This is a genomic window from Streptomyces sp. NPDC001732 (assembly GCF_053596315.1).
Map to the genome: position 1 here is coordinate 1 of NZ_JBSFFY010000023.1, position 114,157 is coordinate 114,157.

The following is a 114,157-nucleotide window of genomic DNA, read 5'->3' on the forward strand; positions in this document are numbered from 1 at the left end:
TCGGGGTGCACCTCTCGGAGGAGTTCCAGCTCCACCCCGAGCAGTCCACCGACGCGATCGTCATCCACCACCCCGAGGCGAAATACTTCAACGCGCGGTAAGACGACGTTCGACGCGCGGTAGCAGGACAAGTCGTACACTTGTCGGCCCAGTGCAGGCCGGTCGCCCTTCCCACGGGAAAAGGCGGCCGGCCTCTCGTTCCTCACGGAGGTGTGCCGATGACCAGTACGGTCCCCGCGTCCCTGACCCGCACGGCCGAAGACGCCGCGCTCCAGGCCGTTCTGCTCGACATGGACGGCACACTCGTCGACACCGAGGGCTTCTGGTGGGATGTCGAGGTGGAGGTCTTCGCCGAACTCGGCCACCGGCTCGACGAGGCGTGGCGGGACGTGGTGGTCGGCGGTCCGATGACCCGCAGTGCCGGCTATCTCATCGATGTCACCGGCGCGGACGTCACCCTCGACGAACTCACCGTGCTGCTCAACGACCGCTTCGAGAAGCGCATCGGCCGGGGCGTGCCGCTGATGCCCGGCGCGGCACGGCTCCTGGACGAACTGGCCAGGCACGAGGTCCCCACCGCCCTGGTCTCCGCCTCGCACCGGCGGATCATCGACCGGGTGCTGGACTCGGTGGGCCACCACCACTTCGCCCTCACCGTCGCGGGCGACGAGGTCTCCCGCACGAAGCCGCACCCGGAGCCCTACCTCACCGCCGCCTCCGGCTTCGGGGCGGACCCCGAGCGCTGCGCCGTCATCGAGGACACCGCGACCGGTGTCGCCGCCGCGGAGGCCGCCGGCTGCCGGGTGGTCGCCGTGCCGTCCGTCGCCCCCATCGCCCCCGCGTCCGGTCGGGTGGTCGTGAGCTCGCTGGAGGAGGTCGACCTCGCCTTCCTCCGGGGACTGGTCACGGGAACGCGATGATCCGCCCACCGGGAGTGTTTCTGTGAATAAAAAGAAAAACTCTCGGTGGTGAATGTGTGCTTTCTGTCGCGCGCCCGTGTGCGAGGGTGTGCGCATAGCGAAGGTTGCAAATACAGGAAAGCGTGAGCTTTGTCACTCGATAAACCCTGAGAACTGCTCAGGATTCACCGGCGTGCCCGTTTTGTGGCGGTAAAAAGTCCCGATTGGTGGCGATCGGATCGAAGTCTTCCCGGTGCAGGAAAATGACTCGCGGTTATTCCCTGCAGCTGTCCGATCTCGTGACGGAACTCCCCGTGCGGCATTGCCGACGGCGCCCACTAATGTCGCTCTCTCGATACCGGGATGAGGGAGAGCGTCCAAGATGAACCGCAAGACTCTGGTGCTGCCGGCCGTCGTCGGCCTGCTCGCACCCGTACTCGCCGCCTGCGGCGCGTCGGGCGGCGGGGACGGTGGCGGGGACGCCCTCGTCGTCGGCACCACGGACCAGTTCGTCACCTCCGAGGACAACCCCGCCCCGCTCGACCCCGCCGTCGCCTACGAGGCGGGCGCGTGGAACGTGCTCCGGCAGACCGTGCAGACCTTGATGCACGTGCCGCGCGGCGGCGGCCTGCCGGTGCCCGAGGCGGCCGAGAACTGCTCCTTCACGGACACCCGGAACGAGAGCTACCGCTGCAAGCTGCGCAGCGACCTGAAGTTCACCAGCGGCAGGAGGATCACGGCCGACGACGTGAAGTACTCCATCGACCGGGTCATCCGCATCGACACCCCCAACGGCCCCGGCGCCCTGCTCGCCAACATCGACACGGTCGAGACGCCGAACGAGCAGGAGGTCGTCTTCCACCTCCGTACGCCGGACGCCACGTTCCCGTACAAGCTCTCCACCCCCGTCGCGGGCATCGTGCCGCGGACCGATTACGAGGCGAAGTCCGCGCGGACCGGATTCCAGGTGACCGGCTCCGGCCCGTACACCATGGAGCCGAAGATCGAGCACGACAAGGTCGTCAAGATCGTCTTCACCAGGAACCCCCTCTACCGGGGCGATCTGAGGGTGCGGAACGAGGAGGTCGAGCTGGAGCTCCTCCCCGACGCGAAGGCCATGGAGAAGGCTTTCCGCCTCAAGAAGATCGACATGATGACCCGCACCATGACGCCGGAGCAGGCCCAGCGGATGCTGGAGACGCCGGAGGACAACGTCAAGCTCACCGAGATGCCCGGTCTCGCCATTCGCTACCTCGGCTTCGACACCGACGACAAGACCGTGAAGAGCAAGGCGGTCCGCCAGGCCATGGCGCAGGTCGTCGACCGCGGCGAGATCGCGAGCGAGGTGTACGGCTCCACGGCCGAGCCGCTGTACTCGCTGATCCCGTCCAGCATCACCGGGCACGCCAACTCGTTCTACAACAAGTACGGCGAACCCAGCACCGCCAAGGCGGAGGCGATCCTGCAGGCCGGGCACATCGACACCCCGGTGAAGCTCACCCTGCACTACACGACCGACCACCTCGGCACCGGAACGGCCGAGGAGTTCCGGACGCTGAAGGAGCAGCTCAACGACACCGGACTGTTCGACGTCACCGTCAAGGGCACCCCCTGGGCGAAGTTCCGCCCCGCCCAGGTGCGCGGCGAGTACGCCGTCTACGGCATGGGATGGTTCCCCGACTTCCCGGACCCCGACAACTACACGGCGCCGTTCCTCGACAAGAACAACTTCCTCAACTCGCCCTACAAGTCGGCCCTGGCGCAGAAGAAGCTCATCCCGGAGTCCCGGCGCGCGGCCGACCGCAGCGCCGCGGCCGGGACCTTCGAGAAGCTCCAGGACCTCGTCGCCGACGACGTTCCCGTCCTGCCGATCTGGCAGGGCAAGCAGTACGCCGCCTCCCGCGAGAGCCTCGCCGGGGTCGAATGGGCGGTCAACCCCTCCGGCGAACTCCAGCTCTGGGAACTGGTGGGGGGCACCGGCTGACCGTCCCGCCGCCCGAGCCGGGCCGCCCGGACACCCCGCGGGGTGTCCGGGCGGCTGCGCGAGTCCGGCCTCAGTACCAGCCCGTGCAGTTGGAGGTGGTTCGCGTCACGGCGCAGGCCCTCATCTGGACGCCTCCGTCGTAGTACGAGGGCGTGTGCGCGTCGGACCCGGTTTTCACCTCGGTCGCCGAGGCGCCGGGCAGATAGGCGTCGGAGTGCCCGTCGGGGTACCTGCGCTCCACGTACACGAAATCACCCACCCTGGCGTTGAGGACGCGGCCCCAGGCGCACCGGGTCGTCGTGCTGTACCGCAGCTGCACGGTGGCGGAGCCCACCGAGGCGCTCTTCGCGGTGATCGGGCTGTCGAAGGTGCAGGTTCCGGCGGCCACCGGGGCGCTCGTGGTGGTGACGGCCGGGGCGTTCGAGCCGCGGGCACCGTCGCTCCGGGCGCTGGACGGTGTGGCCAGGGTGCCGAGCACGGCGAGCGCGGCGACGGCGGTGGTCGTCCCGAACCGCACGGCGATCTTCGAGATCACGTGGTTCCTCCAGGTCGTCTTCCTGTTCCTGCGACGCGAGTCGTCCGCAGGTGGGTGGAGGCGCATCCGCCCCCGGTGCCGGCCGGCGAGAGCCATCCTGCTCATCGGTCCTTCGGTGAACCTTGTGCACTTCTGCAAGGGGCCGGGCCGCCCGCCGCGGACGGCTCCGCGGCGGGCCGCACTCGGGCCGGGGCGTCAGGCGGGTGCGGCCCGGTCCAGCCGCCGCCGCAGGTCGTCGGCCTCCGGGTGGCCGAGCTCCCGGAGGATGGCCAGCGCCTCCCGGTGGCAGGCGGTGGCCTCGTCGTGGTCACCGCGCGCGGCGTGACCGTCGCCGAGACCGGTGAGAGCGGTGGCCTGGTTGTAGCGGTCGCCCAGCGCCCGGAACAGGCTCAGGGCCTGCCGGAAGCAGTCGATCGCCTCGGCCTCTCGGCCCAGTCCCCGGTACGCGTGGGCGAGGCTGTCCCAGCAGTACGCCTGCCCGGTGCGGTTGCCGGCCTGCTCGAAGAGGTCCAGAGCCCGTCGGCAGGCGGACAGTGCCTCCCGGTGACGGCCCAGCAGGGTCTCGCACCAGCCGATGACATTGAGCGCACTGGCCTGCCCGGGAACGAACCCCGCGGCGGTGTAGTGCCGCAGCGTCCCTTCGGCGTGTTCCAGGGCCTGTGCGGGCCTGCCCTGCCGCTGGGCGAGCCAGGCCAGGGTGCGATGCGTGTGGGCCTGGCCGCGTTCGTCGGCCAGATCGGCGTACTCGCGGAGCCCGGTGGTGAGGTGCGTGTGCGCCTCCTCGCGCCGGCCGGCCCAGGCACAGGCGAGGCCCAGCCCGTGCCGGGCGTGGGCGATGCCCGCTCGATCGCCGCAGTCCAGGGCCGCCGTGAGCGCGATGCGCTGCGCCTCCACCCACTCCTGCCAGGCGCCCCTGCGGTGCAGATGGGTGCCGATCGCCCAGGCGAGCTGCCACGCATGCCCCGGCAGCCCGGTGCTCGCGGCCTGTCGGACGGCCGCGAGCAGGACGGCGTGCTCGGCGCGGAACCACCGCTCGGCCTGCTCGTGCGTTGCCATCGGCTGCGGCCGGGCACCCGCGGCGGGAGCCCGCACGGCTACGGGGTCCCGGTGCTCGTCCAGGAGCCGGTCCGCGGCGAGGGCGGTGTGCAGGTAGTGATCGAAGACCCGGTGGGCCGCGGCGTGCGCGTCCTCGGCCCTCTCGTCGGCGGCGAGCCGGGTGCCGGCATAGGCGCGCAGCAGGTCGTGCAGGAGGAAACGACCGGTGGTGCCGGGCCGGACCAGATGGGCGTCGACCAGTTCGGCAAGCAGGACCCTGGTGTCCGCGGGGGCGAGCCCACTCGCCGCAGCGGCGACCGGCAGGGCGAAATCCGGCTCGGGATGTACGGCCAGCAGCCGGAACAGGCGCGCGGCACCGGGGGACAGCGCACCGTAGGACCAGGTGAACACCGAGAGGAGGTCGGTGTCCTCGCCGTCGCCCGTGGAGAGGGCCGTCAGACGGTGGCGCTCGTCCCGCAACTCCTCCACCAGCGCCGCGACCGGCAGGGAGGGAAGGGTGCAGGCGCGTGCGGCGGCGATGCTCAGTGCCAGCGGCAACCGGTCGCAGCGCTCGGCGAGTTCGGTCACCGCCTCCGGTTCCGCACCGGCCCGCTCGGCGCCCAGCCGTGCGGCCACCAGTTCGCGGGCCGCCGCGGGCGTCAGAACGGCCAGCGAGAGGTGCTGCGCCTGGTGCCGGGCGACCAGGCCGGTGAGCCGCCGCCGACTGGTGACGAGCACCAGGCAGCCGGGGCTGCCGGGCAGCAGCGGTTCGACCTGGTCGGTGCCGCGCGCGTTGTCCAGCACCAGCAGCAGCCGTTTGCCGTCGGTGACGCTGCGGAACAACGCCACGCGGCCCGGCGTGTCCGCGGGTATCCGCTCCGGCCGCACCCCGAGCGCCTCCAGCAGCCGGCGTGCGCCTTCGAAGGGAGCCATCGGTGCCCCGGCGGGCCCGAACCCCCGCAGGTCGAGGCAGAGCTGACCGTCCGGGAAGCGGTCCGCCACCCGGCGTGCCCAGTGCACGGCGAGCGTCGTCTTGCCCACCCCGGCCACCCCGGACACGGAAACGATCGGGGAGGTACCCGGACCGTCGTCCAGAACCTTCAACTGCGCGTCGAGAAAACCCAGTTCGTGCCCCCGGCCCACCAGGTGCAGGACGCTCGGCGGGAGCTGGCGAGGCACGGACGGACCGACGACCGGAGCGGGGGGTTCGGACGGACCGCTCAGCGCCGGGTCACCGGTGAGGACGTCCTGGTGCAGACGCTGCAACCGCTCACCGGGGTCGACACCGAGTTCTTCGGCCAGGCGGTGACGCAGGCGCCGGTAGTGGTCGAGCGCCTCGGCGGGCCGCCCGACCCGGCAGAGCGCGAGCATCAGCTGGCCGACGAGCCGTTCGTCCAGCGGGTGTTCCTCGATCCGCACAGGCAGTTCCGCCAGCAGACGGGTGTGACGGCCGCAGCGCAGCGCGCGGTCGCCCCGGTCCGACTCGGCCGCGAGACGCTCCTGGTGCAGGCCCTGCCGAAGCCGGTGGATCCATGGGCTGTCGGCAGAACCGAAGGGCTCGCCCCGCCACAGGCCGAGAGCCGCGCCGTACAGGTCGTCGGCCTGCGCGTCGTCGTCGACGGTCCGGGCCCGCTCCAGCAGCCGACGGAACCGGTGCAGGTCCACCGCGTCCTCCTGGGCCCGCAGCAGGTACCCCCCGTCGCACCGCTCGATGCCGGTGCCGGCCGGAGCCAGCACGCGGCGCAGCCGGGACAGGTAGCTGTAGAGGGCGTCCCGGGCCCGCTGCGGCGGGCGCTCTCCCCACACGCGGTCGATCAGCTGATCGACGCTCACCCGTCGGCCGATGTCGACCAGCAGCGCAGCCAGCACGCACTGCTGCCGGGCGTACCCCACGTGCCCCGCCCGGCCGCCGATCACCACCTCGACCCTGCCCAGAACGCGGAACTCCACGATGACCCCTTCCCCCTCTGCGTCCCTGCCGTACGTTCGGCAACGACCTCAGCATCCGTGCACGGCACGGACAACCGGTGCCTGCCGGGCAGGGGGTGACGGCGCGGCGGACCGCGGAGGGGGCATCACGGCCGGACGGGCACGGGCACGGCCACGGGCGCGGCCCCGGGACCGCCTCCGAGAGGGAACGGTCCGGGGAATGGGAACACACCCGCCCCGCCGCGCCTCACTGGGCGCCGGGGCGCACCAGGCCGCTCTCGTACGCGTACACGGCCGCCTGCACCCGGTCGCGCAGCCCGAGCTTGGTCAGCACATGACCGACATGCGTCTTCACCGTGGTCTCGCTGACGAACAGGTCCGCGGCGATCTCCGCGTTCGACAGGCCGCGGGCCACCAGCTTCAGCACCTCGACCTCGCGGTCGGTCAGCGTGTGCAGCGTGTCGGGGACGGGCTCCTCGCCGGACGGCAGATGGTCCGCGTACTTGTCGAGCAGCCTGCGGGTGACGCTCGGGGCGAGCATCGCCTCGCCCGCCGCGACCACGCGAATGGCCTGCACCAGCTCGTTGGCCGGGGCATCCTTCAGCAGGAAGCCGCTGGCACCCGCGCGCAACGCCTCCACCACGTACTCGTCGAGGTCGAACGTGGTCAGCACCAGCACCTTCGCCGGTCCGTCCCGGCCGGGACCGGTGATCTGGCGCGTCGCCTCCACACCGTCCATCCGCGGCATGCGGATGTCCATCAGCACCACATCGGGCTGCAGCGCCCGCACCTGGTCGAGAGCCTGGAGGCCGTCACCGGCCTCGCCCACCACCGCGAGATCCCCCTCCGCCTCCAGAATCATCCGGAAACCGGTGCGCAGCAGCGGTTGATCGTCGACCAGTAGGACGCGGATAGCCACAGGGTCTCCTTCAGGGTCCTTCGGGGGCCACGGGCCGGCCGGCCTCGGTGCGGACCGGGTCCATTCTGCCCTGCTCCTCCCGCTCCGACTCGGGCGGGCGGACCGGGAGCGGATACACCGGGGGAGTACCGCCGAATTCGGGACAGACCGCCTGGTGGTCGCACCAGCCGCAGAGCTTCGTCGGCCGGGGTCGCCACTCGCCCGTCTCCGTGGCCAGCCGGATCGCGTCCCAGAGGGCCAGCAGCTTGCGCTCCACCCGCTCCAGGTCCGCCACCACAGGGTCGTACGTCAGGATGTCCCCGCTGCCGAGGTAGACGAGCTGGAGCCGGCGCGGCACCACGCCCTTCAGCCGCCAGATCACCAGGGCGTAGAACTTCATCTGGAACAGCGCGCCCTCCGCGTACTCCGGACGCGGAGCCTTGCCCGTCTTGTAGTCGACGATCCGGACCTCGCCCGTCGGCGCGACGTCGATCCGGTCGATCACCCCGCGCAGCCGCAGCCCGGACTCCAGCTCCGTCTCGACGAACAGCTCCCGCTCGGCGGGCTCCAGCCGCGTCGGGTCCTCCAGCGAGAACCACCGCTCCACCAGGCCCTCCGCCTCCGAGAGCCAGCGCGCGAGCCGCTCGCCCCCGGTGTCCCCGGCGAACAACTCGGCCAGCTCCGGCTTCGACTCCAGCAGCCGGTCCCACTGGGCCGGGACCAGCGCCGTGGCCCGGCCGGCCGTGCGCTCCGCCGCGGGATTGTCGAAGAGCCGCTCCAGCACGGCATGCACCAGCGTGCCCCGGGTAGCCGCCTCGCTGGGCTTCTCCGGCAACTTGTCGATGACCCGGAAGCGGTACAGCAGCGGACACTGCATGAAATCGCTCGCCCGCGACGGCGACAGGGACGAAGGCGGCTGAGGGGACCGCGACAGGGAGGCCATGTCGAAGACCCTACGGCCCGCCACCGACAGTCGGCGGCATACCATCGACCACACACCCTCGAACACTGCATGACCGTGCCGCAGGGCACCGACCGAAGGGACCTCGTGGACGAGAGCGGCGACAGCGGGCGGCCGCAGCCCGGTGGCGGGGGACCGGCCCCCGGCCCCGGCCCCGACGGGGGCCGACCGCAGAGCCCCGAAGAGCCAGGAGGCGGCCTCCTCATGGGCCGCCCCTTCGGCGTGCCCGTGTACGTGGCGCCCAGCTGGTTCCTCGTGGCCGCGCTGATCACCTGGGTCTTCGGCGGACAGCTCGACCGGGTGCTGCCGGAACTCGGCGCGGCGCGCTACCTGGTCTCCCTCTTCTTCGCCATCGCCTTCTACGCCTCCGTGCTCGTCCACGAACTCGCGCACACGGTCGTGGCGTTGCGCTACAAGCTGCCGGTGCGCCGCATCCAGCTCCAGTTCTTCGGCGGCGTCTCCGAGATCGAGAAGGAGTCCGAGACCCCGGGCCGGGAGTTCCTGCTCGCCTTCGTCGGCCCGCTGCTCTCCCTGGTGCTCGCCGGCCTGTTCTACGTCGGGATGAGGTTCGTCGAGCCCGGCACCGTGCCCGGCGTCCTGCTCGCCGGCCTGATGATCTCCAACCTCCTGGTGGCCGCCTTCAATCTCCTTCCCGGCCTCCCGCTCGACGGCGGACGCATGCTCCGGGCCGTCGTGTGGAAGATCACCGGACGCCCGATGAGCGGCACCGTCGCCGCCGCCTGGGTCGGCCGCGCCCTCGCCGTCGTCACCCTGATCGGCCTGCCGCTGCTCACCCGCACCGGGTCCTTCGGCAACGACCCCGCCGAGCTCAGCGGCATGGACACCGTCACCGACGCGCTGCTCGCCGCCATCCTCGCCGCGATCATCTGGACCGGAGCGGGCAACAGCCTGCGCATGGCCCGGCTGCGCGAACACCTCCCCGAACTGCGCGCCCGCACCCTCACCCGCCGCGCCGTCCCGGTGGAGGCCGACACCCCGCTCTCCGAGGCCCTGCGCAGGGCCAACGAGGCGGGCGCCCGCGCCCTCGTCGTCGTCGACGGCCACGGCGAACCGAAGAGTCTCGTCCGCGAGACCGCCATCGTCTCCGTACCGGAACACCGCCGCCCCTGGGTAGCCGTCGGCGGCCTCGCCCAGGACCTCACGGAGGGCATGAAGGTCTCCGCCGAACTGTCCGGCGAAGCACTCCTGGAGCGACTCAAGGCCACCCCGGCGACCGAGTACCTCGTCGTCGAGGAGACCGGCGAGATCTACGGGGTGCTCTCCACGGCCGATGTGGAGCGGGCCTTCGTCGCCGCCCTGGCCAGGCCAACCGCCTGAACGAACACCCGCCGCCCGCCCCGGCCTCGCGGTCGGAGCCCGGGGAAACACCGGTACGCTGGTCACATGTCTGAACCGACCGGTGCCGCCCGCCGACGCGGGCCCTTCAAGGTCGGGGACCAGGTCCAGCTCACCGATCCCAAGGGACGCCACTACACCTTCACGCTCGAAGCAGGGAAGAACTTCCACACCCACAAGGGTTCTTTCCCGCACGACGAGCTGATCGGTGCCCCCGAGGGCAGTGTGGTCCGAACCACGGGAAACGTCGCCTACCTCGCGCTGCGCCCCCTGCTCCCCGACTACGTCCTGTCCATGCCCCGCGGCGCCGCCGTGGTCTACCCCAAGGACGCGGGGCAGATCCTGGCCTTCGCCGACATCTTCCCCGGCGCCCGCGTCGTGGAGGCCGGCGTCGGCTCCGGCTCGCTCTCCACCTTCCTGCTGCGCGCCATCGGCGACCAGGGCATGCTGCACTCCTACGAGCGCCGCGAGGACTTCGCCGAGATCGCCCGGCAGAACGTGGAACGCTACTTCGGCGAGCCGCACCCCGCCTGGCAGCTCACCGTCGGCGACCTCCAGGACAACCTCTCGGACACCGACGTCGACCGGGTCGTCCTCGACATGCTCGCCCCCTGGGAGTGCCTGGAGGCCGTCTCCAAGGCGCTGGTGCCCGGTGGCATCCTCTGCGCCTACGTCGCCACCACCACCCAGCTCGCGCGGACCGTCGAGTCCATCCGTGAGATCGGCTGCTTCGCCGAACCGCAGCCCTGGGAATCGATGATCCGCAACTGGCACGTCGAGGGCCTGGCCGTCCGCCCGGACCACCGCATGATCGGCCACACCGGCTTCCTCGTCACCGCCCGCCGCCTGGCCGACGGTGTGGAGCCCCCGCTGCGCCGCCGCCGCCCCGCCAAGGGCGCCTACGGCGAGGACTACGACGGTCCCGGCAGCCAGAGCGGCTCCTCGCGCGGCTGATCCGCACAACGCACCGGCGCCGCCGCCGAGTTCCCGGAGCGACCCGGGAACCGGACGGCGGCGCCTCTTCGTTGTCCGCGGGGGAACCGCCCGCGGGGAGAACCGCTCCGCGGGCCCGGATCCGTACCGACCCCACCGTTCCTCCACCCTGTGAGGTGTGGCACGATGCTGGCCCACCCACGCCACCGCAGAAGACCCACCGCCGCACCGCCCGTCCAGGCATCCTCGAACCACAGGAACCACAGGAGACATCCCGCGTGCAGACCTCCGAGCTCCCGGACCTCGCGCACACCGACACCAAGCCGCTGCACTGGCTCGCCACCGCGACGGCCATGGCCGCCGTCATCGCGGCCGCCGGGGTGCTCCAGCCGGACCCCGGGGCCTCGGCATCGGCATCGACCCCCCACCGCACGGCGACCCGGCACGGCACACCGGCCGTCACCGCCCCCGACCCGGCACGGGCGGCCTTCCCCCTGGACTGCGCCGGGCTGGACAACACGGTGGCCAAGCAGGCCACCGGCGACCTCGACGGCGACGGGCGCCCCGAGACCGTCGCCGTGGTCCACTGCGCGGCCGGCTCCGGCACCCCGCCCAGCGGCGTCTACGTCCTCACCAACGGAAACGGGGCCGCACCCCGGGTTGTGGCGACCCTCGTGGACCCCGCCCAGAAGATGAGCATCGGTGATTTCACGGTGCGTGACGGAATCATTTCCGCCACTCTGCTCGGCTACTCCTCGACGTCGGTGCCGCGCTGCTGCCCCGACCAGCAGGAAGAGGTCACGTGGCAGTGGCGGGGCGGCGCGTTCGTCCGCGCCACCCACCCGGCCCCGGCCGGTGTCTGAGCGGCCACCGCACGCGCCCCCGGGGCCCTGAGCCGCGGGGACCCGAGCCTCCGCGCCCTCGGCTCAGGCGGCCTCGGGGCCGTACACCTCGACCCTGTCCGAAACGCGACGCACATGGATGCAGTCGCCCGGACACTCCTTGGCCGAGTCGACGACGTCCTGGAGGAGCGGCAGCGGCACGGGCGTCGTCGCGCCCCTGTCCTGCAGCAGTTCGTCCTCGGCGCTCTTCACGTACGCCAGGCCGTCGATGTCCAGCTCGAACACCTCGGGGGCGTACTGGACGCAGATGCCGTCTCCCGTGCAGAGGTCCTGGTCGATCCAGACCTCCAGGTCCTGCGCGTCGCCACCGTTGGGAGCGTCCTGCTGCACGGTCATTTCTCCTGCCGTTTCCTGCGTATCCGAACCAAAAGAAGCCAGCCCCGACGGGTGTTGGACGGTCCGACGATACAACTGGCCGCTTTCCGATGTTGAAGGGTGGGTATTCCCCTGACACGAGGGGGAACGCAAGGGTGAAGATCGGACACGCCCCGCAGTCTTTGTGATCTAGGGGTTTCAATCATCACCCACCCAGGTAGGGTCAGGAAGCGTCCAGCTCCCCTTGGAGGAGGTGAGGACCGTGGCAGCCCACGACGACGACATCAACCGCGGCATCCGGCCCGGACGGGGGTCCGAAGACCCAGCCGGCCAGGTCGCCTATCTCGAGCAGGAAATCGCCGTCCTGCGACGTAAGCTCGCCGACTCTCCGCGCCATACGAGGATTCTCGAAGAGCGGATCGTCGAGTTGCAGACCAACCTGGCGGGTGTGTCCGCGCAGAATGAGCGGCTCGCCAACACACTCCGTGAGGCCCGCGACCAGATCGTGGCCCTCAAGGAAGAAGTCGACCGGCTCGCGCAGCCGCCGGCCGGATTCGGTGTGTTTCTGCAGGGCAATGAGGACGGCACCTGCGACATTTTCACCGGAGGCCGGAAGCTCCGGGTGAACGTCAGCCCCAGCGTCGAGCTCGACGACCTCCGGCGCGGCCAGGAAGTCATGCTCAACGAAGCGCTCAACGTGGTCGACGCCATGGAATTCGAGCGGGCCGGGGACATCGTCACCCTCAAGGAAGTCCTTGAGGACGGCGAGCGGGCCCTGGTCATCGGGCACACCGACGAGGAACGGGTGGTGCGGCTCGCCGAGCCGCTGCTGCACACCACAATCCGCCCCGGTGACGCCCTGCTGCTCGAACCCAGGTCCGGCTACGCCTACGAAGTGGTCCCCAAGAGCGAGGTCGAGGAACTCGTCCTCGAAGAAGTGCCGGACATCGACTACGACAAGATCGGCGGCCTGGGCGACCAGATCGAACTGATCCGGGACGCGGTCGAACTCCCCTATCTCCACCCCGACCTCTTCAAGGAACACGAACTGCGGCCGCCGAAGGGCATTCTGCTCTACGGTCCGCCCGGTTGCGGCAAGACGCTCATCGCCAAGGCCGTCGCCAATTCCCTCGCCAAGAAGGTCGCCGAGGTCACCGGTCAGCCGGCGGGCAAGAGCTACTTCCTCAACATCAAGGGTCCGGAACTCCTCAACAAGTACGTCGGCGAGACCGAGCGGCACATCCGGCTGGTCTTCCAGCGTGCTCGCGAGAAGGCGAGCGAGGGCACTCCCGTCATCGTCTTCTTCGACGAGATGGAATCCCTCTTCCGCACCCGCGGATCCGGCGTCAGCTCGGACGTGGAGAACACCATCGTTCCCCAGCTGCTCGCCGAGATCGACGGTGTCGAGGGCCTGGAGAACGTCATCGTCATCGGCGCCTCCAACCGCGAGGACATGATCGACCCCGCGATCCTGCGCCCCGGCCGTCTCGATGTGAAGATCAAGATCGAGCGCCCCGACGCGGAGGCCGCGAAGGACATCTTCGCGAAGTACCTCACGCCTTCGCTGCCCCTGCACTCGGACGACCTCGCGGAGCACACCGGCTCCAAGGAGGCGGCGGCGCAGGCCATGATCCAGTCCGTCGTCGAGCGGATGTACACCGAGTCCGAGGAGAACCGCTTCCTCGAAGTCACGTACGCCAACGGCGACAAGGAAGTCCTGTACTTCAAGGACTTCAATTCCGGCGCGATGATCCAGAACATCGTCGACCGGGCCAAGAAGATGGCCATCAAGGCCTTCCTCGAACAGGGCCAGAAGGGCCTTCGGGTCTCCCATCTCCTCCAGGCGTGCGTGGACGAGTTCAAGGAGAACGAGGACCTGCCGAACACCACCAACCCGGACGACTGGGCCCGCATCTCCGGCAAGAAGGGCGAGCGGATCGTCTTCATCCGTACGCTCGTCACTGGAAAGCAGGGCGCGGACACCGGCCGTTCCATCGACACGGTGGCGAATACCGGCCAGTACCTGTAGAACGCAGTCCGGCTGCGGATGCCCGCCGGGCATCCGCAGCCGGTTGCTTTCCGGACAGCTCACGCGACACCGCAGCAATGACGTAATTGATCTCCCCACCAGCACAGAGGCGCTCTAGGCTCTTGCGTACCGCCCGGTCGCGCAGTGCGTGGACGGGCCGTGCACGCGCACCGACAAGCAGCGGTACTTGAGCGCCGCCCCCCCAAGGGAGCGCCGCCGGGCAAGGAGGGCCGCATGACCGTACGGCGAGTAATGGGCATCGAGACGGAGTACGGGATCTCCGTCCCCGGCCACCCCAACGCCAATGCCATGCTCACCTCGTCCCAGATCGTCAACGCCTACGCGGCGGCGATGCACCGGGCGCGCCGCGCCCGCTGGGACTTCGAGGAGGAGAACCCGCTGCGGGACGCGCGAGGTTTCGACCTTGCACGCGAGTCCGCGGACTCCAGCCAGCTCACCGACGAGGACATCGGCCTGGCCAATGTCATCCTCACCAACGGTGCCCGCCTCTACGTCGACCACGCGCACCCGGAGTACAGCTCCCCGGAAGTCACCAATCCGCGGGACGCCGTCCTCTGGGACAAGGCCGGCGAACGGATCATGGCCGAGGCGGCCGAACGGGCGGCCCAGCTGCCCGGGGCCCAGCCCATCCACCTCTACAAGAACAACACCGACAACAAGGGCGCCTCGTACGGCACGCACGAGAACTACCTGATGAAGCGGGAGACGCCGTTCTCCGACATCGTGCGCCACCTGACCCCGTTCTTCGTCTCCCGCCAGGTGGTCACCGGGGCGGGCCGCGTGGGAATCAGCCAGGACGGCCACGAGCACGGCTTCCAGATCAGTCAGCGCGCCGACTACTTCGAGGTCGAGGTCGGCCTGGAGACCACCCTCAAGCGCCCCATCATCAACACCCGGGACGAGCCCCACGCCGACGCGGAGAAGTACCGCCGGCTCCATGTGATCATCGGCGACGCGAACCTCTCGGAGATCTCCACCTACCTCAAGCTCGGCACCACCGCCCTGGTCCTGTCCATGATCGAGGACGGCTTCATCAACGTGGACCTCGCGGTCGACCAGCCGGTGCGCACCCTGCACCACGTCTCCCACGACCCGGAACTGCAGTACCTCGTCACGCTGCGCAGTGGGCGCACCCTCACGGCGGTCCAGTTGCAGATGGAGTACTTCGAGCTGGGCCGCAAGTACGTCGAGGAGCGGTACGGGGCGGACGCCGACGAGCAGACCAAGGACGTCCTCACCCGCTGGGAGGACACCCTCAACCGGCTGGAGAACGACCCGATGAGCCTGTCCGGCGAGCTCGACTGGGTCGCCAAGCGGGAGCTCATGGAGGGCTACCGGCGCCGCGACGGCCTGGACTGGGACGCGGCGCGCCTGCACCTGGTGGACCTCCAGTACGCCGACGTGAGGGCCGAGAAGGGGCTCTACAACCGTCTGGCGGCCCGCGGGAAGATGAAGCGCCTGCTGGACGAGGGCGAGGTGGAGAAGGCCCGTACGAGGCCTCCGGAGGACACCAGGGCCTATTTCCGCGGCCGCTGCCTGGAGCAGTACGCCGACGACGTGGCCGCGGCCTCCTGGGACTCGGTCATCTTCGACCTGCAGGGGCACGACTCGTTGCAGCGGGTGCCCACCCTGGAGCCGCTCCGGGGGACCCGTGAGCACGTCAAGGAGCTCCTGGACCGCTGCCGCACGGCGGAGGAGCTCGTCCAGGTGCTGTCCGGCGGCTGAAAGGGCCGGGATCGGGGAATCATCGGGATGACCCCCGGACGTTGAGAGAAAGTACCGGGCCGATGTCGGAGCCCGTGGGTAGGGTCTGATCAAGTGCTTCGAACCGAGCGGGGTGAGCTATATGGCGACCAAGGACACCGGCGGCGGACAGCAGAAGGCGACGCGTTCCACCGAGGAGGTCGAGGAGCAGGCGCAGGACGCGCAGGCGTCCGAGGACCTCAAGGAGCGCCAGGAGAAGCTGAGCGACGACGTCGACTCGGTCCTGGACGAGATCGATGACGTGCTCGAGGAGAACGCCGAGGACTTCGTGCGTTCGTTCGTTCAAAAGGGCGGACAGTAGTTCACGGATGTGAACGCGGGGGAGTGGAGGGCGGTACGCGCGGTACGGGCCGGGTCGGCCCGTACCGCGCGGCCACAAGCGGCACCGCGAGCCGCACAGCTGCCCCCGCGGTTCATGTGGATCACCGCCACGGGACGGGTAGGGTCCGTGGCGTAACCGCATCAACTGCAATTCGGCCGTCGGCAAGTTGGGAGACGATCCCGACATCCGGTTCGGGGCCGTCGCTTACCTGGAGGGAAACGCGTGGAAGCCAACACTCGTAGCACCGGGCGTCTACCAGCTGCCTTCCTGACGCCGGGATCCTCTTCGTTCATGGACTTCCTGTCCGAGCACTCGCCGGAGATGCTCCCGGGCAACCGGAGCCTGCCGCCCCTCCAGGGGGCCGTCGAGGCGCCGCACGGGACGACCATCGTCGCGGTGACGTTCCCCGGCGGCGTGGTCCTGGCCGGTGACCGGCGGGCGACCATGGGCAACGTGATCGCACAGCGCGACATCGAGAAGGTCTTCCCGGCCGACGAGTACTCGTCGGTGGGCATCGCCGGCACGGCCGGACTGGCCGTGGAGATGGTCAAGCTGTTCCAGCTGGAGCTGGAGCACTTCGAGAAGGTCGAGGGTGCCCAGCTCTCGCTGGAGGGCAAGGCGAACCGGCTCTCCACGATGATCCGCAGCAATCTGGCGATGGCCATGCAGGGCCTCGCCGTCGTCCCGCTCTTCGCCGGCTTCGACATCGACCGGGAGAAGGGCCGGATCTTCTCGTACGACGTGACCGGCGGCCGTTCGGAGGAGCACGGGTACGCGGCCACCGGCTCCGGATCGGTCTTCGCCCGCAGCTCGATGAAGAAGCTCTACCGCGATGACCTGACGGAGCAGGAAGCGCTCACCCTGGTCGTGCAGGCGCTGTACGACGCGGCCGACGACGACTCGGCGACCGGCGGTCCGGACGTGGGGCGGCGGATCTACCCGATCGTCACCGTCATCACCGACGAGGGCTTCCGGAGGCTGGACGACGCGGAATCCTCCGAGATCGCCCGCTCGGTCCTCGAACGCCGGATGGAGCAGCCGGACGGCCCGCGCGCCGCGCTGCTCTGATCGTCGTTCCGCTGCCTCTTCGATGCTCTCGTCACTGACAGAAAGGGACGGATAACCGGTGTCGACGCCGTTCTATGTCTCACCCCAGCAGGCCATGGCCGACCGGGCGGAATACGCCCGGAAGGGCATCGCCCGTGGTCGCAGCCTGGTTGTGCTGCAGTATGCCGACGGCATTGTGTTCGTCGGCGAGAACCCGTCCCGCGCGCTGCACAAGTTCAGCGAGATCTACGACCGGATCGGCTTCGCCGCCGCCGGCAAGTACAACGAGTACGAGAACCTCCGCATCGGCGGTGTGCGCTACGCCGATCTGCGCGGATACACCTACGACCGCGACGACGTGACGGCCCGTGGGCTGGCCAACGTCTACGCGCAGACGCTGGGCACCATCTTCTCCAGCGCGGCCGAGAAGCCGTACGAGGTGGAGCTGGTGGTCGCCGAGGTGGGCACCGAGCCCGAGGGCGACCAGATCTACCGGCTGCCGCACGACGGCTCGATCGTCGACGAGCACGGCTCGGTCGCGGTCGGTGGCAACGCCGAGCAGATCAGCACCTTCCTGGACCAGCGGCACCGGGACGGGATGACGCTCGCCGAGGCGCTCAAGCTGGCGGTGCAGGCGCTGTCGCGCGATCCCAACGGCAGCGAGCGGGAGATCCCCGCCGAGCGGCTGGAGGTCGCGGTCCTGGACCGTACGAGGCCGCAGCAGCGGAAGTTCAAGCGGATCGTCGGGCGGCAGCTGGCGCGGCTGCTGGAGGCGGACGGCGGCTCCGCGCCGACGGACGCCCCCTCCGACGCCGAGGACGGGGCCGCCGCCGCCCCGACGGACACCACCGGATCCGCCGACTCCGGCGGGGACGTGGAGTCCTCCGAGAAGTAACCCGTCGCGGTGACGTCCGCCCCGGTCCGCCTCCCGGCGGGCCGGGGCGCCGTCATGGACGGACGGGCGCCGAGGAACCGCGGGCGACCAGACGCACCGGCAGACTGCCGGGCTCGACCGGCCGGTCGTCCAGGACCGCCAGCAGGGCGGCCATGCCGCGTTCGCCGACCTGCTCGGCGGGCAGCCGCACGGTGGTGAGTTCCGGCTCGACGGCCGTGGCCAGGGCCAGATCGTCGAAACCGGTGACCGAGAGGTCGCCGGGCACCCGCAGGCCGAGCCTGCGCGCGGCCTTGCAGGCACCCGCGGCGAGGATGTCGTCGTCGCAGACGACGGCGGTGGGCCGGGGGCCCGGGGCGGCGAGGGCCTGCTCGGCCGCCGTGCGGCCCGCGTGCACGTCGAGCGCCGCGGTGACCGTCCGCACGGAGGTGCCGGGAGCCGTCCGCAAGGTCTCGTGCAGCGCCCGGCCGCGCACCACGAAGGTCCAGGAGTCGACCGCCGAGGCGAGGTGGACGAAGCGGCGGTGGCCGAGGGCGAGCAGGTGCTCCGCCACCTGCCGCATGCCGTCGGCGACGTCGGGATTGACATGGGCCGCGGCCCCGCCGTCCGCCGGGTCGCTGTCGAGCATCACCAGCGGCAGGGCCGCTCCGCGCAGCGCGTCGAGGGTGCCGGCGGCCATGGAGGACGCGATCACGCCGTCCAGGGAGGCGCTCGCCGAGGCGAAGGGATCCCGGGCCGGGCCGGTGCCCTCGGGGGACGGGTAGAGAACGACCCCGAAATCGTGTTCGGCGGCTACCGCGGCGGCCCCCGTGTAGACGCGCGCGAAGAATTCGTTGGTGAGCGCGGGGACGACCAGCAGCGCGGTCCTGGTGCGGCCGAGGCGGAGATTGCGGGCGGCGAGATTGGGGCGGTAGCCGAGCCCGTGGGCGGTGTGCCGCACGCGCTCCGCGGTGGTCGCGGAGACCCGGCCCCGCCACTTGCCGCCGAGCACGAGGGAGACGGTGGCCTGCGAGACGCCTGCGGCCCGAGCGACGTCACGGCTGGTGGGCCGGGCCGGTGCGGGCTGTGGTGCGCTGGTCACTCGGGCCTCCGGGCCGCTCGGGGCAGGTGCTGTGCGGTGGACCTGCGGACTGGGCACATGGTACGTATGAACCTCGACGTTATACGTAAAACCTCTGGGTGGCCGAAGTGCACCCGAGGGAGAGGGGCGACGGAACATGGCCGCGGGATATCTGGACCTCCTCCGGGCGAGACATGCCGCGCGGCTGCTGGCGGGGACCCTGGTGGGACGACTGCCGAACGCCACCGCCCCCGTCGCGATCGTGCTCTTCACCCGCGCCGAGGGCGGCAGCTACGCCCTCGCCGGAGCGCTCGCGGCCGTGTACGGGCTGGCCACCGCCGTCGGCCAGCCGCTGCTGGGCCGCGCCGTGGATCTGTACGGCCAGCCGCGCGTCCAGCTCCCGGCCGCCGCGGTGTCGGCGCTCGGCATGGCCCTGCTGGCCCTGGCGGGCCTGGAACCGCTGCCCCTGGCCTACGCGGCGGTGGCGGTGGCCGGGGTCTTCACCCCGCCGCTGGAGGGCGGCCTGCGGGCCCTGTGGCCGAGCGTTCTGGGCGGCGAGGACCGGGTGCACCGGGCGTACGCGATGGACGCCGCCGCCCAGGAGGTCATGTTCACCGTGGGCCCGCTCCTGGTGACATTGCTCGTCTCCCTCTGGTCGCCCGCCGTCGCCCTGCTCGTCATCAATGCGCTGGGAGTGCTGGGGGCGCTCTCCGTCGTCCTGTCCGAACCGTCCCGGACCTGGCGCTCCGCGCCCCGCGAGGCGCACTGGCTGGGCGCGCTGCGCTCGCCGGGGCTGCTGGTGCTGCTCGGCTCGTTCTTCTTCGTCGGACTCGCGCTGGGCTCGATCACGGTGGCCGGGGTGGCCTACGCCGACGACCACGGGAGCGATTCGGTGTACGGCTGGCTGATGGCCGCGCTCGGGCTGGGCGCCCTGATCGGCGGCGCGGTGTACGGGGCGCGGCAGTGGGCCGGGGCCCCGGAGCGCCGGCTGCGGGTCATCGTGGCCCTGCTGGCGCTGGGCTATCTGCCGCTGGTGCTGACACCGGGCGTGGTCGCCATGACCGCACTGGCGGCACTGGCCGGGGTCTTCCTGGCCCCCGCGATCGCCTGCTCGTTCATCGTGGTCGACCGGCACGCCCCGCAGGGCACCGTGACCGAGGCGTTCTCCTGGCTGGTGACGACCTTCGGGGTCGGTGCCGCGGCGGGAACGGCCCTGGCGGGTCCGGCCGTCGAGCTGGGCGGCACGGCGTGGAGTTTCGCCGTCGCTGCGGCCGGTGGAGTGGCGGCACTCCTCGTTCTGCTGACCACCGGACGGGTACTGGCAGTTCCCGGCCGCACCGCCGTTGCAGTACGGGGATCGGAAAATGATCGAAACGGTGCTGTCGAACCCGGTTTCAGCTCAGGCCATCAGGCGTAATGTTCAGTCATGGACCGCCGCATTTTCGGGCTGGAGAACGAGTACGGCGTCACGTGCACGTTCAGGGGACAGCGCCGACTGTCCCCTGATGAAGTGGCGCGCTACCTCTTCCGCCGTGTTGTGTCATGGGGCCGCAGCAGCAATGTCTTTCTGCGGAACGGCGCCCGCCTCTACCTCGACGTGGGATCGCATCCGGAATATGCAACCCCCGAATGCGACAACCTGACCGAACTGGTCACTCACGACAAGGCCGGTGAGCGCATTCTCGAAGGCCTGCTCGTCGACGCCGAACGCCGCCTGCACGAGGAGGGAATCGCGGGCGACGTCTATCTCTTCAAGAACAACACCGACTCTGCGGGGAATTCCTACGGCTGCCACGAGAACTATCTGGTGGCGCGACACGGCGAATTCTCCCGGCTCGCGGACATCCTCATTCCCTTCCTCGTCACCAGGCAGCTGATCTGCGGCGCGGGCAAGGTGCTGCAGACCCCCCGGGGCGCCGTCTACTGCGTCAGCCAGCGTGCCGAGCACATCTGGGAGGGCGTCAGTTCCGCGACCACGCGTTCCCGTCCGATCATCAACACGCGGGACGAACCGCACGCGGACGCGGAGCGGTACCGCCGCCTCCACGTCATCGTCGGTGACTCCAACATGTCCGAGACGACCATGCTGCTCAAGGTCGGCGCGACCGACCTGGTGCTCCGCATGATCGAAGCGGGCACGGTGATGCGGGACCTGACGCTGGAGAACCCCATCCGGGCGATCCGCGAGGTCAGCCACGACACCACCGGACAGCGCAAGGTGCGCCTTGCCAGCGGCCGGGAGGCGTCCGCCATCGAGGTGCAGCGCGAGTACTACGAGAAGGCCGTCGACTTCGTCGACCGCCGTGGCATCCGCACCGGGACGGTCGCCCAGGTCCTGGAGCTCTGGGGCCGTACGCTCGACGCCATCGAGACCGAGGAGCTCGACCGGATCGAGACCGAGATCGACTGGGTGATGAAGTACAAGCTCATCGAGCGGTACCGGGCCAAGCACAACATGACCATGTCGCATCCGCGGGTCGCCCAGATAGACCTCGCGTACCACGACATCCACCGTCGTCGCGGTCTGTACTACCTGCTGGAGCGCAAGGGGCAGGCCGCCCGCGTCTGCAACGACCTGAAGATCTTCGAGGGCAAGTCCGTGCCCCCGCAGACGACCAGGGCGCGGCTGCGCGGCGACTTCATCCGCAGGGCGCAGGAACAGCGGCGGGACTTCACCGTCGACTGGGTGCACCTCAAGCTCAACGACCAGGCGCAGCGCACGGTGTTGTGCAAGGACCCGTTCCGCTCGGTGGACGACCGTGTCGAGAAGCTGATCGCGGGTATGTGACCCGGCGCAGGACGATCCCGGCCGACGACGCGGCGCAGGGCCCCGTACGTTCCTCGTACGGGGCCCTGCGTACGCCCTAGAGTGTCGGGGACCCAATCAAACGTGCCGTCTGAGATCTGAGGAACCAGTGCGCCGACTTGCCGGCCTTCTCGTCGTCCCCCTGTTGCTGCTGACAGCGGCCTGCGGTGGCGAGAAGGGCCCCGCTTCCGATTCAGTTTCCGCTTCCGCCCCCTCGAAGGACGGGTTCCCCGCGATCACCGCGGGCGCGAAGTTCGGGGAGAAGCCCACCCTGGCCAAGGGCACGGGCAACCCGCCCAAGGAGCTGAAGACCAGAGTCGTCAGCAAGGGCGACGGCGCCACCCTCAAGAACGGCGACGCGATCCAGGTCAATTACCTCGGCCAGTCCTGGGACTCGGACAAGCCGTTCGACAACAGCTTCGACCGCAAGCAGCCGTTCGACCTGACCCTCGGCGCCGGCATGGTCATCCAGGGCTGGGACAAGGGCCTCGTCGGCCAGAAGGTCGGCAGCCGGGTCCAGCTGGTCATCCCGCCGGACCTCGGTTACGGCGCCCAGGGCCAGGGCGACATCAAGCCCAACGCCACCCTCGTCTTCGTCGTCGACGTGCTGAAGGCGACGCAGATCCCGGCCTCCGCCAAGGGCACCGAGGTCGCCCAGGAGAACATCGACCTCCCGAAGGTCGGCACCAACACGGACGGCAAGGCCCCCAAGGTCACCATCCCGACCAAGAGCGAACCGCCGACGAAGCTGGTCTCCAACTACATCCTGGAGTCCAAGGGCGATGTGGTGAAGGACACCGACAGTGTCGTCGTGAACTACGTGGGCCTGCTGTGGAAGGACGGCAAGACCTTCGACAGCACCTACGAGGCGGGCAAGACGCAGACCTTCCCGCTGGCCCAGGTCACCCTGAAGGGCCTGAAGAACGGCCTGGTCGGCAAGAAGATCGGCAGCCGGGTGCTCCTCGTCATCCCGCCGGACCAGGGCTTCGGCGACAAGGCGCAGCAGACCATCCCCGCCAAGTCCACCCTGGTCTTCGCGGTGGACCTGCTGGCGAAGATGTAAGACTGTCCCGGTTGCCCAGTTCATCATCAAGAGGAGCAAGTCAGTGAGCATCGAGAAGCCCGAGATCGACTTCCCGGGTGGCGAGCCGCCGGCCGAGCTGGAGATCAAGGACATCTGGGAGGGCGACGGCGCGGTTGCCAAGGCGGGCGCCACCGTCTCCGTCCACTACGTGGGCGTGGCCTTCTCCACCGGCGAGGAGTTCGACGCCTCCTGGAACCGCGGCACTCCGCTGCAGTTCCAGCTCGGTGCCGGTCAGGTCATCGCCGGCTGGGACCAGGGCGTGCAGGGCATGAAGGTCGGCGGCCGTCGTCAGCTGACCATCCCCGCGCACCTCGCGTACGGCGACCGCGGCGCCGGTGGCGGCCGCATCGCGCCCGGCGAGACGCTGATCTTCGTCTGCGACCTGGTCGCCGTCTGATCCGCATCCGTGCGTTGCGAGGGCCCGTGCCGCGAGGCACGGGCCCTCGCTTTTGTCCGGACACCGCGGAGCGGTACGGTCGACCGTCGTAGAGCGAAACAGAAAGGGCGCCGATGGCGATTGCCAAGGCCGAGCGGCTGATGAACCTGGCGCTGTGCCTGCTGGGGACCCGCCGCCCGCTCAGCAAGCGCGAGCTGCGCGGGTCCATCGAGGCCTACCTGGAAGCGGCCTCCGACGACGCCTTCAACCGGATGTTCGAACGCGACAAGGACGATCTGCGCGAGCTCGGTCTGGTCATCGAGACCGTGGAGAACCTGGACGGCGACACCGGTTACCTCGCCCGCCGCGACAGCAACCGGCTGCCCCCGATCACGCTGGACGCCGAGGAGGCCGCCGCGCTCGGACTGGCCGCCAAGGTCTGGCAGCAGGCCCGGCTGGCCGGTGCCGCCAGCGGCGCGCTGCAGAAGCTGCGGGCCGCCGGCATGCCGGAGACCGAGGACACGTACGAGGTGCACAGCGCCCTCGAACCGCGCATCCCCGTTCACGAGGCGGCGTTCGAACCGCTGATGCTGGCCTGCCGGGACCGTCGCCCGGTGATCTTCGACTACCGCAAGGGCAACGCGGCCAGGTCCGAACAGCGCCATGTCGAACCGTGGACGCTGGAGTGCTGGCGCGGCCACTGGTACCTGGCCGGCTGGGACCGCGACCGCGGGGCCGAGCGGGTGTTCCGGCTCTCCCGGATCACCGGCCGGGTCCGCTCCCGGGCCGGGACGTTCACCCGGGAGGTGCCCGACGTGGTCACCGTCCGCGAGACCGTCGAGAGCTGGGCGGGGGAGACGGCGACCAGGACCGCACTGATCAGGCTGCGCACCGGCGCCGGCTACCCGCTGCGCTCCCGCGCCGTGTCGGTCCGGGAACTCGGGAACGGGTGGGACGAGTTGGAGATTCCGTACGGACACGGCCTGGACGCCTGGCTCGTCGAGTTCGGCCCGGACGTCGTCGTGGAGGAGCCCGCCGATCTGCGGGCCGACGTGATGGAGCGGCTGCGCGCCGTGGCCGAGGACTGAGGGAGGACCGTATTCATGGCGACGAACGCGATCGACCAGACCCGCCGGATGCTCTCCCTGGTGACGTACCTGCGCGAGCGTCCCGGCGCCCACGTCCAGGACGTGGCCCGCGCCTTCGGGATCACCGAGGACGAGCTGATCTCGGACCTCGACGTACTGCCCATGTGCGGGACGAGCTTCCGCGGCGGGGACCTGCTGGACATCGACACCGACGGCGAACGCATCTGGTGGCACAACCCGGACGACGTCGCCGCACCGCTGCGGCTCGCCGCCGACGAGGCGACGGCGCTCCTGGTGGCCGCCCGCGCCGTGGCCACGCTGCCGGGGCTGCGCGAGAGCGACCGGCAGGCGCTGCTGCGGGCCACCGCGAAGCTGGAGACCGCGGCCGGCGAGACGGGCGCGGCGAGCTCCCGGCTCTCGGTCACCTTCGAGTCGGAGGGCGGCGTCTTCGCCGACGTCGACCGGGCGATCTCCGAGCGGCGCCGGCTCTGGCTGCGGTACTACTCGCCCGCCCGCGACGAGCTCACCGAGCGCGAGGTGGACCCGATCCGGCTGTTCGCCGTGGGGCACACGTACATGGAGGCCTGGTGCCGGTCCTCCGAGGACCGGCGCACCTTCCGGCTCGACCGGGTGGCCGAGATCCGGCTCCTCGACGAACCGGCCGCCCCGCCCGAGCTCGAACTGCGGGACCTGTCCGAAGGGCTCGTCCACCCGGCGGCCGAGGACCCCGAGGTCGTGGTCGAGGTGGGCCCCGGCGGACGGTGGGTCGCCGAGTACTACCCGCACGACAGCGCACAGGAACTCCCCGACGGCGGGCTGCGCATCACCCTGCGCACCCCCGATCCGGCCTCGCTGCGCAGGCTCGCACTGCGGCTGGGCGGGGAGGGCCGCATCGTCTCCCCGCCGGAACTGGCGCAGAGCGCGCGGGAGGCGGCCCGTGCTGCGCTCGCCGCGTACGACGGTCCGGCCTGAGCGGATACCGAGGGAGATATGAGTCGTATGTCTGTGATGTCGGATGTGTCGACCGTGGTGGTGCCCGAATCCGTACGGTTCAAGGCCGCCTGCCCGGACTGCCGCGAACGGTTCGAGCTGGCGGCGGGCGCCCTGCGCCTCGCCGTCGGCGCCAGCCGCCGCACGACGTTCTACTCCTTCACCTGCCCCCGGTGCGGCACGGCCGTGCGCAAGCCCGCGGGGGAGCGGATAGTCGAGCTCCTCAGCCGGGGCGGAGTGCGGACGCTGCGCCTCCACGCCGGCGCCCCGACCCCTTCCACGCCGTCGGACACCTAGACACAACGAGGCTCTGCGCATGTTCTGGCCCATGCTCGCCATCGCCCTGGGATTTCTCGGCCTCGCCGTCCTCGGCGTGCTGGCCGTCAAGGTCTTCGTCGAGGCCCAGCGCCTCGGGCGCCAGGTGACGCTGACCACCCAGCGCATCAACCGCGCCGCGGAGGACCTCGAAAGGGCGGCGACGAACCTCGCGGCCACCGGTGAGGCACTGCGTTAGCGGATGCCCCTCCTTTGGGGCCATTCGCCCGGTGAGCAGGGCGGATCGATCGGAGCGGGCGTGGCCTCCAGTTTCTCGGGCCGGAGGGGTACGCTGCTGAAGCGGCCCCGAGAGCGAGGCATGGGCCGTAATCGCGAGGATGCGTGGGTATTGCCCTGCGTTTACTCCTGCGGGATACGATCGCTGACAGTACGAAGGTCGGACGTCCGTCCGAGGTTCGATCCGCCCCACCCCTGCTGCCTCGGTGAGAAGGTACACGCGTATGTTCGGAAAGCTCGGCGCTCCCGAGATCATCCTGATTCTCGTCGTCGTTATTCTGCTGTTCGGCGCGAAGAAGCTTCCTGACATGGCTCGCTCGCTCGGCAAGTCGGCCCGCATCCTCAAGAGCGAGGCCAAGGCGATGAAGTCCGAGAGCGGACCGTCGGCGACCCCGGCCGAGCCGGCCGCCAACGACGCGTCCCAGGACCAGACCGCCCAGCGCACGATCAAGGCCGCCCCCGGCGACGTGACCAGCTCGCGTCCGGTCGCGGAGCCGACCGACTCGACCAAGCGCTGACAAGAAACGGGCCGACGCAGGCGCCCTGATGGGTGAGGGCCTGCTGCACGAGATGAGGACGTGGGTTGCTCAAGTCTGCCCGCAAGCAGGAGACGGACCCAGAGGGCCGCATGCCCCTGGTGGAGCACCTGCGTGAGCTGCGTAACCGGCTGGCCAAGGGGTTGCTCGGGATCGTCGTCGTCACGATCGTGGCCGCGTTCTTCTACAAGGAGATCATCGAAGTCTTCACCAACCCCGTACTGAAGTCGGTCGGTTGTGAATCCAGCTTCGCCGAACTCGCGAAGAAGGAAGACGGCACCTGTGCGCGTATCGTCCTGAACGGTCTGCTCACCCCCTTCACCCTCGCCCTCAAGGTCTCCTTGATGGCGGGCATCACCCTGTCCTCACCGCTCTGGCTCTACCAGCTGTGGGCGTTCGTCGCCCCGGGGCTGCACAAGCACGAGAAGAAGTACTCCCTCGCCTTCGTCGGCGCGGGCTTCCCGCTCTTCCTCGCGGGCGGTTTCTTCGCGTACAAGACCCTGCCCACGATGTCCCGGGTGCTGCTGGAGTTCTCGCCGGACGACCTCGACAACCAGCTCCCGCTGGACGAACTGCTGGACCTGATCACGCGCATGGTCGTGGTCTTCGGTCTCTCCTTCGAACTGCCCCTGCTGCTCGTCATGCTGAACTTCGGCGGGGTCATCACCGGCAAGCGGATGCTGGGTTGGTGGCGGGGCATGATCATGGGCATCACGGTCTTCGCCGCGGTGGCCACCCCCAGCACGGACCCGGTGAGCATGCTGGGGCTCGCCGTACCGATCTGGGTGCTCTACTTCGTGGCCACGGCGATCGCGCTCCTCAACGACCGCCGCAAGGCGCGGATCGAGGCGGCGGGACCGGCCGACGACGAGGCGTCGGACCTGGACCTCACGCCCGAGGACATCGGTGAGATCGAACCGGTCTCCTCCCCCCGGTCGTTGCCCTCGCAGGCGAACTCGGACCGTGACCGGCTGAACGGTTACGACGACATCACCTGACCTTGTAGGGTCCCCGGGTGACCAGCGAGATCACCCTTTTCGTCAATCCCACCGCGGGAAGCGGCCGGGGCGCGCGTGCCGCGCAGCCGGCCGCTTCCGCGTTGCGGGACGCCGGATTCTCCGTCCGCACCGTTCTCGGCGAGGACGCCGACGACGCCCTGCGACGGGCCCGCCGGGCCGTCGAGGACGGGACCGGCGCACTGGTCGCGGTGGGCGGGGACGGCATGATGTCCCTCGCCCTGCAGGCCGTCGCCGGGACCCGGACCCCGCTCGGGATCGTCGCCGTCGGCACCGGGAACGACTTCGCCCGTGCGCTCGGGATGCCGATACGGGACCCGGCCGCCGCCGGACGGCTGGCCGCCGAACTGCTCAAGGGCGGCGCCTTCCGGGAGATCGACCTCGGCCGGGTCGGCGAGCGGTGGTTCGGCTCCGTGCTCGCCTCCGGTTTCGACTCCCGGGTCAACGACCGCGGCAACCGGATGCGCTGGGTCGGCGGACGGTTCAAGTACGACCTCGCGATCCTCGCCGAACTCGCCGCGTTCAAGCCCATCCCGTACCGGATCAGGCTGGACGGCGGCCCCGTGCGGGAGATCGAGGCCACCCTCGTCGCGGTGGGCAACGGCTCGACGTACGGCGGGGGGATGCGGATCTGTGCGGACGCCGTCATGGACGACGGGCTGTTCGACGTGACCGTCGTCGGGGACTGCAGCCGCACCACCCTGCTCAAGGTCTTTCCCCGTGTCTACCGGGGGACGCACCTCGACCACCCCAAGGTCACCGTGCACCGGGTCTCCTCCATCGAGCTGGCCGCGGCCGGTGTCACCGCCTACGCGGACGGGGAACAGCTCGGGGCGCTGCCGCTCACCGCACACTGCGTGCCGGGCGCGGCGCTGGTGCTCGCACCGGGTTCCTCCGGCGGGATTTAAAGATCGCGCCTGCTGTCGGAGGTGGCGGGTAGGCTCGAAAGCACGATGACAGAGGACCTCTCACCAGCTGAGCGATACCAGGCTTCTCGGATCCGTGCCGCCGAGCAGGCCACCGCACTCGCGCCCTTCCGCGAGCTGTACGAATTCGATCTGGATCCCTACCAGATCGAGGCCTGTGAGGCCCTGGAGGCAGGCAAGGGCGTACTCGTCGCCGCCCCGACGGGGTCGGGCAAGACGATCGTCGGTGAATTCGCCGTGCACCTCGCCCTCGCGCAGGGCCGCAAGTGCTTCTACACCACGCCCATCAAGGCCCTGTCCAACCAGAAGTTCACCGATCTGGTCAAGCGGTACGGACCGGAGAAGGTCGGCCTGCTGACGGGCGACAACAGCGTCAACGCCGATGCCCCCGTGGTCGTCATGACCACCGAGGTGCTGCGGAACATGCTGTACGCGGGCTCGCAGGCGCTGCGCGGTCTCGGCCACGTGGTGATGGACGAGGTGCACTACCTCTCCGACCGTTTCCGGGGCGCCGTCTGGGAGGAAGTGATCATCCATCTCCCGGACTCCGTGACCCTGGTGTCGCTGTCGGCGACGGTGTCCAACGCCGAGGAGTTCGGTGACTGGCTGGACACCGTCCGTGGTGACACCCAGGTGATCGTCTCCGAGCACCGGCCCGTGCCGCTCTGGCAGCACGTGCTGGCGGGCCGCCGGATGTACGACCTCTTCGAGGAGGAGACCGACCACGGCGGCCGGGGCACCGGACGCCGCGAGGTCAACCCCGATCTCGTCCGGCTGGCCCGGATGGAGAACCAGCGGGGGTACAACCCGCGCGAGCGCCGTCGCGGCAAGATGGTGCGCGAGGCGGACCGGGAGCGCGAGCGGCGCCAGCGCAGCCGGATCTGGACCCCGGCCAGGCCCGAGGTCATCGACCGGCTGGACGCCGAAGGGCTGCTCCCCGCCATCACGTTCATCTTCAGCCGGGCCGGCTGCGAGGCCGCCGTGCAGCAGTGCCTGCACGCCGGACTGCGGCTCAACGACGAGGAGAAGCGGCGCCTGGTCCGCGAGATCGTCGAGGAGCGGACGGCCTCCATTCCCGGCGAGGACCTCCACGTCCTGGGCTACTACGAGTGGCTCGAAGGGCTGGAGCGGGGCATCGCTGCCCACCACGCGGGCATGCTGCCGACGTTCAAGGAAGTCGTGGAGGAACTCTTCGTGCGCGGCCTCGTCAAGGCCGTCTTCGCCACGGAGACCCTCGCCCTCGGCATCAACATGCCCGCGCGCTCGGTGGTGCTGGAGAAGCTCGTCAAGTGGAACGGCGAGCAGCACGCCGACATCACCCCCGGCGAGTACACCCAGCTGACCGGGCGGGCCGGGCGGCGCGGCATCGACGTCGAGGGCCACGCCGTGGTGCTGTGGCAGCGCGGCATGGACCCGGGGGCGCTGGCCGGACTGGCGGGCACCCGCACGTACCCGCTGCGCTCCAGCTTCCGGCCCTCGTACAACATGGCCGTCAACCTGGTGCAGCAGTTCGGGCGGCACCGCTCGCGCGAACTGCTGGAGACCTCCTTCGCGCAGTTCCAGGCGGACCGGTCGGTGGTCGGCATCTCCCGCCAGGTCCAGAAGAACGAGGAGGGGCTGGCGGGCTACCGGGAGGGCATGACCTGTCACCTCGGCGACTTCGAGGAGTACGCGCGGCTGCGCCGCGACCTCAAGGACCGGGAGACGGAACTGGCCAAGCAGGGCGCGGTGCAGCGGCGGGCCGCCGCTGCGGCGTCGCTGGAGAAGCTCAAGCCCGGCGACATCATCCATGTGCCCACCGGCAAGTTCGCCGGGCTGGCGCTGGTCCTCGACCCGGGGCTGCCCGCCGGGCGCACCAACGGGCACGGCCACCGCGGGCTCGAATACCACGACGGGCCCAGGCCGTTGGTGCTGACGGCCGAGCGGCAGGTCAAGCGACTCGCCTCGATCGACTTCCCGGTGCCGGTGGAGGCGCTGGAGCGGATGCGGGTGCCGAAGTCGTTCAACCCGCGCTCGCCGCAGTCGCGCCGCGACCTGGCCTCCACGCTGCGGACCAAGGCCGGGCACATCGTGCCGGATCGGCACCGCAAGGGGCGCTCCGTCGCGGCCGACGACCGGGAGATCGCCCGCTACCGGGCGGAGTTGCGGGCGCACCCCTGCCACGGGTGCGACGAGCGCGAGGACCATGCGCGGTGGGCCGAGCGCTACCACCGGCTGCAGCGCGACACGAGGCAGCTGGAGCGGCGGATCGAGGGACGGACGAACACCATCGCCCGCACCTTCGACCGGATCGTCGCGCTGCTCACCGAGCTCGACTACCTGCGGGGCAACGAGGTCACCGAGCACGGGCGCCGCCTCGCGCGGCTCTACGGCGAACTGGACCTGCTGGCGAGCGAATGTCTGCGGGCCGGGGTGTGGGAGGGCCTGAACCCCGCCGAACTCGCGGCGTGCGTCTCGGCGTTGGTGTTCGAGGCGCGGCAGGTCGACGACGCGGTGGCGCCCAAGCTGCCCTCGGGCCCGGCGAAGACCGCGCTGGGCGAGATGGTCCGGATCTGGGGGCGACTGGACGCCCTGGAGGAGGAATTCAAGATCAACCAGGCGGAGGGGGTCGGGCAGCGCGAGCCCGACCTGGGGTTCGCCTGGGCGGTCTACATGTGGGCGTCGGGCCGGACGCTGGACGAAGTGCTGGGCGAGGCGGACATGCCCGCGGGGGACTTCGTGCGGTGGTGCAAGCAGGTGATCGACGTGCTGGGGCAGATCGCGGCCGCCGCGCCGAGGGAGGGGAGCTCCGTGGCGCGCAGCGCGCACAAGGCGGTGGACGCGGTGCTGCGGGGGGTCGTGGCGTACAGCTCCGTCGGCTGAGGTTTCCCCGCGGGGCGGGGGCCGGGGACGAGTGCGCCTGCGGCGGGCCTGGTCCCCTGCCCGCCCCTTTCCGCGACCGGTGCTCCACCCCCGGCCCCTCCTCAAGTGCCGGAGGGGCTGGGAGTGTTGCCGGTCCTCAAGTGGTGGACGGGTCGTTCGGGGAAGTGGACAGGCCCGCACGGCAGGCCAGTTGGAGGGCGAGGCGGACGTCCGGCTCGTTCAGGTCGGCGCCCGTCAGCTGGACGATCTTGCGGATGCGGGCGCCCACCGCGTTCCGGTGCAGATGAAGGGCCTCCGCGGCGCGGGCCGGTGAGTTGTTGTGGTCCAGGTACCCCTGGAGCGTGCGCAGCAGTGGCTCGGCGCGTTCCGGGCCCAACGCCAGTACCGGGGCGAGGAGTTCGCCGACCGCCTCGCGCGCGGTGTCGGAGGCGTACCACTCCAGCAGCATCCGGTCGAGCCCCACCGCGTCGTGCGCCGCCACCGCGGGCCCCGTCCCGCGCGGCACCGAGGCACGGGCCTCCCGGGCGGAGGTGCGGATGCCCAGCGGGCCCCGGTGCGGCGAGCCCACACCGCACCGCAACCCGGCCTCCGGGCGCAGCCCGGCCAGCCGGTCCACCACCCGGCGGGCACGGGCCAGGGTGGCGCGCCGCCCCTCCGTCCCCGGGTCGGACGGCCAGGTGCTGAGCAGGACGAGGGCGTCGTCGACCAGGGCGGCGTTCCACTGGACGGCGTCGGCACCCTGCGCGGCGGATGCGGATGCGGATGCGGAGGCGGACGGGGCGGCGGAGGCGGACGGGGCGGTCGTGCCGGCAAGCGCCCCCGCCCCGTCCCAGGTGCGCAGCAGGGTCAGCGCCTGGGACATGACCGCGTCCAGGGCCTTCGGCCGGTTCGAGGCGTCGAGACCACCCGCCTCCACCCGCAGCGCGATGTGCCAGCCGTCCACGGGCAGTGCGAGCGCCCGGCCCCGGGCGGCCAGCCGGGCGGCCCGGTCCTGCGGGGCCACGAGCAGCTCGGCGAGCAGCCGGCCCCGGGAGCGCACGGGAACGTCGCCGTGCCCCCCGCCCGCCGCGGCGAGGGCCGCCAGCGCGAGGACGGAACGCACCGCCTCCCCCGCGTGACCGGGGCGGGCCGGGGCCGCGAGCCGGATCTCGCCGTCCGGGCCCGCCGCGGCCGCACCCTCCTCGCCCGGCCCCGCCGCCCGCAGTTCCACGGCCACGCCCAGGGCGCGACCGGCCGCCGCGGCCACCCGGACCGGGTCGCCCGCGGCGGCCGTCACCTCCCGCGCGGCTGCCGCCACCCGGGCCAGCGCGTCCGCCGCGGACCCGGCCACCGCCCGCTCCACGGCCACCACGAGAGCCGCGAGGTCGCCGTCGGTGTACAGCACCGCGACCCGTCCCCGTTCGGCGAGCGCCCGCGCCGTGGCCGTCACCTCGGCGGGCAGTCCGTGCGGCGCCTCGGTCACCCCCGTCAGGACCAGCGCGGCGGCCCCCGCCGCGGCGGCGTCCCGCACCGCCACGTCCAGCAGATGCCCCGGGACCGGGGCCAGCAGCACGGCGACCGTCCCGGGCGGGATGGCGGCGAGCCGGTCCGGGCGCGGCTCCAGCCGCACCCCCGTGACCTCCACCGCGTCGAGCGGGCCCACCAGCGGGCGGACCGCGTCGAGACCGGGGGAGGAGAGGAGTTCCAGGACGTGCACCATCCGGCCAGTGTGCCGGACGCACACCGGGGTGCCGAACCATGGGCTGTCGGCCCGTCGATGGCGGGTTCCGTCTCCGTACGCTGAGAACCATGCACGTGGACGCCGGAGCACTCGCCGACTTCGCGCGGGGCTGTGCCGTCCTGGGATCAGGGGGCGGCGGACCCGCCGATGTGACCCTTCCCGTCGCCGGACAGGCGATCGAGGAATGCGGCCCGGTGCCCGTCGTGGCCCCGGCCGAGCTGCCCGCCGACGCCCTCGTCATGCCCGTGGGACTCGTGGGCTCGCCCGCCGTCGCCGCCGAGCGGCTCGGCGGCCGGGACGAACCCGCACGGCTGCGGGACCGCTTCGAAACGCTGCACGGCGCGCCGGTCGCCGCAGTGATGAGCAGCGAGATCGGCGGCCTCAACGGCTGCGTCGCCGTCGCCTGGGCGGCCCGGCTGGGAGTGCCGCTGCTCGACGCCGACTCGATGGGCCGGGCCTTTCCCCGGATGGACCAGAACGTCCTGGAACTGGCCGGACTGCGCCCCGGGCCGGCCGTCCTCGCGGACGAGCACGGCCACACCGTGGTGATCGACGACGTCGACGGCGCCCGCCTGGAGCAGTTCGCCCGCGCCGCCGTCGTCGCCTTCGGCGGGCGCGCCGCGTCCACCGACTACCCCCTCACCGCCGGGCAGGCGGCCCGGTACGCCGTCGCCGGATCGGTCGCACGCGCCCTGGCACTCGGCCGCGGCGAGGGCCCGGCACCGCTGCTGACCGGCAAGGTCTCCTCCGTCCGGAGGTACGCCACCGGGGGCGCGGACGGCGACGACGCCACGGGCGTCCTGCTGGAGGGCGGCGGCCCCGACGCGGGCCGGCTGGTGCTCGTCGAGGCCCGCAGCGAATTCGTCGCGGCCCTGGAGGACGGCACCCCGCTCGCCGTCGTCCCCGACGTCGTCGCCCTGGTCGACGTGCGGACCGGCTGGGCCGTCCCGGCCGAGGAGATCCGCTACGGCCTGCGCGTCCACCTCGTCACGCTCCCCTCCGACCCCGCCTGGTACACCCCCGAGGGCCTGCGGCTGGCGGGACCGGCAGCCTTCGGCCTCGCCGGGCTCGCGCACGACGGCCTCCCGGACGCCGTGCACGGGCGCCGGGCCGCGGGAGGCACCCCATGATCCTCGGAGTGGACGTCGGGCCCACCAACACGGACGCCGTGCTCCTCGACGGCGACCGGGCGGTGCGGGCCGTCAAGGTGCCCTCGGTGGCCGGTGACGCCGTCGGGTCCCTCGCCGCCGCCGTCCGCGCGCTCCCCGCCGGACTGCGCGGCCGGGCCACCCAGCTCGCCGTGGGGCTGCGGGTCGCCGCCCGCGCGGTCCGGGAACGGGACGGACTCGCCCGGGTCGGGGTGCTGCGGGTCGGGGGCGCCGCGGCCGACGCGGTACGACCGCTCTTCGGCTGGCCCGAGGCCCTGCGCGACGCCGTGTGCGCGGGCACCGCGAACGTGCGGGGCGGCGGCGGCCCGGCCCCGCGCGACACCGCGCCGCTCGACCGGGACGCCGTCGCCCGGTTCGGCGCCTCGCTCGCCGGCCGCGCCGAGGCGTTCGCGGTCACCGCCGTGTTCTCGCCCGTCGACGGCGGCCAGGAACGGGAGGCCGCCGAGATCCTGCGCGCCGAGACGGGCCCCGGCACGACCGTGCTGCTCTCCAGCGACGTGGGCACGCTCGGCCTGCTGGCCCGCGAGAACGCCACGGTCCTCGACGCCGCCCTGTCCGTGCTCGTGGCCAAGGTCGCCGACGAGCTGACCGCCACCCTGCCCCGCCTCGGCCTCGCCCCCGGCGCAGCCGTCCTCGTCACCCGCCACGACGGCACGCTGATGAGCCTGGAGTACCTGCGCCGCCAGCCCGGACTCAGCCTGGGCAGCGGTCCCGCCTGCACCATCCGCGGGGCGGGGCTCCTGGCCGGGCTCCGGGACGCCGTGGTCGCCGACATCGGCGGACGCCGCGCCCGGGTCGGAGCGCTGACCGGCGGCTACCCCCAGGAGGCGGGCCCCGGGGAACGCATCGGCGGCGTCCCGGTCAGCCTGCGCTTCCCCGACCTGATCACCGTGCGCGCCGACGCCCACCGCGAACTCGCCGAGGCCGCCGACAGGATGCGCCCCGCGGCCGGACTCCTCCCGCTGGTCCTGGTCGGCGGCGGGGCGGACGGCGTACCCGACGGGGCGCTGGCCGGGTTCGACGTCGTACGGCCCGAACACGGCGGCGTCGCCGGGGCGTTCGGCGCGGCGGCCAGCCCGGTCGGCGGCCACTGCGACCGCATCGTCCACCGGGGACCCGGCCCACGGCTCGACGCCGTGCGCGACGAGGTGTGCGACCTGGCACGGGCCGGCGCCGTACGGGCGGGGGCCGACCCCCGGCGTGTACGCACCCATGCGGAACCAGACCTTCCGGTGCCGTACCTGCCCGGCGCGGTGCTCCTGCGGGCCCGTGCCGTAGGGCCGCCCCTCCCACTCTGACCCCCCCGTTTCCCGTCCCCAGCACGGCAGACCGCTGCCGTGCTGCCGCACCCCCCTGCCCTCCTGCCCGCCCGCTCACCCGAGGACCCGCCCCATGACCCAGCAGTCCGACGTGCATCAAGCGCCGTCCACCCAGCCACAGTCACAGACGCAGCAGGACGAGGACTACCCGCTGGAGCGGGTGCCGCGCGCGGCCCGCTACTCCTGGTTCAACGTCGCCGTGCAGCGCTTCGGTCAGCTCTCCGACCTGACGCAGTTCCTGCTGGGCGCCGCGCTCGGCGCCGGGCTCTCCTTCTGGGGCGCCTTCTGGGCGTTCACGCTCGGCTCGGTGATCCTGGAGATCGTCTGCATATTCGTCGGCATCGCCGGTATGCGGGAGGGGCTGTCCACCTCGATGCTGGTCCGCTGGACCGGCTTCGGCCGCTACGGCTCCACCCTCATCGGACTCGTCATCGCGGTCAGCCTGTTCGGCTGGTTCGGTGTGCAGACGGCGGTGTTCGCGGCCGGGCTGCACTCCATCGTGCCCGCGCTGCCGCTCTGGGCCTGGTGCCTGATCTGCGGGCTCGGCGTCACCGCGCTCGTGCTGCGCGGCTTCCGGGCCATGGGCTGGACCGCGTTCGTCACCGTCCCCGCCTTCCTCGGCCTCGCGGGCTGGGCGATGGCGGTCGAGTTCTCCCGGCACGACATCGGCGACCTGGTGACCTCGGCACCGTTCGGCGCCCACATGTCCATCGCCACCGGCGCGACCATCGTCGCGGGCTCGTACATCGTCGGGGCGGTCACCACCCCCGACATGACCCGCTTCAACCGCAACACCGGCGACGTCGTCAAGCAGACGGTCGTGGGCATCAGCCTCGGCGAGTACGTCCTGGGCCTCGGCGGCGTGCTGCTCGCCTACGCGGTGAAGTCCTCCGACCTGATCGCCATCATCACCTCCTCCTCCGGCGTCATCGGCGTGATCGTCCTGGTCTCCGCCACAGTGAAGATCAACAACTGGAACCTGTACTCGTCGTCGCTCGGCCTGATCGGCGCGGTCGAGGCGCTCTTCAAGGTCCGGCTGAACCGGCTCGGCACGACCGTCGTGATCGGGGCGCTCGGCAGCCTCGCCGCGGCGGCCGGAATCCTGGACCGGTTCACCGACTTCCTCACGGTCCTCGGGGTCCTGACCCCGCCGGTCGCCGGGATCATGGTCGCCGAGTACTTCGTGGTGAAGAAGTGGCGCCCGCAGCTGGACGCCTCGCGCGCCCTCGGACGGCTGCCCGAGACCGAACCCGGCTGGGTGCCCGCCACGATCGTCCTGTGGGCCGTCGCCTCCGTGGCCGGCTGGCTCGGCGACCACTACCAGTGGTGGGGCATCCCGGCCCTCAACTCCCTGCTGCTGGCCGGGATCGGCTACGTCGTCCTCGGCAGGCTCGGCCTGGTGCGCGGCGTCGGCGAGCTGCCCTTCGAACAGCCCGCGCGCCCCGCGGCGGCGGCCGAGGCGGAAGCGGGCACGGCCTGGTCGCCGAAGGTCACCGCCTGACCCGTACGCCCGAGAACCCCACCCCCTACGAAAGACGGACACCCACCATGCGCATCGGAATCGACGTCGGAGGCACCAACACCGACGCAGCCCTCCTGGGGGACGACGACCGGGTCCTCGCGACCGCGAAGACCCCCACCACCTCCGACATCACCTCCGGCGTGACCGAGGCGATCCGGGCACTCGCCCCGCCGATGGAGTCGGTCACCGCCGTGATGATCGGCACCACCCACTTCCTCAACGCGCTGATCGAGGGCGCCCGGCTCGCACCCGTCGCCGCCGTACGCCTCGGCCTGCCCGCCACCGCGGCGCTGCCGCCGATGACCGACTGGCCGGAGCGCCAGCGGGCGGCCGTCGGCGGGCACGGCTATCTCTGCCACGGCGGACGGGAGTTCGACGGACGGCCGCTGTCGCCGCTCGACCCCGAGGAACTGAAGCGCACCGCCGCCGACATCGCCGCGCGCGGCCTGACCTCGGTGGCCGTCTCCTCCGTGTTCTCCCCGGTCGCCGAGGAGGACGAACGTCGCGCCGCCGAGATACTCGGCGCCGAACTGGGGCCCGGCGTGCACTTCTCGCTCTCGCACGAGCTCGGCCGGGTCGGGCTCCTGGCCCGGGAGAACGCCACGATCATCAACGCGGCCCTGCGCGACCTGGCGACCGCGATCGTGGAGTCGTTCGCCAAGTCGCTCGCCGAGGTGTCGCTGACCACCCCGTTCTTCCTGTCGCAGAACGACGGCACGCTGATGGACGTGGACTTCGCCCGCGCCTACCCGGTGGCCACCTTCGCCTCGGGCCCCACCAACTCGATGCGCGGAGCCGCCTTCCTCTCCGGCCTCGGCGACTGCGCGGTCGTCGACGTCGGCGGCACCACCGCGGACGTCGGCATCCTGGCCGGCGGGTTCCCGCGGGAGGCCGCGGGCGAGAGCGAGGCCGCGGGCATCCGCACCAACTTCCGCATCCCCGACGTCCTCTCGCTCGGCATCGGAGGCGGCTCCCTGGTGTCGCCCGACGGCGAGACCGGCCCCCGCTCGGTCGGATTCCGGCTCACCGAGGAGGCGCTGGTCTTCGGCGGCGACACCCTGACGGCGACCGACCTCGCGGTCGCCGCGGGCCGCGCCGACATCGGCGACCGCTCCCGGGTCGCCCACCTGGACCGGGAGTTCACCGCCCGCGCGCTCGACCGGATCGCCGAACGGCTGGCGGAGACCGTGGACCGGATGCGCACCTCGGCGGGGCCGCTGCCGGTCGTCGCGGTCGGTGGCGGCAGCGTGCTGGTGCCCGGGACGCTGCCCGGCTTCGACGACGTGCGCCGCCCCGGCCACTTCGGTGTCGCCAACGCGGTCGGTGCCGCCATCGCCCAGGTCGGCGGGGAGGTGGACCGGGTCTTCCGGGTTCCGGAGGGGCGCCGGGAAGCCGTGCTCGCCGAGGCCCGGGAGGAGGCCGTGGGCCGGGCCGAGAGCGCGGGCGCGAAGCCCGGCACGGTCCGCGTCGTCGACGTGGAGGAGGTCCCGCTGGCCTATCTGCCGGGCGGCGCGACCCGCATCCGGATCAAGGCGGTCGGCGACCTCGACCTGAACGGCATCGCCGGCACCCGCGCCCCGGCCGGGGCGCGCGACACCCATGGAGCAGCGTCACATGCGTGAGATCAACCTCGACAACCTGGACGACATCGCGCGCGGCGCGGGCATCCTCGGCACCGGCGGGGGCGGCGACCCGTACATCGGCAAGCTGCTGGCCCGCGAGGCCATCCGCAAGCACGGTCCGGTCCACCTCGTCGCCTTCGACGAGGTGCCGGCCGACGCGACCGTGGTACCCGTCTCGGGGATGGGGGCACCGACGGTGCTGCTGGAACGAGTTCCCGCCGGTGGCGAGGAAGTGGCCGCCCTGCGCGCCCTGGAGAAGCACATCGGCCGTGCCGCCACCCACATCGCCCCGATCGAGATCGGCGGCGTCAACTCCATGCTGCCCATCGCCTGCGCCGCCGAGGCGGGGCTGCCGCTGGTCGACGGCGACGCCATGGGCCGCGCCTTCCCCGAGGCACAGATGGTGCTGCCCGGTCTGATCGGAGTGGCCAACACCCCGATGGCGCTCGCCGACGACAAGGGCAACAGCATCGTCGTCGACGCCGTCTCCAACCACGCCGCCGAGCGCATCGCACGGGCCGTCTGCGTCGAGCTCGGCTGCCAGATCTCCAGCGCGGACACCGTGATGCGGGGCGACCAGCTCGCCGACGGGCTCGTCCCCGACACCCTGACGCTCGCCGAGCGGCTCGGTGCCGCCGTGCGCGAGGCGCGCGCCGCACACACCGACCCGGTGGGCGCGGCCCGCACCATGCTGTCCGGCACCCATCTGCTGACCGGCAAGGTGGTCGACGTCGGCCGCCGCACCGAGGGCGGTTTCGCCCGGGGCGGGGCCCGGATCGAGGGCATCGGCGACGACGCGGGCCGGGTGCTGGAACTCGGTTTCCAGAACGAGCACCTGCTGGCCACCCGCGACGGCGAGACGGTGGCCACCACACCCGACCTCATCTGTGTGCTGGACACCGACACCGGCGACCCGGTGACCACGGAGGGGCTCCGCTACGGCCTGCGCGTCAGCGTCCTCGCGGCCCCCTGCGACCCACGCTGGACCACCCCGGGCGGCCTGGCGCTCGCCGGGCCGCGGTACTTCGGGTACGACGTGGACTACCTGCCGTTCCGGGAGGACTGACCCGCGGACCGGCCCGCGCCGGCACCGGCCGGCCCGTTCCGATGCCCGGCCGGCCCGCACGGAGCGGGCCGGCCGGGCATTGCCTTCCGCCGGACGATCCTTGTCTCAGACCGCCCGCTTGCCGCTCTTCATGGACACGGCGACGCAGGCCAGGCCCAGCAGTATGGTGAGGCCGCCGATGATGACATTGTTGAGGACGATGCCGAGGTCGGGGCCGCTGCCGACGATCCACGTCGCGAGGATCGTCCAGATCCCCATCGCGCAGATGGCCCAGCTCAGGCCGTACATGCGCTCCGGCATCACGGTGAACCCGAGGCCCAGCGCGGCGATCGCGAGACCCATGATCAGGTTGTGCGTGGCGAGCGTGGGCTGGCTTGCCGTGAAGTGCAGCACCCACGGCGAGATGGCGCAGTAGAGACCGACGAGGAACACCGGTGCGTCCACCAGGGCCACATCGCGGCCACCGAGCATGCGGGCATAGCGATCGCGCATTTCGGAGACATCGGGGTGACTGGCCATGTCACGGCCGGTGTGCGAGATGTTCGACATGGGGTTCGTCTCCTTCGCTCCTGGCAGACCTGCCTTCGACCGCCGCAGCGACGACCGCGCCACCTGTGCGCGTTGATCGGCCTGCTATGCCATTCTGCGCTTATATCGCCCTTATGTGTAGATTCAGGGCATATGGGAATCCGTGGGAACCGTACGCGGTGACGCGCTGTCCAGCCGTTCGGCCGGGGCCACCGGACCCCGCACGGCCGGGGGAGCGCGGTCGGTCACCGCGCCTCCCACCGCCGTGACCGGGCTCGCCTCGGGACGTACGAGGGCCGCCGTCGGCTCGGCGACCGCCAGGGCGCAGAACCCGGCGATCAGACCGCTGAGCGCGGCGAGGGCGGTGCGCGTCCGGCCCGGTCGCGGGGGCCGGGCGGTTCCGGTGGGCCGTGCGTCGTCCCGGTCTTCACTCACGACCGGGATCCGTCGCCCGGCGCCGGGCGGATTGGTCCCTCACCCGGTCGGCCGCGGGCCGTTCCAGGCCGCGGGCCCGTTCGAACCGGGCCCGCGCCTCGGCCAGGCCGACGAGCGGATCCGGGTAGTCGATCGCGGCCCGGCGTGGCCCGGTGATCTTCCACGGCTCGTGGATCTCGCCGTCCGCCAGCTCCGCAAGCTCCGGCACCCAGCGGCGCACATAGGCGCCGCGCGGATCGAACCGCTTGCCCTGGACCACCGGATTCAGCAGCCGGTTGGGCCGGGTGTCGGTGCCGGTGCCCGCCATCCACTGCCAGTTCAGCTGATTGTTCGCCACATCGCCGTCGACCAGCAGGTCCAGGAAGTGCCGGGCACCCACCCGCCAGTCCGCGTACAGCGTCTTGGTGAGGAAGCCGGCCACGAGCATCCGGCCCCGGTTGTGCATCCAGCCCTCGTACGCCAGCTGCCGCATCGCCGCGTCGACCAGCGGATAGCCGGTGCGCCCCGTGCGCCAGGCCTCGATCTCGTCCTCGTCGCACCGCCAGCTGTCGTGCCGGGTGCGGTAGTCCTCCCGGGCGGCGTCCGGCCGTGCGGCGAGCACCTGGTGGTGGAAGTCCCGCCAGGCCAGCTGCCGGACGAACGCGTCGGCGCCCCGTCCGCCCCGCTGTCGGGCCCGGTTGATCACTTCGGCCGCCGAGAGGGAACCGAAGTGGAGGTGGGGGGAGAGCCTGGAGGTCGCGTCACCGGCCAGATCGTCGTGGCCGCTCCCGTAGTCGGCCAATGGGCCGTGCAGCCAGGACGACAGCAGTCGGCGGCCGGTCGACTCGCCGCCCCCGGCGAGCCCGGGGGAGACGCTGGCCACGGCAGCCCGCTCAGGCAACGGTCCCGGCTCCACTCCGTCCGGCAGCCGTACCGCGCGTGGCGCGGCCAGGGTTCCCCGTACCCCCGCCTCCTGCCAGCGGCGCAGGTACGGCGTGAACACCGCGTAGTGATCACGGCCCGCCGGTACGACCCGGCCGGGGGCGACCGCGGTGACCACCGCGTCGTGGACCCGCACGGCGCAGCCGACCGCTGCCAGGGTCGTACGGAGCCGGCTCTCGCGGTGCGTCGCGTAGCCGCTCACCCCGCCGGCGACGTGCAGACTCCGCGCCCCGGTCTCCACGGCCACGGCACGAGCGGCGGCCACCACGTCGCCCTCCCGGACCACGAGCCGCCCGCCGCGGTGGCGCAGCGCCGCGTCGAGATCGGTGAGGCAGTCGGCGAGGAACGCCCGCCGGTTCGGTGCGTCGAAGCCGGTCCGGTGGATGCCCCGGTCGCGCACGAACAGCGGCACGACGGCATCCGCCTCCCGCGCGGCGGCCCGCAGCACCGGGTTGTCGTGCACCCGCAGGTCGGAGGTGAAAAGTACGACGGAGACGCTCATGGAGTGTGCCCTTTCCGCTCATGGAGGTGTGCCTTCCCGGTGTCGGCCGGGCTTCGGCGTGGTGTCGGTCATTTGCTCGTCCCGAGGCAGTCGCGCAGCCGGGTCGGGGCATCGCGCAGCCGGGTATTGACCGTCCCGAGCGGCACGGAGAGCAGCTCGGGCACCTCGCGGTGGGTCAACCCGCGGTAGTGGGCGAGGGTCACGGACTGGCGCTGCAACTCGGAGAGCCGCCCCACGCAGCGACGGACCTGTTCGTGTTCCAGCAGGGCCTCCACCTGCTCGGTGACCTGGTCGTAGGCGGGCGTACGGTCCAGCAGCGCCGCCGCGCGCCCCGGGCCGCCGACGCCTCGGCCGGGCGCACCCGGTCCACGGCCCGGCGGTGGGCGAGGGTCAGCACCCAGCTCATCGCGCTGCCGCGGGCGGGCCGGAAGCGGGCGGGCGACCGCCACACCTCGACCAGGATCTCCTGCGCGACCTCCTCCGACTGGGCCGCGTCGCGCAGCACGTTCCGTTCGAGTCCGAGGACGGGCCCGCTCACCGCGCCGTACACGGCGGCGAAGACTTTCTGGTCGCCGCGGGCGACCAGCCTCAGCAGTTCCTGGAGGCCGGATACCGCCGACGGCGCTCCATCGATGTGCCCGGCTTCCTTCACGCGGGAGGGGCGGAGGTACCGGGCGCCGGTGGGTGAGTTGGGGCCCGGACGCGAGTATGCCCCGGCCGGGGGGCGGGGCATACCTGTGCGAACGGGTGTTACGCGGCGCCCTCCTGCTCGCGCTCCACCTGCTCGTTCCACTCGCGCTTGACCGAGCGCCAGGCGTCGTCGTTCTGGCCGAGCCGCCAGTAGCCCGAGATCGACAGCCGGGAGAGCGGGATCCTGCGCTCCAGGCGCAGGTGGCGGCGGATCTCCTTCACGAAACCGGCCTCGCCGTGGACGAACGCCTGGACGTCGCCCGCCGGGAACTCCAGCTCCCGCACGGCGGCGACCAGGGCCTCGCCGACCGGCCGCTCCCCGCGGTGCAGCCAGGTCGCCTCGACGCCGTCGGGCGTCACGATCTTCTGCTCCTCCGCGGCGTCCGCGACCTCCACGAAGGCGTGCACCACCGCACCCGCGGGCATCTGCTCCAGTGCCGCGGCGACGGCCGGCAGGGCGCTCTCGTCGCCCACCAGGAGGTGCCAGTCCGCCGAGGCGTCCGGGCCGTAACCCCCGCCCGGCCCCAGGAGGGTCACCTGCTCGCCCGGGGTCGCCCGTACCGCCCAGGGCCCGGCGAGGCCCTCGTCGCCGTGGACCACGAAGTCGATCGCCAGCTCGCGGGCGACCGGGTCCCAGGACCGCACCGTGTACGTACGGGTCGTGGGCCACAGCTCCCGCGGCTGCTCCTCGCGGATGCGGGCCATGTCGAAGGGGTGTGCGTAGTCGGCGCCCTCGGGGGCGAAGCAGATCTTGACGTAGTGGTCGGTGTACCCGGAGAGCTCGAAGCCGGCGAGGCCCTCGCCGCCGAACACCACGCGCACCATGTGAGGTGTGATCCGCTCGGTGCGCAACACCTGGGCCCCCTGCGCCCTGGGTGCCTGCCGTGCCGGTCGTTCTGCCACGAGGTTCTCCCTGTTCCGATAACTTAGGTTTACCTAAGCTAACACCTCATCCGTGCAGAGTGGAGAGCAGGCGCTGCAGCGAACCGCCCAGCCCCCACCGCTTCGCGAGGGCCTCCAGCGCGGCGGGGTCGCGCGGCGTGGCGGGCAGTGCGGGATCGAACTCCGGCAGGGGCACGTCACCCGCGACCCGGACCACCTTCGGCGCGACGGCCACGTAGTCCCGGGCCTCGTCGAGCCGCCTGCGCTGCGACGGGGTCAGTGCCGAGCCCGGGTCGTCGACGGCGGCCATGATCCCGGCCAGGTCGCCGAAGGCGTCCAGCAGCTTCGCCGCGGTCTTCTCGCCGATGCCGGGGACGCCCGGCAGTCCGTCGCTCGGGTCGCCGCGCAGCAGGGCCAGGTCGGCGTAGCCGGAGCCGTCCACCCCGTACTTCTCCCGCAGCCACGCCCCGTCCGTCGGCTGGAGCGAGGCGACCCCCTTCAGCGGGTAGAGCACCCGCACCCCGCGGGCGTCGTCGACCAGCTGGTAGAGGTCCCGGTCGCCGGTGACGATGTCCACGGGCCCGGTGGCCAGACCGGTGAGCGTGCCGATCACGTCGTCCGCCTCGTAGCCCGCGACGCCGACCCGGGCGATGCCGAGGGCGTCGAGCACGTCCTCGACGACCGGCACCTGCGGGGCCAGGGTGTCGGGGGTCTCCTCCTCGTCGGGCAGCCCCTCGGCCGTCTCCGTCGCGACCCGGTGCGCCTTGTACGAGGGGATCAGCTCGACCCGCCAGTGCGGCCGCCAGTCGGCGTCCATGCAGGCGACCAGGTCGTCCGGCCGGTGGTCCTGCACCAGGCGGGCGATGAAGTCGAGCAGACCGCGCACGGCGTTGACCGGTGTGCCGTCCGGGGCGCGCACCGAGTCGGGGACCCCGAAGTAGGCGCGGTAGTAGAGGGAGGCGGTGTCGAGGAGCATCAGGCGTCGCGTCACACCCCGATGATGCCGCACCCCACCGACACCGGCCGTCGTGGAAGCCGGGGGAGGGGGCGGGTCGCGGCGCCGGCCGCCCGTATGTGACCTGGATCACTCTTGTGTTTGGGTCGGACAAGCGGGGGCAGGCGCGCAGCCGGAGCGGATCACGTAGCGATTTCAACCAATGCGCGTGCCGTGCGGACCGAATCCGCGTCGCTCCACGGTCTGCCGGAGGGGGTGGCAGACCGTTTTTCGGTTCAACCCGCGAGGTGTATGTGTCAAGGCTGCAGGCCGAGCACTTGTACAAGGTGTTCGGCAGACGACCCGATCAAGCCGTGCGAAGGCTCGAGGACGGCGCCGACCGCGACGAGTTGCGCGCCGACGGAACGACCGCAGCGGTGATCGACGCCTCGTTCGCCGTCGAGCCGGGTCAGATCTTCGTCGTGATGGGTCTGTCCGGTTCCGGCAAGTCCACGTTGCTGCGGATGCTCAACGGACTTCTGGAGCCCACGGCCGGACGCGTGCTGTTCGACGGGCAGGACCTGACCGCCCTGAGCCCCGCCGAGCTGCGCCACGTCCGGTCCTCCAAGATCAGCATGGTGTTCCAGCACTTCGCGCTCTTCCCCCACCGCAGTGTGCTGGAGAACGCCGCGTACGGCCTCGAAGTGCAGGGCGTGCCGCGTGCCGAGCGCGAGAAGCGCGCCGCCGAGGCGCTGGAGCTGACCGGTCTCGCCGGCTGGGAGAAGTCCTGGCCCGACGAGCTCTCCGGCGGCATGCAGCAGCGCGTCGGCCTGGCCCGCGCCCTGGCCACCGACGCCGACCTGCTGCTGATGGACGAGTCCTTCAGCGCGCTCGACCCGCTGATCCGCCGCGACATGCAGGACCAGCTGCTCGAACTGCAGAAGCGGCTGAAGAAGACCATCGTCTTCATCACCCACGACCTCAACGAGGCCATGCGCCTCGGCGACCGCATCGCCGTGATGCGCGACGGGCGAATAGTCCAGCTCGGCACCGCCGAGGACATCCTCGTCACCCCGGCCAACGACTACGTCGCCTCCTTCACCCAGGACGTCGACCGCTCCCGGGTGCTGACCGCGGGCGCCATCATGGCCGAGCCGCACACCGTCATGGGCACCGGCACGGACGACGGCAGGGAACTGCGCACCGCCGCCGACGTGATCGAGGCCGCCCCGGTCACCGTCACCGAGTCCACGCCGATCGTCGAGCTCTTCACCCCCTGCTCGCAGAGCGGTGCGGCGGTCGCCGTGACCGACACCGAGGGCAAGCTCGTCGGCGTCGTCCCGCCCGCCCGGCTGCTCGCCGTCCTCGGCGAGCCGATGACCCCCGCCGAGGCCCCGCAGGACGTCGCGACCGGCACGAAGAAGGTGGCCAGTGTTTAGGCTCCCTCTCGGTGACTGGGTCGACTCGGCCGTCGACTGGCTGCAGACCCACCTGTCCTGGCTGTTCGACGCGATCAGCGCCGTCGTCAGCGGCATGTTCGACGGCATGGCCGCCGTTCTCTCCGCCCCCGCACCGCTGCTCTTCGCGGGCATCGTCGCCGTCGTCGCCTGGTGGCTGCGCGGCCTGCTCGCGGGCGTGCTCGCCTTCGTCGGCTTCGCCCTCATCGACTCCGTCGAGCTGTGGGACGAGGCGATGGACACCGTCACCCTGGTGCTCGTCGCCACCATCATCGCGCTGGCACTGTCCGTACCGCTGGGCATCTGGGCGTCCCGCTCCAAGGCCGTCAGCGCGGTCATCCGCCCGGTCCTGGACTTCATGCAGACCATGCCCGCCATGGTCTACCTGATCCCCGGCGTCATCTTCTTCGGCGTCGGCGTGGTGCCCGGCATCATCGCCACCATCATCTTCTCGCTGCCCCCGGGCGTCCGGATGACCGAACTCGGCATCCGCCAGGTCGACGGCGAACTCGTCGAGGCGGCCGAGGCGTTCGGCACCACCCGGCGCAACACCCTGCTGCGGGTCCAGCTCCCGCTCGCCCTGCCCACGATCATGGCGGGCATCAACCAGGTCATCATGCTGGGCCTGTCCATGGTGGTCATCGCCGGCATGGTCGGCGGCGGCGGCCTCGGCGGCGCCGTCTACCGCGCCATCGGCAACGTGGACGTCGGCCTCGGCTTCGAGGCGGGCATCTCCATCGTCATCGTGGCGATGTACCTGGACCGGATGACCGGCGCGCTCGGCCGCGAGGTCTCCCCGCTCGCCCGCCGCGCGCTCGCCAAGGCGCAGTCGATGGCCGGCGGCCTGAAGATCTGGAACCACCGCCCGCAGCCCGTGGTCGCGGTCGTCGGCATCGTCGTCCTCGCGCTCGTCGCGGGCGGCATGGGGATCTTCGGCTCGTCCGGCCCGGACAAGAACGCCGCCACCGACGGTTCGGACGTCGGCGCCGGCAAGAAGATCAGCATGGGCTACATCCCGTGGGACGAGGGCATCGCCTCCACCTTCCTCTGGAAGGAGATGCTGGAGCGGCGCGGCTTCCAGGTCGACGTCAAGCAGTACGAGGCCGGCGCGCTCTACACCGGCATGGCCAACGGCCAGATCGACTTCGAGACCGACTCCTGGCTCCCGGTCACCCACGCCAGCTACTGGAAGAAGTACCAGGACAAGCTGGAGGACATGGGCTCCTGGTACGGCCCCACCTCGCTGGAACTGGCCGTCCCCGCGTACCTGAAGGACGTCACGTCCCTGGACGACCTCAAGGGCAAGGGCTCGCGGTTCAAGAACCGGATCGTCGGCATCGAGCCGAGCGCCGGTGAGACGGGCCTGCTCAAGGACAAGATCCTGCCGGGCTACGGCCTGGACGAGGAGTACAAGGTCGTCGACGGCTCCACGCCCTCGATGCTGGCCGAGCTGAAGCGCGCGTACGCCAAGAAGGAGCCGATCGTCGTCCCGCTCTGGTCGCCGCACTGGGCGTACAACCAGTTCGAGCTCACCAAGCTCAAGGACCCCAAGAACCTCTGGGGCAAGGGCGACGGCATCCACACCCTGGCCCGCAAGGGCTTCTCCGCCGACAACCCCGAGGTCGGCCGCTGGCTCAAGAACTTCAAGATGAGCGAGGACCAGCTCACCAGCCTTGAGGCGCAGATCCAGAAGTCCGGCTCCGGCAAGGAGCAGGAGGCCGTCCGCATCTGGCTGAAGGCCAACCCCGGCGTCGCCGACAAGTGGACCCCGGTCGCCGGGACGAAGGCCGCCGGGAACAAGAACGGCAAGGACGAGCGCGACCGCCCCGTCGAGATGGCCTGGTTCCCCTGGGAGGAGGACATCGCCGCCACGTACCTGTGGAAGGCGGTCCTGGAGGAGCGCGGCTACAGGATCAACCTCAAGCAGTTCGAGGTCGGCCCGATGTACACCGCGATGTCGCGCGGCCAGATCGACGTGCAGTTCGACGGCTGGCTGCCGTACACCCAGAAGAACTACTGGGAGAAGTACGGCTCCCGGCTGACCGACCTCGGCTCGTGGTACGGCCCGACGTCGATCGAGATCGCGGTGCCCTCGTACGTGAAGGACGTCAAGTCCCTCGCCGACCTCAAGGGCAAGGGCTCGCGGTTCAAGAACCGGATCGTCGGCATCGAGCCGGGCACCGCCACGATGGAGAACCTCAAGAAGAACGTGCTGCCGACGTACGGGCTCGACAAGGAGTACAAGGTCCTCGACTCCTCGACGCCCGGCATGCTCGCCGAGCTGAAGCGCGCGTACGCCAAGAAGGAGCCCGTCGCGGTGCTGCTCTGGACGCCGCACTGGGCGTACAGCGAGTACGGCATGACCAAGCTGAAGGACCCCGAGAAGGCCTTCGGCGACGGCGACCGGCTGCACACCATCGCGTCCAAGGACTTCCCGGAGAACTACCCGCAGCTGACGAAGTGGTTCAAGGACTTCGAGCTGAGCGAGGACCAGCTCGCCGGCCTGGAGAACCGGATCCAGAAGCTCGGCGCGGGCCACGAGGAAGAGGCCGTGAAGGCCTGGATGGCGAAGAACCCGGGCATCGTGGACAAGATGGCCCCGCAGTAGGGCCCGGAAGCACCCGAAGGGGTGGGCACCGCCGTCGGCGGTGCCCACCCCTTCACGCCGTCCCGGTGTTCATCCATGGGCCGACTTGTGCAACGGTGTGCGTAACACGTCGGCAACCGGAAGGATGGAGAGTCGGGAGGGAGCCGGACATGGACGAGAAGGAAGCGCTCCGCGTGGGTGCCGCGGTCCGCCGCAGACGCAGGTCACTGGGGCTCACGCTGGCCGCGGTCGCCGGGCGAAGCGGCCTGTCCGTGCCGTTCCTCAGCCAGATCGAGAACGAGCGGGCCCGGCCCAGCGCCCGGTCCCTGGACCTGGTCGCCGGGGCCCTGGAGACCACCACGGCACGGCTGCGCGCCGCCGCGGACTCGGCACGCGCCGTCGACGTGGTGCGCGCGGGCGAGGGCGACGGGGTGCGCCGGGTGGTGCGCGGACGCCATCAGCTCAGCGCCCTGGAGTTCACCGGGGAGCTCGACCTCGGGCGTGAGTTCCAGCACCGCAACGACGAGGTGATGTACGTGACCCGGGGCGGCGTCGAGGTGGAGGCCGAGGGGCAGGCGTACCGGCTGGAGGAGGGCGACACGCTGTTCCTGTCCGGCGGGGTGCGGCACCGCTGGCGGGCCACGGAGCCCGGTACCCGGCTGCTGGTCGTCGCCGTCGCCGAGCACATCGACGCCACCTACGACCCGCGTCGCTGAGCGGAGGCCCCCGTGCGCGTCGTCTCCCTGGTTCCCTCGCTCACCGAGGCCGTCGCCGCCACCGACCCCGGGCTGCCGGTCGGGGTCACCGACTGGTGCACCCGCCCGCCCGGCCTGACCGCCGCCCGGATCGGCGGGACCAAGAACCCCGACGTGGCGGCGGTCGTCGCGCTCCGGCCCGATCTCGTCCTCGCCAACGAGGAGGAGAACCGGGCCGCCGACCTCGCCGCGCTCCGGGCCGCCGGGATCGAGGTGCTGGTCACGGAGGTCCGCACCCTCGACCGGGCCTTCGCGGAACTCGAACGCGTCCTGGCCGCCTGCGGACGGTCCCGGCCGCGCTGGCTGGACGAGGCCGAGGCGGCCTGGGCCGCGCTCCCGCCCCCCTCGGCCCCGCGCCGCGCGGTGGTGCCCGTCTGGCGCAGGCCGTGGATGGTGCTGGGCCGCGACACCTTCGCCGGGGACCTGCTGGCCAGGCTCGGGGTGGAGAACGTCCACGCGGACCACGCCGAGCGCTACCCGCGCATCCCCCTCGACGCGCTCAACGCGGCGGGCGCCGATCTGGTGGTGCTGCCCGACGAGCCGTACCGCTTCACCGCGACCGACGGACCCGAGGCCTTCCCCGCACTGCCCGCCGCGCTCGTCGACGGGCGGTTCCTCACGTGGTACGGACCGTCACTGGTGCGGGCCCCTGCGGCGCTGCGAGCAGCGCTCCGCCGAACAGCCCGCGCAGCGTCCTGACCCCGGCCACCGCCCACGCGGTCACCAGCAGCACGTACAGGGCGACGGCCAGCCAGGTGAACGCCGTGAGACCGGTGTGCCGGGCCAGGCCCGCGGCGCCGGTGACACACGTGCCGACGGGGAAGGTGAAGCCCCACCACGTCATGGCGAAGGTCATGCCGTTGCGCACGGCCCGCACCACCAGCGCCACGGACAGGGCCAGCCACAGCAGCGCGAATCCCATCACCGGCACCCCGTACAGCACGGCGAACACCCCGAATCCGGAGACGTACGGCTCCGGCACCGTGCCCGGCGCCGCGTCGGCGAGCTGACCGACCGCGGTCGTCGACTGCCCCAGCGGGCCGAGGACCAGGAACAGGGTGGGCGTCAGCGCGAGCGGCAGCGGACCTTGGTGGACGAGCCGGGCGAAGATCAGCGGCAGCATCACCAGCGTGGCCAGCAGACTCAGCCCGAACATCGCGTAGCAGGCCAGCAGCATCGCCTCCCGCCACTGCCCGGCGGGCAGATGGGGCACCAGCTGCGGGCCGAGCGCCGCGGAGACCATCGGCGCCACCACCGGGAGCAGCCACACCGGAGAGGCGTTCCCCGGCTCGATCCGGTGGCGCACGACCATCAGGTACGGGATCGCGGCCGCGACGACGAGACCGGTCACCGTGCCCGCCGTGTACAGCACCACGTCCAGCGCCAGGGCCGCCCGCAGCCCGATCAGGTCCCGGCCCACCGCCAGCGTGGAGCCGCCGACGGCCAGCAGCGCCATCGAGAGGCAGCCGTAGAACGGGGCGACGGCGGGGTCGAGCAGATGGCTGCGGGCCTGGTCGCGATGGGCGATCCAGTGCCCGGCACGGGCCGTGAGCAGCACGGCGAGGGCGACCGCCGAGAGCACCCACACGAACACGCAGACGGTGCGCAGCCCCGGCACGTGCACGGGCAGTGCGACCCCCGCGCTCGCGACGATCGAGGTGCCCATGACGGAGGCGTACCAGTTGGGGCCGAGATACCGCAGGGCGGACGGGCGGGGGGAGGTCGGACACGGGGCTGAGGGCTGCTGCGTCCGCGGAAGGGTGGCCATGCCAATGATTTTTGCCACGAGGGCGGGACCCCACCAGGGACTCCGCTTCTATGAGGTCATAAGCTTACTTTATGACCGATGAAGTGCCTGTTCCGCCCCCGCTGTCCCACCGGGTCCCCGACCTCGGCGCGCTGGAGCTCCTGCTCGCCGTCGCCCGGCACGGCAGCCTGGGGCGCGCGGCACGGGACGTCGGCGTCACCCAGCCCGCCGCCAGCAGCCGCATCCGGTCCATGGAACGACAGCTCGGCGTGGCCCTGCTGGACCGCTCCCCGCGCGGCTCCCGGCTCACCGACGCGGGCGCGCTGGTCACCGACTGGGCGCGCAGGATCGTCGAGGCGGCCGAGGCGTTCGACGCGGGCGCCCAGGCGCTGCGCGACCGGCGGGACTCACGGCTGCGGGTCGCCGCCTCCATGACCATCGCCGAGTACCTGTTGCCGGGCTGGCTGATAGCGCTGCGCGCCGAACGGCCGGACACCGCGGTCTCGCTGCTCGCCGGGAACTCGGCGGCCGTCGCGGGGCGGCTGCTCGTCGGCGAGGCCGACCTCGGATTCGTGGAGGGCCTGTCCGTACCGGAAGGGCTCGACGGCACGGTCGTCGCCCACGACCGCCTCGTCGTCGTGGTCGCCCCGTCCCACCCCTGGGCCCGCCGCCCCGCCCCCCTGGCCCCGCAGGAGCTCGCCACGACCCCGCTGATCCTGCGCGAACACGGCTCCGGCACCCGCCAGGTGCTGGGCGCCGCCCTCGCCGCGCACGGCGGCCTCGCCCAGCCGTTGCTCGAACTCTCCTCCACCACGGCGGTGAAGGGCGCGGCGGAGAGCGGCGCCGGGCCGTGCGTCCTGAGCGAACTCGCCCTGGGCGAGGAACTGTCCTCGCGGCGCCTGGTCAAGGTCCCGGTCGCCGGAGTGCGCCTGCGACGCCAGCTGCGCGCCGTATGGCCCTCGGGTCATCGCCCCACGGGCCCCGCCCGCGACCTGCTGTCCCTGACGGCACGGGACGGCTGACGGGGCACTCCGCCCGTGTCCCCGCGTGCGGGAACCGCCGGTCACGGCACCGGGGTCCCGGCCGCCGACCGGGCCGCCGCAGCCGCGACCAATGCCTCCAGCAACCGGGGGTCGTCGCCCATCTCGGGGTGCCACTGCACCCCCAGGACCCACTGGGGGCCCGGGAGTTCGACCGCCTCGATCGTGCCGTCCGCCGCATGGGCGCCGATCACCAGGCCCGGTGCCGGCCGCTCCACGCACTGGTGGTGGTAGGTGGGTACGTCGCACGGCTCGGGCGCCACCGACGCGTAGCGCGTGCCCGGCACCGGCGTCACCCGGTGCGTGCCGAAGACGCCGGTCGTGCCCGGCGGGCCGGTGTGGCCGTCGAGGTGCTGGGTCAGGGTGCCGCCGAGCGCCACGTTGAGCAGCTGCATGCCGCGGCAGATGCCGAGCACCGGCGTGCCGGACTCCAGGGCCGCCCCGATCAGGGCCAGTTCCCAGGCGTCGCGCTCCCGGACGGGCGGTCCGGACCTGGGGTCGCGCTCCGCGCCGTACCTGCCGGGGTCCACATCGGCCCCGCCCGCGATCACGAGTCCGTCCAGCCTGGCCACCACCGCCCCGGCCCGGCCGGGGTCGTCCGGTGGGAGCATCGCGGCGAGACCACCGGCCCGCTGGACGATGCGCGGGTACCCGGCCGGCAGGAGAGCGGCGGGCAGCTCCCAGACGCCCCAGCGGGCGGCGGGCTCCAGATAGGTGGTGACGCCGATGAGGGGTTCGGGCACGGGGTGGTCGAGAGGCTCGGGCACGGGGTGGTCGAGAGGCTCGGGCACGGACGGTCCCTCCGGTCGGCCGCCCGCAGGGGCGGAGGCGGTCCCAGGAATCCAATGGTTACGACGGATACCTTTATGCTCTCCGGGGCTCCGCACAAGAGGACGGGGGAAACCGGCCGAGGGCCCGGCTCAGGTCAGGAACCCGCGCAGGAGAGCGGCCGTACCCGCGCAGTGCTCGCGCATCACCGCGCGCGCGGCCTCCGGGTCCCCGTCGAGGATCGCCTCGACGAGGCTCGTGTGCTGCTGCTGCGAGTGCTCCAGGTTCCGCACGAGCAGCGGTATGCAGTCCAACAGGTCGTTCAGGGAGGCCCGGACGGCCGCGTACTGCGTGGCCAGCGACGCGGAACCGGAGAGGTCGGCCAGGGTCAGGTGCAGCCGGGTGTCGCGCCTGCGGTAGTCGGACAGGGGTGCCTCGTGAGTCGCCGTCAGGGCCGCGCGCAACCGGACCGCCCCCTCCTCGTCGAGCCCCTGCGCGGCGCACAGTTCGGCCGCCCCGGCCTCCAGCACCTCGCGGAAGCGCAGCACGTCCTCGATGTCGACGGAGGCCACCCTCCGGCGCAGCTCGTCCTCGCCCGTGCTGCCGGTGCGCGCCAGCACGAACGTGCCGCCGTACCGGCCGCGCCTGCTCTCCACCAGGCCCTGGTCCTGAAGGACCTTCAGCACCTCGCGCAGGGTGACCCGGCTGATCCCCAGCAACTCGGCGAGGTCGCGCTCGGCCGGCAGCCGCCCCCCGCCGGGCACCAGCTCCAGCCTGAGCACCTGGAGGATCTGCTCCAGCGCCTCCTCGAAGCCGTTCCCCGCGCGGACGGGTCGCAGCACCGGCATCAGACGGTCGATGAACTCGCTCTCCCCGGCCACGCCCCGTCTCCCTTTCGATCAATGGTCATTCACCACACCTTAAGTCTCGCGACGGAACGGAGAAGTGGCGGACCGGTGATCGGCGGACTTCCGCCGATGGCCGAACCCTAAAGTGGGGGGATGAGCAACGCGACACCGCCCGGCTGGTACCCGGACGCCGCGATACCGGGCACCGAACGCTGGTGGGACGGCACGGCATGGACCGCGCACACCCGCCCGGCCGCTCCCGCACCGCAGCAATTCGGGCCGCCCGCCCCGGAGTTCGGGCCACCCGTGCAGGCCGAGGAGGCGTCCGTGCAGGCCGGCGGGGCACCCGGTGGCAACGGAACCGGCTCCCGCACCACCCGGACCGTCGCCCTCACCGTCGCGGGCCTGGTCGTCGTCGGCGCGGCCGTCACCGGAGCGCTCCTGCTGCGCGGGGGCGACGGCACACCGGAGGCCGGTCCGAGCGGCTCCGCGCCACCGCCCGCCGCGACGGCGACCGCGACGGACACCCCGTCCCCCGACGACTCGTCGGCCGGGGACGACCCGAAGGTCCTCGTCGACCAGCTCAACGGCATCACCCTGCCGATCCCCGACGGCTGGGAGAGGCCCGACCTGAGCGGCGGGAGGCTCCTCATGATGCGCACCGTCGCCCCCTACCGGTGCCCCGGCGACTCCGGCCGCTTCTGCTACCACGGCACGGTGACCAGCAGTACCGCGAACGCCACGGACATCACCTCGGCCGAGGAACTCGCCAAGCACGACATCACCGACGCCGTCGACAGCGCCTACGAGCAGGACGTCCTCGGCAACCGGATCCATGGCGGCGTCACCTCCCACAAGGAGCTCGCCTCCGAGTCCGTGAGCGTCGCCGGACGCACCGGCTACCAGGTCCGCTGGCAGGTCGACACGGGCAAGGGGCCCGGCGGTTACGTGCAGTCGCTCGTCTTCCCGTCCACGGTCGGCAGCGAGTCGCTGGTCATCGTGCGCTACGCCTTCGACGCGGGCCCCGACGGGCCGTCGCTCTCGCTCATGGACACCATCACCAAGGCGATCCGGCCGATCGGCGACAGCGCGACGAGCGGCGGCGTGGGCAGTTCGGTCGCTCCCTGACCCGCCGTCCGGCCACCGGCCCCCCGCCCGACCGGCCGACCCGGCCCGGGGCTCAGAGGAACGTACGGCCCTCGCCCCGGTACGTCGGCACGGTCGCGGTCACCCGGTCGCCCTCGATCAGCTGCAACTCGTCGAAGCGTTCGCACATTTCACCGGCCTTCGCGTGCCGGAACCACACCTTGTCGCCGATCAGCAGATCGTCGGCCGGGGCGCCGAGCAGCGGGGTCTGCACCTCGCCCGGCCCCTCCTGCGGGTCGTAGCGCAGGCCCTCCGGCAGATACGGGACGGGCAGCCGGTCCGGCCCGGCGGGGCCGGACGCCGGGTAGCCGCCGCCGAGGACCGTCACCACGCCCACCCCGGGCCTGCGCACCACCGGGTGGGCGAACAGCGCCGCCGGACGGGCCGTGAACGACGTGTAGTTGTCGAACAGCCGCGGCACGTAGAGCCCCGACCCGGCCGCGATCTCGGTCACCGCGTGCTCGGCCGCCGTGTGCTGCACACTGCCGGTGCCGCCGCCGTTCACGAACTCCAGGTCCGGCGCCACCGCCCGTACCGCGCGCACCACTTCGGCCCGCCGCGCGGCGAGTTCCCGGCGGCCCGCGGCCTGCATCAGCCGGATCGCCCGGGAACGCAGCGGCCGGCCCGCGAGCGAGTCCCCGACCCCGGCGATGTGCCCCTCGTACGCCATCAGGCCGACCAGCCGGAAACCCGGCCTGCGCGCCACCGAGCGGGCCAGCTCGGCGAGTTGGGCGGGGGAGCGCAGCGGGGAGCGCCGGGCGCCGACCCTGACCCGGCCGCCGAGCAGCTGGAGCGAGGTGTCCAGTTCCAGACAGATCCGGATCTCCTCGCGACCACCCGCCCGCGCCGCGTCGATCAGCTCCAGCTGGGCGGGGTCGTCCACCATCAGCGTCACCGCGGCGGCCTGCTTCGGATCGGCGGCCAGCTCCGCGAGGGCGGCCCGGTCGGCCGTCGGATAGGCCAGCAGCACGTCGTCGAAACCGGCCTGTGCCAGCCACAGCGACTCGGCGAGCGTGAACGACATGATCCCGGCGAACCCGGGCCGCGCGAGCACCCGTTCCAGCAGCGCCCGGCAGCGTACCGACTTGCTCGCCACCCGGATCGGCTTCCCGGCGGCCCGCCGGACGAGATCATCGGCATTGGCGTCGAACGCCTCGAGATCGACGACGGCGATCGGGACGTCGAGGTGGGCAGTGGCCCGGTTGTACCGGGTCCGGTCAGCGGTACGGGCAGTCATGGCCGCAGCTTGCCAGACGCCCGTACCGATGGGTAAGGGCTGTCCCGCCTCCCGTCCGGACCGGCGCCACCGGACGGTTCGGCCCGCGTCGCCGGACGCGGTCCCCGCGGGCGGGGACGGACGCGGGGCGGAGGGCGGGGCGACGCGCCGCGGCCGTGCGCCCTTCCGCCGTACGGCCCGGCCCCCGGGGGACGATCCGTGCAGATCATCCGGGGTCGGACGGCCTGCTCCCGCAGGGGGCGCCCCACCCCGTAGAGTGACGGACACGCGGCAATCAGCGGCAGTCGAACGGGCCTGCCTGTGACGCCGATCCGCGCGTGGTACGGAACGGGACCAGGGGGGCGGATGAGTACCGAGGCGCAACGGGCTCCTGTCCCGCCCCGCCCCACGCCCCCGGCACAGGACCCGAACCCGGTGACACCGGCCTCCACCACCCGCGAACCGGAGGCAGCACCCCCGTCCCGGGAGCCGGGCCCCGCAGCTCCGGTACGGGAGCCGGGTCCCGCGACACCGGCCCCCGCACGTGGGCCGGAGGCGGCGTCCCCGGTACGGGGGACGGGCCCCGTGCCCCCGGCCCCCGCGGGCGGGCCCGGGATCCAGGAGCCGGGTGCCCAGGGGGCCGTACCGGCCACGAGCCCGCCGTCCCCGGCGCCCGCCCGTCCGCCGGAGCCCGCGCAGCCGACGCGGAACCCGGCGCCGACACCCGCCACCGCGCCCGTTCCGCCGCCACCGACGGCCCCGCCGCCCGCGGCGGACGCAGTCCCGCCCGTGGAAACCACGGCCCGGCTCCGCCCCGTGCCCCCGGCCCCCGCGCCGGGTGTCTCCGTGCCCCCGGCCGCCGCGCCGGGCGCGTCCGTACCGTCGGCGCCCGTTCAGGGTGTGCCCGTGTCCCAGGCGCCCGTTGCCCCGCCCCGTCCCGAGCAGCCGCCCGCCGCGACCCGGCGGCGGCCCGTCGGCGCCGTGGACCTCACCCCGCGCCCGGGGACGGTCCCGCCGTCCGTGCCGCACCCGTATCCGTACCCGTACCGACAGCCGCAGCCGTACTACGGTCCGCGCCCCGAGACGCCCGCCGAGACCACCACCCGGCTGCGCCCGATCCGCACCCGCCACCCCGCCCGGACCGCGGCCGCGGCGGTCTGTGTCGTGCTCGGCCTCGGGCTGATCGGCGGTGCGGCCACCGGCACCTGGCTCACCAGCGACTCCTCGGCCGACCCCGCCGCCCACAGCGCCTACACCGTGGGCCGTTCCGCCTGGCACAACGTCCCCGTGGACACCCTCTTCCCGCCCGCACTGGCCGGCGACGGGGCGGGCCCCGGCGGCGCCGACCGGGTCTGGACCCGGATCGCCGTCGCCCCGGACAGCGGCTGCGGGAAGGCCCTGGACCCGTTGCTGGCCAGGGCGCTCGGCCCGGTCGGCTGCGAGCGGATGCTCCGCGCCACCTACGCCGACGCCACGTCCAGCAGCGTCACCACCGTCGGGGTGATCTTCACCGAGGGCGACCCGGCGGCCATGCGGGCGCTCAACACCCGCTTCACCGGCCAGCACCTCGACCTGCGCACCGATCTGATGCCCCGCACGTACCCCGTCCGGGGCACCGTCGCCGCCGGGTTCGGCGACCGGCAGCGCGCCAGCTGGACCGTCCACGTACTGACCGAGGTGCCCGTCGTCGTGTTCGCCGTCTCCGGCTTCGCCGACGGGCGTACCGTCACCGACCCGCAGCCCGCGGCGAAGGCCATGGACACGAGCGCGACGACCGCGGCGGCCCAGGCCGGACTCGGCCACGAGGCCAAGGGCATCGCCGACCGGGTCGAGCGCGGCCTGCGCCGGGCCGTCACCGACCTCACGGAGAAGCCGGAATGAGTCGCCGCCCCCGTCGCCACCGCGCCCTGGGCTCGGTCTGCGCCGCCACCGCGTTCGCGCTCCTGCCCGCCGCACCGGCCGGGGCCGACGCCATACGGGACCAGCAGTGGGGGCTGCAGGCGCTCCACACCGAACAGGCGTGGCGGACCACCAAGGGCAGGGGCATCACCGTCGCCGTCGTCGACACCGGGGTCGACGACAGCCTCCCCGACCTGGCCGGCCAGGTGCTGCCCGGCAAGGACATGATCGGGTTCGGTGCCGGTCACGGCGACCGGGCCTGGGCCCGGCACGGCACGGCGATGGCGGGCATCATCGCGGGCCGCGGCCACGGGCCGGGCCGCGACGACGGGGTGCTCGGCATCGCGCCCGAGGCGAAGATCCTCCCGGTCCGGGTGATCCTCGAAGCCTCCGACCCGGCCCGCGCCAAGGCCCGCAAGTCGCGCGGCACGGCCCTCGCCGACGGCATCCGCTGGGCCGCCGACCACGGCGCCGACGTCATCAACCTCTCGCTCGGCGACGACAGCAAGTCCGCACACCCCGAGCCGGGCGAGGACGCGGCCATCCAGTACGCGCTGAAGAAGGGGGCCGTCGTCGTCGCCTCCGCGGGCAACGGCGGCGAGAAGGGCGACCACATCTCGTACCCCGCCGCCTACCCCGGCGTGATAGCGGTCGCCGCCGTCGACCGGTACGGCACCCACGCGGCGTTCTCCACCCGCCGCTGGTATGCCACGGTCAGCGCCCCCGGCGTCGACATCGTCGTCGCCGCGCCCGACCGCCAGTACTACGTGGAGTGGGGCACCTCCGCCGCCTCCGCGTTCGTCTCGGGCGCGGTGGCGCTGGTCCGTGCCGCGCATCCGGACCTGACGCCCGCCCAGATCAAGAAGCTCCTCACGGACACCGCCCGCAGCTCCCCGGCGTCCGGCCGTGACGACGCCCGGGGGTACGGCATCGTCGACCCCGCCGCGGCGATCGAGGCCGGGGCGAAGCTCCGCCCCGCCGGGCTGCGGGCCGAAGCCGGGGCCGGATACCGGAAGCAGTACTTCGGCCCGGGACCCAGCCCCGCGCGGCACGAGAACAGTCCCGCGGGCTGGCTCGCCGCCGGCGCGGGCGTCCTCGGCGCGCTCCTGCTGGCACTGGCCGTGGTGCTCTGGCGCGGCAGGGGCCGCGGCCCGGCCACCATCCGGAACTGACCGCCTCCACCGTCCGGAACTGTCCGCCCTCCGCAGGGCACGCCCCCCGCCCGGAACTGCCCCCACCAGGCCCGCACCCGGGCGAAACCGACCGCCCCGCCGGGTCCGTCCCGCCCGGCCGGCAACGGCCCGCGGGAGCGGTCGGCCCGCCCCGTCGCCGGGACGGAAAGGCCCGGGTACTACGCTCGCCCTGTGGCGCTGAAGAACATTCCGGACCCCGGTTACTCCGACGACGACGGCACGGCCGACCCGGCCCTGACCGCGGCACTCGCCGCGTGGGCCACGGACCGGAAGGCGGTCGGCCCGGTGCTCGAAGCCCTCAGGGGCACCCGGCTGCTGGTCCCCGTCGTCGCCGTGCTCGGCGAGGTGGAGGAGGACGAGCGGGGCCTGCGTCGCGAGAAGACCAGCGACATGGCCGTCCCCACCCTCCAGGCGGGGGACCGTCGGGCCCTGCCCGCCTTCACCTCCACCGACTCGCTGGCCCGCTGGGACCCGCAGGCCCGCCCCGTCGCCGTCCCCCTCCACCAGGCGCTCCGGGCCGCCGCGCACGAGAAGGCGGACACGGTCGTCCTCGACCTCGCGGGACCGGTCGCGTTCGAACTGACCGGCCCCGCGCTGCTCGCCCTCGCCGAGGGCCGTACCAGTGCCGACCCGCTGGACGACCCCGCCGTCACCTCGGCGGTGCGGGCCGCGGTCGCAGCCGAGGCCGCGGTGCTCCGCGCCCACCTCGGCCCCGGCCCCGCCGACGGCACCCTGGCCCTCGTCCTCGCGCCCGACGCGAACCCCGCCGACGCGGCCCGCCGGGTCGCACAGGCGCTGGCCGCCGACGAGGTGCTGCGCGCCCGACTGGTGCGCGGCCTGGACCTGGCGCTGCTGCCGGCCGACGCGGTCGCACCGGGCGAACCCCTGTTCACCCGCTGATCGCATACGGGAAACGGCGCCGGGCGGTGGTCCGCCCCCGCCCCGCTGATGTGAACGCGTGAGCCCCCGCCCGTCCCGGGCGGGGGCTCACGCGCGTGAAAGGAGTGGAGAGGGAGGGCTCAGCCGAAGACGGGGCCGGTGTACTTCTCGCCGGGGCCCTGGCCGGGCTCGTCCGGGACGAGCGACGCCTCGCGGAACGCGAGCTGCAGCGACTTCAGCCCGTCCCGCAGCGGGGCCGCGTGGAAGGAGCTGATCTCGGTGGCGCTCGCGTCCAGCAGACCGGCCAGCGCGTGCACCAGCTTGCGGGCCTCGTCGAGGTCCTTGTGCTCGGCGCCGTCCTCGGTCAGCCCGAGCTTCACGGCGGCGGCACTCATCAGATTGACCGCGACCGTCACGATCACCTCGACCGCGGGCACCTCCGCGATGTCGCGGGCCATGTCGTCGAAGCCGGGGGAATCACTGGTGGGGGTCGCGTCACTCATGCGCCATACGATAGGCCCACGCCGGACCCGCCCCGTCCGCGGGAGCGGCCGGCGACGGCCGGTTAGCGCACGCACCGGGCAGCTGCTAGCCTGGTGTAACGACCGGCTGGGCAGCTATGTGCCCGGCCCACAAGTGGAGGCTCCGATCTCCCACCTGGCCGTCCTTCCGGACGGCGGGTCATCCGGTCAGGCGGTAGCCATCGTTCCGTACGGACGATGGGACCGCCCGATGCGCCCCGCGGTTGGCCGCGGCGGTGTTCCGGTTGTTCCAGGAGCCCCGCCTGTGTCCCGTCCGGGGCATTTTTCTTGCCCGTGTGCGGTTGGTCTCAAGGAAACAGACGTTACGTGGCTGTCCGCCAGGCGGCCGCGTGGTGCTACCGAGGAGGATCCATCAGCGCCGAGCCCCGCATCAACGACCGGATTCGCGTTCCCGAGGTGCGACTTGTCGGTCCCAGCGGCGAGCAGGTCGGGATTGTTCCGCTTGCCAAGGCCCTGGAACTCGCGCAGGAGTACGACCTCGACCTGGTCGAGGTGGCGGCGACCGCCCGTCCGCCCGTGTGCAAGCTCATGGACTACGGGAAGTTCAAGTACGAGTCGGCCATGAAGGCCCGTGAGGCGCGCAAGAACCAGGCGCACACGGTCATCAAGGAGATGAAGCTCCGGCCGAAGATCGACCCGCACGACTATGACACCAAGAAGGGTCACGTCGTCCGGTTCCTCAAGCAGGGCGACAAGGTCAAGATCACGATCATGTTCCGTGGTCGTGAGCAGTCCCGCCCCGAGCTGGGCTTCCGTCTGCTCCAGCGTCTGGCTTCGGACGTGGAGGAACTCGGCTTCATCGAGTCCAACCCGAAGCAGGACGGCCGGAACATGATCATGGTTCTGGGCCCGCACAAGAAGAAGACCGAGGCGATGGCCGAGGCCCGTGAGGCCCAGGCCGCCCGCAAGGCGGGGCGTCAGGGTTCCACCCCCGACGCCGCAGCGGACCAGGCTGCCGACACGCAGCCCGAGACACCTTCCGAGGCGTGACCTCAGGGGTCGCCATCCAGGCGGCCCCGGGTCCCCCCGGAATTCCCATCAAGATCTGACGCCCCTGCTGTCCGGTGCCCGCACCGAGAGGGGCGCCACTGACGAGGAGAGAACGGCGCGATGCCGAAGAACAAGACGCACAGCGGTGCCAGCAAGCGCTTCAAGATCACCGGCTCCGGCAAGGTGCTCCGTGAGCGCGCCGGCAAGCGCCACCTTCTTGAGCACAAGTCGTCCAAGAAGACCCGCTCGCTGACCGGCACGGTCGAGCTGGCCCCGGCCGACGCCAAGAAGGTCAAGAAGCTTCTCGGCAAGTGAGTCAGCAGCCCTCGGCGCACCCGGGGGCGGCGACCTCGACTTCAGACCGGGACCAATTCGTTTCCGGGCCGTGTGAGTCCAACCACGGCCCCGCTACAAGGAGTTAACAAGTGGCACGCGTCAAGCGGGCAGTAAACGCTCACAAGAAGCGTCGGGCGATCCTCGAGCAGGCCAGCGGTTACCGGGGCCAGCGCTCCCGTCTGTACCGCAAGGCGAAGGAGCAGGTCACCCACTCCCTCGTCTACAACTACAACGACCGCAAGAAGCGCAAGGGCGACTTCCGTCAGCTGTGGATCCAGCGCATCAACGCCGCTGCCCGCCAGAACGGCATGACGTACAACCGCCTCATCCAGGGTCTGAAGGCCGCCAACATCGAGGTGGACCGCAAGATGCTGGCCGAGCTCGCGGTCAACGACACCAACGCGTTCGCCGCCCTCGTCGAGGTCGCCCAGAAGGCCCTCCCGAGCGACGTCAACGCCCCGAAGGCCGCCTGAACCAGGTAGCACTTCCTGCTTTTCCGAGCCGGACCCGCAGGCGCCCGTCGTCTGCGGGTCCGGTGCGTTGCACGGCACGTTCCGCACGTCCGTCGCTCCCGTACCCGTCAGCCCCGTACGCAGAGAGGCCCGCCGCCGACCATGGGCACCCCCGAACTGATCTCCCCGCGATCGCCGCGCGTCGCCGCCGCCCGACGGCTGGCCAAGCGCAACTTCCGCGGCAAGGAGCGCAGGTTCATCGCCGAGGGGCCGCAGGCCGTGCGGGAGGCCGCCGAGCACCGCGGCAGCGACGGCGGACCGACCCTGATCGAGCTGTTCGCCACCGTCGAGGCGGCCGAGCGGTACGCCGACATCGTCGCCGCCGCCCACGCGGCCGGCGCCCGGGTGCACCTCGCCGACGGGGACGTGCTCGCCGACGTGTCCCAGACCGTCACCCCGCAGGGCCTGATCGGGGTCTGCCGCTTCCTCGACTCGCCGTTCGACGAGATCCTCGCTGCGAAGCCCAAACTGGTCGCCGTCCTCGCCCATGTGCGCGACCCGGGGAACGCGGGCACGGTGCTGCGCTGCGCCGACGCCGCGGGCGCCGACGCCGTCGTGCTCACCGACGCCTCGGTGGACCTCTACAACCCCAAGTCGGTCCGGGCCTCGGTCGGCTCGCTCTTCCACCTGCCGGTCGCCGTCGGCGTCCCGGTCGAGCAGGCCGTACGGGGACTGCGGGAGGCGGGCGTACGGATCCTCGCCGCCGACGGCGCGGGCGCCGACGACCTCGACGACGAACTCGACGCCGGAACCATGGGCGGCCCGACCGCCTGGATCTTCGGCAACGAGGCGTGGGGCCTGCCGGAGGAGACCAGGGCGCTGGCCGACGCCGTCGTGCGCGTGCCCATCCACGGCAGGGCGGAGAGCCTCAACCTGGCGACCGCGGCGGCCGTCTGCCTGTACGCCTCCGCAAGGGCCCAGCGCCCGCGCGGCTGAAAGCACCACCGCACGCCCCCCGGGGCCTGCCGGGCCCACCAGGGCCGGACAGGCCCCGTTGCCGCTTCCTGCACCGTTCCGCCACACCCCCGCAAAGGCAAAGAGAGAAGGGCGCTTCCGGTACGTGCCGAGGGGGCGTGCGCGGGCGGGCGCCCGGGATCGCGGGTGCACCGGGGGCGCTGTCCGACGGCGCTCGTGCCGCACCCGCCGGACCACACACCGCAGCAGTGCGCCCCCGCAGGGTGTCGCTCCGTCACCGACGACTAGTAGGGTGGCGAACTCGGGGGCCCACTGCACCGGTTCGAGAGGTGGGGTACGGGATATGGCTGTCGGCATGAGCAGGCCGCGCGAGACACACACGGCCGTCGTGCGCGGTTGCGAACGCCCCGGCGGGGCGGACGAACCGTCCGGGGAACCGGACCTCGTCACCGCCGGCGCCGGCATCGACCCCGACGACCTGCCCGACGGCCTCGTCGTCGCCGACGAGAACGGCCGGGTCGTCTGCTTCAACTCCGCGGCGGCACGGATCACGGCCGTGCCCCGGGACGCCGCTCTCGGCCGCCCCCTGGAACAGGCACTGCCGCTGGAGGACCTCAAGGGCCGCCGCTGGTGGGCCCTGACCGACCCGTACGGCGGCCTCGCCACCCGGGTCGGCCAGCCCGAACGCAATCTGCTGCTGCCCGGCGGCCGGGAGGTCCTGGTCTCCGCCCGGTACGTGCGCGAGCACCCCACCGGCCCCGTGCGCCGCCTGGTCGTCTCGCTGCGCGGCACCGAGGCCCGCCGCCGCACCGAACGCAGCCACGCCGAACTGATCGCGACCGTCGCCCACGAGCTGCGCTCCCCGCTGACCTCCGTCAAGGGCTTCACCGCGACCCTCCTCGCCAAGTGGGAGAGGTTCACCGACGACCAGAAGCGCCTGATGCTGGAGACCGTCGACGCCGACGCCAACCGCGTCACCCGGCTCATCACCGAACTGCTCGACATCTCCCGGATCGACTCCGGACGGCTGGAGCTGCGGCGGCAGCCCGTGGACCTCTCCGCCGCCGTCGAACGCCACGTCCAGGCCCTCACCGCGAACGGCCAGACCCCCGACCGCTTCCTCGTCCGCACCTGCCAGCCGCTGCCCGCGGTCTGGGCCGACCCGGACAAGGTCGACCAGGTGCTCGGCAACCTGCTGGAAAACGCGGTGCGCCACGGCGAGGGAACCGTCACCATCGAAGTCGCACCCGCACCCGCGAAGAGCGACGAGAAGGGAACGTCCGTCACCGTGAGCGACGAAGGCCCCGGCATCCCCGAGGAGTCGATGGGCCGCGTCTTCACCCGCTTCTGGCGGGGGAGCAAGCGCGGCGGCACGGGCCTGGGCCTCTACATCGTCAAGGGCATCGTCGAGGCGCACGGCGGCACGATCACGGTCGGTCGCGGCCCCGGCGGCGGGGCGGAGTTCCGATTTATCCTGCCCGTGAGCACGCCGGCCTACCTGGTCTGAGCAGCCCACGGGCCTCTCACACGTTCCGCGGCCCTTAGACTCGACTTTTGGCACCTTTGCGTCCGCCTGTCGTCGAGCAGCCGGGCCGCGGGGTCCGGGGCGTCCCCGGTTCAGAGCATCACCAGCCAATCGGAAGCACGGGAAGAGATGTCGGCACCGAACAAGTCGTACGACCCAGTCGAGGTCGAGGCACTGAAACCGGAAGAGATCGAGCGCATGCGGGACGAGGCGGTCGCCGCCTTCGCCGCCGCCGGTGACCTCGACGCGCTCGCCCAGGCGAAGACCGCGCACACCGGTGGCACCTCGCCCCTCGCACTCGCCAACCGCGAGATCGGCGCACTGCCGCCGCAGGCCAAGGCCGAGGCGGGCAAGCGCGTGGGCCAGGCCCGCGGCGCCGTGAACAAGGCCCTCGCCGCCCGCCAGGCGGAGCTGGAGGCCGAGCGGGACGCCCGCGTGCTGGTCGAGGAGGCGGTGGACGTCACGCTGCCCTACGACCGCACCCCGGCCGGTGCCCGCCACCCGCTGACGACCTTCATGGAGCGCGTCGCGGACGTCTTCGTGGCCATGGGCTACGAGGTCGCCGAGGGCCCCGAGGCCGAGGCGGAGTGGTTCAACTTCGACGCCCTGAACTTCGTGCCCGACCACCCGGCCCGGCAGATGCAGGACACCTTCTTCGTGCAGGGCGCCGACGGCGCGAAGACCGACGAGTCCGGTGTCGTGCTGCGCACCCACACCTCGCCCGTCCAGGCCCGCACCCTGCTCGACCGCGAGCCCCCGGTCTACGTGGTCTGCCCCGGCCGTGTCTACCGCACCGACGAGCTCGACGCGACGCACACCCCGGTCTTCCACCAGATCGAGCTGCTGGCCGTCGACGAGGGCCTCACCATGGCCGACCTCAAGGGCACCCTCGACCACATGGTCCGCGCGCTCTTCGGCCCGGACATGAAGACCCGGCTGCGGCCGAACTTCTTCCCGTTCACCGAGCCGTCCGCCGAGATGGACATGGTCTGCTACGTCTGCCGCGGCGCGTCCGTCGGCAACCCGGACCGCCCCTGCCGCACCTGCGGCAGCGAGGGCTGGATCGAGCTCGGCGGCTGCGGCATGGTCAACCCCAAGGTGCTCGTCGCCTGCGGCGTGGACCCCCAGAAGTACAGCGGATTCGCCTTCGGGTTCGGCATCGAGCGGATGCTGATGTTCCGCCACAACGTAGAAGACATGCGAGACATGGTCGAGGGTGACGTCCGGTTCACCCGGCCGTTCGGGATGGAGATCTGATGCGGGTCCCGCTTTCCTGGCTGCGGGAGTACGTCGACCTGCCGGCGACGGAGACCGGCCGGGACGTACAGGCCAAGCTCATCGGCGTGGGGCTGGAGGTCGAGACCGTCGAGCAGATCGGCGCCGGCCTCAAGGGCCCGCTGGTCGTCGGACAGGTGCTGACCATCGAGGAGCTGGAGGGCTTCAAGAAGCCCATCCGCTTCTGCACGGTCGACGTCGGCGACGCCAACGGCACCGGTGAGCCGCAGGAGATCGTCTGCGGCGCCCGCAACTTCGCCGTCGGCGACAAGGTCGTCGTGGTCCTGCCGGGCGCCGTCCTGCCCGGCGACTTCGCGATCTCCGCGCGCAAGACCTACGGCAAGACCTCGCACGGCATGATCTGCTCCACCGACGAGCTCGGCATGGGCGACGACGGCACGCACGGCATCATCGTGCTGCCGCCGGAGCACGAGGCCGGCACCGACGCGATCGAGCTGCTCCAGCTCGTCGACGAGGTCCTCGACATCGCCGTCACGCCCGACCGCGGCTACTGCCTCTCCATGCGCGGCGTCGCCCGCGAGACCGCCATCGCGTACGGGCTGCCGCTGCGCGACCCGGCGCTCCTCGACGTGCCCGCGCCGAACGCCTTCGGCTACCCGGTCAAGGTCGCCGACCCGCTCGGCTGCGACAAGTTCACCGCGCGCACCGTCGTCGGCCTGCAGTCCGAGGCCCGTTCCCCGATCTGGCTGCAGCGCAGGCTGCAGAAGGCCGGGATGCGCCCGATCTCGCTCGCCGTCGACATCACCAACTACGTGATGCTGGAGCTCGGCCAGCCGCTGCACGCCTACGACCGCACCCGCATCCAGGGAGCGATCGGGGTGCGCCGGGCCCAGCAGGGCGAGAAGCTCACCACCCTCGACGGCACGGTCCGCGTCCTGGACGCCGAGGACCTGGTCATCACCGACGACCGCGGCCCGATCGGCCTCGCGGGCGTCATGGGCGGCGCCAACACCGAGATCGCGGACCTCCAGGAAGGCGCCGGCACCACCGAGGTCGTCATCGAGGCCGCGCACTTCGACGCGATCTCGATCGCCCGGACCGCGCGCCGCCACAAGCTGTCCTCCGAGGCGTCCAAGCGCTTCGAGCGCGGCGCCGACCCGCAGGCCGCGGCAGCCGCCGCCCAGCGCACAGTCGACCTGCTGGTGCTGCTGGCCGGCGGCACCGCCGAGAACGGCGTCACCGAGTTCAGCGCACCCTCCGCGCCCCGCACCATCGCGATGCCGGCGAACCACCCCGACCGGGTGGCCGGTGTCGAGTACGGCCGCGAGACCGTCGTACGCCGCCTCCAGGAGGTCGGCTGCGACGTCTACGGGCAGGACGAGCTGATCGTCACCGTGCCGTCCTGGCGCCCCGACCTCAGCGAGCCGAACGACCTCGCCGAAGAGGTCATCCGGCTGGAGGGCTACGAGAACCTCCCGTCCACCCTCCCGACGCCGCCCTCCGGCCGCGGGCTCACCGACCGCCAGCGGCTGCACCGCAGGATCGGCCGGGCGCTCGCCGGAGCCGGTTACGTCGAGGCGCTGAACTACCCGTTCATCGGCGACGCCGTCCTCGACCGGCTCGGACTCGAGGCCGACGACGCCCGCCGCCGCACCGTCAAGATCGTCAACCCGCTCTCCGACGAGGAACCGGCGCTGCGCACCACGCTGCTGCCGGGCCTGCTCGGCGCACTGCGGCGCAACGACGGCCGCGGCAGCCACGACCTCGCGCTCTTCGAGACCGGCCTGGTCTTCAGGCCGACCGGCACCGAGACGAAGGCCGTACGGCTGCCCGTCGACCGCCGTCCCACCGACGAGGAGATCGCCGGGCTCGACGCCTCGCTGCCGCGTCAGCCGCGCCGCGCCGCCGTCGTCCTCGCGGGCGCCCGCGAGCAGGCCGGCTGGTGGGGCAAGGGCCGCCCGGCCGACTGGGCGGACTCCGTCGAGGCCGCCCGCACGATCGCCCGCGAGGCCGGTGTCGAGGTGACCGTCCGCAGCGACCGGCACGCGCCGTGGCACCCCGGCCGCTGCGCCGCGCTGTACGTCACGGTCGACGGCGAGGAGACCCTCTTCGGGCACGCCGGCGAGCTGCACCCGCGGGTCGTCAAGGAGCTCCACCTGCCCGAGCGCACCTGCGCCATGGAGGTCGAGCTCGACGTCCTGGAGCAGGCCGTCGACGGCGTGCTCCGGGCACCCCGGATCTCCACCTTCCCGGTGGCGACCCAGGACGTCGCGCTGGTCGTCGCGAAGGACGTCCCGGCCGCCGACGTCGAGCGGGCGCTGCACGACGGTGCGGGTGAACTCCTCGAATCGGTACGGCTGTTCGACGTCTTCATCGGCGAGCAGATCGGCGAGGGTCGCAAGTCGCTGGCGTACGCGCTGCGGTTCCGCGCCGCGGACCGCACGCTGACCGTCGAGGAGGCCACGGCCGCGCGCGACGCCGCCGTGGCGCTGGCCGCCGAGCGCACGGGCGCGGTGCTGCGGGGCGCCTGACGGGAAACGGCCGCACGGCCCCCCGCCGCCGGGCGGTCCGGCGGCGGGGGGCGCCGCACAGCTGTGAGGAGGGGCGCATCCGACCGGATGCGCCCCTCCTGCGTGCTCGCCGGGCGGCACATCGCACCCGGGCCCCGGCGCGGCCCGGGGAGGACCCGGCCCCGTGCCGACCCCGTAGCCACCCTCCGATCCGTGGGCAGTGGGTCGTGCGATCCGGCGCCGTCCGCGCTGCCACGGAGTGTTGGGCAGGTCGGCAGGACGGACGGCGCGGGTGTGGGCCGTCGTACTGTACGAGGGGGAGCAGACGGCCCGTCCGCCTCTTGCGAGGCGACTGATTCAACCGACCCGCGCACCGGCGCGACAGGGTGCGCAGCGGGACGGTTCGGGCATTCCGTTCACACCCCGTGTGAATCGTGCTCCACTGGTGCGACACGTCTCGACGTGCCGAACCACCGGAGGGGCACATGGGAGCGACGGAGCCCAACATTCTGCTGGCGGCCCTGATCGAGGAAGCGGGCGTCTCCCGGGCGGGCCTCGCCGCGCACGTCAACCGGGCCGGCGGCTCCCGCGGGCTCCCGCTGCGGTACGAACACACCGCGGTGGCCCGCTGGCTGAAGGGGCAGCGCCCGCGCGGCCAGGTGCCGGACCTGATCTGCGAAGTGCTCGGGAAGCGCCTGGGCCGGTCCGTCTCGCTGGACGACATAGGAATGGCGGAGGCGGGCACCGGGGCGCCCGTGCCCGGCGCCACGCTCACCGGATTCGTCGAACGGACCACCGCGCTGTGGCGCTCGGACGAACCGGGACGCCCGCACCCGCCCGCCCCGTCCGCCGTCACGGGAACCGCGGCGGTGATGCCCGTCTGGGAGTGGGAGAACCCGCCCGAGGACGCCGACGTCTCCCGCGAGGGCCCGGTCCGCGTCGGCGCGGCCGACCTGGTGGCCCTGCGCGCGGCCCGTACCCACTACGAGCTGATGTACCGCAGGGCGGGCGGAATAGTGACCAGGCCCCGGGTAGCCGGTTTCCTGAACTCCGTGGCCGCCCCGCTGCTGCGCGGCGGCCACGACGACGCCACGGGCCGTCGGCTGTACCGGGCGGCGGGCGGGCTGGTCGCGGTGGCGGGGATCTGCGCGTACGACTGCGACCTGCACGGCCTCGCCCAGCGCCACTTCCACCAGGCGCTGAGGCTGGCCAAGGCGAGCGGGGACCGGGGGTGCGGCGGCTATGCGATCGCCCTGCTGGTCAACCAGTCGCTGTTCCTCGGCGAGTACCGGCAGTCCGTCGCCTTCGCGCAGGCGGCGCTGCGGGCCGCCGGGGGACGCCTCGGCCCCGCGCTCGCCGCCGACCTGTACGCGATGCAGGCCAAGGCGTACGCCCGCCTCGGCGACGCGGGCGGCGCCAGGGAGTGCATCCGGCGCGCGGGGACGGAGGCCGCGCGCATGAGGCCGGGGCAGGAGCCGGCCGAGGCGGGATACGTCCAGCCGGGCCTGGTCGACGTGCAGGTGGCCGAGGCGCTGCTCTGCCTCGGCGACCTGGTGGGGGCCGGGGAGCACGCGGCGGCGGCCGTACGGTCCCCGGCGCACGACCGGGGCCGGGTGCAGCGGCTGGCCGTGCTGGCCCAGGTCGAACTGTGCCGGGGCGAGGCGGACCGGGCGGCGGCCACGGCGCTGGAGATGGCGGAGCGGGCCGGGGGCATGGAGTCACGGCGGCTGCGCGACCGGCTGCGCGCCGTGCGCGAGGGCCTGGCCGCGAGCGGCAGCGCCGAGGCGGGGCGGGCCGCCGAACTGATCGACGGGGCCCTGTGCGTACCGCTGTGACCCCGGGTGCGCCCTCCGTCCGCCGGGCGCTGCGGGACGGGGTTGGAGAAGCGGACGGGGCCGGCCGGGGGATCGCCCCGGCCGGCCCCGTCGGGCACAGAGGTGAGGATCAGGAGTACGGGTAGAAGCCCGACCCCGTCTTGCGGCCGAGCCGGCCCGCGTCGACCATGCGCTGGAGCAGCGGCGGAGCGGCGTACAGCGGCTCCTTGAACTCCGCGTACATCGAGTCGGCGACCGAGGCCACCGTGTCGAGCCCGATCAGGTCGGAGAGCTTGAGCGGACCCATCGGGTGGGCGCAGCCGAGCTCCATGCCGTTGTCGATGTCCTCGCGGCTGGCGATCCCCGACTCGAACATCCGGATCGCGGAGAGCAGATACGGAATCAGCAGCGCGTTGACGACGAAGCCGGAGCGGTCCTGGGCACGGATCGGGTGCTTGCCGAGGACGTCCTGCACCAGCGCCTCGGAGCGCTTGATCGTCTCGTCGGACGTCGTCAGCGCGGGGATCAGCTCGACGAGCTTCTGCACCGGCGCCGGGTTGAAGAAGTGGATGCCGATGACCCGGTCCGGGCGGGAGGTCGCCACGGCCAGCTTCACCAGCGGGATGGAGGAGGTGTTCGAGGCGAGGATCGCGTCCTGCCGGGTCACCACCTGGTCGAGTACCTGGAAGATCTCGGTCTTGACCTGTTCGTTCTCCACGACGGCCTCGATGACGAGATCGCGGTCGGCGAACTCCCCGAGGTCGGTGGTGAAGCTCAGACGGGCGAGTGTCCCGTCGCGCTCCTCCGGAGTGATCTTGCCGCGTTCGGCGGCCTTCGAGAGGGAGTTGTGCAACCGGGTGCGGCCGATCTCCAGCGCCTCACCGGTGGTCTCGGCCACCAGGACCTCGAGACCGCTGCGGGCGCACACTTCCGCGATGCCCGCGCCCATCTGGCCACAGCCCACCACTCCGACGCGTGCAATGTCGGCCATAGAGTCCGTCACCTCGTGCCTTTCGCTGTTCTCCGTGTCGCAGGTTCCCGTCTGATTCCGGTGCCCGCCCCGACCCCACGACGTTACTCCGCGTCCTACGGGTCATCGTGGGCCGGGGCGGGCATGCTCTGCGTTACGCCCGAATACGGGGGCGACGGACGATGGCGACGATGCCAGAGAGACGGCAGGTGCAACGAAATGCGGCAAATGGCCAGAAGAGGCTTTGTGGCGGGTGCGGCCGGGGTGGTCGCGGGTGTGATGGGCGGTGTCGCCGCGGCGGGCGACGCCTTCGCGGGCCCGTCCCGGGGAACGGGTGATTCCTCCGGTTCCCCCGCCGCCCCGTCCGGCGGTCCCGGAGCGCCGGAGCAGGCGGGCCGTCGCCGTGTCGCCCGCCGCGAGCTGCGCGGCATGTGGATCGCCACCGTCGCCAACATCGACTGGCCCTCGGCGCCGGGCCTGACGGCGGCCGCCCAGCGGGCCGAGCTGATCGCGTACCTCGACGAGGCCGTCGAGCGGCGGCTGAACACCGTGATCCTGCAGGTGCGGCCGACCGCCGACGCGCTGTGGCCCTCGCCCTACGAGCCGTGGGCCCAGTACCTCACCGGCGTCCAGGGCAAGGACCCCGGCTGGGACCCGCTGGGCACCGCCGTCCGCGAGGCGCACCGCCGCGGCCTGGAGCTGCACGCCTGGTTCAACCCGTACCGGGTCGCCAACCACACCGACCCGTCCCGGCTGGCGCCCGCCCACCCGGCCAGGGTGCATCCCGACTGGGTGCTGCCGTACGGCGGGAAGCTCTACTACAACCCGGGAATCCCCGAGGTCCGCCGCTTCGTCCAGGACGCCATGCTCGACGCGGTCCGCCGCTACGACATCGACGCGGTGCACTGGGACGACTACTTCTACCCGTACCCGGTGGCGGGGCAGGTCTTCGACGACGACGCCACGTACCAGAAGTACGGCGCGGGCTTCCCGGACAAGGCCGCCTGGCGGCGGGACAACACCGACCGGCTGGTGCGGGAGACCGCCGAGCGGATCAAGCAGATCAAGAAGAACGTCCAGTTCGGGATCAGCCCGTTCGGCGTGTGGCGCAACGCCGCCACCGACCCGCTCGGCTCCGACACGAAGGCCGGGGTGCAGACCTACGACGACCTGTACGCCGACACCCGCGGCTGGGTCCGGAAGGGCTGGATCGACTACATCTGCCCGCAGATCTACTGGAACATCGGCTTCGCCGCCGCCGACTACGCCAAGCTGCTGCCCTGGTGGGCCGAGACGGTCCGGGGCACGGGCGTCGACCTGTTCGTGGGGGAGGCGCTCTACAAGGCGGGCGACCCCGCCCAGCCGGCCGCCTGGCAGGACCCGGCCGAACTCTCCCGGCACATCGACTTCGCCGCCGGCCACGACCAGGTGCGCGGCCACGTCTACTTCTCGGGGAAGAACGTGGTGAACGACCCGATCGGGGCCATGGACCGGGTGGTGGCCGACCACTACCAGAACCGGGCCCGCCCGCCCCGCTGACCCGCGCCGCCCCGCGGGCAGTACGTGCCCACCCCGCCGACAGCAGAGGCGGGGTGGGCACGACGGGCGCCCCGGCCGGGCCGTCGGAGAACCGGCGGGCCCTACCGGGGCGCCCGGGGGCGAAGAACAGTGCCGGCCACCGGAGGCCGCTACGGAGTCTCCTAGGCCTGCTTCCGGGGGGCGGTGTGCTGTACGACGCTGTCGGGACCGGGTGAAATCAGGTGCTCATGTCCGTCCTCGAAGCGGACGCGGTACGGGGGAGTGCCCCCGGCCCCGAGCACTTCGACGATCTCTGCGACCCTGTCGTGCTGCCCCACGGTCCTGCCGTGTGTCAGCAGCCGGTCGCCCGCGTGTGCCTCCATCGCGACTGACCTCCTCACGGGTGGCGGTCCATGTCGACAAGTCTATGTCCGAAAGGCGACTTCGCCCGGTGGAGGGCGACGGCCCTCGGCGCGGGCGCCGGTCCCGCCCCGCCCGCTGGGTGACCGCGATGCAGCCGAGCACCGCGAGCGCCGCCACCGGCGCCGCCGCCGAGACCTCCTCGCCCAGCAGGAAGAACGACCACACCAGGGTCAGCAGCGGCTGCGCGAGCTGGAGCTGGCTGGCCCTCGGCACCCCGATCTCCGCCATCCCCCGGTACCAGACGTACAGGCCGAGGAACGTCGACACGGCCGCCACCCAGACCAGGCCGATCACCCCGTGCGCGGACAGCCGCACCGGCTCCGACGGCAACGCGACCGCCGCCCCGGCCACCGCGAGGGGCAGGCAGAACACCAGCGCCCAGCCGACCACCTGCCACCCCGGCATGATCCGGGCCAGCCTGCCTCCCTCCGTGTACCCCGCCGCGCACACCAGCAGCGCGCCGAACAGGTAGGGATCGCCGCCGGACGGCGCCCCGCCGCTCTCCCGCACGGTGAACGCGATCACCACGGCGGCCCCGGCGAGTGCCGCGATCCAGAAGGAGCGGGGCGGCCGTGCCCCGGTGCGCAGCGAGGAGAAAACCGCGGTGGTCAGCGGCAGCAGCCCCACCACCACGGCCGCGTGCGAGGTCGTCGAGGTCTGCAGCGCCAGCGTGGTCAGGAGCGGGAAGCCGACCACCACACCGGCGGCGACGACGAGGAGCCCGGCCAGGTGCCGCCGGTCCGGCAGCGGGACGCCTCCCGCCAGCAGCGCGCTGCCCGCGATCGCGGCGGCGAGCAGGGTGCGCAGCGCCACCAGGGACCAGGGGCCGAAGCTCTCCAGACCCCAGGCCGTGGACGGAAAGGTCAGCGAGAAGGCGACCACGCCGAGTCCGGCGAGCACCGTACCGCCGCGGTTCGAGGTGCGGACCGCGGCCTCCGGGGGCTCGACCGCTATCGCGGCGCTGTGGGTAGCGCTATCTTTGGCTCTCATGCAAGAGCGTAGCAGCGTCGCCGAACTGGCTGATTCACTCCGCAGTGAACTGAATCGCTACTCGATCGGTGGAAAGCTCCCGTCGAGTCGAGCCCTGGTGGAACGCTTCCGGGTCAGCCCGGTGACCGTCTCCCGGGCCATCGCCCGGCTCGCCGCCGAGGGCCTCGTGGTCACCCGGCCCGGCTCCGGCGCCTTCCGGGCGCAGCCCCGTGACGAGGTGCCCCCGGCGGGGGACACCTCCTGGCAGGAGGTGTCCCTCAGCGGTGACGGCGGCCCCGAGGTGGTGCCGCGCACCGTCGACGCCTCCGGGGTCCTGGTCACGCTCGCCGCCCCGCCGCCCGGAGTGATCGAGCTGAACGGCGGCTACCTCCACTCCTCCCTCCGGCCGGAGCGGGCGCTCGGCGCCGCCCTCGGGCGGGCGGGCCGCCGCCCCGGGGCCTGGGACAGGCCGCCCGTCGACGGGCTGACCGAACTGCGGGCCTGGTTCGCCCGGGAGATCGGGCCCGCGTTCGGTGCCGCCGACGTCATCGTCACGGCGGGCGGTCAGAGCGCCCTGGCCACCGCGCTGCGAGCCCTCGCCCCGCCCGGCGCCCCGGTCCTGGTCGAGTCGCCCACCTACCCCGGCATGCTGGCGGTAGCCCGTGCCGCCGGACTGCGACCGGTGCCGGTGCCGGTGGACCGCGACGGCGTCCGCCCGGAACTGCTCGCCGCCGCGTTCCGGGCCACCGGCGCCCGGGTCTTCGTCTGCCAGCCGCTCTTCCAGAACCCGACCGGCGCGGTCCTGGCCCCCGGGCGACGCGCCGAGGTCGTCCGGATCGCCCGCGCGGCGGGGGCCTTCGTCGTCGAGGACGACTTCGCCCGCCGCCTGGTCCACGACGACGCGGGGCCGCTGCCCGAGCCCCTGGCCGCCGACGACCCGGACGGCGTGGTCGTCCACGTCCGCTCCCTCACCAAGATCGCCTCGCCGAGCCTGCGGGTGGGGGCGCTCGCCGCCCGCGGGCCGGTGCTCGGCCGGCTGCGGGCCATCCAGGTCGTCGACAGCTTCTTCGTCCCCCGCCCGCTCCAGGAGGCCGCGCTCGAACTCGTGGGCTCCCCGGCCTGGGGCCACCATCTGCGGTCCGTGTCGGCCGGGCTGCGCGACCGGCGCAACGCCATGACGACGGCCCTGGGCCTGGAGCTGCCCGGCCTCGTGCTCCCGCACGTCCCCGCGGGCGGCGGCAGCCTGTGGCTGCGTCTGCCGGAGACGGAGGCGGGCACGGACGAGTCCGCGGTGGTCGCGGCGGCCCTGCGCGCGGGTGTCGCCGTCGCCCCGGGCCGCCCGTACTTCTGCGCGGAACCCCCCTCCCCGCACATCCGGTTGAGCTTCGCCGCGGTCACCGGCGCGGCCGAGATCGCCGAGGGCGTCCGCCGACTGCGCACCGCCTGCGACGAGATCCTGCCCGGCACCGTGAGCGGCCCCCGGTCCTGACGGGACACGGGGCGGGAGCGGGAGGGCGGATCCCGGCACCGGAGATGGTCAACTCGCTTGCAGGGTAGGCGACTTCAAGCCATCGGAGCGAGGGTGGCCCCGAGGCGGCTCCGGGCGGCCCGGCGCCGGTTGACCCGCGTAGACCCTCTTGACCCGCGCGGCGTTCGGCCCCACGATCACCGCCATGACTTCTCGAGTCTCGCTCGTTGCCGCGGCGCGTGGCTCCGCGCTGCTCGCCGAGCGCTTCGACGACGACCGGCCGCTCGACCAGGCGGGCTGGCACGAGGTCCAGCTCGCCGCGCACGCCCTGATGCCCCTGGGCGCCGCCGAGTTGCGCTACTGCTCGCCCACCCCGCGCAGCCGCGCCACCGGGGACGCGCTCGGCTTCGCCCCGCTCGTCCAGCCGGCCCTGCGCGACTGCGACATGGGCCGCTGGCGCGGGTACACCCTCGCCGACATCACGGCATGCGAACCGGCGGCGGTCGACGCCTGGCTCGCGGACCCGCGCTCCGCCCCGCACGGCGGGGAACCGCTGCTCGCGTTCATCTCGCGGATAGGGGGCTGGCTGGACACCCGCCCCGCGTGCGACGGGGCCATCGTCGCCGTCGCCGAACCCGCGGTGGTCCGGGCCGCACTCGTCTACGCGCTCAAGGCCCCGCCCTCGACGTACTGGAACGTGGACGTCGGACCGCTCTCCACGGTCACGCTCACCGGTGTGCCGGGTCGCTGGACCCTCCGCCTCGAAGCGGGAGCCCGCTGACCGGCCGGCTCCGCCGGGCAGGAGTCTTCCCGTCGGTCCGACCGGTCGGTACGTTGCGTGCCCAGGGCATCCGACGGGCGCGTCCGGGCGAGGGGGGTCACCGTGCCGCAGATCCACGGCCAGTGCGACGACCGTTTTTCCGCGGTACGGGCCGCGTTCGAGGAAAATTTTCGGGAGCGCGGCGAGTTGGGCGCGGCCGTCACCGTACTGATCGCCGGGAGGCCCGTGGTCGATCTCTGGGGCGGCTGGGCCGACGGCGCCCGCACCCGCCCCTGGGAACGGGAGACGCTGGTCAACGTCTGGTCCACGACCAAAGGTCCGACCGCGCTGTGCGCCCACGTCCTCGCCGACCGGGGCCTGCTGGACCTCGACGCGCCGGTCGCCGCGTACTGGCCGGAATTCGCCGCGGCGGGCAAGGAGTCCGTGCTCGTGCGCCATCTGCTCTCGCACCGTGCGGGACTGGCCGGCCTGCGCGAACCGCACACCCTGGCCGAGCTCTACGACTGGGACCTGACCACCGCCCGGCCGGCGGCGACCGAACCCTGGTGGGAGCCCGGTACTCGCTCCGGGTACCACGCCCTCACTCATGGGTTTCTGGTGGGCGAGGTGGTCCGGCGGATCACCGGCCTGCTGCCGGGGGAGTTCCTCCGGCGGGAGGTGACCGGCCCGCTCGGCATCGACTTCACGATCGGGCTCCCCGAGAAGGAGGCGGGCAGGGTCGCCGAACTCGTCGTCCCGAGGACCGACGCACGCGCGCACTCCGCGCTCTTCGCGCGGATGCCGCCCCTGGGCGCCGCGTCGCTGCTCAATCCGCCGACGGGCGCGGCCGTCGCCAACACTCCGCAGTGGCGGGCCGCGGAGATCCCCGCGGCCAACGGGCACGGCACCGCCCGCGCCGTCGCCGCGCTGTACGGGATCCTCGCCGGCCGGGGGACCCGGGACGGCCGAAGGATCCTCTCCGCGGCGACGGCCGAGCGAGTCCGTGAGGGGCAGGAGGTCTGCCGGGACCTGGTGCTCGGCGCGGGGCTCGGCCGTGACACGGAGATCGCCCTGGGGCTCTGGCTGAGCGGCCCCGAGGGCTCGTACGGGCCCAACCCGCGAGCCTTCGGCCACGACGGCGCCGGTGGCTCCTGCGGCCTGGCCGACCCCGAGGCCGACCTCGCCCTCGGGTACGTGATGAACCGGATGGGGCCGAGGATCTCGGACGACCCCCGCAGGACGGCCCTGGTCGAGGCGGTGTACGGGGCGCTCTGACCGTACGGGGCGGTGCCCGGCGGCGGCCCGCGGCGGGAGGTGCGCCCCTCGCTGCGGACCGCCGGGCGCCCGGACGCCCCGGGTGTGCCGTGTCGCCGGCACACCCGGGGCGCAGGGACGCTCATGCCTTCCGGGTCGCCTTTCCGGCTCACGCCTCCTTGGGAGAGACGGAGATGAGGGCGAGGGCCTCGGTGATGGCCGTTTCGGCGGTCGCCTTGTCGACACCGAGACCGGTCAGCACGCCCTCGCCGTCCTCCTGCTCCAGCAGGGCGAGCAGGATGTGCTCGGTCCCGACGAAGTTGTGGCCCATCCGCAGTGCCTCCCGGAACGTCAGTTCCAGCGCCTTGCGGGCCCCGGCGTCGTACGGGATGAGGTCCGGCACCTCGTCGACCGGGCCGGGCAGCGCCTCGGTCGCGGCCCGGCGGATGTCCTCCGCGGTGACGCCCTGGGCCTTGATGAACGCGGCGCCCAGCCCCTCCGGCTCGCTGAGCAGCCCCAGGACGAGGTGCTCGGGGCGGATCTCGTCGTTGCGCGCTTCGCGGGCCTCGTTCTGCGCGGCCATCACCACGTTCCTGGCCCGCGGGGTGAAGCGGCTGAAGCCCTGGCTGGGGTCGAGGTCCGAGATTTCTCCCGGGTCCTTGGCGACGAACCGCTTCTGGGCCGCCTGCCTGGTCACCCCCATGCTCTTGCCGATCTCCGTCCAGGAGGCGCCCGAGCGCCGGGCCTGGTCCACGAAGTGCCCGATCAGGTGGTCGGCCACGTCGCCGAGGTGGTCCGCGGCGATGACGGCGTCGGCGAGCTGGTCGAGGGCGTCGGTGTGCACCTTCTTGATGGCCTCGATCAGGTCGTCGAGGCGTACGGGGTTGCTCATGCGTACGGGATTCTCCATGTGTCAACCGTAAGTTGACAGTGCGCAGGTGTCAACTGTCGGTTGACATTCCATGGGAGGCGCAGAGAAGCCCGCCACCGGGTCACCGGTGCGACATGCAGAAGACGCATTCCTCCCACCAGGTCGGTGCGGACAGGACGCGGTGGCGTACGCACATGGCCGTGGCGGCCTCCTCCGGGGTGGGGAAGCAGTCGTGGTCCCGGTCCTCGGGGGCGATGCCGGCGGGGTCGAAGGCCTCGACCATCTCCCGGTATCGCCGCAGGCAGTCCTCGGCGAACGGCGGATCGTAGTCCAGCTCGTCCCACCGGTGCCTGCGCAGCGCGAGATCGAGCACCCGCAGCACGAAGTCCTTCGCCGCGTCCCGTTCCCGCGGGGAGCGGCCCCAGTCGATGTCCTCCAGGTCGAAGCCGACCATTCCGCGCCCCATGGCCCACTGGTCCTGACGGCAGAGCAGCGCGGCGAAGCGGTGTTCCCAGACGGTCTCGGCGAGGTCGGACACGGCCAGCACCAGTACGTCGACGAAGACCTCCGTACTCCCGTTGGTCAGGTACAGCGTGCGGCCTCCGCCGCCGAAGTCGTTCCCCATGCCGGTCACCGTACCGAGCGGACCGGAGCCCGTGCGGGGCCGGGAAACGGGGCGCGCCCCCGACGGAAACCGTCGGGGGCGCGCTCGTTCAGCGGCTCGGTGCGCGGGTCAGAGGACGCCGCTGTCCGCGATGGTGATCTTCGCCTTGGGGCGGCCGCTCTGCGAGCCGAGGGCCTCGATCTTCTTGACCAGGTCCATGCTCTCCTGGTTGTCGACCTCGCCGAACACCACGTGCTTGCCGTCCAGCCACGACGTCACGATCGTCGTGATGAAGAACTGCGAACCGTTGGAGTTCGGGCCGGCGTTGGCCATGGACAGCAGGCCCGGCTTGGAGTGCGTGAGCTTGAAGTTCTCGTCGGCGAACTTGGCGCCGTAGATGCTCTTGCCGCCCGTGCCGTCGCCACGGGTGAAGTCCCCGCCCTGCAGCATGAAGTCGGGGATGATCCGGTGGAAGGACGACCCCTTGTAGCCGAAGCCCTCCTCGCCGGTCGCCAGCTTCCGGAAGTTCTCCGCCGTCTTCGGGACGACGTCGTCGAACAGCTTGAAGGTGATCCGCCCCGCGGGCTTGTCGTCGATGGTGATGTCGAAATAAACCTTGCTCGTCATGGGGCCATCCTGACATCGACGGGCACGGCGCCGAAAACCGGGAGGCCAGGGCCGCCTGCCCGCCCCGCCCGCCGAACCGTCCGTCGGCCCCGCCCCGCCGGCCCGTCCTTCGCCGGCTCCTTTGCCCGGCCCGATCGGGGCGGAGGATCTAGCCTGGTAGAGGGGCTGCCCGCGAGGAGGTCCGACGTGACGGTGGAGCCCGAGACGGGTGCCGGGGGTTTTCCGGGCGCCGGGGACGTCCGTTACCCGCCCGTCGCCGAGCACGGCCTGATCGGCGACCTGCGCAGCGCGGCGCTGGTGGACACCCGGGGCACCATCGACTGGTACTGCTGCCCGCGCTTCGACGCGCCCAGTGTCTTCGCCTCGATCCTCGACGCCGACCGGGGCGGGTCCTTCGAACTGGCCGCCGACGTCCCCGCCCGCACCAAGCAGTTCTACTTCCCCGACACCAATGTGCTGATCACCCGCTTCTTCGCCGACGACGGCGTCGGCGAGGTCCAGGACTTCATGCCCGTCGTCGACGACTCGCGCGAGGCCGGCCGGCACCGGCTGATCCGCCGCGTGGTGTGCGTACGAGGATCGCTGCCGTTCCGCGCCCGGGTGGCGCCCCGCTTCGAGTACGGGGCCCGGCCGCACACGGTGCGGGCCGAACACGGCCAGGCGGTCTTCGAGACGCCCTCGCTCACCCTCGCCCTGACGGCCAGTGTTCCCCTGGAGGTCGCCGGCCCGGACGTGTGGTCGCTGTTCAAACTGCACGAGGGCGAGTCCGCCGTCTTCGCCCTGGACCGGATCGGCGGCGACGTGGCCCCCCGCTTCTGCCCGCTGTCCGAGGCGGAACAGCAGTTCAACGCCACTGTCGGGTACTGGAGGCGCTGGCTGTCCCGGTCGCGTTACCGTGGCCGCTGGCGGGAGATGGTCCACCGCTCCGCCCTCACCCTGAAGCTCCTCACCTACGTCCCGACCGGCGCCATCATCGCCGCGCCGACCACCAGCCTGCCCGAACGCATCGGCGGCGAACGCAACTGGGACTACCGCTACGTGTGGATCCGCGACGCCGCGTTCTGCGTGTACGCGCTGCTCAGGCTCGGCTTCACCGAGGAGGCCGAGGCGTTCATGGGCTTCCTCTCCGAGCACGTACAGCTCGAAGTGCCGACGGGAGAAGCGGCGGGGGCGAGCCGCGCCCTCGGCCCGTTGCAGATCATGTACGGCATCGACGGGCGCCGCGAGCTGCCCGAACGCGAGCTGACCCATCTGGAGGGCCACCGGGGCTCGGCCCCCGTGCGCGTCGGCAACGGCGCCGTCGGCCAGTTGCAACTGGACATCTACGGGGCGCTGATCGACGCCCTCTACCTCTACGACAAGTGGGGGCAGCCCATCTCCAGCGCGCACTGGGAGAGCATCGGCGAGCTGGTCGACTGGGTGTGCGACCACTGGGACCAGCCCGACCAGGGGATCTGGGAGAGCCGCGGTGCGGGCGAGAACCACCTCTACTCGCGGCTGATGTGCTGGGTGGCCGTCGAACGCGCCATGCGGCTCGCCCAGCACCGCGGACTGCCCGTCGACATCGTGCGGTGGGGGCGGGCCCGCGACGCGATCTACCACCGGATCATGGACCACGGCTGGTCCACCGAACGGAACGCCTTCGTCCAGTACGAGGGAGGACATGTCCTGGACGCCTCGGTGCTGATGATGCCGCTGGCGAAGTTCATCTCTCCCACCGACCCGAAGTGGCTCGCCACGCTGGACGCGCTGGGGGAGGACCTGGTCTCCGACTCGCTGGTCTACCGCTACGACCCGCAGGCCAGCCCGGACGGACTGCGCGGCGACGAGGGCACGTTCTCGATCTGCTCGTTCTGGTACGTGGAGGCGCTGACCCGCGCCGGCCGGCTCGACGAGGCCCGGCTCGCGTTCGAGAAGATGCTCACGTACGCCAACCATCTCGGCCTGTACGCGGAGGAGATCGGCCGCACCGGGGAACAGACGGGGAACTTCCCGCAGGCGTTCACCCATCTCGCGCTGATCAGCGCGGCCTTCAACCTCGACCGCGCCCTCGGCTGAGAACCGGGAGGGGCAGGGGAGACCCTCGCTCCCTGCCGCTCTCGCCCCACGGCGCACCGGGGAGCTTGCGGCAGGGCCCGGATCGTGCCGGCAGGCCCGGGACCGGCCCGGGTGTCCCGGCCCGGAGGGAACGGGTGGGGACCACTCCCCGCGCCCGTCCCCCGGTGGCACGGGCCCGCCGGGCGGGCGGCTTCAGACGTTGCTTCCGGCACCGCGGCCGGGTGCGGTCATGTCCCCCGTGGCGGGCGTGCCGGCGGCGAGCCCGTAGCGCAGGTGCACGATGCCGTTCGGGCCGGCCGCCGGGGGTTCGAGGAGCGTGACGTCGGTGGGCACCGCGCCGTCCTCGAACACCTTCTTCCCGATGCCGAGCACGATCGGGTGCACCCAGAGGTCGAGACGGTCGAAGAGCTTCTCGCGCAGCAGGGTCTGCACGAGATTCAGGCTCCCGACGACCACCACGTGCTCGTGCCGGTCACGGATCTCGCGCACCGCGCCGACCAGGTCCGGGCCCAGCTGCGTGGACCCGGCCCACGAGAGCTCCGGCCTGCCGCGAGAGGCCACGTACTTCGGGACGCCGTTGAAGAGGGCGGCGATGTCACCGTCCTCGCCGCCCTTCTGGTGGGGCCAGTGGGCGGCGAAGATGTCGTACGTCCGCCGGCCGAGCAGGAGGGCGTCCATGCCCGCGTACGCGGCACCGACCTGCGCCCCGGTGACGTCGTCCAGCAGCGGCGCCTGCCAGCCGCCGAACGGGAACCCCACCGGATCCTCCTCGGGGCCGCCGGGCGCCTGCCCGACCAGGTCGAGGGTCGCGAACAACCCGATGTGGATGAGGCCCATGACTTGCTCCCGATGAGTCGGTTGTCTCCGTCGGAAGGCAGACCGGTGGAAGCCCGCAAACTCATCGCCGCGCCCCGGAGGGCCCGCCCCCGTCGCCCGACCGGGGCACCGGCCGCGGCCCCGCGCGAGACGCGCAGGTCTTTGCATAAAACTGCGGCAATGCGTATAGTCATGCCATCGACTAGGAGGCTTTCGATGGTGGTACGTGCAGCGGTGGCAGGGGCGAGCGGATACGCCGGCGGGGAGCTGCTCCGCCTCCTGCTGGTCCACCCCGGGGTCGAGATCGGCGAGCTCACCGCCAACTCCAACGCGGGACAGCGGCTCGGTGCGCTCCAGCCGCATCTGCGACCGCTCGCCGACCGGGTGCTCCGGCCGACCACCCCCGAGGTGCTCGCCGGGCACGACGTGGTCTTCCTCGCCCTGCCGCACGGGCAGTCCGCCGCCGTCGCCGAGCAGCTCGGGGACGAGGTGCTCGTCGTGGACATGGGCGCCGACTTCCGGCTGGAGGACGCCGCGGACTGGGAGAAGTTCTACGGCTCGCCGCACGCCGGAACCTGGCCCTACGGGCTGCCCGAACTGCCGGGCCGACGCGCCGCGCTGGCCGGTTCCAAGCGGATCGCGGTGCCCGGCTGCTACCCGACCGCGGTGTCGCTCGCGCTCTTCCCGGCGTACGCGGCCCGGCTGGCCGAGCCCGAGGCCGTGATCGTCGCCGCGTCCGGCACCTCCGGGGCGGGCAAGGCGGCCAAGCCGCACCTGCTCGGCTCCGAGGTGATGGGCAACATGACCCCGTACGGCGTCGGCGGCGCCCACCGGCACACCCCCGAGATGATCCAGAACCTCAGCGCGGCGGCCGGGGAACGGATCACGGTCTCCTTCACACCGACCCTGGCGCCGATGCCCCGCGGCATCCTCGCCACCTGCAGCGCGAAGGCGAAGCCCGGGGTGAGTGCCGGATCCCTCCGCGAGGCGTACGAGAAGACGTTCGCCGACGAGCCGTTCGTCGATCTGCTCCCCGAGGGGCAGTGGCCCGCGACGGCGGCCGTCCAGGGTTCCAACGCCGTACAGATCCAGGTCGCCCACGACGAGGCCGCGGGCCGGATCATCGCCATCAGCGCCATCGACAACCTCGCCAAGGGCACCGCCGGCGGCGCCCTGCAGAGCATGAACATCGCCCTCGGACTTCCCGAGGACACCGGACTTTCCACGATCGGAGTCGCTCCGTGAGCGACGAACACACAGCCGCAGGGCTGTGGAAGACCACGAAAACCGTGCCGCTGCGCCGCGCGGCCGGAGAAGCGAACGAGGAGATGCAGTGAGCGTCACGGCAGCACAGGGGTTCTCCGCGGCGGGCATCGCCGCGGGAATCAAGGAGAGCGGTAGCCCGGACCTGGCCCTCGTCGTCAACCACGGTCCGCGTCGCGCCGCTGCGGGCGTCTTCACCTCCAACCGCGTCAAGGCCGCTCCCGTCCTCTGGTCGGAGCAGGTGCTGAAGGGCGGCGAGGTCACCGCCGTCGTCCTCAACTCCGGCGGCGCCAACGCCTGTACGGGACCGAAGGGCTTCCAGGACACCCACGCCACCGCCGAGAAGGCCGCCGAGGTCCTCACCGGCCACAACGCCGGAGAGATCGCGGTCGCCTCGACCGGGCTGATCGGCACGCTGCTCCCGATGGACAAGCTGCTGCCCGGCATCGAGCAGGCCGCCGCCGCCCTCAGCGAGCACGGCGGCGAGAAGGCCGCCATCGCGATCAAGACCACCGACACCGTCCACAAGACCGCCGTCGCGGGCGGCGAGGGCTGGACCGTCGGCGGCATGGCCAAGGGCGCGGGCATGCTCGCCCCGGGCCTCGCGACCATGCTGGTCGTCCTCACCACCGACGCCGACGTGGACGCCGCCGGACTCGACACCGCGCTGCGCGCCGCCACCCGCACCACCTTCGACCGGGTCGACTCCGACGGCTGCATGTCGACCAACGACACCGTGCTGCTGCTGGCCTCCGGGGCGAGCGGGATCACCCCGGAGCAGGACGAGTTCGCCGAAGCCGTACGGGCCGTCTGCGCGGACCTCGCCCGGCAGCTGATCGGGGACGCCGAGGGCGCCTCCAAGGACATCCGGATCGAGGTCGTCAACGCCGCCAGCGAGGACGACGCCGTCGAGGTGGGCCGCTCCATCGCCCGCAACAACCTCCTCAAGTGCGCCATCCACGGCGAGGACCCCAACTGGGGCCGGGTGCTCTCCGCGATCGGCACGACGAAGGCCGCCTTCGAGCCCGACCGGCTGAACGTCGCGATCAACGGCGTCTGGGTCTGCAAGAGCGGCAGCGTCGGCGAGGACCGCGACCTGGTCGACATGCGCTACCGGGAGGTCGCCATCACCGCCGACCTGGCCGCCGGCACCGAGTCGGCCGTCATCTGGGCCAACGACCTCACCGCGGACTACGTCCACGAGAACAGCGCGTACAGCTCATGACCACGGCGCGGAAGCACACCGCACTCCCGAAGGTGCAGACCCTCATCGAGGCGCTGCCCTGGCTGACCCGGCACAACGGCAAGACCGTCGTCATCAAGTTCGGCGGCAACGCCATGGTCGACGAGGAACTGAAGGCGGCCTTCGCCCAGGACGTCGTCTTCCTGCGGCAGGCCGGCCTCAAGCCCGTCGTCGTGCACGGCGGCGGACCGCAGATCAGCGCCCAGCTCGACAAGCAGGGCCTGGTCAGCGAGTTCAAGGCGGGGCTGCGCGTCACCACGCCCGAGGCGATGGACGTCGTACGGATGGTGCTGGCCGGACAGGTCCAGCGCGAACTGGTCGGCCTGCTCAACCAGCACGGCCCGCTCGCCGTCGGCATGACCGGCGAGGACGCCCGCACGATCACCGCCGTGCAGCACCGGCCGACCATCGACGGCCGGCTCGTCGACATCGGCCGGGTCGGCGAGGTCACCGCCATCGACACCGGGGCGATCCAGGCGCTGCTGGACGACGGCCGGATCCCGGTCGTCTCCTCCATCGCGCGCGCCGCCGACGGCAACCACGTCTACAACGTCAACGCCGACACCGCGGCCGCCGCGCTCGCCGCCGCACTGAACGCCGAGACGCTGATGGTCCTCACCGACGTCGAGGGCCTCTACGAGGACTGGCCGGGCAGCGACGACGTGATCAGCCGCCTCACCGCCACCGAGCTGGAGAAGCTGCTGCCCGAGCTGTCCAGCGGCATGGTGCCCAAGATGCAGGGCTGCCTGCACGCCGTGCGCAACGGCGTCGAGACCGCCCGTGTCATCGACGGCCGGGTCCAGCACTCGATCCTGCTGGAGATCTTCACCGACGAAGGAATCGGCACGATGGTCGTGCCCGACGCCCGACCCGCACAGGGGGAGTCATGAGCAACCAGGAGCTCGCCCGGCGCTGGAAGCACGCGCTGATGGACAACTACGGCACCCCCCCGCTGTCCCTCGTCCGCGGCGAGGGCGCCCGGGTGTGGGACGCCGACGGCACCGAGTACCTCGACTTCGTCGGCGGCATCGCGGTGAACGCGCTGGGCCACGCCCACCCCGCCGTCGTCGAGGCCGTCTCCGCCCAGATCGCCTCGCTGGGCCACGTGTCCAACCTCTTCGTCGCCGAGCCGCCCGTCGCGCTCGCCGAACGGCTGCTCCAGCTCTTCGGCCGCACCGGCCGCGTCTACTTCTCCAACTCGGGCGCCGAGGCCAACGAGGCCGCCTTCAAGATCGGCCGGCTGACCGGGCGGACCCACATGGTCGCCACCGACGGCGGCTTCCACGGCCGGACCATGGGCGCCCTCGCACTGACCGGCCAGCCCGCCAAGCGCGACCCGTTCCTCCCGCTGCCCGGCGACGTCACGCACGTCCCGTACGGCGACGCCGAAGCGCTCCGGGCCGCCGTGACCACCGACACCGCACTGGTGGTCATCGAGCCCGTCCAGGGCGAGAACGGGGTGGTCGTACCGCCCGCCGGATATCTGGAGGCCGCCCGCGAGATCACCCGGGCCACCGGCACCCTGCTCGTGCTCGACGAGGTGCAGACCGGCATCGGCCGCTGCGGCCACTGGTTCGAGCACCAGGCCCACCAGGGCGTCGAGCCCGACGTCGTCACCCTCGCCAAGGGCCTGGGCGGCGGACTGCCGATCGGCGCGACCGTCGCGTTCGGCCCGGCGGCCGAGCTGCTGCGGCCGGGACAGCACGGCACCACGTTCGGCGGCAACCCGGTCGCCTGCGCCGCCGGACTCGCCGTCCTGGACACCCTGGCGGCCGACGGCGCCCTGGACCGGGTGAAGCGGCTCGGCGAGAAGATCCGCGAGGCCGTGGAGGGTCTGGGCCACCCGCTGGTCTCCCACGTCCGCGGCTCCGGCCTGCTGCTGGGTATCGTGCTCACCGAGCCCCTTGCGCCCCAGGCGCAACAGGCGGCTCAGGGAGCCGGAATCCTGGTGAACGCGCCCGCCCCCGATGTCCTGCGGCTGATGCCGCCGCTGATCATCGGTGACGCGGAGGTGGACGCGTTCCTCCAGGCACTGCCCGGCGTTCTCGACGCGGCAAGAGGGGACGGACGATCCGGAGAATGAGGCGACGACGATGACCGAGGCGCAGGAGACCGAGCACGGCGGGCCGTCCGTGCCGCAGACCCGCACCGCGCGCCACCGCCGGATCGTGGACATCCTGAACCGGCAGCCGGTGCGCTCGCAGAGCCAGCTGGCCAAGCTCCTGGCCGACGACGGGCTGAGCGTCACCCAGGCGACGCTCTCCCGCGACCTGGACGAGCTGGGCGCGGTGAAGATCCGCAACACCGGCGGCGAGCTGATCTACGCGGTCCCCAGCGAGGGCGGATTCCGCACCCCGCAGGCCCCCCTGGGCGGCTCAGCCAAGGAGGAGCGGATGCGGCGCCTCTCCGCCGAACTGCTCATCTCGGCGGAGGCATCGGCCAACCTCGTGGTGCTGCGCACCCCGCCGGGCGCGGCCCAGTTCCTCGCCTCGGCCATCGACCAGGCCGAACTGCACGACATCCTCGGCACCATCGCGGGCGACGACACCCTGATGCTGATCAGCCGCGACCCGGCGGGCGGCCAGGCGCTGGCCGACCACCTGCTGCGGCTGGCCCAGAACGAGCGCTGAGCGGCCGGAGCGGCCCGGTCGTCCCGGCGCCGTCCCGGGCTCTCAGTAGCGCGTGATCGCGGTCGGGCCCGACCGGGTCCCGATCACGATGTGCGGACGGCGGGCCGGGTTCACCCAGTCGAGGATCCGGTCCATCGCGGACGCCGGTACGGAGACGCAACCGGCGGTCGCGCCACGCCCGTTGACGTGGAGGAAGATCCCGGCGCCGCGCCCGCGCACCGGCCGTTCGTAGTTGAACCCGATGACGAGCGCGCGGGCGTACTGCGTCGGATACGCGATCAGGTGCTCCGCCTCGCCGGCCCGGCAGTCCGCGGGCCGCGGCTCCACCCAGCGGTTGTAGGCCCGCGCCGCGTTGTCCTGGCACCACCACGACCGGTCGTTGACCCGGCGGTACGGATGGACGGTGCCGGGCGGTGCGGGCTTGATCCCGAAGGCGTACGGCAGGTCGTACAGGCCGGTCGGCGTGGTGTTCGTGCCCTGCTTGCGCGAGGCCCCCTCGGCCAGGCCCTGCGCACCGAAGCGGGCGGGCGCGGACCCGCTCCTCACCCAGACTCCCCGGCGCAGGTTCCACCAGGTGACGGTGCCCGTGGTGGAGCGCGCGTCCGGCGCCTCGGCCGTGATCAGCTGGGTGCCGCCGCCGGTGTCGGCCAGCCGCCCCGGAGGGGTCGGCGCCGGGGCGGGGCGGGCCGCGACCGAGCCCACCAGCGCGAGCAGTACCGACATGGTCACCACGGATCTGCGCATGCTCCGGACGTTAGACGCTCCGCCCGGCCGGCACCCCCGGATCTGCTCCGTACGGCTCAATCCGCTTCCCCGCGCGGCATCGCCGGCAGCGGGAGCGGCAGTCCGGGCAGCCCGTCGATGCTCGTCGCCACGTGCTCCTTCTTCTCGAAGTAGGCGCCGAGCGAGGCGTCGTCCTCGCGGGCGAAGCGCTGGGCGTGCAGTGGCCGGTCCCCGTCGTACGACATGAACGGCACCGCGTAGCCGCAGGTGTCCCGGATCAGTTCGGCACGCACCACGATGACGGCGCGCAGCCCGTGGAGGCGGGGGTCCACGTCGGGGAAGCGGGCGAGCAGCGGGCCGAACCGGGGGTCGTCCCGGAAGACCGGCTCGCCGCGGCCGTGCACCCGCACGATGTTCGGCGGCCCCTGGAAGGCGCACCACATCAGCGTGATGCGCCCGTTCTCGCGGAGGTGGGCGACGGTCTCGGCGTTGCTGCCGGCGAAGTCCAGGTAGGCCACGGTCAGCTCGTCGAGGACGGCGAACGAGCCGCTGACCCCCTTGGGGGAGAGGTTGATCGTGCCCTCGCCGTCCAGGGGCGCGGTCGCCGTGAAGAAGACGTGCTGCTCCTCGATGAAGGTCCTGAGCCGCCCGTCGATGCGTTCGTACGTTCTTCCCATACGGGCCATTGTCCTCGGCAACTCCGTTGCGGACAGGTCCGTTTCGGCTGCCGGGACGCCGGTGGGGGAATCCCGGCCGGGACCGGGTGCCCGGGGCCGCGCCGCGCCGCCCACCTGCACCTTTGACAAAACATACGGAGGACTGCATAGTTATACCCATCAGTGATTGCACCGTAAGGAGAAACCCGTGACCGAGCGCGTCGTACTCGCCTACTCGGGCGGCCTGGACACCTCCGTCGCCATCGGCTGGATCGCCGAGGAGACGGGCGCCGAGGTCATCGCCGTTGCCGTGGACGTCGGCCAGGGCGGCGAGGACCTGGACGTCATCCGCAAGCGCGCGCTCGCCTGCGGTGCCGTCGAGGCCGAGGTCGCGGACGCCAAGGACGAGTTCGCCGAGGAGTACTGCCTCCCCGCGATCAAGGCCAACGCCCTCTACATGGACCGCTACCCGCTGGTCTCGGCCCTCTCCCGGCCGACCATCGTCAAGCACCTCGTCGCCGCCGCCAACAAGCACAACGCCGGCATCGTCGCCCACGGCTGCACCGGCAAGGGCAACGACCAGGTCCGCTTCGAGGCCGGCATCTCCGCGCTCGGCCCCGACCTGAAGTGCATCGCCCCGGTCCGCGACTACGCGATGACCCGGGACAAGGCGATCGCCTTCTGCGAGGAGAAGAACCTCCCGATCGCGACCACCAAGAAGTCCCCGTACTCCATCGACCAGAACGTCTTCGGGCGCGCCGTCGAGACGGGCTTCCTGGAGGACATCTGGAACGCGCCGATCGAGGACATCTACGAGTACACCGAGAACCCCGCCACCCCGCGCGAGGCCGACGAGGTCGTCATCTCCTTCAAGGAGGGCGTGCCGGTGGCCATCGACGGCAAGCCCGTCACCGTCCTCCAGGCGATCCAGCAGCTCAACCAGCGGGCCGGCGCCCAGGGCATCGGCCGGATCGACATGGTCGAGGACCGGCTCGTCGGCATCAAGTCCCGCGAGGTGTACGAGGCGCCGGGCGCGATCGCGCTGATCACCGCCCACCAGGAGCTGGAGAACGTCACCGTCGAGCGCGAACTGGCCCGCTACAAGCGGCAGGTCGAGCAGCGCTGGGGCGAGCTGGTCTACGACGGCCTGTGGTTCTCGCCGCTCAAGCGCGCCCTGGACGGCTTCATCGACGAGGCCAACCAGCACGTCACCGGCGACATCCGGATGACCATGCACGCGGGCCGCGCCGTCGTCACCGGCCGGAAGTCCGAGCAGTCGCTCTACGACTTCAACCTCGCCACCTACGACTCGGGCGACACGTTCGACCAGTCCAAGGCGCAGGGCTTCATCGAGATCTTCGGCCTCTCGTCGAAGATCGCCGCCAAGCGTGACCTGGCCTGACCTCCAGCAGTTACGTCACCGCCTCCCCGGACCCTCCGTGCGGGGAGGCGGTCGCACATCCACCCCTTGTCCTTCCGAGGAGCAACGCAGTGAGCAACGGCAACGGCACCAGCGACGTACGCCTCTGGGGCGCCCGCTTCGCCGACGGTCCGGCCGAGGCGCTGGCCAGGCTGTCCGCCTCCGTCCACTTCGACTGGCGGCTCGCGCCGTACGACATCGCCGGCTCCCGCGCCCACGCGCGTGTCCTGAACAAGGCGGGCCTGCTCACCGAGGACGAGCTGACCCGCATGCTCGACGGCCTCGACCGGCTCGAAGCCGATGTCGCGGACGGCTCGTTCACCGGCACCATCGCCGACGAGGACGTGCACACCGCGCTCGAACGCGGACTGCTGGAGCGCCTGGGCCCGGACCTCGGCGGCAAGCTGCGGGCAGGCCGGTCCCGCAACGACCAGATCGCCACGCTCTTCCGGATGTACCTGCGCGACCACGCCAGGATCATCGGCGGCCTGATCGCCGAGCTCCAGGGCGCCCTGGTCGGCCTCGCCGAGGCGCACCCCGACGTCGCGATGCCCGGCCGCACCCACCTTCAGCACGCCCAGCCGGTGCTCTTCGCCCACCACGTCCTGGCCCACGCGCAGGCCCTGTCCCGGGACGCCGAGCGGCTGCGCCAGTGGGACGAGCGGACCGCGGTCTCCCCCTACGGCTCCGGCGCCCTGGCCGGATCGTCGCTCGGCCTGGACCCGGAGGCGGTCGCCGCCGACCTCGGCTTCGAGCGCGGCTCCGTCGGCAACTCCATCGACGGAACGGCCTCCCGCGACTTCGTCGCCGAGTTCGCCTTCGTCACCGCGATGATCGGGGTGAACCTCTCCCGGATCGCGGAGGAGGTCATCATCTGGAACACGAAGGAGTTCTCCTTCGTCACCCTGCACGACGCCTTCTCCACCGGCTCCTCGATCATGCCGCAGAAGAAGAACCCGGACATCGCGGAGCTGGCCCGGGGCAAGTCCGGCCGACTGATCGGCAACCTGACCGGCCTGATGGCCACGCTGAAGGCCCTCCCGCTCGCGTACAACCGCGACCTCCAGGAGGACAAGGAGCCGGTCTTCGACTCCTGCGACCAGCTGGAGGTCCTGCTGCCCGCCTTCACCGGAATGATGGCCACCCTCACCGTCAACCGCGAGCGGATGGAGGAGCTGGCCCCGGCCGGCTTCTCGCTCGCCACCGACGTCGCCGAATGGCTGGTCAAGCAGGGCGTGCCGTTCCGCGTCGCGCACGAGGTGGCCGGCGAGTGCGTCAAGGAGTGCGAGCAGCACGGCATCGAGCTCGACGAGCTGACCGACGAACAGTTCGCCAAGATCTCCGAGCACCTCGCCCCCGAGGTCCGCACGGTCCTCGACGTGGCCGGCGCGCTGGCCTCCCGCAACGGACGCGGCGGCACCGCCCCCTCGGCCGTGGCCGTCCAGCTCGCCGAGGTGAAGGCCGACCTCGCCGTCCAGCAGGCGTGGGCCACCGCGAAGAACTGACCCGCCGCGGGGGCGGTACCGGGGCGGGGAGCGCGTACGCTCCCCGCCTTCCGGTTCCCGGGAGCTGGGTTACGTTGACGGGGAGAGCACCCGACCGACGAGGAGCCCACGATGCCTTTCGCCAGGCTGGCCACAGCGACGACTCCGACCGCCCACATCGGGCTCGGCCTGGCGGCGGTCGGCAGGCCCGGCTACATCAACCTCCACCGCGACCGCGACCTGCCCGCGGACCGCAGCGTCGAGGCGCTGCGCGCACGCACCCACGAACTGCTCGACGCCGCCTACGCCCAGGGCGTCCGCTACTTCGACGCGGCCCGCTCCTACGGCCGGGCGGAGGAGTTCCTGGCCGACTGGCTGACGGCGCACCCGGAGGCGGACGACGTCGTCGTCGGCAGCAAATGGGGCTACACCTACACCGCCGACTGGAACGTCGAGGCCGAGGCGCACGAGGTCAAGGACCACGGCCTCGCCGCGTTCCTGCGCCAGCGGGCCGAGACCGACGCGCTGCTCGGCGACCGCCTCGACCTCTACCAGATCCACTCGGTGACCGCCGACAGCCCGGCCCTGACCGACAAGGAACTGCACGCACGGCTCGCCGCGCTCGCCGACGAAGGGGTCAGCGTCGGCCTGAGCACCAGCGGCCCCGCCCAGGCCGACGCGATCCGGGCCGCCCTCGGCGTCACCGTGGAGGGCGAACCGCTCTTCCGTACGGTGCAGGCCACCTACAACGCGCTGGAGACCTCGGCCGGGGCGGCGCTCGCCGAGGCCCACGCCGCCGGGCTCACCGTGATCGTCAAGGAGGCCGTGGCCAACGGGCGGCTCGCCGGTACGGAGGCCCCCGCCGTGGTCCGGGAGATCGCCGCCGGGGCCGGTGTCGGCAGCGACGCGGTGGCCCTGGCGTTCGTGCTGTACCAGCCCTGGGCCGGGGTGGTGCTCTCCGGTGCGGCGACCGTCGCCCAGCTCGCCGGGAACCTGCACGCGCCCGTCGTCGACCTCGACGAGGAGCTGCGCGCCCGGCTCGACGCGCTGGTGGAGGAGCCCGAGGCGTACTGGCGGCACCGCGCCGGGCTGCCGTGGAGCTGACCGGCCGGGGCGGGAGCCCTTCGCCCGTCACATCGGCGCGGTCCGTTCCGTCAGTGCGGTGACGGGCCACGATCCGTCGGCGCGACGGCGGAGAACGGTCCGTCGGCGCGGCGGCGGAACACGACGGAGGAAGAGCGACTGTGGACGCACACGAGTTTCTGGCGGAGCGCTTCGAGGCGAACCGGCCCCGGCTGAGGGCCGTGGCCCAGCGGATGCTCGGCTCGACGGGTGAGGCGGAGGACGCCGTCCAGGAGGCGTGGATCAGGCTGGGCCGATCCGACAGCCGGGCGATCGAGAACCTGGACGGCTGGCTGACCACGGTCGTCGGGCGGGTGTGCCTGGACATGCTCCGTTCCCGCCGCTCCCGCCCCGAGGCGCCCCTGGACACCGGGGCGCCCGAGGAGAGCACCCCCGGCGACCGGCCGGAGGCCGACCCCGAGCAGCAGGCGCTGATGGCCGACTCGGTCGGCCTCGCGATGCTCGTCGTGCTCGAAACGCTCGATCCCGCCGAGCGGCTCGCCTTCGTGCTGCACGACATGTTCGCCGTCCCCTTCGACGAGATCGCCGGTGTCGTGGACCGCACCCCGGCCGCCGCCCGGCAGCTCGCCAGCCGGGCGCGCCGCCGGGTGCGGGGCGCGGAGCCGGTCGCGGACCCGGGCCTCTCCCGCAGGCGGGAGGTCGTCGACGCCTTCCTGGCCGCCGCCCGCGACGGCGACTTCGACGCCCTCGTGGCCGTGCTCGACCCGGACGTGGTGGTGCGGTCCGTCACCGGTACGCCGTCCCTGGTGCGGGGCGCCGCGACGGTGGCCCGCCGGGCGATGATGTTCGCCCCGTTCGCCCGGTCGTCGCAGCGGGCCCTGGTCGGCGGCGAACCGGCCGTCCTCTCGACCCTCGAAGGCGGGAAGTTCTCGGTCCTGGTCTTCACCGTCGAGCGGGGGAGGGTCGTCGAGATGTCCGTGATCGACGACCCGGCCGGTCTTCCCGGCCTCGATCTGGTGGTCCTCGGCGCCTGAGGCGCGGCCTGCCGCCCGGTGCCGCCGATGCCCCGGCACCGGGCGGCGTCCGGGCCGAGTCCCTGCCGTCCGACGCCGGGCGGCAGGGCTCACCGCCCAGGGGCTCGGTGCCCGTCGTCGGCCCGGCCGTCCGCCCACGCGGCGAGCGCCGCGAAGTCCTCCGGCAGCAGCCCCAGCCCCGGATCGACCCACCACAGCAGCGCATCGGTGACCCCCTGCCCGAGGACCCACTCCCGGTCCTGCGCGGTGATCTCGTCGTCGACCCAGGCGAACGGCCGCCCGGCCGCGTACGCCACGACGTACTGCGTCTTCCAGTACGTACCGGCCGGGGCGTCGCCGTGTATCGCCGGCCAGTCGATGTACGGCAGCGGGGGCAGCCCGAGGCGCGGTCCGACCCACTGGTTGGCCTCGTCCTTCCACGTCGTCGCCCAGACCAGCTCGTAACGGCCGGCCAGGGCCCGCAGGGCCCTCCCGTGCTCCGGGTTGAGCAGGACCGGCAGCGGTGGCCCGCAGTCCCATCCGGCCGGCCGCATCGGATGCCTCGCGTACCCGTCCGGTGCCCCGGGGTGCACGAGCGCCATGTAGGGGTTGAGCGGGCCGTCGATGTCGATCAGCAGGAGCGGCTTCCCGGCGACATGCGTCATGGACGCCATGGTCCTCCCGTGCCGGGCCCCGGGCGAGACCCTCTCGATGAGACATTGGTGTCTCAAATGGTCTATTGTTGTCTCATGAGTCTCGACCGTGAACAGGTGCTGCGCAGCGCCGCCGCTCTGCTGACCCGCAAATCGACCGCCACCATGGACGAGGTCGCCAGAGCCGCGGGCATCGGGCGCGCCACCCTGCACCGGCACTTCGCCGGACGGGACGCCCTGGTCAGGGCGCTGGAGGAGCTGGGCATCCAGGAGTTCGAAGCGGCGCTGGACACCGCCGCCCTCGACGAGGGGAGCGCGGAGGAGGCGCTGCGCCGTCTGATCGCGGCCGTCGAACCGGCCGCCGGGCTGCTCTCCTTCCTCGTCACCGAGAACCAGCTCTTCGAGGGCGAACAGGTCAACGAGGGCTGGAACCGGCTCGACGCCCGCGTCGCCGCCTTCTTCCGGCGCGGCCAGGAGCGCGGCGAGTTCCGGATCGACCTCACGCCCGCCTGGCTGACCGAGGCCCTCTACGGGCTGATCTCCAGCGGCGCCTGGACCGTCCAGACGGGCCGGGTCGCGAGCAAGGACTTCCAGTACATGATCGCCGAGTTGCTGCTCGGTGGCGCACGCCGGAGCGTGGAGCGATGAGCCGTATCGAACAGCAGGTGAAGGCCCCGGACGAGCTGCACCGTCCCGGCCGGTGGATCGCCCTGGCCGTACTCGTCCTCGCCGTGCTGCTCGTGGCGATCGACGCCACCGTCCTCGGCCTGGCGACCCCGTTCCTCACCGAGGACCTCGAACCGACCGGCACCCAGCTGCTGTGGATCGGCGACGTCTACTCCTTCGTCATCGCCGGACTCCTCGTCTCCATGGGCAGCCTCGGCGACCGCATCGGCCGCAAGAAGCTGCTGCTGTGCGGTGCGACCGCGTTCGGCGCGGTCTCCGTGCTCAACGCCTACGCGCACACCCCCGAGATGATGATCCTGGCGCGGGCGCTGCTCGGTGTCGCGGGTGCCACCCTGATGCCGTCCACGCTCGCCCTGATCCGGAACCTCTTCCACGACCCGCGCGAGCGCAGCGTGGCCATCGGGATCTGGGGAGCGATGGCCTCGGCGGGCGCGGCCGTCGGACCCGTGGTCGGCGGGGTCCTGCTGGAGCACTTCTGGTGGGGCTCGGTCTTCCTGATCAACCTGCCCGTCATGGCGGTCCTCGTGGTCGTCGGCATCAGGATGATCCCCGAGTCGAGGAACCCGGCCCCGGGCCCCTGGGACCTGGTCAGCGTCGCGCTCTCCTTCATCGGCATGATCGGCGTCGTCTACGCCGTCAAGGAACTGGCGGCGCACGGCCCGAGCTGGGGCACCGCCGTCGCGGGCGTCGGCGGCCTGGCCGCGCTCTGCTGGTTCGTGCGCAGGCAGCTCACCCTCCCCTCGCCGCTGCTGGACATGCGGCTCTTCCACCACCGGGGCTTCTCGGGCGCGGTCCTGGCCGATCTGCTGACCATCCTCGGCCTGTCCGGACTGGTCTTCTTCCTCTCCCAGTTCCTCCAGCTGGTGCAGGGCCGCGGGCCGCTGGAGGCCGGTCTGGCCGAACTCCCGGCGGCCGTCGGCGCGGTCGTCGCGGGGCTGCTCGCCGGCAGAGCGGCCCGGCGCTTCTCGGTGCGGTCGGTGGTGGCCGGCGGCCTCGGGGCGGTCGGCCTGGCGCTCGCCGCGGTCACCCTGATCCACCAGCAGACCGCTTACCCGCTGATCGGTGCGGTGCTCCTGGTCGTCGGCGTCGGCGCGGGCTTCGCCTTCACCGTCACCTCCGACGTGATCCTCTCCAGCGTCCCGAAGGAACAGGCGGGTTCCGCCGGAGCGGTCTCGGAGACGGCGTACGAACTCGGCGCGGCCCTCGGCATCGCACTGCTCGGTTCCATCGTCACCGGCGTCTACCAGAATTTCGCATCGCCCGCGGGCATCCCGTTGCCCCGCGCCGCGGCCGCCCACGAGTCGCTGGGCGGCGCGGTCGAGGCGACCCACGGCCTTCCCGCCGAGCAGGGGCAGGCGCTGCTCGCCGCGGCCCAGGAGGCGTTCGTGGACGGGCTGCGGGTCGCCGCGGGCGTCGGCGCCGCGGTCCTGCTGGCGACGGCAGTCACCGCCTGGTTCCTGCTGCGGGGCCAGAAGCTGGAGGAGGGCATCGTCCACCAGTAGCCGCGCCCACCGGCCGGCCCGGCGCACGAGAGCGCGCGAAAGGGCCCGTACCACCGGGGTACGGGCCCTCTCACGTGTCCTGGAACCGGCGCGGCGCGCCCCGGTTCACGCAGCCTTGGCCTTCGTGGCGTACATGTCGACGTACTCCTGGCCGGACAGCCGCATCACCTCGGCCATCACGGAGTCGGTCACCGCCCGCAGCACGTAGCGGTCGCGGTCCATGCCCTCGTAGCGGGAGAACTCCATCGGCTCGCCGAACCGGACCGTCACCTTGCCGGGGCGGGGCAGACCGGCCCCTCCGGGTTGCAGCTTGTCCGTGCCGATCATCGCGAACGGCACCACCGGCGCGCCCGTCATCAGCGTCAGCCGGGCGATGCCCGTACGGCCCCGGTACAGCCGGCCGTCCGGGGAGCGGGTGCCCTCCGGGTAGATGGCGAACGCCTTGCCCTCCTCCAGCACCCGACGGCCCGTCATCAGCGCCGCGACACCGCCGCGTCCGCCGTCCCGGTCCACCGGGATCATGCCGCAGCCGGTGAAGAACCAGGCCATCGCCCGGCCCTTGAGACCCTTGCCCGTCACGTACTCGTCCTTGCCGATGTAGAAGACCGGCCGGTCGCAGCAGATCGGCATGATCATCGAGTCGATGAAGGTCAGATGGTTGCCCGCGAGGATCACCGGACCGTCTCCGGGGATGTGCTGCGCGCCCTCCACCTGGGGGCGGAACATCAGGCGCAAGATCGGTCCGAGCACTGCCTTGATGAGTGCGTGTCGGGACAACGGTTCCTCCGGGGTAGTGGCCGGGCCGGCCGAGGTGCGGGATCGTGACGGTCCATGCAGCTGAGGACGATACTCGCGGCCTCTCGCTGATCGCACATCGGGTTCGTACGGCAGACACGGACGTCGACACGAGTTTTCGCCATGTTCGTCCAGGAGCTGCCTCCACGACGGTACTGCTGCTTACGCTCGGGCGGCGCCCGACAGGGGCCAGACATCACACGCGAGGAGCATTCATGACAGAGCGCGCGCAGACCGGTCCCGCCCGCAGAACCATGCTGGGAGCGGGTGCCGCCGTACTGGGCACGGCCGCCCTCGGACTGGCCGGCGGCCCGGCCGGCGCCGCCGACGGCACCGCGGGAAGCACCTCCAGGCGGCCCGGCGGGCACGGCTTCCGCCTCGACCTGCCGGTCCCCACCGTCATCGGGCACCGCGGCGCCAGCGGCTACCGGCCGGAGCACACGCTCGGCTCCTACCAGCTGGCCCTCGACATGGGCGCGCACGTCATCGAGCAGGACCTGGTGCCGACCAAGGACGGCCACCTCGTCTGCCGTCACGAGAACGACATCACCGCCACCACCGACGTCGCCGAGCACCCCGAGTTCGCGAGCCGCAGGGCGACGAAGAAGGTCGACGGCGTCTCGCTCACCGGCTGGTTCACCGAGGACTTCACCCTCGCCGAACTGAAGACGCTGCGGGCCAAGGAGCGCATCCCCGGCACCCGCCAGAAGAACACCCTCTACGACGGCCGTTGGGAGGTCCCCACCTTCGAGGAGGTGCTGCGCTGGGCCGACCGCGAGGGCCGCAGGCGGGGCAGGCCCGTCTGGCTGTACGTCGAGACCAAGCACCCCACCTACTTCCGCGGCCTCGGCCTCGGGCTCGAAGAACCGCTGGCCAAGCTGCTGCGCCGCTACAACCGCCACCGCGCGCAGTCGCCGCTCATCCTCCAGTCCTTCGAGCCCGGCAGCATCCAGCGGCTGGCCCGGCTCGTCGCCACCCCGCGCGTCGTGCTGCTCTCGGGCGCCGGCGAGCGTCCCTGGGACTTCGTGACCTCCGGGGACCCGCGCACCGTCGCGGACCTGGTGAAGCCCGAGGGACTGAAGTGGATGGCCTCCTTCGCACAGGGCATCGGCCCCACCCTGGACCTGATCATCCCCAAGGACGCCTCGGGCCGGCTCACCGAACCGACCACCCTGGTGAAGGACGCGCACGCGCAGGGCCTGGTCCTGCACCCCTACACCATGCGCAACGAGAACACCTTCCTGCCCGCCGACTTCCGGCGCGGCACGGACCCGGCCGCCTACGGCGACGCGTTCGGCGCGCTGCGGACGTACTTCGGGACGGGCATCGACGGAATCTTCTCCGACAACCCGGACACCGCCCTGCTCGCCGCGGCGGACTTCACCGGACGCTGACGCCGCGTCATCACCCGGCCGGGCCGTGCCCCCGGTCGGGTGATGCCCGCCCGTCCGGGCAACCGGCCGTCGCCGTACGGGCGTCGGCCGGGGCATGACGCTTCTCGATCATGTTCCCGCGGCAGCCGCCCCCGGCGCCCCGGCGGTCGTCCGGGCCCTGTACCCGCTGGTGAGCGCCGAGGCCCTGGCCGAGGCGGCCGCCTCGGCGACGGGCCCGGCGGTCGAACCCGCCGATCTCGAACAGTCCGTCTGGCTGCGGCTGCTGGAACGGCTCGCGGGGGAGGGGCCACCGGTGGACACGGCCCGCTGGGTACGGGACTGCGTACGGGCCGAGGCCCGCCGGGCCCGCCGCACCGCCCGGCTCGAACGCCCCTACCGCGACGAGACCGCCGCGGACCCGGCCGGCTGCCCCGAACGGATCACCGTGGGCGCCGACGAACGCCGGGCACTGCGCGCGGCGGTGGACCGGCTACCCGCCAGGTGCGCCCGGCTGCTGTCGGCGATGCTGGCGCCGAGCGACCCCACCTACCGGGAAATCGCAGGAAAGTTGGGTATGTCACAGGGGAGTTTGGGCCCCGTCCGTTCCCGATGCCTTGGATGTCTGCGCAGAATGCTCGCGGCGGAGGTTGCAGCTCCTGAACCGCGGGGAAAGGAGCGATAGACAACCGGTGGATCAGGTGGGCGGAGGCATGCACGGATGGGCACGAGCGTGATCATCTCGGCGGCGACGGAGCAGGACGCCGAACAGATCTTGAAACTCCAGTACCTCAGCTTCCAGGGCGAGGCGGAGCTGTACGGGAACTACCGGATCGACCCGCTCACCCAGACCCTCGACTCGATGCGGACCGAGATCGCCACGAACCTGGTGTTCGTGGCACGCCTCGGCGACGAGATCGTCGGTTCGGTCCGGGGAGCCCTCGGCGGGGACGGGGCCGGGGAGATCGGCAGGCTCTGCGTCCACCCGCGGCTCCAGGGGCACGGCCTCGGCGCCCGGCTGCTCGGGGCGGTCGAGTCGGGCCTGGCCGCCGAGCGGTCGGCGACCCGTTTCCGGCTGCACACCGGGCATCGCAGCGAGGGCAATCTGCGGCTCTACCGGCGGGCGGGATACACCCCCGTGGGCAACGAGACCAGTGGGGACGGCGTCCTGATGGTCCTGCTGGAGAAGGACGCCACCGCGCCCGCGTACGTCACCAGCGCATAGGACCGGCCGGGAACGGAGCGCGCGACCGGCCGCGAGCGGAACCGGCCGGTCACACGCTTCCGGTACGGGGTACGGAACCGGCCGGTCACATGTCCCCGGCACGGGGCACGGAACCGGCCCCGGTCACATGTCCCCGGCACGGGGCACGGGGCGGCCGGTCACACGCTCCCGTACGGCACACGCAGGGCGACGGCCGGTCAGGCGGTCCTGGCGCGGCGCAGCCACATCATCCCGATGACCGGCAGGAACACCGGGATGAACAGGTAGCCCATGCCGAACTCCGACCAGACGGTGTCGTCCGCGAACGCCGAGGGCTCCACCACCGTCCAGGTCCCGACGACCAGCACCCCCAGCAACTCGGCGGCGCAGCAGACCAGCGCCGTCCTGCGGGCCTTCTCGCCCCCGCGCACCAGCGAGTACGTGATGAGCCCGTACACGAGCGCGGCGGCGGCCGACAGCACATAGGCGAGCGGCGCCCTGCCGAAGTCCAGGATCATCTGGACGACCGTGCGGGAGGCCGCCGCGACGGTGAACACCCCGTAGAACCAGACCAGGACCCGGCCGGGGCCCGTGCCGAGGTCGAAGGGCTGCTTCTCGCCGGTGGCCGCCGAGGGGGAGCGTTCGGTGTCGGTCACGGTCAGTTTCCCCAGATGTCGTGGAGCCGTACTTCGAGGACGGCCAGCACGACCGCGCCCGCCGCCACCGTCACCGAACCCCACCGGGTCCGTTCGGTCAGCGACAGGAAACCCGCGGCGGGCACCGCGAAGAAGGCCCCGATCAGATACGCGATGAAGATCGTCATGCCCTGCTCGGGCCGCTCGCCCCGGGCCAGCTGCACGATGCCCACCACCAGCTGGGCCAGCGCCAGCAGGGAGACCACGGCCATCCCGATGAAGTGCCAGTCCTTGGTGGGCTGGTCCCGGTAGGCGGCGAAACCGCACCAGGCGGCGAGGGCGAGCGCGGCCACGGCGACCGCGACCGTCAGGGCGACAAGCATGAGGCCGAGAGTATTACGGACCGGACCGCCTCCCGCGCGCGCCCCCGCCCCGGACCGCGGACCGCGCGGTCGGAGGCCGGAAGGGCCCAGGGGCGGGGCCGGCCGTGGCCTTGACCACAACCCGACGCCGATCCGGCCCGGTCACGGAAACGGTCACCAAACCTGTTCGATGCACGTCTTCGCAGGTCACAGCCTTGCGATCCGGGATTTCGAGCAGCGACCGAGCCGGTCCGGCCCACTGTCCACGGCTGTCCGCAATGCGGACAACTGGATCGCGATGGTCATTACGTCTGTTTTACTTGGGGCATGACCACGACGAGCAGCCGCATCCTTGCGACCGAGGCGATCACGACGCCCGGTGCTCGTTGTATGTGTCGAATGCGCACCTTCTGAGGGCCCCCGCCCGATCCTCGCGCCCCGAAGCGAGACCGAGCCCGCGCCGTCCGCACCCAGCGGAACGAGCCCGCCTCGACGCCACCGTCCGGCCTCTGCCGTGCCCGTCGCGCCGAGACCCCGCTCGGAACGTCCGATCGAAGCGTCCCGACAGTCTCATCAGACGAATGCCCCGTGCCCGGCGGACACCGCGCCGCGCACTCGACAGTGACGGAAACCCCTGTGATCACCACTACGGGCCTCACGAAGGTCTACCAGTCGCGCGGCCGAGAGGTCACCGCCCTCGACGGCGTCGACCTGCACGTCCGCGAGGGCGAGGTGTACGGCGTCATCGGACAGAGCGGCGCCGGCAAGTCCTCCCTGATCCGCTGCGTCAACCTCCTGGAACGCCCCACCTCCGGCACCGTGACCGTGGCCGGCCAGGACCTCACCGCCCTCGCCGGACGCGGCCGGCGGGCCGGCCGGGAACTGCGCGAGGCACGCAGCCGCATCGGCATGGTCTTCCAGCACTTCAACCTGCTGGCCTCCCGGACCGTCCAGGGCAACGTCGAACTCCCGCTGGAGATCCTCGGCATCCCCGGCCGGGACCGCTCCCGCAAGGCCCTCGAACTCCTCGACCTGGTCGGCCTCGCCGACAAGGCCAAGGCGTACCCGGGCCAGCTCTCCGGCGGCCAGAAGCAGCGCGTCGGCATCGCCCGCGCCCTCGCCGGGGACCCCAAGGTGCTGCTCTCCGACGAGGCGACCTCCGCCCTCGACCCCGAGACCACCCGCTCCGTCCTCCAGCTGCTGCGCGACCTCAACCAGCAGCTCGGCCTGACCGTCCTGCTCATCACGCACGAGATGGACGTCGTCAAGACGATCTGCGACTCCGCCGCGCTGATGCGGAAGGGGCGCGTCGTCGAATCCGGCACCGTCGGCGACCTGCTCGCCACCCCCGGCTCCGAACTGGCCCACGAGCTCTTCCCGGTCGGAGGAACCGCCTCCGGGCCCGACCGCACGGTCGTCGACGTCACCTTCCGCGGCGAGGCCGCCAGCCAGCCGGTGATCTCCCAGCTCTCCCGTACGTACAACATCGACATCTCGATCCTGGGCGCCGCGATGGACACCGTCGGCGGCAACCAGATCGGGCGGATGCGCATCGAACTGCCCGGCCGCTTCGAGGAGAACGTCGTCCCGATCGGCTTCCTGCGGGAACAGGGCCTCCAGGCCGAGGTCGTGGAGGACGAAACCCCCGCCCTTCCCGTACAGACCCCCGCCCCGCTCACCAAGGAGGTGGCGAAGTGACCTGGTCCGACATGCAGCCGCTGCTCACCCAGGGCACCGTCGACACCCTCTACATGGTGCTCTGGTCCACGATCGTCACCGTCCTGGTCGGGCTGCCGCTCGGTGTCCTGCTGGTCCTCACCGACAAGGGCGGACTGCTCCAGAACACCCCCGTGAACAAGGTCGTCGGGGCGATCGTGAACGTCGGCCGCTCGCTGCCGTTCATCATCCTGCTGATCGCCCTGATCCCCTTCACCACCTGGGTCGTCGGCACCTTCATCGGCCCGACCGCGATGATCGTCCCGCTCGCCGTCGGCGCCGTCCCGTTCTTCGCCCGGCTCGTCGAGACGGCCGTCCGCGAGGTCGACCACGGACTCGTCGAGGCCGTCCAGTCGATGGGCGGATCCATCCCGACGATCGTCCGCAAGGTCCTGCTGCCGCAGGCACTGCCCTCGCTGGTCTCCGCCGTCACCACCACCGTCATCGTGCTCATCGGCTACTCCGCGATGGCCGGGGCCGTCGGCGGCGAAGGACTCGGGGCCAAGGCCGTCACCTACGGATTCCAGCGCTTCGACAACCGGTTCATGCTCATCACCGTCGCGCTGCTCGTCGTCATCGTGACCGCGGTCCAGCTGATCGGCGACACGGCCGTGCGCCTGCTGACCCGCCGGGGACGCGCCACCACTTGAGACCTCCACTCCGCTCACAAGCCCGAACTCCTTGTCCGGGCGCACCACCGTCACCACCGGAAAGAGGCACTTTTCGTGCGCAAGAACATCAAGATCACCGCTGCTGCCGCCGCCACCGCGGCCCTCGCCCTCGGCCTCAGCGCCTGCGGCACGGACTCCGACCCGTCCGCCAAGAGCGGCACCGGCGCCGCGGCCGACACCTCCAAGGCGCTCGTCGTCGCCGCGTCCCCCACGCCGCACGCCGACATCCTGGAGTTCGTCAAGAAGAACCTGGCGGCGAAGGAGGGCCTCAAGCTGGAGGTCAAGGAGTTCACGGACTACGTCCTGCCGAACACCGCCACCGAGACCGGCCAGGTCGACGCCAACTTCTTCCAGCACCAGCCGTACCTCGACGACTTCAACAAGAAGAAGAACACCCACCTCGTCTCCGTCGCCACCGTCCACCTGGAGCCCCTCGGCCTCTACTCCAAGAAGGTCAAGGACATCAAGGACATCAAGGCCGGCCAGACCATCGCCGTCCCCAACGACACCACCAACGAGGGCCGCGCCCTCCAGCTGCTCGCCGAGAACGGCCTCATCACCCTCAAGGCCGGCGTCGGCACCAGCGCCAAGCTGAGCGACATCACCGACAAGAAGGGCCTGGAGTTCAAGGAGCTGGAGGCCGCCACCGTCCCCCGCGCCCTGAACGACGTCGACGCGGCCGTCATCAACGGCAACTACGCGATCGAGGCCGACCTCAAGCCCGCCAAGGACTCCCTGGTCCTGGAGAAGGCCGACGGCAACCCCTACGCCAACATCGTCGTCGTGAAGAAGGGCAACGAGAAGGACGCCCGGGTCCAGAAGCTCGTGAAGCTCCTGCACTCCGACGAGGTCAAGAAGTTCATCGAGGACACCTACCAGGGCTCGGTCGTCCCGGCCTTCGGTACCGCGGCCAAGTCCTGACCCCCGCACGGCATTTGCCCGCCGAGCCCCGCGCACCCCGTCAGGGGGCGCGGGGCTCCGCCGTGCCGGACCCGACCATGCGCGCCGGTGGCCCGATGCTGCATGCTGTGCATTCACACGGCCTTCGGCATGGAGCTGCGCATGACTTCCACCTTTCCGGACATCTCCATCAGCACGGACAGGTTGGTGCTGCGCCCCTTCGACATGACGGACGTCCCCGCGTACATCGAGATGATGAACGACGAGCTCGTCACCGCATGGACCGACGCCCCCCACCCCTACACCCGGATCGATGCCGAACGCTGGGTCCGCAGGATCGCCCCCGCCCGGCGCACCAGTGGTGACGGCATCGCCCTCGCCGTCACCGAATTCCTCACCCAGCGGCTCGTCGGCTCCGTCCGGCTCGGCCACACCGACTGGCACACCCGCGCCACCGAGGTCGCGTACATCACCGCCCCCTGGGCGCGCGGCGAGGGGTACGCCACCGAGGCCGTACTGGCACTGGCCCAGTGGCTCTTCGACGACCAGGGCTTCGAACGCATCGAGCTGCGCACCGCGGCCGACAACACCGCCGCCCAGCAGGTCGCCCAGAAGCTCGGCTGCATCAGCGAGGGCGTCCTGCGCAACGCCCGCATAGCGCGCACCCGGACCGAGAACGGCACGGTCGGCGGCTGGACCGACATCAGGACCGACCTGATCGTCTGGGGCCTGCTCCCCGAGGACCTCGAAGGCGTCGCCGAGCAGCTCGCCGACGCGGGCGGCTACGGTGCCTACAACGACTGGAACTGATCTCCCGAAGGGGCCCTGACGCCCCGTGGGCACCGACCGGGTACTCTCGGCCTGCCCCTTCACGAACCATCCCCACCTGCGACGACTCCAGGAGACTGACGACACATGGCCGATCGGGTCACCGTGATCGGCTGGGACGGCTCACCACTGACCCAAGTGGCCAAGGCCGCCCTCTCGGCCGCCACGCTCGTCGCCGGAGCCGCCCACCACCTCGCACTGCCCGAAGTACCGGCGAAGGCCGAACGCATCCGCCTGGGCTCCATCGACCTGGCCGCCCGCCGGATCGCAGGCCACCGCGGCAGCGCTGTGGTCCTCGCCGACGGGGACCCCGGCTTCTTCGGAGTCGTACGCAACCTCCGCGCACCCGAGCACGGCCTGGAGGTGGAGGTGGTCCCGGCGGTCTCCTCCGTCGCCGCCGCGTTCGCCCGCGCGGGAATGCCGTGGGAGGACGCCCGGACCGTCGTCGCCCACCCCCGCACCCTGCGCCGCGCCGTCAACGTCTGCCGCGCCCACCACAAGGTCGCCGTCCTCACCTCGCCCGGGGCGGGCCCCGCCGAACTGGCCCTGCTCCTCGAAGGCGTCCACCGCACCTTCGTCATCTGCGAGGAACTCGGCACCGCCCGCGAACAGGTCACCGTCGTCACCTCCGACAAGGCCGCCGACCACGTCTGGCGCGACCCCAACGTCGTCATCGTCATCGGCGGCGGCCCCGAACCGCAGGCCGCCGGCGCGTGGATCGCGGGCGGCCACCCCGTCTGCCCCCGTGGCGTACGCGGCTGGGCACTGCCCCCGGAGGCGTACTCGGACGACGCCGCGGACGCCGGTACGGAGAGCGGCGAGGGCGGGACCCCGGGGCTGCGCGCCGCCCAGCTGGCCCGCCTCGGCCCCCGCACCGGCGACCTCCTGTGGGACATCGGCTCCGGCGGCGGGGCTCTGGCCGTGGAGGCGGCCCGTTTCGGGGCGGCGGTCCTGGCGGTCGACAGCGACCCGGCCGCCTGCGCCCGCACCGCGGCGGCGGCACGGGCGTTCGGGGTCCAGATCCAGGTCGTCGAGGGCCGCGCCCCCCACGTACTGGAACGGCTGCCGGAACCCGACGTCGTCCGGATCGGGGGCGGCGGGGTCCCCGTCGTCACCGCCGTCACCGAACGCCGGCCGGAACGCATCGTGACCCACGCGTCGACGCGCGACGAGGCCGAGGCGCTCGGCGCCGCGCTCACCGGGAACGGGTACACCGTCCGGTGCTCGCTCCTCCAGTCCGTCGAACTCGACACGGCCGCCTGGTCGGAGCGCGAACGCTCGGTCGTGTTCCTGCTCTCGGCGACGCGTTCCGACCTCGCCCCCTGACCCGGCCGCGCACGGCGGGAGGTAGGCTGGCCGATCGTTGTACCGCGGCCGGACGTTCGTCGTTTCGCTCGTCAATGTCCGGAAAAGGGGACCGTTTTGGTCCCCGCTGTGGTACGGCGGAACCGGAGAATGCGCAACGTGGCGCAGTCCACAGCGGGCCGCGGCGAAATGGGCTGCCGCGGCGGCGAACGGACGCGAGAATGCAGTATGTCCACGACCGTTTCGTGCCGCGCGGCGAGCCCGCTCGTTCTTGTTGACGAGCACCGGGGCGCCGTGTTCGGACGTCCCGGGCGAAGGGCCGAAGGAGCACTGACGATGGGCGAGGGGAACGCATGAGTGACACCGGCCAGATCCCGGGTGAGGGACTGCCGGAGAACGCAGGCACGGTGGAGCAGCCGGGCATCGCCGCCCCGGATGCCTACACCTACCTCGCTCCCTCCGAGCATGTGTCCGAGGACGACGACCTCCTGCTGATGCCGAGCCCGCAGGGCGCCTGGAGCGACCCGCAGACCGTACCGGCCCCCGGCCAGTACCCCGAGGCCGTCGCCGTCCAGGCGCAGGTGCCCGAGCAGGGCGCCCACCCGGTGCAGTCCGTGGCCCAGCCGTCCTACGCCCAGCCGGCCGCCGAGGGCCCTGCCCAGCCGCAGGGGCCCGTGCAGGTCCAGGTGCAGGAGCCCGTGCAGGCACCGGCCGTCGACGGGTACGCCGCCCAGCAGGCGGTGGCGGAACCCCCGGCCGGGACCGGCCCGGGAACGCACGAGTCCGGTGGCCGCGACTCCGGTTCGGTCGACCTGCGGGGCGTGCGCATCCCGTCGCCCGCGCAGGTTCCCGCCCAGGCGGCGCAGCCCCAGACTCCGACGCGTCGGCCGCTGCACCGCGGACCGGTCATGGCCGACGGCGGTCCGTCGTACGGCGGGACGCCGACCGGTGGCGTGGTCCGTTCGCTCGCCGACCGGGGGCCCGCGGGCGCGCCCCAGGCCCCGGCCCGGCCCCGGGCTTCCGTGCAGGCCCCGGTCCAGGCTCCCGTGCAGCAGGCCGGGCCGCCGGCCACCGGTCCCGAGTACTTCGGAGTGCCGGGCGACGACGCGGCCGTGCTGCCGGGTCCGCAGCTCGGCGAGATCCTGCCGCAGGGCGGCAGCCCGTGGGCGGCGGCTCCGGCGGCAGCAGAATCGGTCGTTCCGGAGCAGGCCGCCGAGCCGGTCGTCGAGCCGGTCGCCGAGTCTGCGGCGGTGGCGCAGCCGGTGCAGGCCGCAGCGCCGGAGGGCGTGGTGCCGGAGGCCGTGGCAGTTCCTGTGGCCGGGCCGGTGCCGGGAGCGGTCGAGGCCCCCGCCGGGGGTCCTGCCGAGGCCGTGGTGCCCGCCGAGGGCATCGTGCCCCAGGAAGTCCAGGGGGCTCAGGAGGCCGTTCCCACGGGGCAGTTCGTGCCCGTGGAGGGATCGGTGCCGACGACCCCGCACCTCGCCCCGACGCCCGTCGCGGAGCAGGTACCGGGACAGGCAGCGGAACAGGCCGTCGAGGCAGCGGGCACGGAGGCCGACTCCGTGGCCGGCCCCGGGGCCGGGCCCGTGACGATCGCGGTGGAGCCGGCCGGGGTTCCTCAGCCGGGCGTCGCGGTGGACGCCGAGGCGGTGCCGACCGGGGACGCCGGGGAGCCCGTCGTGCCCGAGGCCGTCGCGCCCGTGGAGACCGCCGAAGCGGCCGAGGCCGCCGGGGAAGTTCCGAACGCCGCGCCCGTCGAGGCCGCCGAACCGGTCCCCGGTCCCGTCGCGGACGCCGAGACGCCGAACCCGAACCCGAACGTGCCCGAGGCGGGTCCGGAGGTCATCGAGACCCCGGACACGACCGCCCCCCTGAACGCGGCGGAAGCCGGCCCCCTCGCGGAGCCGACGGCAGCCGCGCCCGTACAGGACACGGTGACCGAGCACGAGGAAATCGTCTCCGCGCAGTCCGCGGCCCAGCCGCAGGAACTGCCCGAGGCGGTCCCGGCCCCCGGTGCCGAAGCCCTCGCGCCGGAAACCCTCGAGACGGCCCAGGCCCCCGTGGCCCCGGCCCCCGGCACACCGACTCCCGAGGCCCAGGGCGCAGAAGTCCAGGGCGCAGAGGTGCCCCCGGTTTCCGAGGCGGTCCCGGTTCCCGAGGCGCCCTCGGCTCCCGGGGCGGAGGCCCTTGCGGCGGAAGGCCCCGAGGCGGAAGCGCCCGAGTCCGGCGAGGCCGCGGTCCCCGCCGGTCCGCCGGCCCCCGGCTACGACGACGCCGAGCGCGAGGCGGTGCTCCGCGTCATGCGCGAGCGACGCGACATCCGCAACGGCTTCCGCAGCGACCCCATTCCGCACGAGGTCCTGCTCCGGGTGCTCGAAGCCGCCCACACGGCGCCCAGCGTCGGCCACTCGCAGCCCTGGGACTTCGTCGTCATCCGCTCCGCCGAGACCCGCCGCGCCATGCACGAACTGGCGCAGCGTCAACGCGATGCCTACGCCAAGTCGCTGCCCAAGGGCCGGGCCAAGCAGTTCAAGGAACTGAAGATCGAGGCCATCCTCGACACCCCGGTCAACATCGTCGTCACCGCCGACCCCACCCGTGGCGGCCGGCACACCCTCGGCCGGCACACCCAGCCGCAGATGGCCCCGTACTCCTCCGCGCTCGCCGTCGAGAACCTCTGGCTCGCCGCCCGCGCCGAGGGCCTCGGCGTCGGCTGGGTCAGCTTCTTCGACGAGCGCGAGATGGTCCGCGCCCTGGGCCTGCCCGAGCACCTCGAAGTCGTCGCCTACCTGTGCGTCGGCTACGTCGACGAGTTCCCCGAGGAACCCGAGCTGATGCAGGCGGGCTGGTCCAAGCGCCGCCCGCTGTCCTGGGTCGTCCACGAGGAGACGTACGGCCGCCGCGCCCTGCCCGGCGAGGAGCCGCACGACCTGCTCCAGGACACCATCGCCAACATCCGCCCGCTGGACGCCAAGGCGCTCGGCGAGGCGTGGGAGCGCCAGAAGCGGATGACCAAGCCCGCCGGCGCGCTCGGCATGCTGGAGATCATCTCCGCGCAGCTGTCCGGGCTCTCCCGGATGTGCCCGCCGCCGATCCCGGAGCCCGCAGCCGTCGCGATCTTCGCGGGCGACCACGGCGTGCACGCCCAGGGCGTCACCGCCTGGCCGCAGGAGGTCACCGGCCAGATGGTCGCCAACTTCCTTGGCGGCGGCGCGGTCTGCAACGCGTTCGCGTCCCAGGTCGGCGCCGAGGTGTGCGTGATCGACGTCGGCGTGGCCGCGGAACTGCCCACGACGCCCGGTCTCCTGCCCCGCAAGGTCCGGGCCGGGACGGCCGACTTCACGACCGGCCCCGCGCTGACCCGTGAGGAGGTGCTCGCGGCGATCGAGGTCGGCATCGAGACCGCCCGCGATCTGGTCGCGGCGGGCAACAAGGGCCTGCTCACCGGTGAGATGGGCATCGCCAACACCACCGCGTCGGCCGCGCTGATCTGCGTGTACACGGGCATGGACCCGGCCGAGGTGACCGGCCGCGGCACCGGCATCAACGACGAGATGCACGCCCGCAAGGTCGATGTGGTCCGTCGGGCCCTCGAATTCCACCAGCCCGACCCGTCCGACCCGATCGGTGTCCTGGCGGCGGTCGGCGGCCTCGAACACGCGGCGATGGCCGGCTTCCTGCTGGGCGGTGCCTCGCTGCGCACCCCCGTCATCCTCGACGGCGTCAGTGCGGGGGCCGCGGCCCTGGTCGCCCGTGCGATCGCCCCCGAGGCCCTGGCCGCCTGCATCGCGGGCCACCGCAGCGCCGAACCCGGCCACGTCGCAGCCCTCAACAAGCTGGGGCTGCGCCCGCTGGTCGACCTCGACCTCCGCCTCGGCGAGGGCACGGGCGCGCTGCTGGCGCTGCCGATCGTGCAGAGCGCGGCGCGGGCGATGCACGAGGTGGCGACGTTCGACGCGGCGGGCGTCACGGAGAAGTAGCCCCGGGGCCGGGGCCCTCGGGTCCCGGCCCACCGGCTCCTTCCCACCCCGGGCTCTTCCCGTCTCCCGGCTCTCCCGTCCTCCGGCCCTTCCCGCTCCCGGCCTCCGAATCCTTTCGGTCCGGGCAGGCCGGGCCCGGGAGGGAACCGGCAGAAGCGGGCAGCCCGCCGCAGGCACACCACCTCGCCCCGCTCCCCACTCCCCGCCGCCTCGTAACCTCCCCACCGCGTATCGTGGACCCGCCCCGCGAACCCGCCCCGCGAACCCGCACGTCACAGCCGCTCCACCGCCGCAGCGGCCTCCGCATTCAGTCCCCTGCACGAGGAGTCCGCACCGCCATGGCCGAGCACGCAGAGCGCACCGATCACCCCGCGTACCCCGTCGGACTGCGGCTCGGCGGCCGTCGCGTCGTCGTGATCGGCGGCGGTCAGGTCGCCCAGCGCCGCCTTCCCGCGCTCATCGCGGCGGGCGCCGACATCGTCCTCGTCTCCCCGAGCGCGACCCCGTCCGTCGAGGCGATGGCCGACGCGGGCGAGATCCGCTGGGAGCGCCGCCGGTACGCCGACGGGGACCTGGCCGGCGCCTGGTACGTCCTCGTCGCGTCCGACGACCTCGCGGCGAACGACGCCGCGTCGGCCGAGGCCGAACGCGACCGGACCTGGTGCGTCCGCAGCGACGACGCCGACGCCGCCACCGCCTGGACCCCGGCCACCGGCCGCGGCGAGGGCGTCACCGTCGCCGTCCTCACCGCGGGCACCCACGACCGCGACCCGCGCCACTGCGCCGCCGTCCGCGACGCCATCGTCGAGGGCCTGCGCGACGGCACCCTCGCCGCACCCCACCACCGCACCAGGGCCCCCGGCGTGGCCCTGGTCGGCGGCGGCCCCGGGGACCCCGACCTGATCACGGTCCGCGGCCGCCGCCTCCTCGCCGGGGCCGACGTCGTCATCGCCGACCGCCTCGGCCCGCGCGACCTGCTCGACGAACTGCCGCCGCACGTCGAGGTGATCGACGCCGCGAAGATCCCGTACGGCCGCTACATGGCCCAGGAGGCCATCAACCAGGCGCTCATCGACCACGCCAAGGCGGGCAAGGCCGTGGTCCGGCTCAAGGGCGGCGACCCGTTCGTCTTCGGCCGCGGCATGGAGGAGGCCCAGGCGCTCGCCGCCGAGGGCATCGCCTGCACCGTCGTCCCCGGCATCTCCAGCTCGATCTCCGTGCCCGGCGCGGCCGGAATCCCCGTCACCCACCGAGGGGTGGCCCACGAGTTCACCGTCGTGAGCGGCCACGTCGCCCCCGACGACGAACGCTCGCTGGTCGACTGGGAGGCCCTCGCCAAGCTGCGCGGCACCCTGGTGCTCCTGATGGCCGTCGACAAGATCGGCGCCATCGCCCGCGCCCTCATCGCCCACGGCAAGGCTCCCGGCACCCCGGTCGCCCTGGTCCAGGAGGGCACCACCGCCTCCCAGCGCCGGGTGGACGCCACCCTGGAGACCGTCGCCGAACGGGCCGCGGCCGAGGACGTACGCCCCCCGGCGGTCATCGTCATCGGCGAGGTCGTCGCGGTCGGCGCGAACACCGCACCGCTCCCCGCCGAATGACCGGCACGGGCACCCCCGCCCCCCGGTGAGTAACCGGCGGTAACAGAACTTCTTCCCATCCGTTGGCACCACACACCGGACAAGGCAGTATCGAACCCGTGGCCGACCTCATCACCATCGACGACCCCGACGACCCCCGTCTGCACGACTACACCGGGCTGACCGACGTCGAGCTCCGGCGCAGACGGGAGCCCGCCGAGGGGCTGTTCATCGCCGAGGGCGAGAAGGTGATCAGACGCGCCAGGCACGCCGGGTACGAGATGCGGTCCATGCTGCTCTCGGCGAAGTGGATCGACCTGATGCGGGACGTCATCGAGGAGGTCCCGGCCCCGGTGTACGCGGTCAGCCCCGAACTGGCCGAGCGCGTCACCGGCTACCACGTCCACCGCGGCGCCCTCGCGTCGATGCAGCGCAAGCCGCTGCCGACAGCGGACGAACTGCTGGCGACGGCCCTCGGCGCAGCGGCCGCAAAGACGGCGGAGACGGCGTCCGACGACCGCGCGGGCCTCGCGGCGGGGGCGCCCCCGGCCCCGGGGGAGCATGCGGTCCGGCGCGTCGCCGTGTTCGAGGACATCGTCGACCACGCCAACCTGGGCGCCGCCTTCAGGAACGCCGCCGCCCTCGGCATCGACGCGGTCCTGCTCACCCCGCGCTGTGCCGATCCCTTCTACCGGAGGTCCGTGAAGGTCTCGATGGGGGGAGTCTTCCAAGTGCCGTGGACCCGCCTGGAGTCCTGGCCGAAGGACATCGGAATCCTGCGCTCCGCGGGTTTCACGCTCGCCGCCCTCTGCCTGAGCGAACGGGCCATCACCCTGGACGAACTCGCCGCGCGCGACGACGAGAAGCTCGCGCTGGTCTTCGGCACGGAGGGCGCCGGTCTCGCCCCCGGGACCCTCGCCGCGGTCGACGAGCACGTCCGCATCCCGATGGACGCCGGTGTCGACTCCCTCAACGTGGCGGCCGCCTCGGCCGTCGCCTTCTACGCCACCAGGCCCCGAACAGCCTGACCCCGGCGCACCGCACCGCACCGCGCCCGCCCCCCCGCCGACCGAAGCCGCCCGTACGTCCCGCCCCGCGGAACGTACGGGCGGTGCTCGTCGGGGCGGGCCCGGATCCCCCGCGACGCCCTTCCGGACCGATGGAGCCGGGCGGGCGGGCCGGGGGCAACCGATCGGATGACCCCGGGGTCGGCTTTCCCGCTCGTCACATGCAGCCGCTACGCCGACGGTCCGGGCACGTGTCCGGCCTCACTCTTGATCAGAGCGGGACGGCAGGAGCCGGCGGGCCCGGAAGCCGGATTCCCCGAGCGGCCGGAGCCGCAACCCCCATCCATCACAGGAGCGACCGGAATGAAGCACGTCAGGAAGACCTCGAAGCGCATGCGCATCGTCATCGGCGGTACGGTGGCGGGCGCCGTCGCTCTCGGGACTTTCGCCGTGGTCACGGCCAACGCGGGCTCGTCCCCGACCACCGCCCCCCCCGGGCGGAGACGGCGGGCAAGAACCTGGCCCGGTCCGCCCACCTGGGCATCGAGGCCGCGACGAAGGCCGCGCGGGCGACGCTGGACGCGGCGGAGAAGGAGAACCAGCGGGTCTCCGTGGCCGTCGTCGACCGCAACGGCACCACCGTCGTCACCCTGCGCGGCGACGGCGCCGGTCCGCAGTCCTACGAGTCGGCCGTGAAGAAGGCGTACACCGCCGTCTCCTGGAACGCCCCCACCTCCGAGCTGGCCAAGCGCCTGCAGAACGCCCC

Annotated in this window: 99 protein-coding genes and 5 pseudogenes; 73 read left to right on the forward strand and 31 right to left on the reverse strand. The window is 72.4% G+C overall.

From position 1 onward, the window contains the following. Window positions 1–218 precede the first annotated feature (218 nt). The gene (locus tag ACWCXX_RS22070) at window positions 219–920 is read left to right on the forward strand and encodes an HAD family hydrolase (protein ID WP_451129716.1); all 702 of its coding nucleotides are present in this window, start codon (window positions 219–221) and stop codon (window positions 918–920) included. A gap of 361 nt (window positions 921–1,281) precedes the next feature. Further along, window positions 1,282–2,883 carry an ABC transporter substrate-binding protein gene (locus ACWCXX_RS22075; RefSeq protein ID WP_451129718.1) on the forward strand — a complete coding sequence of 534 codons (1,602 nt, stop codon included), beginning with the start codon at window positions 1,282–1,284 and terminating at the stop codon, window positions 2,881–2,883. Between the two features lie 70 nt (window positions 2,884–2,953). On the opposite strand, the gene ACWCXX_RS22080 is transcribed toward ACWCXX_RS22075, so the two are convergent. The 4 genes from ACWCXX_RS22080 to ACWCXX_RS22095 form a co-directional block, all read right to left on the reverse strand. Further along, window positions 2,954–3,418 (reverse strand): DUF2690 domain-containing protein, encoded by a 465-nt coding sequence (locus tag ACWCXX_RS22080; protein ID WP_451129720.1) that lies wholly within the window; start codon window positions 3,416–3,418, stop codon window positions 2,954–2,956. A gap of 195 nt (window positions 3,419–3,613) precedes the next feature. Beyond that, entirely contained in the window at window positions 3,614–6,403 is a 2,790-nt protein-coding gene (locus ACWCXX_RS22085; RefSeq protein ID WP_451129722.1) for an AfsR/SARP family transcriptional regulator, read from the reverse strand. A gap of 226 nt (window positions 6,404–6,629) precedes the next feature. Further along, window positions 6,630–7,301, reverse strand: a complete 672-nt coding sequence (locus ACWCXX_RS22090; protein ID WP_327276133.1) for a response regulator transcription factor — start codon at window positions 7,299–7,301, stop codon at window positions 6,630–6,632. A 10-nt stretch (window positions 7,302–7,311) separates the two neighbouring features. Next, window positions 7,312–8,157, reverse strand: coding sequence for a RecB family exonuclease (locus ACWCXX_RS22095; protein ID WP_451129886.1), 846 nt, complete (start codon window positions 8,155–8,157; stop codon window positions 7,312–7,314). 171 nt (window positions 8,158–8,328) lie between these two features. Here ACWCXX_RS22095 and ACWCXX_RS22100 point away from each other — a divergent pair, with 171 nt between their 5' ends. The 3 genes from ACWCXX_RS22100 (at window position 8,329) to ACWCXX_RS22110 (ending at window position 11,393) form a co-directional block, all read left to right on the forward strand. Beyond that, entirely contained in the window at window positions 8,329–9,579 is a 1,251-nt protein-coding gene (locus ACWCXX_RS22100) for a site-2 protease family protein (protein ID WP_451129888.1), read from the forward strand. Between the two features lie 66 nt (window positions 9,580–9,645). Further along, on the forward strand, window positions 9,646–10,551 hold the full coding sequence (locus tag ACWCXX_RS22105; RefSeq protein ID WP_402285311.1) for a tRNA (adenine-N1)-methyltransferase: 906 nt from the start codon (window positions 9,646–9,648) through the stop codon (window positions 10,549–10,551). A gap of 257 nt (window positions 10,552–10,808) precedes the next feature. Continuing rightward, the gene (locus ACWCXX_RS22110) at window positions 10,809–11,393 is read left to right on the forward strand and encodes a hypothetical protein (protein WP_451129725.1); all 585 of its coding nucleotides are present in this window, start codon (window positions 10,809–10,811) and stop codon (window positions 11,391–11,393) included. 63 nt (window positions 11,394–11,456) lie between these two features. On the opposite strand, the gene ACWCXX_RS22115 is transcribed toward ACWCXX_RS22110, so the two are convergent. Then, the gene (locus tag ACWCXX_RS22115; RefSeq protein ID WP_451129727.1) at window positions 11,457–11,768 is read right to left on the reverse strand and encodes a ferredoxin; all 312 of its coding nucleotides are present in this window, start codon (window positions 11,766–11,768) and stop codon (window positions 11,457–11,459) included. 241 nt (window positions 11,769–12,009) lie between these two features. Between ACWCXX_RS22115 and arc the strand changes: the two genes are divergently transcribed. The 6 genes and pseudogenes from arc to prcA all read left to right on the forward strand — a co-directional run bounded on the left by arc (window position 12,010) and on the right by prcA (window position 17,825). After that, window positions 12,010–13,776 (forward strand): proteasome ATPase, encoded by a 1,767-nt coding sequence (gene arc / locus ACWCXX_RS22120; protein WP_451129729.1) that lies wholly within the window; start codon window positions 12,010–12,012, stop codon window positions 13,774–13,776. A 234-nt stretch (window positions 13,777–14,010) separates the two neighbouring features. Then, entirely contained in the window at window positions 14,011–15,522 is a 1,512-nt protein-coding gene (gene dop / locus ACWCXX_RS22125) for a depupylase/deamidase Dop (RefSeq protein ID WP_451129731.1), read from the forward strand. A 121-nt stretch (window positions 15,523–15,643) separates the two neighbouring features. Next, window positions 15,644–15,862, forward strand: a complete 219-nt coding sequence (locus ACWCXX_RS22130) for a ubiquitin-like protein Pup (RefSeq protein WP_016325855.1) — start codon at window positions 15,644–15,646, stop codon at window positions 15,860–15,862. Window positions 15,863–15,963: 101 nt separating this feature from the next. Beyond that, window positions 15,964–16,154: pseudogene (locus ACWCXX_RS22135) on the forward strand (endonuclease domain-containing protein); the annotation flags it as partial. Next, window positions 16,106–16,951, forward strand: a complete 846-nt coding sequence (gene prcB / locus ACWCXX_RS22140) for a proteasome subunit beta (protein WP_451129733.1) — start codon at window positions 16,106–16,108, stop codon at window positions 16,949–16,951. The pseudogene ACWCXX_RS22135 and the gene prcB, both read left to right, overlap by 49 nt. 58 nt (window positions 16,952–17,009) lie before the next feature. Continuing rightward, on the forward strand, window positions 17,010–17,825 hold the full coding sequence (prcA, locus tag ACWCXX_RS22145) for a proteasome subunit alpha (RefSeq protein ID WP_451129735.1): 816 nt from the start codon (window positions 17,010–17,012) through the stop codon (window positions 17,823–17,825). A gap of 52 nt (window positions 17,826–17,877) precedes the next feature. Here prcA and ACWCXX_RS22150 read toward each other — a convergent pair whose 3' ends face one another. Then, entirely contained in the window at window positions 17,878–18,903 is a 1,026-nt protein-coding gene (locus ACWCXX_RS22150) for a LacI family DNA-binding transcriptional regulator (RefSeq protein WP_451129737.1), read from the reverse strand. A gap of 136 nt (window positions 18,904–19,039) precedes the next feature. Between ACWCXX_RS22150 and ACWCXX_RS22155 the strand changes: the two genes are divergently transcribed. The 12 genes from ACWCXX_RS22155 to ACWCXX_RS22210 all read left to right on the forward strand — a co-directional run bounded on the left by ACWCXX_RS22155 (window position 19,040) and on the right by ACWCXX_RS22210 (window position 31,118). Further along, window positions 19,040–20,299 carry an MFS transporter gene (locus ACWCXX_RS22155; RefSeq protein ID WP_451129739.1) on the forward strand — a complete coding sequence of 420 codons (1,260 nt, stop codon included), beginning with the start codon at window positions 19,040–19,042 and terminating at the stop codon, window positions 20,297–20,299. 9 nt (window positions 20,300–20,308) lie between these two features. Then, window positions 20,309–21,670 (forward strand): Pup--protein ligase, encoded by a 1,362-nt coding sequence (gene pafA, locus ACWCXX_RS22160; protein ID WP_451129741.1) that lies wholly within the window; start codon window positions 20,309–20,311, stop codon window positions 21,668–21,670. Window positions 21,671–21,797: 127 nt separating this feature from the next. Then, window positions 21,798–22,751 (forward strand): FKBP-type peptidyl-prolyl cis-trans isomerase, encoded by a 954-nt coding sequence (locus ACWCXX_RS22165; protein WP_451129743.1) that lies wholly within the window; start codon window positions 21,798–21,800, stop codon window positions 22,749–22,751. A 43-nt stretch (window positions 22,752–22,794) separates the two neighbouring features. Continuing rightward, window positions 22,795–23,169, forward strand: a complete 375-nt coding sequence (locus ACWCXX_RS22170; RefSeq protein WP_451129745.1) for an FKBP-type peptidyl-prolyl cis-trans isomerase — start codon at window positions 22,795–22,797, stop codon at window positions 23,167–23,169. 113 nt (window positions 23,170–23,282) lie between these two features. Beyond that, entirely contained in the window at window positions 23,283–24,236 is a 954-nt protein-coding gene (locus ACWCXX_RS22175; protein WP_451129747.1) for a helix-turn-helix transcriptional regulator, read from the forward strand. Between the two features lie 15 nt (window positions 24,237–24,251). Beyond that, complete coding sequence (locus ACWCXX_RS22180) at window positions 24,252–25,208, forward strand: helix-turn-helix transcriptional regulator (RefSeq protein WP_451129749.1); 957 nt, start codon at window positions 24,252–24,254, stop codon at window positions 25,206–25,208. Between the two features lie 18 nt (window positions 25,209–25,226). Then, window positions 25,227–25,523 carry a hypothetical protein gene (locus tag ACWCXX_RS22185; RefSeq protein ID WP_451129751.1) on the forward strand — a complete coding sequence of 99 codons (297 nt, stop codon included), beginning with the start codon at window positions 25,227–25,229 and terminating at the stop codon, window positions 25,521–25,523. 19 nt (window positions 25,524–25,542) lie between these two features. Beyond that, the gene (locus ACWCXX_RS22190; protein ID WP_451129753.1) at window positions 25,543–25,740 is read left to right on the forward strand and encodes a hypothetical protein; all 198 of its coding nucleotides are present in this window, start codon (window positions 25,543–25,545) and stop codon (window positions 25,738–25,740) included. Between the two features lie 262 nt (window positions 25,741–26,002). Next, window positions 26,003–26,296 (forward strand): Sec-independent protein translocase subunit TatA, encoded by a 294-nt coding sequence (tatA, locus tag ACWCXX_RS22195; RefSeq protein WP_451129755.1) that lies wholly within the window; start codon window positions 26,003–26,005, stop codon window positions 26,294–26,296. Window positions 26,297–26,361: 65 nt separating this feature from the next. Beyond that, window positions 26,362–27,312: a twin-arginine translocase subunit TatC gene (tatC, locus tag ACWCXX_RS22200; RefSeq protein ID WP_451129757.1), complete on the forward strand. Its 951-nt coding sequence runs from the start codon at window positions 26,362–26,364 to the stop codon at window positions 27,310–27,312. A 17-nt stretch (window positions 27,313–27,329) separates the two neighbouring features. Continuing rightward, window positions 27,330–28,238: a diacylglycerol kinase gene (locus ACWCXX_RS22205; protein WP_451129759.1), complete on the forward strand. Its 909-nt coding sequence runs from the start codon at window positions 27,330–27,332 to the stop codon at window positions 28,236–28,238. A 45-nt stretch (window positions 28,239–28,283) separates the two neighbouring features. Continuing rightward, window positions 28,284–31,118 (forward strand): DEAD/DEAH box helicase, encoded by a 2,835-nt coding sequence (locus ACWCXX_RS22210; protein ID WP_451129761.1) that lies wholly within the window; start codon window positions 28,284–28,286, stop codon window positions 31,116–31,118. A gap of 136 nt (window positions 31,119–31,254) precedes the next feature. Here the strand turns inward: ACWCXX_RS22210 and ACWCXX_RS22215 are convergent, their stop codons facing one another. After that, on the reverse strand, window positions 31,255–32,817 hold the full coding sequence (locus ACWCXX_RS22215) for a PucR family transcriptional regulator (protein WP_451129763.1): 1,563 nt from the start codon (window positions 32,815–32,817) through the stop codon (window positions 31,255–31,257). Window positions 32,818–32,906: 89 nt separating this feature from the next. Here ACWCXX_RS22215 and ACWCXX_RS22220 point away from each other — a divergent pair, with 89 nt between their 5' ends. The 5 genes from ACWCXX_RS22220 to ACWCXX_RS22240 all read left to right on the forward strand — a co-directional run bounded on the left by ACWCXX_RS22220 (window position 32,907) and on the right by ACWCXX_RS22240 (window position 39,536). Beyond that, window positions 32,907–33,968: a DUF917 domain-containing protein gene (locus ACWCXX_RS22220; RefSeq protein ID WP_451129765.1), complete on the forward strand. Its 1,062-nt coding sequence runs from the start codon at window positions 32,907–32,909 to the stop codon at window positions 33,966–33,968. Continuing rightward, complete coding sequence (locus ACWCXX_RS22225) at window positions 33,965–35,305, forward strand: hydantoinase/oxoprolinase N-terminal domain-containing protein (RefSeq protein WP_451129767.1); 1,341 nt, start codon at window positions 33,965–33,967, stop codon at window positions 35,303–35,305. Before ACWCXX_RS22220 ends, ACWCXX_RS22225 begins: the two co-directional genes overlap by 4 nt. Window positions 35,306–35,399: 94 nt before the next feature. Beyond that, complete coding sequence (locus tag ACWCXX_RS22230; protein ID WP_451129769.1) at window positions 35,400–36,827, forward strand: purine-cytosine permease family protein; 1,428 nt, start codon at window positions 35,400–35,402, stop codon at window positions 36,825–36,827. A 47-nt stretch (window positions 36,828–36,874) separates the two neighbouring features. Further along, on the forward strand, window positions 36,875–38,470 hold the full coding sequence (locus ACWCXX_RS22235) for a hydantoinase/oxoprolinase N-terminal domain-containing protein (protein ID WP_451129771.1): 1,596 nt from the start codon (window positions 36,875–36,877) through the stop codon (window positions 38,468–38,470). Further along, on the forward strand, window positions 38,463–39,536 hold the full coding sequence (locus tag ACWCXX_RS22240; RefSeq protein WP_451129773.1) for a DUF917 domain-containing protein: 1,074 nt from the start codon (window positions 38,463–38,465) through the stop codon (window positions 39,534–39,536). The genes ACWCXX_RS22235 and ACWCXX_RS22240 overlap by 8 nt, the downstream gene beginning before the upstream one ends. A 105-nt stretch (window positions 39,537–39,641) precedes the next feature. Here the strand turns inward: ACWCXX_RS22240 and ACWCXX_RS22245 are convergent, their stop codons facing one another. From ACWCXX_RS22245 to ACWCXX_RS22270, 6 genes and pseudogenes are all read right to left on the reverse strand, one after another. Next, a complete protein-coding gene (locus tag ACWCXX_RS22245) occupies window positions 39,642–40,085 on the reverse strand; it encodes an SPW repeat protein (RefSeq protein ID WP_451129775.1) in 444 nt (147 codons plus the stop codon). A 198-nt stretch (window positions 40,086–40,283) separates the two neighbouring features. Beyond that, window positions 40,284–40,499 (reverse strand): annotated as a pseudogene (locus ACWCXX_RS22250) (molybdopterin-binding oxidoreductase); the annotation flags it as partial. Next, window positions 40,492–41,922 (reverse strand): cryptochrome/photolyase family protein, encoded by a 1,431-nt coding sequence (locus tag ACWCXX_RS22255; protein ID WP_451129777.1) that lies wholly within the window; start codon window positions 41,920–41,922, stop codon window positions 40,492–40,494. The gene ACWCXX_RS22255 and the pseudogene ACWCXX_RS22250, both read right to left, overlap by 8 nt. Before the next feature lie 68 nt (window positions 41,923–41,990). Then, a pseudogene (sigK, locus tag ACWCXX_RS22260) lies at window positions 41,991–42,574 on the reverse strand (ECF RNA polymerase sigma factor SigK). A 98-nt stretch (window positions 42,575–42,672) separates the two neighbouring features. Continuing rightward, window positions 42,673–43,515 (reverse strand): siderophore-interacting protein, encoded by an 843-nt coding sequence (locus tag ACWCXX_RS22265; RefSeq protein ID WP_451129779.1) that lies wholly within the window; start codon window positions 43,513–43,515, stop codon window positions 42,673–42,675. Between the two features lie 46 nt (window positions 43,516–43,561). Further along, on the reverse strand, window positions 43,562–44,470 hold the full coding sequence (locus ACWCXX_RS22270; protein WP_451129890.1) for a 5'-3' exonuclease: 909 nt from the start codon (window positions 44,468–44,470) through the stop codon (window positions 43,562–43,564). 305 nt (window positions 44,471–44,775) lie between these two features. Between ACWCXX_RS22270 and ACWCXX_RS22275 the strand changes: the two genes are divergently transcribed. The 4 genes from ACWCXX_RS22275 (at window position 44,776) to ACWCXX_RS22290 (ending at window position 49,926) form a co-directional block, all read left to right on the forward strand. After that, a complete protein-coding gene (locus ACWCXX_RS22275; RefSeq protein WP_451129892.1) occupies window positions 44,776–45,867 on the forward strand; it encodes a quaternary amine ABC transporter ATP-binding protein in 1,092 nt (363 codons plus the stop codon). Beyond that, the gene (locus ACWCXX_RS22280; protein WP_451129781.1) at window positions 45,860–48,493 is read left to right on the forward strand and encodes an ABC transporter permease/substrate binding protein; all 2,634 of its coding nucleotides are present in this window, start codon (window positions 45,860–45,862) and stop codon (window positions 48,491–48,493) included. Before ACWCXX_RS22275 ends, ACWCXX_RS22280 begins: the two co-directional genes overlap by 8 nt. A 149-nt stretch (window positions 48,494–48,642) precedes the next feature. Beyond that, a complete protein-coding gene (locus tag ACWCXX_RS22285) occupies window positions 48,643–49,188 on the forward strand; it encodes a helix-turn-helix domain-containing protein (protein WP_451129783.1) in 546 nt (181 codons plus the stop codon). 12 nt (window positions 49,189–49,200) lie between these two features. Then, the gene (locus ACWCXX_RS22290) at window positions 49,201–49,926 is read left to right on the forward strand and encodes a helical backbone metal receptor (RefSeq protein ID WP_451129784.1); all 726 of its coding nucleotides are present in this window, start codon (window positions 49,201–49,203) and stop codon (window positions 49,924–49,926) included. On the opposite strand, the gene ACWCXX_RS22295 is transcribed toward ACWCXX_RS22290, so the two are convergent. Further along, window positions 49,844–50,995, reverse strand: coding sequence for a TDT family transporter (locus ACWCXX_RS22295; RefSeq protein ID WP_451129786.1), 1,152 nt, complete (start codon window positions 50,993–50,995; stop codon window positions 49,844–49,846). The two genes, ACWCXX_RS22290 and ACWCXX_RS22295, sit on opposite strands and share 83 nt — an antisense overlap. A gap of 71 nt (window positions 50,996–51,066) precedes the next feature. Here ACWCXX_RS22295 and ACWCXX_RS22300 point away from each other — a divergent pair, with 71 nt between their 5' ends. After that, complete coding sequence (locus ACWCXX_RS22300; protein WP_451129788.1) at window positions 51,067–51,996, forward strand: LysR family transcriptional regulator; 930 nt, start codon at window positions 51,067–51,069, stop codon at window positions 51,994–51,996. 41 nt (window positions 51,997–52,037) lie between these two features. Here ACWCXX_RS22300 and ACWCXX_RS22305 read toward each other — a convergent pair whose 3' ends face one another. After that, window positions 52,038–52,757, reverse strand: coding sequence for a gamma-glutamyl-gamma-aminobutyrate hydrolase family protein (locus tag ACWCXX_RS22305; protein ID WP_451129894.1), 720 nt, complete (start codon window positions 52,755–52,757; stop codon window positions 52,038–52,040). Window positions 52,758–52,934: 177 nt separating this feature from the next. Continuing rightward, entirely contained in the window at window positions 52,935–53,630 is a 696-nt protein-coding gene (locus ACWCXX_RS22310; RefSeq protein ID WP_451129896.1) for a FadR/GntR family transcriptional regulator, read from the reverse strand. A 153-nt stretch (window positions 53,631–53,783) separates the two neighbouring features. Here ACWCXX_RS22310 and ACWCXX_RS22315 point away from each other — a divergent pair, with 153 nt between their 5' ends. Then, entirely contained in the window at window positions 53,784–54,758 is a 975-nt protein-coding gene (locus ACWCXX_RS22315) for a DUF2510 domain-containing protein (protein WP_451129789.1), read from the forward strand. A gap of 52 nt (window positions 54,759–54,810) precedes the next feature. Here the strand turns inward: ACWCXX_RS22315 and ACWCXX_RS22320 are convergent, their stop codons facing one another. Further along, the gene (locus ACWCXX_RS22320) at window positions 54,811–56,013 is read right to left on the reverse strand and encodes an amino acid deaminase/aldolase (protein WP_451129791.1); all 1,203 of its coding nucleotides are present in this window, start codon (window positions 56,011–56,013) and stop codon (window positions 54,811–54,813) included. 960 nt (window positions 56,014–56,973) lie between these two features. Here ACWCXX_RS22320 and ACWCXX_RS22325 point away from each other — a divergent pair. The 3 genes from ACWCXX_RS22325 to ACWCXX_RS22335 all read left to right on the forward strand — a co-directional run bounded on the left by ACWCXX_RS22325 (window position 56,974) and on the right by ACWCXX_RS22335 (window position 59,984). Continuing rightward, window positions 56,974–57,873, forward strand: a complete 900-nt coding sequence (locus ACWCXX_RS22325; RefSeq protein ID WP_451129898.1) for a hypothetical protein — start codon at window positions 56,974–56,976, stop codon at window positions 57,871–57,873. Then, window positions 57,870–59,063, forward strand: a complete 1,194-nt coding sequence (mycP, locus tag ACWCXX_RS22330; protein ID WP_451129792.1) for a type VII secretion-associated serine protease mycosin — start codon at window positions 57,870–57,872, stop codon at window positions 59,061–59,063. Before ACWCXX_RS22325 ends, mycP begins: the two co-directional genes overlap by 4 nt. A gap of 192 nt (window positions 59,064–59,255) precedes the next feature. Next, window positions 59,256–59,984 (forward strand): SseB family protein, encoded by a 729-nt coding sequence (locus ACWCXX_RS22335; RefSeq protein ID WP_451129794.1) that lies wholly within the window; start codon window positions 59,256–59,258, stop codon window positions 59,982–59,984. Window positions 59,985–60,103: 119 nt separating this feature from the next. Here ACWCXX_RS22335 and ACWCXX_RS22340 read toward each other — a convergent pair whose 3' ends face one another. Next, window positions 60,104–60,466 (reverse strand): DUF1844 domain-containing protein, encoded by a 363-nt coding sequence (locus ACWCXX_RS22340; RefSeq protein ID WP_451129796.1) that lies wholly within the window; start codon window positions 60,464–60,466, stop codon window positions 60,104–60,106. Window positions 60,467–60,811: 345 nt separating this feature from the next. On the opposite strand from ACWCXX_RS22340, the gene infC reads away from it, so the two are divergent. From infC to ACWCXX_RS22380, 8 genes are all read left to right on the forward strand, one after another. After that, on the forward strand, window positions 60,812–61,495 hold the full coding sequence (gene infC, locus ACWCXX_RS22345) for a translation initiation factor IF-3 (protein ID WP_283850741.1): 684 nt from the start codon (window positions 60,812–60,814) through the stop codon (window positions 61,493–61,495). A 120-nt stretch (window positions 61,496–61,615) separates the two neighbouring features. Beyond that, window positions 61,616–61,810 (forward strand): 50S ribosomal protein L35, encoded by a 195-nt coding sequence (rpmI, locus tag ACWCXX_RS22350; protein ID WP_114243588.1) that lies wholly within the window; start codon window positions 61,616–61,618, stop codon window positions 61,808–61,810. 110 nt (window positions 61,811–61,920) lie between these two features. Beyond that, window positions 61,921–62,304 (forward strand): 50S ribosomal protein L20, encoded by a 384-nt coding sequence (gene rplT / locus ACWCXX_RS22355; RefSeq protein WP_451129799.1) that lies wholly within the window; start codon window positions 61,921–61,923, stop codon window positions 62,302–62,304. A gap of 141 nt (window positions 62,305–62,445) precedes the next feature. Beyond that, the gene (locus ACWCXX_RS22360) at window positions 62,446–63,279 is read left to right on the forward strand and encodes a TrmH family RNA methyltransferase (protein ID WP_451129801.1); all 834 of its coding nucleotides are present in this window, start codon (window positions 62,446–62,448) and stop codon (window positions 63,277–63,279) included. A gap of 322 nt (window positions 63,280–63,601) precedes the next feature. Beyond that, window positions 63,602–64,765, forward strand: a complete 1,164-nt coding sequence (locus ACWCXX_RS22365) for an ATP-binding protein (RefSeq protein ID WP_451129803.1) — start codon at window positions 63,602–63,604, stop codon at window positions 64,763–64,765. A 147-nt stretch (window positions 64,766–64,912) separates the two neighbouring features. Then, on the forward strand, window positions 64,913–66,040 hold the full coding sequence (gene pheS, locus ACWCXX_RS22370; RefSeq protein WP_451129805.1) for a phenylalanine--tRNA ligase subunit alpha: 1,128 nt from the start codon (window positions 64,913–64,915) through the stop codon (window positions 66,038–66,040). After that, complete coding sequence (gene pheT, locus ACWCXX_RS22375) at window positions 66,040–68,550, forward strand: phenylalanine--tRNA ligase subunit beta (RefSeq protein WP_451129807.1); 2,511 nt, start codon at window positions 66,040–66,042, stop codon at window positions 68,548–68,550. The genes pheS and pheT overlap by 1 nt, the downstream gene beginning before the upstream one ends. 464 nt (window positions 68,551–69,014) lie before the next feature. Beyond that, on the forward strand, window positions 69,015–70,364 hold the full coding sequence (locus ACWCXX_RS22380; protein WP_451129809.1) for a transcriptional regulator: 1,350 nt from the start codon (window positions 69,015–69,017) through the stop codon (window positions 70,362–70,364). A gap of 109 nt (window positions 70,365–70,473) precedes the next feature. On the opposite strand, the gene ACWCXX_RS22385 is transcribed toward ACWCXX_RS22380, so the two are convergent. Continuing rightward, window positions 70,474–71,334, reverse strand: a complete 861-nt coding sequence (locus ACWCXX_RS22385) for a 3-hydroxybutyryl-CoA dehydrogenase (RefSeq protein WP_451129811.1) — start codon at window positions 71,332–71,334, stop codon at window positions 70,474–70,476. Between the two features lie 198 nt (window positions 71,335–71,532). Here ACWCXX_RS22385 and ACWCXX_RS22390 point away from each other — a divergent pair, with 198 nt between their 5' ends. Continuing rightward, window positions 71,533–72,852: a glycoside hydrolase family 10 protein gene (locus ACWCXX_RS22390; protein WP_451129813.1), complete on the forward strand. Its 1,320-nt coding sequence runs from the start codon at window positions 71,533–71,535 to the stop codon at window positions 72,850–72,852. A gap of 161 nt (window positions 72,853–73,013) precedes the next feature. Here ACWCXX_RS22390 and ACWCXX_RS22395 read toward each other — a convergent pair whose 3' ends face one another. Further along, entirely contained in the window at window positions 73,014–73,214 is a 201-nt protein-coding gene (locus ACWCXX_RS22395) for a DUF1918 domain-containing protein (protein ID WP_451129815.1), read from the reverse strand. A gap of 97 nt (window positions 73,215–73,311) precedes the next feature. Then, window positions 73,312–74,244, reverse strand: a pseudogene (locus ACWCXX_RS22400) (DMT family transporter); the annotation flags it as partial. On the opposite strand from ACWCXX_RS22400, the gene ACWCXX_RS22405 reads away from it, so the two are divergent. From ACWCXX_RS22405 to ACWCXX_RS22415, 3 genes are all read left to right on the forward strand, one after another. After that, window positions 74,243–75,712 (forward strand): aminotransferase-like domain-containing protein, encoded by a 1,470-nt coding sequence (locus ACWCXX_RS22405; protein ID WP_451129817.1) that lies wholly within the window; start codon window positions 74,243–74,245, stop codon window positions 75,710–75,712. The pseudogene ACWCXX_RS22400 and the gene ACWCXX_RS22405 sit on opposite strands and share 2 nt — an antisense overlap. Window positions 75,713–75,896: 184 nt before the next feature. Beyond that, window positions 75,897–76,472, forward strand: coding sequence for a histidine phosphatase family protein (locus ACWCXX_RS22410; RefSeq protein ID WP_451129819.1), 576 nt, complete (start codon window positions 75,897–75,899; stop codon window positions 76,470–76,472). A gap of 102 nt (window positions 76,473–76,574) precedes the next feature. Next, window positions 76,575–77,726 (forward strand): serine hydrolase domain-containing protein, encoded by a 1,152-nt coding sequence (locus ACWCXX_RS22415; RefSeq protein ID WP_451129821.1) that lies wholly within the window; start codon window positions 76,575–76,577, stop codon window positions 77,724–77,726. A gap of 148 nt (window positions 77,727–77,874) precedes the next feature. On the opposite strand, the gene ACWCXX_RS22420 is transcribed toward ACWCXX_RS22415, so the two are convergent. The 3 genes from ACWCXX_RS22420 to ACWCXX_RS22430 form a co-directional block, all read right to left on the reverse strand. Next, window positions 77,875–78,615 (reverse strand): Clp protease N-terminal domain-containing protein, encoded by a 741-nt coding sequence (locus ACWCXX_RS22420; RefSeq protein WP_451129823.1) that lies wholly within the window; start codon window positions 78,613–78,615, stop codon window positions 77,875–77,877. 82 nt (window positions 78,616–78,697) lie between these two features. Continuing rightward, window positions 78,698–79,201, reverse strand: a complete 504-nt coding sequence (locus tag ACWCXX_RS22425) for a hypothetical protein (RefSeq protein WP_451129825.1) — start codon at window positions 79,199–79,201, stop codon at window positions 78,698–78,700. Between the two features lie 108 nt (window positions 79,202–79,309). Next, window positions 79,310–79,807: a peptidylprolyl isomerase gene (locus ACWCXX_RS22430; RefSeq protein ID WP_451129826.1), complete on the reverse strand. Its 498-nt coding sequence runs from the start codon at window positions 79,805–79,807 to the stop codon at window positions 79,310–79,312. Window positions 79,808–79,993: 186 nt separating this feature from the next. Between ACWCXX_RS22430 and ACWCXX_RS22435 the strand changes: the two genes are divergently transcribed. Then, window positions 79,994–81,865 (forward strand): glycoside hydrolase family 15 protein, encoded by a 1,872-nt coding sequence (locus tag ACWCXX_RS22435; RefSeq protein ID WP_451129828.1) that lies wholly within the window; start codon window positions 79,994–79,996, stop codon window positions 81,863–81,865. A gap of 192 nt (window positions 81,866–82,057) precedes the next feature. On the opposite strand, the gene ACWCXX_RS22440 is transcribed toward ACWCXX_RS22435, so the two are convergent. After that, window positions 82,058–82,702, reverse strand: a complete 645-nt coding sequence (locus tag ACWCXX_RS22440) for a dihydrofolate reductase family protein (RefSeq protein ID WP_451129830.1) — start codon at window positions 82,700–82,702, stop codon at window positions 82,058–82,060. 195 nt (window positions 82,703–82,897) lie between these two features. Here ACWCXX_RS22440 and argC point away from each other — a divergent pair, with 195 nt between their 5' ends. From argC to ACWCXX_RS22465, 5 genes are all read left to right on the forward strand, one after another. Then, window positions 82,898–83,926, forward strand: coding sequence for an N-acetyl-gamma-glutamyl-phosphate reductase (argC, locus tag ACWCXX_RS22445; protein WP_451129832.1), 1,029 nt, complete (start codon window positions 82,898–82,900; stop codon window positions 83,924–83,926). A gap of 88 nt (window positions 83,927–84,014) precedes the next feature. After that, window positions 84,015–85,169 (forward strand): bifunctional glutamate N-acetyltransferase/amino-acid acetyltransferase ArgJ, encoded by a 1,155-nt coding sequence (gene argJ, locus ACWCXX_RS22450; protein ID WP_451129834.1) that lies wholly within the window; start codon window positions 84,015–84,017, stop codon window positions 85,167–85,169. Then, window positions 85,166–86,077 carry an acetylglutamate kinase gene (argB, locus tag ACWCXX_RS22455; RefSeq protein ID WP_451129836.1) on the forward strand — a complete coding sequence of 304 codons (912 nt, stop codon included), beginning with the start codon at window positions 85,166–85,168 and terminating at the stop codon, window positions 86,075–86,077. The genes argJ and argB overlap by 4 nt, the downstream gene beginning before the upstream one ends. Then, on the forward strand, window positions 86,074–87,270 hold the full coding sequence (locus ACWCXX_RS22460) for an acetylornithine transaminase (protein ID WP_451129838.1): 1,197 nt from the start codon (window positions 86,074–86,076) through the stop codon (window positions 87,268–87,270). The genes argB and ACWCXX_RS22460 overlap by 4 nt, the downstream gene beginning before the upstream one ends. A gap of 10 nt (window positions 87,271–87,280) precedes the next feature. Beyond that, window positions 87,281–87,817, forward strand: a complete 537-nt coding sequence (locus tag ACWCXX_RS22465) for an arginine repressor (RefSeq protein WP_093541137.1) — start codon at window positions 87,281–87,283, stop codon at window positions 87,815–87,817. 42 nt (window positions 87,818–87,859) lie between these two features. On the opposite strand, the gene ACWCXX_RS22470 is transcribed toward ACWCXX_RS22465, so the two are convergent. Together ACWCXX_RS22470 and ACWCXX_RS22475 are read right to left on the reverse strand one after the other, a co-directional pair. Beyond that, window positions 87,860–88,561 (reverse strand): L,D-transpeptidase family protein, encoded by a 702-nt coding sequence (locus tag ACWCXX_RS22470; protein WP_451129840.1) that lies wholly within the window; start codon window positions 88,559–88,561, stop codon window positions 87,860–87,862. Window positions 88,562–88,617: 56 nt separating this feature from the next. Continuing rightward, complete coding sequence (locus ACWCXX_RS22475) at window positions 88,618–89,217, reverse strand: pyridoxamine 5'-phosphate oxidase family protein (protein WP_451129842.1); 600 nt, start codon at window positions 89,215–89,217, stop codon at window positions 88,618–88,620. Between the two features lie 187 nt (window positions 89,218–89,404). Between ACWCXX_RS22475 and ACWCXX_RS22480 the strand changes: the two genes are divergently transcribed. From ACWCXX_RS22480 to ACWCXX_RS22495, 4 genes are all read left to right on the forward strand, one after another. Next, window positions 89,405–90,598, forward strand: coding sequence for an argininosuccinate synthase (locus ACWCXX_RS22480; protein WP_451129844.1), 1,194 nt, complete (start codon window positions 89,405–89,407; stop codon window positions 90,596–90,598). A gap of 89 nt (window positions 90,599–90,687) precedes the next feature. Then, the gene (gene argH / locus ACWCXX_RS22485; RefSeq protein ID WP_451129846.1) at window positions 90,688–92,121 is read left to right on the forward strand and encodes an argininosuccinate lyase; all 1,434 of its coding nucleotides are present in this window, start codon (window positions 90,688–90,690) and stop codon (window positions 92,119–92,121) included. A gap of 111 nt (window positions 92,122–92,232) precedes the next feature. Further along, a complete protein-coding gene (locus tag ACWCXX_RS22490) occupies window positions 92,233–93,204 on the forward strand; it encodes an aldo/keto reductase (protein WP_451129848.1) in 972 nt (323 codons plus the stop codon). A 140-nt stretch (window positions 93,205–93,344) separates the two neighbouring features. Beyond that, window positions 93,345–94,217 (forward strand): sigma-70 family RNA polymerase sigma factor, encoded by an 873-nt coding sequence (locus ACWCXX_RS22495; RefSeq protein WP_451129850.1) that lies wholly within the window; start codon window positions 93,345–93,347, stop codon window positions 94,215–94,217. Between the two features lie 89 nt (window positions 94,218–94,306). On the opposite strand, the gene ACWCXX_RS22500 is transcribed toward ACWCXX_RS22495, so the two are convergent. Next, window positions 94,307–94,861: a hypothetical protein gene (locus ACWCXX_RS22500; RefSeq protein WP_451129852.1), complete on the reverse strand. Its 555-nt coding sequence runs from the start codon at window positions 94,859–94,861 to the stop codon at window positions 94,307–94,309. An 84-nt stretch (window positions 94,862–94,945) separates the two neighbouring features. Here ACWCXX_RS22500 and ACWCXX_RS22505 point away from each other — a divergent pair, with 84 nt between their 5' ends. Beyond that, window positions 94,946–95,497 (forward strand): TetR/AcrR family transcriptional regulator, encoded by a 552-nt coding sequence (locus ACWCXX_RS22505; RefSeq protein WP_451129854.1) that lies wholly within the window; start codon window positions 94,946–94,948, stop codon window positions 95,495–95,497. Next, window positions 95,494–97,038, forward strand: coding sequence for an MFS transporter (locus ACWCXX_RS22510; protein WP_451129856.1), 1,545 nt, complete (start codon window positions 95,494–95,496; stop codon window positions 97,036–97,038). The genes ACWCXX_RS22505 and ACWCXX_RS22510 overlap by 4 nt, the downstream gene beginning before the upstream one ends. A 105-nt stretch (window positions 97,039–97,143) precedes the next feature. Here ACWCXX_RS22510 and ACWCXX_RS22515 read toward each other — a convergent pair whose 3' ends face one another. Further along, window positions 97,144–97,815 carry a lysophospholipid acyltransferase family protein gene (locus ACWCXX_RS22515; RefSeq protein ID WP_451129858.1) on the reverse strand — a complete coding sequence of 224 codons (672 nt, stop codon included), beginning with the start codon at window positions 97,813–97,815 and terminating at the stop codon, window positions 97,144–97,146. Window positions 97,816–98,048: 233 nt separating this feature from the next. Here ACWCXX_RS22515 and ACWCXX_RS22520 point away from each other — a divergent pair, with 233 nt between their 5' ends. From ACWCXX_RS22520 to ACWCXX_RS22530, 3 genes are all read left to right on the forward strand, one after another. Continuing rightward, complete coding sequence (locus ACWCXX_RS22520; RefSeq protein WP_451129860.1) at window positions 98,049–99,227, forward strand: glycerophosphodiester phosphodiesterase; 1,179 nt, start codon at window positions 98,049–98,051, stop codon at window positions 99,225–99,227. Window positions 99,228–99,321: 94 nt separating this feature from the next. Further along, the gene (locus tag ACWCXX_RS22525) at window positions 99,322–99,888 is read left to right on the forward strand and encodes a sigma-70 family RNA polymerase sigma factor (RefSeq protein WP_451129862.1); all 567 of its coding nucleotides are present in this window, start codon (window positions 99,322–99,324) and stop codon (window positions 99,886–99,888) included. 36 nt (window positions 99,889–99,924) lie between these two features. Further along, entirely contained in the window at window positions 99,925–100,428 is a 504-nt protein-coding gene (locus ACWCXX_RS22530; protein ID WP_451129864.1) for a GNAT family N-acetyltransferase, read from the forward strand. A gap of 197 nt (window positions 100,429–100,625) precedes the next feature. On the opposite strand, the gene ACWCXX_RS22535 is transcribed toward ACWCXX_RS22530, so the two are convergent. Both ACWCXX_RS22535 and ACWCXX_RS22540 read right to left on the reverse strand, forming a co-directional pair. Next, on the reverse strand, window positions 100,626–101,063 hold the full coding sequence (locus ACWCXX_RS22535; RefSeq protein WP_451129866.1) for a hypothetical protein: 438 nt from the start codon (window positions 101,061–101,063) through the stop codon (window positions 100,626–100,628). A 2-nt stretch (window positions 101,064–101,065) separates the two neighbouring features. After that, window positions 101,066–101,425 (reverse strand): hypothetical protein, encoded by a 360-nt coding sequence (locus ACWCXX_RS22540; protein ID WP_451129868.1) that lies wholly within the window; start codon window positions 101,423–101,425, stop codon window positions 101,066–101,068. 615 nt (window positions 101,426–102,040) lie between these two features. Between ACWCXX_RS22540 and ACWCXX_RS22545 the strand changes: the two genes are divergently transcribed. The 9 genes and pseudogenes from ACWCXX_RS22545 to ACWCXX_RS22585 form a co-directional block, all read left to right on the forward strand. Next, window positions 102,041–103,102 (forward strand): methionine ABC transporter ATP-binding protein, encoded by a 1,062-nt coding sequence (locus tag ACWCXX_RS22545; protein ID WP_451129870.1) that lies wholly within the window; start codon window positions 102,041–102,043, stop codon window positions 103,100–103,102. Then, window positions 103,099–103,770: a methionine ABC transporter permease gene (locus ACWCXX_RS22550; protein ID WP_451129872.1), complete on the forward strand. Its 672-nt coding sequence runs from the start codon at window positions 103,099–103,101 to the stop codon at window positions 103,768–103,770. Before ACWCXX_RS22545 ends, ACWCXX_RS22550 begins: the two co-directional genes overlap by 4 nt. 75 nt (window positions 103,771–103,845) lie before the next feature. Then, window positions 103,846–104,712 carry a MetQ/NlpA family ABC transporter substrate-binding protein gene (locus tag ACWCXX_RS22555; protein WP_451129874.1) on the forward strand — a complete coding sequence of 289 codons (867 nt, stop codon included), beginning with the start codon at window positions 103,846–103,848 and terminating at the stop codon, window positions 104,710–104,712. Window positions 104,713–104,814: 102 nt separating this feature from the next. Then, window positions 104,815–105,501, forward strand: a complete 687-nt coding sequence (locus ACWCXX_RS22560) for a GNAT family N-acetyltransferase (RefSeq protein WP_451129876.1) — start codon at window positions 104,815–104,817, stop codon at window positions 105,499–105,501. Between the two features lie 105 nt (window positions 105,502–105,606). Further along, window positions 105,607–106,845, forward strand: a complete 1,239-nt coding sequence (gene cbiE / locus ACWCXX_RS22565) for a precorrin-6y C5,15-methyltransferase (decarboxylating) subunit CbiE (RefSeq protein ID WP_451129878.1) — start codon at window positions 105,607–105,609, stop codon at window positions 106,843–106,845. Between the two features lie 332 nt (window positions 106,846–107,177). After that, window positions 107,178–110,804: a nicotinate-nucleotide--dimethylbenzimidazole phosphoribosyltransferase gene (gene cobT / locus ACWCXX_RS22570; RefSeq protein ID WP_451129880.1), complete on the forward strand. Its 3,627-nt coding sequence runs from the start codon at window positions 107,178–107,180 to the stop codon at window positions 110,802–110,804. A 338-nt stretch (window positions 110,805–111,142) separates the two neighbouring features. Then, window positions 111,143–112,405, forward strand: a complete 1,263-nt coding sequence (gene cobA, locus ACWCXX_RS22575; protein ID WP_451129882.1) for a uroporphyrinogen-III C-methyltransferase — start codon at window positions 111,143–111,145, stop codon at window positions 112,403–112,405. 98 nt (window positions 112,406–112,503) lie between these two features. Further along, the gene (locus ACWCXX_RS22580; RefSeq protein WP_451129884.1) at window positions 112,504–113,412 is read left to right on the forward strand and encodes a TrmH family RNA methyltransferase; all 909 of its coding nucleotides are present in this window, start codon (window positions 112,504–112,506) and stop codon (window positions 113,410–113,412) included. A gap of 342 nt (window positions 113,413–113,754) precedes the next feature. Continuing rightward, window positions 113,755–114,157, forward strand: a pseudogene (locus ACWCXX_RS22585) (GlcG/HbpS family heme-binding protein); the annotation flags it as partial.

Coding starts and splice junctions, on each gene's coding strand:
- ACWCXX_RS22070 (WP_451129716.1), top strand. CDS start 219: ATGACCAGTACGGTCCCCGCGTCCCTGACCCGCACGGCCGAAGACGCC.
- ACWCXX_RS22075 (WP_451129718.1), top strand. CDS start 1,282: ATGAACCGCAAGACTCTGGTGCTGCCGGCCGTCGTCGGCCTGCTCGCA.
- ACWCXX_RS22095 (WP_451129886.1), bottom strand. CDS start 8,157: ATGCAGTGTCCGCTGCTGTACCGCTTCCGGGTCATCGACAAGTTGCCG.
- ACWCXX_RS22105 (WP_402285311.1), top strand. CDS start 9,646: ATGTCTGAACCGACCGGTGCCGCCCGCCGACGCGGGCCCTTCAAGGTC.
- ACWCXX_RS22115 (WP_451129727.1), bottom strand. CDS start 11,768: ATGACCGTGCAGCAGGACGCTCCCAACGGTGGCGACGCGCAGGACCTG.
- dop (WP_451129731.1), top strand. CDS start 14,011: ATGACCGTACGGCGAGTAATGGGCATCGAGACGGAGTACGGGATCTCC.
- ACWCXX_RS22130 (WP_016325855.1), top strand. CDS start 15,644: ATGGCGACCAAGGACACCGGCGGCGGACAGCAGAAGGCGACGCGTTCC.
- ACWCXX_RS22155 (WP_451129739.1), top strand. CDS start 19,040: ATGGCCGCGGGATATCTGGACCTCCTCCGGGCGAGACATGCCGCGCGG.
- pafA (WP_451129741.1), top strand. CDS start 20,309: ATGGACCGCCGCATTTTCGGGCTGGAGAACGAGTACGGCGTCACGTGC.
- ACWCXX_RS22175 (WP_451129747.1), top strand. CDS start 23,283: ATGGCGATTGCCAAGGCCGAGCGGCTGATGAACCTGGCGCTGTGCCTG.
- ACWCXX_RS22180 (WP_451129749.1), top strand. CDS start 24,252: ATGGCGACGAACGCGATCGACCAGACCCGCCGGATGCTCTCCCTGGTG.
- ACWCXX_RS22185 (WP_451129751.1), top strand. CDS start 25,227: ATGAGTCGTATGTCTGTGATGTCGGATGTGTCGACCGTGGTGGTGCCC.
- ACWCXX_RS22190 (WP_451129753.1), top strand. CDS start 25,543: ATGTTCTGGCCCATGCTCGCCATCGCCCTGGGATTTCTCGGCCTCGCC.
- tatA (WP_451129755.1), top strand. CDS start 26,003: ATGTTCGGAAAGCTCGGCGCTCCCGAGATCATCCTGATTCTCGTCGTC.
- ACWCXX_RS22210 (WP_451129761.1), top strand. CDS start 28,284: ATGACAGAGGACCTCTCACCAGCTGAGCGATACCAGGCTTCTCGGATC.
- ACWCXX_RS22215 (WP_451129763.1), bottom strand. CDS start 32,817: ATGGTGCACGTCCTGGAACTCCTCTCCTCCCCCGGTCTCGACGCGGTC.
- ACWCXX_RS22220 (WP_451129765.1), top strand. CDS start 32,907: ATGCACGTGGACGCCGGAGCACTCGCCGACTTCGCGCGGGGCTGTGCC.
- ACWCXX_RS22225 (WP_451129767.1), top strand. CDS start 33,965: ATGATCCTCGGAGTGGACGTCGGGCCCACCAACACGGACGCCGTGCTC.
- ACWCXX_RS22230 (WP_451129769.1), top strand. CDS start 35,400: ATGACCCAGCAGTCCGACGTGCATCAAGCGCCGTCCACCCAGCCACAG.
- ACWCXX_RS22235 (WP_451129771.1), top strand. CDS start 36,875: ATGCGCATCGGAATCGACGTCGGAGGCACCAACACCGACGCAGCCCTC.
- ACWCXX_RS22240 (WP_451129773.1), top strand. CDS start 38,463: ATGCGTGAGATCAACCTCGACAACCTGGACGACATCGCGCGCGGCGCG.
- ACWCXX_RS22245 (WP_451129775.1), bottom strand. CDS start 40,085: ATGTCGAACATCTCGCACACCGGCCGTGACATGGCCAGTCACCCCGAT.
- ACWCXX_RS22255 (WP_451129777.1), bottom strand. CDS start 41,922: ATGAGCGTCTCCGTCGTACTTTTCACCTCCGACCTGCGGGTGCACGAC.
- ACWCXX_RS22270 (WP_451129890.1), bottom strand. CDS start 44,470: ATGCTCCTCGACACCGCCTCCCTCTACTACCGCGCCTACTTCGGGGTC.
- ACWCXX_RS22285 (WP_451129783.1), top strand. CDS start 48,643: ATGGACGAGAAGGAAGCGCTCCGCGTGGGTGCCGCGGTCCGCCGCAGA.
- ACWCXX_RS22295 (WP_451129786.1), bottom strand. CDS start 50,995: ATGGCCACCCTTCCGCGGACGCAGCAGCCCTCAGCCCCGTGTCCGACC.
- ACWCXX_RS22300 (WP_451129788.1), top strand. CDS start 51,067: ATGACCGATGAAGTGCCTGTTCCGCCCCCGCTGTCCCACCGGGTCCCC.
- ACWCXX_RS22310 (WP_451129896.1), bottom strand. CDS start 53,630: ATGCCGGTGCTGCGACCCGTCCGCGCGGGGAACGGCTTCGAGGAGGCG.
- ACWCXX_RS22315 (WP_451129789.1), top strand. CDS start 53,784: ATGAGCAACGCGACACCGCCCGGCTGGTACCCGGACGCCGCGATACCG.
- ACWCXX_RS22320 (WP_451129791.1), bottom strand. CDS start 56,013: ATGACTGCCCGTACCGCTGACCGGACCCGGTACAACCGGGCCACTGCC.
- mycP (WP_451129792.1), top strand. CDS start 57,870: ATGAGTCGCCGCCCCCGTCGCCACCGCGCCCTGGGCTCGGTCTGCGCC.
- ACWCXX_RS22340 (WP_451129796.1), bottom strand. CDS start 60,466: ATGAGTGACGCGACCCCCACCAGTGATTCCCCCGGCTTCGACGACATG.
- rpmI (WP_114243588.1), top strand. CDS start 61,616: ATGCCGAAGAACAAGACGCACAGCGGTGCCAGCAAGCGCTTCAAGATC.
- ACWCXX_RS22360 (WP_451129801.1), top strand. CDS start 62,446: ATGGGCACCCCCGAACTGATCTCCCCGCGATCGCCGCGCGTCGCCGCC.
- ACWCXX_RS22365 (WP_451129803.1), top strand. CDS start 63,602: ATGGCTGTCGGCATGAGCAGGCCGCGCGAGACACACACGGCCGTCGTG.
- pheS (WP_451129805.1), top strand. CDS start 64,913: ATGTCGGCACCGAACAAGTCGTACGACCCAGTCGAGGTCGAGGCACTG.
- pheT (WP_451129807.1), top strand. CDS start 66,040: ATGCGGGTCCCGCTTTCCTGGCTGCGGGAGTACGTCGACCTGCCGGCG.
- ACWCXX_RS22380 (WP_451129809.1), top strand. CDS start 69,015: ATGGGAGCGACGGAGCCCAACATTCTGCTGGCGGCCCTGATCGAGGAA.
- ACWCXX_RS22385 (WP_451129811.1), bottom strand. CDS start 71,334: ATGGCCGACATTGCACGCGTCGGAGTGGTGGGCTGTGGCCAGATGGGC.
- ACWCXX_RS22390 (WP_451129813.1), top strand. CDS start 71,533: ATGCGGCAAATGGCCAGAAGAGGCTTTGTGGCGGGTGCGGCCGGGGTG.
- ACWCXX_RS22395 (WP_451129815.1), bottom strand. CDS start 73,214: ATGGAGGCACACGCGGGCGACCGGCTGCTGACACACGGCAGGACCGTG.
- ACWCXX_RS22405 (WP_451129817.1), top strand. CDS start 74,243: ATGCAAGAGCGTAGCAGCGTCGCCGAACTGGCTGATTCACTCCGCAGT.
- ACWCXX_RS22410 (WP_451129819.1), top strand. CDS start 75,897: ATGACTTCTCGAGTCTCGCTCGTTGCCGCGGCGCGTGGCTCCGCGCTG.
- ACWCXX_RS22420 (WP_451129823.1), bottom strand. CDS start 78,615: ATGGAGAATCCCGTACGCATGAGCAACCCCGTACGCCTCGACGACCTG.
- ACWCXX_RS22425 (WP_451129825.1), bottom strand. CDS start 79,201: ATGGGGAACGACTTCGGCGGCGGAGGCCGCACGCTGTACCTGACCAAC.
- ACWCXX_RS22430 (WP_451129826.1), bottom strand. CDS start 79,807: ATGACGAGCAAGGTTTATTTCGACATCACCATCGACGACAAGCCCGCG.
- ACWCXX_RS22440 (WP_451129830.1), bottom strand. CDS start 82,702: ATGGGCCTCATCCACATCGGGTTGTTCGCGACCCTCGACCTGGTCGGG.
- argC (WP_451129832.1), top strand. CDS start 82,898: ATGGTGGTACGTGCAGCGGTGGCAGGGGCGAGCGGATACGCCGGCGGG.
- argB (WP_451129836.1), top strand. CDS start 85,166: ATGACCACGGCGCGGAAGCACACCGCACTCCCGAAGGTGCAGACCCTC.
- ACWCXX_RS22460 (WP_451129838.1), top strand. CDS start 86,074: ATGAGCAACCAGGAGCTCGCCCGGCGCTGGAAGCACGCGCTGATGGAC.
- ACWCXX_RS22465 (WP_093541137.1), top strand. CDS start 87,281: ATGACCGAGGCGCAGGAGACCGAGCACGGCGGGCCGTCCGTGCCGCAG.
- ACWCXX_RS22470 (WP_451129840.1), bottom strand. CDS start 88,561: ATGCGCAGATCCGTGGTGACCATGTCGGTACTGCTCGCGCTGGTGGGC.
- ACWCXX_RS22475 (WP_451129842.1), bottom strand. CDS start 89,217: ATGGGAAGAACGTACGAACGCATCGACGGGCGGCTCAGGACCTTCATC.
- ACWCXX_RS22490 (WP_451129848.1), top strand. CDS start 92,233: ATGCCTTTCGCCAGGCTGGCCACAGCGACGACTCCGACCGCCCACATC.
- ACWCXX_RS22500 (WP_451129852.1), bottom strand. CDS start 94,861: ATGACGCATGTCGCCGGGAAGCCGCTCCTGCTGATCGACATCGACGGC.
- ACWCXX_RS22505 (WP_451129854.1), top strand. CDS start 94,946: ATGAGTCTCGACCGTGAACAGGTGCTGCGCAGCGCCGCCGCTCTGCTG.
- ACWCXX_RS22510 (WP_451129856.1), top strand. CDS start 95,494: ATGAGCCGTATCGAACAGCAGGTGAAGGCCCCGGACGAGCTGCACCGT.
- ACWCXX_RS22520 (WP_451129860.1), top strand. CDS start 98,049: ATGACAGAGCGCGCGCAGACCGGTCCCGCCCGCAGAACCATGCTGGGA.
- ACWCXX_RS22525 (WP_451129862.1), top strand. CDS start 99,322: ATGACGCTTCTCGATCATGTTCCCGCGGCAGCCGCCCCCGGCGCCCCG.
- ACWCXX_RS22530 (WP_451129864.1), top strand. CDS start 99,925: ATGGGCACGAGCGTGATCATCTCGGCGGCGACGGAGCAGGACGCCGAA.
- ACWCXX_RS22540 (WP_451129868.1), bottom strand. CDS start 101,425: ATGCTTGTCGCCCTGACGGTCGCGGTCGCCGTGGCCGCGCTCGCCCTC.
- ACWCXX_RS22560 (WP_451129876.1), top strand. CDS start 104,815: ATGCTGTGCATTCACACGGCCTTCGGCATGGAGCTGCGCATGACTTCC.
- cbiE (WP_451129878.1), top strand. CDS start 105,607: ATGGCCGATCGGGTCACCGTGATCGGCTGGGACGGCTCACCACTGACC.
- cobT (WP_451129880.1), top strand. CDS start 107,178: ATGAGTGACACCGGCCAGATCCCGGGTGAGGGACTGCCGGAGAACGCA.
- cobA (WP_451129882.1), top strand. CDS start 111,143: ATGGCCGAGCACGCAGAGCGCACCGATCACCCCGCGTACCCCGTCGGA.